At 70.9% G+C, this 115,343-nt stretch carries 90 protein-coding genes, 2 tRNA genes and 1 pseudogene (2 of these 93 cut by a window edge); 53 read left to right on the plus strand and 40 right to left on the minus strand.

The genetic code is table 11. The features are described from left to right. The 10 genes from GTY58_RS28100 to GTY58_RS28145 all read right to left on the minus strand — a co-directional run. Window positions 1-1,172, minus strand: partial view of a hypothetical protein gene (locus tag GTY58_RS28100; RefSeq protein WP_010986779.1) — the 5' portion only. The gene continues 154 nt to the left of window position 1, outside the view; only the first 1,172 of its 1,326 coding nucleotides appear in the window; it begins with the start codon at window positions 1,170-1,172; its stop codon lies off the left edge, out of view. A gap of 87 nt (window positions 1,173-1,259) precedes the next feature. Continuing rightward, window positions 1,260-2,267, minus strand: coding sequence for a glutamate ABC transporter substrate-binding protein (locus GTY58_RS28105; RefSeq protein ID WP_010986780.1), 1,008 nt, complete (start codon window positions 2,265-2,267; stop codon window positions 1,260-1,262). 14 nt (window positions 2,268-2,281) lie between these two features. Beyond that, window positions 2,282-3,745, minus strand: coding sequence for a hypothetical protein (locus GTY58_RS28110; RefSeq protein WP_010986781.1), 1,464 nt, complete (start codon window positions 3,743-3,745; stop codon window positions 2,282-2,284). 308 nt (window positions 3,746-4,053) lie between these two features. Then, on the minus strand, window positions 4,054-5,046 hold the full coding sequence (locus tag GTY58_RS28115) for a BadF/BadG/BcrA/BcrD ATPase family protein (RefSeq protein ID WP_037651501.1): 993 nt from the start codon (window positions 5,044-5,046) through the stop codon (window positions 4,054-4,056). Continuing rightward, window positions 5,043-6,308, minus strand: coding sequence for a 6-phospho-beta-glucosidase (locus GTY58_RS28120; RefSeq protein WP_010986783.1), 1,266 nt, complete (start codon window positions 6,306-6,308; stop codon window positions 5,043-5,045). The genes GTY58_RS28115 and GTY58_RS28120 overlap by 4 nt, the downstream gene beginning before the upstream one ends. Before the next feature lie 3 nt (window positions 6,309-6,311). Beyond that, entirely contained in the window at window positions 6,312-7,205 is an 894-nt protein-coding gene (locus GTY58_RS28125) for a carbohydrate ABC transporter permease (RefSeq protein WP_010986784.1), read from the minus strand. A 2-nt stretch (window positions 7,206-7,207) separates the two neighbouring features. Then, complete coding sequence (locus tag GTY58_RS28130; protein ID WP_010986785.1) at window positions 7,208-8,149, minus strand: sugar ABC transporter permease; 942 nt, start codon at window positions 8,147-8,149, stop codon at window positions 7,208-7,210. Window positions 8,150-8,151: 2 nt separating this feature from the next. Then, entirely contained in the window at window positions 8,152-9,489 is a 1,338-nt protein-coding gene (locus GTY58_RS28135) for an ABC transporter substrate-binding protein (protein ID WP_010986786.1), read from the minus strand. A 145-nt stretch (window positions 9,490-9,634) separates the two neighbouring features. Then, window positions 9,635-10,846, minus strand: a complete 1,212-nt coding sequence (locus GTY58_RS28140; protein WP_010986787.1) for an ROK family transcriptional regulator — start codon at window positions 10,844-10,846, stop codon at window positions 9,635-9,637. Between the two features lie 470 nt (window positions 10,847-11,316). Next, window positions 11,317-12,417, minus strand: a complete 1,101-nt coding sequence (locus tag GTY58_RS28145) for a mechanosensitive ion channel family protein (RefSeq protein ID WP_010986788.1) — start codon at window positions 12,415-12,417, stop codon at window positions 11,317-11,319. 313 nt (window positions 12,418-12,730) lie between these two features. Here GTY58_RS28145 and GTY58_RS28150 point away from each other — a divergent pair, with 313 nt between their 5' ends. After that, window positions 12,731-13,267, plus strand: a complete 537-nt coding sequence (locus GTY58_RS28150; RefSeq protein ID WP_010986789.1) for an HNH endonuclease — start codon at window positions 12,731-12,733, stop codon at window positions 13,265-13,267. A 154-nt stretch (window positions 13,268-13,421) separates the two neighbouring features. Here GTY58_RS28150 and GTY58_RS28155 read toward each other — a convergent pair whose 3' ends face one another. Genes GTY58_RS28155 through GTY58_RS28165 form a run of 3 tightly spaced genes read right to left on the minus strand, consistent with a single transcriptional unit; the run spans window position 13,422 to window position 16,005 of the window. After that, window positions 13,422-14,765: an FtsX-like permease family protein gene (locus tag GTY58_RS28155; protein WP_010986790.1), complete on the minus strand. Its 1,344-nt coding sequence runs from the start codon at window positions 14,763-14,765 to the stop codon at window positions 13,422-13,424. Beyond that, window positions 14,762-15,475 carry an ABC transporter ATP-binding protein gene (locus GTY58_RS28160; protein WP_010986791.1) on the minus strand — a complete coding sequence of 238 codons (714 nt, stop codon included), beginning with the start codon at window positions 15,473-15,475 and terminating at the stop codon, window positions 14,762-14,764. Before GTY58_RS28160 ends, GTY58_RS28155 begins: the two co-directional genes overlap by 4 nt. Then, window positions 15,472-16,005 carry a PadR family transcriptional regulator gene (locus tag GTY58_RS28165; protein WP_010986792.1) on the minus strand — a complete coding sequence of 178 codons (534 nt, stop codon included), beginning with the start codon at window positions 16,003-16,005 and terminating at the stop codon, window positions 15,472-15,474. Before GTY58_RS28165 ends, GTY58_RS28160 begins: the two co-directional genes overlap by 4 nt. 170 nt (window positions 16,006-16,175) lie before the next feature. Here GTY58_RS28165 and GTY58_RS28170 point away from each other — a divergent pair, with 170 nt between their 5' ends. The 3 genes from GTY58_RS28170 to GTY58_RS28180 all read left to right on the plus strand — a co-directional run bounded on the left by GTY58_RS28170 (window position 16,176) and on the right by GTY58_RS28180 (window position 18,991). Further along, window positions 16,176-16,427 (plus strand): hypothetical protein, encoded by a 252-nt coding sequence (locus GTY58_RS28170; protein WP_010986793.1) that lies wholly within the window; start codon window positions 16,176-16,178, stop codon window positions 16,425-16,427. Beyond that, complete coding sequence (gene malQ, locus GTY58_RS28175; RefSeq protein WP_010986794.1) at window positions 16,428-18,650, plus strand: 4-alpha-glucanotransferase; 2,223 nt, start codon at window positions 16,428-16,430, stop codon at window positions 18,648-18,650. It abuts the gene before it with no gap. A gap of 101 nt (window positions 18,651-18,751) precedes the next feature. Further along, a complete protein-coding gene (locus GTY58_RS28180; RefSeq protein ID WP_010986795.1) occupies window positions 18,752-18,991 on the plus strand; it encodes a hypothetical protein in 240 nt (79 codons plus the stop codon). Window positions 18,992-19,191: 200 nt separating this feature from the next. Here GTY58_RS28180 and GTY58_RS28185 read toward each other — a convergent pair whose 3' ends face one another. Further along, window positions 19,192-19,722: a MarR family transcriptional regulator gene (locus tag GTY58_RS28185; RefSeq protein ID WP_010986796.1), complete on the minus strand. Its 531-nt coding sequence runs from the start codon at window positions 19,720-19,722 to the stop codon at window positions 19,192-19,194. A 110-nt stretch (window positions 19,723-19,832) separates the two neighbouring features. Here GTY58_RS28185 and GTY58_RS28190 point away from each other — a divergent pair, with 110 nt between their 5' ends. Next, window positions 19,833-20,942, plus strand: a complete 1,110-nt coding sequence (locus GTY58_RS28190; protein WP_010986797.1) for an EamA family transporter — start codon at window positions 19,833-19,835, stop codon at window positions 20,940-20,942. 55 nt (window positions 20,943-20,997) lie between these two features. Here the strand turns inward: GTY58_RS28190 and pepN (GTY58_RS28195) are convergent, their stop codons facing one another. Further along, entirely contained in the window at window positions 20,998-23,571 is a 2,574-nt protein-coding gene (gene pepN, locus GTY58_RS28195; RefSeq protein WP_010986798.1) for an aminopeptidase N, read from the minus strand. Between the two features lie 112 nt (window positions 23,572-23,683). On the opposite strand from pepN (GTY58_RS28195), the gene GTY58_RS28200 reads away from it, so the two are divergent. Further along, entirely contained in the window at window positions 23,684-24,205 is a 522-nt protein-coding gene (locus tag GTY58_RS28200) for a DUF1203 domain-containing protein (protein ID WP_010986799.1), read from the plus strand. Between the two features lie 41 nt (window positions 24,206-24,246). Here the strand turns inward: GTY58_RS28200 and GTY58_RS28205 are convergent, their stop codons facing one another. Next, a complete protein-coding gene (locus tag GTY58_RS28205) occupies window positions 24,247-25,263 on the minus strand; it encodes an aspartate-semialdehyde dehydrogenase (RefSeq protein WP_010986800.1) in 1,017 nt (338 codons plus the stop codon). 352 nt (window positions 25,264-25,615) lie between these two features. Here GTY58_RS28205 and GTY58_RS28210 point away from each other — a divergent pair, with 352 nt between their 5' ends. Next, a complete protein-coding gene (locus GTY58_RS28210) occupies window positions 25,616-26,137 on the plus strand; it encodes a sigma-70 family RNA polymerase sigma factor (RefSeq protein ID WP_202497517.1) in 522 nt (173 codons plus the stop codon). Between the two features lies 1 nt (window position 26,138). After that, window positions 26,139-26,891, plus strand: coding sequence for a hypothetical protein (locus GTY58_RS28215; RefSeq protein ID WP_010986802.1), 753 nt, complete (start codon window positions 26,139-26,141; stop codon window positions 26,889-26,891). Between the two features lie 69 nt (window positions 26,892-26,960). Here the strand turns inward: GTY58_RS28215 and GTY58_RS28220 are convergent, their stop codons facing one another. Both GTY58_RS28220 and GTY58_RS28225 read right to left on the minus strand, forming a co-directional pair. Then, window positions 26,961-30,266: a S8 family serine peptidase gene (locus GTY58_RS28220; RefSeq protein WP_010986803.1), complete on the minus strand. Its 3,306-nt coding sequence runs from the start codon at window positions 30,264-30,266 to the stop codon at window positions 26,961-26,963. 255 nt (window positions 30,267-30,521) lie between these two features. Next, entirely contained in the window at window positions 30,522-31,058 is a 537-nt protein-coding gene (locus tag GTY58_RS28225; protein WP_010986804.1) for a CGNR zinc finger domain-containing protein, read from the minus strand. Between the two features lie 119 nt (window positions 31,059-31,177). Here GTY58_RS28225 and GTY58_RS28230 point away from each other — a divergent pair, with 119 nt between their 5' ends. From GTY58_RS28230 to GTY58_RS28245, 4 genes are all read left to right on the plus strand, one after another. Further along, the gene (locus tag GTY58_RS28230; protein ID WP_010986805.1) at window positions 31,178-31,630 is read left to right on the plus strand and encodes a VOC family protein; all 453 of its coding nucleotides are present in this window, start codon (window positions 31,178-31,180) and stop codon (window positions 31,628-31,630) included. Between the two features lie 15 nt (window positions 31,631-31,645). Further along, window positions 31,646-32,527, plus strand: a complete 882-nt coding sequence (locus tag GTY58_RS28235) for a pyridoxamine 5'-phosphate oxidase family protein (protein WP_010986806.1) — start codon at window positions 31,646-31,648, stop codon at window positions 32,525-32,527. Window positions 32,528-32,536: 9 nt separating this feature from the next. Beyond that, window positions 32,537-32,995 carry an NUDIX hydrolase gene (locus GTY58_RS28240; RefSeq protein ID WP_010986807.1) on the plus strand — a complete coding sequence of 153 codons (459 nt, stop codon included), beginning with the start codon at window positions 32,537-32,539 and terminating at the stop codon, window positions 32,993-32,995. Between the two features lie 242 nt (window positions 32,996-33,237). Next, a complete protein-coding gene (locus tag GTY58_RS28245; protein ID WP_010986808.1) occupies window positions 33,238-35,028 on the plus strand; it encodes a TIGR03767 family metallophosphoesterase in 1,791 nt (596 codons plus the stop codon). A gap of 166 nt (window positions 35,029-35,194) precedes the next feature. On the opposite strand, the gene GTY58_RS28250 is transcribed toward GTY58_RS28245, so the two are convergent. The 3 genes from GTY58_RS28250 to GTY58_RS28260 all read right to left on the minus strand — a co-directional run bounded on the left by GTY58_RS28250 (window position 35,195) and on the right by GTY58_RS28260 (window position 37,881). Continuing rightward, window positions 35,195-36,418, minus strand: a complete 1,224-nt coding sequence (locus GTY58_RS28250; protein WP_010986809.1) for an IPT/TIG domain-containing protein — start codon at window positions 36,416-36,418, stop codon at window positions 35,195-35,197. Window positions 36,419-36,785: 367 nt separating this feature from the next. Beyond that, entirely contained in the window at window positions 36,786-36,995 is a 210-nt protein-coding gene (locus tag GTY58_RS28255) for a DUF397 domain-containing protein (RefSeq protein WP_010986810.1), read from the minus strand. 4 nt (window positions 36,996-36,999) lie between these two features. Beyond that, window positions 37,000-37,881: a helix-turn-helix transcriptional regulator gene (locus GTY58_RS28260; protein ID WP_037651466.1), complete on the minus strand. Its 882-nt coding sequence runs from the start codon at window positions 37,879-37,881 to the stop codon at window positions 37,000-37,002. A gap of 202 nt (window positions 37,882-38,083) precedes the next feature. Here GTY58_RS28260 and GTY58_RS28265 point away from each other — a divergent pair, with 202 nt between their 5' ends. Next, window positions 38,084-38,581 carry an ATP-binding protein gene (locus tag GTY58_RS28265; protein WP_037651468.1) on the plus strand — a complete coding sequence of 166 codons (498 nt, stop codon included), beginning with the start codon at window positions 38,084-38,086 and terminating at the stop codon, window positions 38,579-38,581. A 31-nt stretch (window positions 38,582-38,612) separates the two neighbouring features. On the opposite strand, the pseudogene GTY58_RS28270 reads toward GTY58_RS28265, so the two are convergent. Both GTY58_RS28270 and pepN (GTY58_RS28275) read right to left on the minus strand, forming a co-directional pair. Then, window positions 38,613-39,681 (minus strand): annotated as a pseudogene (locus tag GTY58_RS28270) (hypothetical protein). A gap of 197 nt (window positions 39,682-39,878) precedes the next feature. Beyond that, on the minus strand, window positions 39,879-42,458 hold the full coding sequence (gene pepN, locus GTY58_RS28275; RefSeq protein ID WP_037651472.1) for an aminopeptidase N: 2,580 nt from the start codon (window positions 42,456-42,458) through the stop codon (window positions 39,879-39,881). 152 nt (window positions 42,459-42,610) lie between these two features. Between pepN (GTY58_RS28275) and GTY58_RS28280 the strand changes: the two genes are divergently transcribed. Further along, a complete protein-coding gene (locus GTY58_RS28280; RefSeq protein ID WP_010986815.1) occupies window positions 42,611-43,249 on the plus strand; it encodes a DsbA family protein in 639 nt (212 codons plus the stop codon). Window positions 43,250-43,278: 29 nt separating this feature from the next. Here the strand turns inward: GTY58_RS28280 and GTY58_RS28285 are convergent, their stop codons facing one another. From GTY58_RS28285 to GTY58_RS28325, 9 genes are all read right to left on the minus strand, one after another. Beyond that, window positions 43,279-43,512, minus strand: coding sequence for a hypothetical protein (locus tag GTY58_RS28285; RefSeq protein ID WP_037651474.1), 234 nt, complete (start codon window positions 43,510-43,512; stop codon window positions 43,279-43,281). 167 nt (window positions 43,513-43,679) lie between these two features. Next, complete coding sequence (locus GTY58_RS28290; RefSeq protein ID WP_010986816.1) at window positions 43,680-44,321, minus strand: superoxide dismutase; 642 nt, start codon at window positions 44,319-44,321, stop codon at window positions 43,680-43,682. 140 nt (window positions 44,322-44,461) lie between these two features. After that, window positions 44,462-45,850, minus strand: coding sequence for an amino acid permease (locus tag GTY58_RS28295; protein WP_010986817.1), 1,389 nt, complete (start codon window positions 45,848-45,850; stop codon window positions 44,462-44,464). Between the two features lie 158 nt (window positions 45,851-46,008). Then, window positions 46,009-46,908 carry a TauD/TfdA family dioxygenase gene (locus GTY58_RS28300; protein ID WP_010986818.1) on the minus strand — a complete coding sequence of 300 codons (900 nt, stop codon included), beginning with the start codon at window positions 46,906-46,908 and terminating at the stop codon, window positions 46,009-46,011. Between the two features lie 14 nt (window positions 46,909-46,922). After that, the gene (locus tag GTY58_RS28305) at window positions 46,923-48,284 is read right to left on the minus strand and encodes an LLM class flavin-dependent oxidoreductase (RefSeq protein ID WP_010986819.1); all 1,362 of its coding nucleotides are present in this window, start codon (window positions 48,282-48,284) and stop codon (window positions 46,923-46,925) included. Next, a complete protein-coding gene (locus GTY58_RS28310; RefSeq protein WP_010986820.1) occupies window positions 48,281-49,033 on the minus strand; it encodes an ABC transporter ATP-binding protein in 753 nt (250 codons plus the stop codon). The genes GTY58_RS28305 and GTY58_RS28310 overlap by 4 nt, the downstream gene beginning before the upstream one ends. Further along, window positions 49,009-49,881 carry an ABC transporter permease gene (locus GTY58_RS28315; RefSeq protein ID WP_010986821.1) on the minus strand — a complete coding sequence of 291 codons (873 nt, stop codon included), beginning with the start codon at window positions 49,879-49,881 and terminating at the stop codon, window positions 49,009-49,011. The genes GTY58_RS28310 and GTY58_RS28315 overlap by 25 nt, the downstream gene beginning before the upstream one ends. Window positions 49,882-49,886: 5 nt before the next feature. Then, window positions 49,887-50,960: an ABC transporter substrate-binding protein gene (locus tag GTY58_RS28320; RefSeq protein WP_010986822.1), complete on the minus strand. Its 1,074-nt coding sequence runs from the start codon at window positions 50,958-50,960 to the stop codon at window positions 49,887-49,889. Between the two features lie 333 nt (window positions 50,961-51,293). Further along, on the minus strand, window positions 51,294-52,526 hold the full coding sequence (locus GTY58_RS28325) for an ROK family protein (RefSeq protein WP_010986823.1): 1,233 nt from the start codon (window positions 52,524-52,526) through the stop codon (window positions 51,294-51,296). A gap of 434 nt (window positions 52,527-52,960) precedes the next feature. Between GTY58_RS28325 and GTY58_RS28330 the strand changes: the two genes are divergently transcribed. After that, on the plus strand, window positions 52,961-53,542 hold the full coding sequence (locus GTY58_RS28330; RefSeq protein ID WP_010986824.1) for a biotin transporter BioY: 582 nt from the start codon (window positions 52,961-52,963) through the stop codon (window positions 53,540-53,542). Here the strand turns inward: GTY58_RS28330 and GTY58_RS28335 are convergent. Both GTY58_RS28335 and GTY58_RS28340 read right to left on the minus strand, forming a co-directional pair. Then, window positions 53,532-54,860, minus strand: a complete 1,329-nt coding sequence (locus GTY58_RS28335; RefSeq protein WP_037651476.1) for an FAD-binding oxidoreductase — start codon at window positions 54,858-54,860, stop codon at window positions 53,532-53,534. The genes GTY58_RS28330 and GTY58_RS28335 overlap by 11 nt on opposite strands. A 100-nt stretch (window positions 54,861-54,960) precedes the next feature. Further along, window positions 54,961-55,665, minus strand: coding sequence for a hypothetical protein (locus GTY58_RS28340; RefSeq protein ID WP_107083007.1), 705 nt, complete (start codon window positions 55,663-55,665; stop codon window positions 54,961-54,963). A 270-nt stretch (window positions 55,666-55,935) separates the two neighbouring features. On the opposite strand from GTY58_RS28340, the gene GTY58_RS40940 reads away from it, so the two are divergent. Further along, window positions 55,936-58,263 (plus strand): serine/threonine-protein kinase, encoded by a 2,328-nt coding sequence (locus tag GTY58_RS40940; RefSeq protein WP_037651481.1) that lies wholly within the window; start codon window positions 55,936-55,938, stop codon window positions 58,261-58,263. 85 nt (window positions 58,264-58,348) lie between these two features. On the opposite strand, the gene GTY58_RS28350 is transcribed toward GTY58_RS40940, so the two are convergent. Beyond that, complete coding sequence (locus GTY58_RS28350) at window positions 58,349-59,833, minus strand: amino acid permease (RefSeq protein ID WP_010986828.1); 1,485 nt, start codon at window positions 59,831-59,833, stop codon at window positions 58,349-58,351. Window positions 59,834-60,063: 230 nt separating this feature from the next. On the opposite strand from GTY58_RS28350, the gene GTY58_RS28355 reads away from it, so the two are divergent. Together GTY58_RS28355 and GTY58_RS28360 are read left to right on the plus strand one after the other, a co-directional pair. Beyond that, a complete protein-coding gene (locus tag GTY58_RS28355; protein ID WP_037651483.1) occupies window positions 60,064-60,549 on the plus strand; it encodes a ribose-5-phosphate isomerase in 486 nt (161 codons plus the stop codon). 117 nt (window positions 60,550-60,666) lie between these two features. Further along, window positions 60,667-61,476, plus strand: coding sequence for a DNA-formamidopyrimidine glycosylase family protein (locus tag GTY58_RS28360; RefSeq protein WP_010986830.1), 810 nt, complete (start codon window positions 60,667-60,669; stop codon window positions 61,474-61,476). A 127-nt stretch (window positions 61,477-61,603) separates the two neighbouring features. Here the strand turns inward: GTY58_RS28360 and GTY58_RS28365 are convergent, their stop codons facing one another. Further along, complete coding sequence (locus tag GTY58_RS28365) at window positions 61,604-62,833, minus strand: GNAT family N-acetyltransferase (protein ID WP_010986831.1); 1,230 nt, start codon at window positions 62,831-62,833, stop codon at window positions 61,604-61,606. 158 nt (window positions 62,834-62,991) lie between these two features. On the opposite strand from GTY58_RS28365, the gene GTY58_RS28370 reads away from it, so the two are divergent. From GTY58_RS28370 to GTY58_RS28440, 15 genes are all read left to right on the plus strand, one after another. Then, window positions 62,992-64,167, plus strand: a complete 1,176-nt coding sequence (locus GTY58_RS28370; RefSeq protein WP_010986832.1) for a PP2C family protein-serine/threonine phosphatase — start codon at window positions 62,992-62,994, stop codon at window positions 64,165-64,167. Between the two features lie 264 nt (window positions 64,168-64,431). Then, on the plus strand, window positions 64,432-65,379 hold the full coding sequence (locus GTY58_RS28375) for an ABC transporter ATP-binding protein (protein ID WP_010986833.1): 948 nt from the start codon (window positions 64,432-64,434) through the stop codon (window positions 65,377-65,379). Continuing rightward, window positions 65,379-67,829, plus strand: a complete 2,451-nt coding sequence (locus GTY58_RS28380) for an ABC transporter permease (protein WP_037651485.1) — start codon at window positions 65,379-65,381, stop codon at window positions 67,827-67,829. The genes GTY58_RS28375 and GTY58_RS28380 overlap by 1 nt, the downstream gene beginning before the upstream one ends. A 201-nt stretch (window positions 67,830-68,030) precedes the next feature. Further along, window positions 68,031-68,363: a hypothetical protein gene (locus tag GTY58_RS28385; RefSeq protein ID WP_010985526.1), complete on the plus strand. Its 333-nt coding sequence runs from the start codon at window positions 68,031-68,033 to the stop codon at window positions 68,361-68,363. 53 nt (window positions 68,364-68,416) lie between these two features. Then, on the plus strand, window positions 68,417-68,731 hold the full coding sequence (locus GTY58_RS28390; protein WP_010986835.1) for a pore-forming ESAT-6 family protein: 315 nt from the start codon (window positions 68,417-68,419) through the stop codon (window positions 68,729-68,731). Between the two features lie 58 nt (window positions 68,732-68,789). Next, window positions 68,790-69,185 (plus strand): DUF6507 family protein, encoded by a 396-nt coding sequence (locus GTY58_RS28395; RefSeq protein ID WP_010986836.1) that lies wholly within the window; start codon window positions 68,790-68,792, stop codon window positions 69,183-69,185. Then, a complete protein-coding gene (locus GTY58_RS28400; RefSeq protein ID WP_010986837.1) occupies window positions 69,182-71,656 on the plus strand; it encodes an ADP-ribosyltransferase in 2,475 nt (824 codons plus the stop codon). Before GTY58_RS28395 ends, GTY58_RS28400 begins: the two co-directional genes overlap by 4 nt. Before the next feature lie 59 nt (window positions 71,657-71,715). Then, complete coding sequence (locus GTY58_RS28405) at window positions 71,716-72,120, plus strand: hypothetical protein (RefSeq protein WP_037645677.1); 405 nt, start codon at window positions 71,716-71,718, stop codon at window positions 72,118-72,120. Between the two features lie 157 nt (window positions 72,121-72,277). Next, complete coding sequence (locus GTY58_RS28410) at window positions 72,278-72,859, plus strand: hypothetical protein (RefSeq protein ID WP_052082292.1); 582 nt, start codon at window positions 72,278-72,280, stop codon at window positions 72,857-72,859. Between the two features lie 114 nt (window positions 72,860-72,973). Continuing rightward, the gene (locus GTY58_RS28415; RefSeq protein WP_037645332.1) at window positions 72,974-73,417 is read left to right on the plus strand and encodes an HD domain-containing protein; all 444 of its coding nucleotides are present in this window, start codon (window positions 72,974-72,976) and stop codon (window positions 73,415-73,417) included. A 62-nt stretch (window positions 73,418-73,479) separates the two neighbouring features. Beyond that, window positions 73,480-73,803 carry a hypothetical protein gene (locus GTY58_RS28420; protein ID WP_037645340.1) on the plus strand — a complete coding sequence of 108 codons (324 nt, stop codon included), beginning with the start codon at window positions 73,480-73,482 and terminating at the stop codon, window positions 73,801-73,803. A gap of 76 nt (window positions 73,804-73,879) precedes the next feature. Next, complete coding sequence (gene eccD / locus GTY58_RS28425) at window positions 73,880-75,235, plus strand: type VII secretion integral membrane protein EccD (protein WP_010986842.1); 1,356 nt, start codon at window positions 73,880-73,882, stop codon at window positions 75,233-75,235. 270 nt (window positions 75,236-75,505) lie between these two features. Next, entirely contained in the window at window positions 75,506-76,606 is a 1,101-nt protein-coding gene (locus tag GTY58_RS28430) for a MinD/ParA family protein (protein WP_010986843.1), read from the plus strand. A gap of 21 nt (window positions 76,607-76,627) precedes the next feature. Further along, window positions 76,628-80,602 carry a type VII secretion protein EccC gene (locus GTY58_RS28435; protein WP_010986844.1) on the plus strand — a complete coding sequence of 1,325 codons (3,975 nt, stop codon included), beginning with the start codon at window positions 76,628-76,630 and terminating at the stop codon, window positions 80,600-80,602. A 135-nt stretch (window positions 80,603-80,737) separates the two neighbouring features. After that, window positions 80,738-82,168 (plus strand): DUF6177 family protein, encoded by a 1,431-nt coding sequence (locus GTY58_RS28440; protein WP_010986845.1) that lies wholly within the window; start codon window positions 80,738-80,740, stop codon window positions 82,166-82,168. A gap of 118 nt (window positions 82,169-82,286) precedes the next feature. Here GTY58_RS28440 and GTY58_RS28445 read toward each other — a convergent pair whose 3' ends face one another. Then, window positions 82,287-83,486: an acyltransferase family protein gene (locus tag GTY58_RS28445; RefSeq protein WP_037645682.1), complete on the minus strand. Its 1,200-nt coding sequence runs from the start codon at window positions 83,484-83,486 to the stop codon at window positions 82,287-82,289. A 633-nt stretch (window positions 83,487-84,119) separates the two neighbouring features. Between GTY58_RS28445 and GTY58_RS28450 the strand changes: the two genes are divergently transcribed. Further along, window positions 84,120-84,314, plus strand: coding sequence for a hypothetical protein (locus GTY58_RS28450; protein ID WP_010986847.1), 195 nt, complete (start codon window positions 84,120-84,122; stop codon window positions 84,312-84,314). Window positions 84,315-84,691: 377 nt separating this feature from the next. On the opposite strand, the gene GTY58_RS28455 is transcribed toward GTY58_RS28450, so the two are convergent. Then, window positions 84,692-84,765, minus strand: a tRNA-Gly gene (locus GTY58_RS28455). A gap of 153 nt (window positions 84,766-84,918) precedes the next feature. On the opposite strand from GTY58_RS28455, the gene GTY58_RS28460 reads away from it, so the two are divergent. The 5 genes from GTY58_RS28460 to clpX all read left to right on the plus strand — a co-directional run bounded on the left by GTY58_RS28460 (window position 84,919) and on the right by clpX (window position 90,798). Further along, a tRNA-Pro gene (locus tag GTY58_RS28460) sits at window positions 84,919-84,995 on the plus strand. Window positions 84,996-85,180: 185 nt separating this feature from the next. Beyond that, on the plus strand, window positions 85,181-86,572 hold the full coding sequence (gene tig, locus GTY58_RS28465) for a trigger factor (RefSeq protein WP_010986848.1): 1,392 nt from the start codon (window positions 85,181-85,183) through the stop codon (window positions 86,570-86,572). Between the two features lie 1,382 nt (window positions 86,573-87,954). After that, entirely contained in the window at window positions 87,955-88,560 is a 606-nt protein-coding gene (locus GTY58_RS28470) for an ATP-dependent Clp protease proteolytic subunit (RefSeq protein ID WP_037645347.1), read from the plus strand. A 110-nt stretch (window positions 88,561-88,670) separates the two neighbouring features. Then, window positions 88,671-89,351, plus strand: a complete 681-nt coding sequence (locus tag GTY58_RS28475) for an ATP-dependent Clp protease proteolytic subunit (protein WP_010986850.1) — start codon at window positions 88,671-88,673, stop codon at window positions 89,349-89,351. 160 nt (window positions 89,352-89,511) lie between these two features. Next, complete coding sequence (clpX, locus tag GTY58_RS28480; RefSeq protein ID WP_010986851.1) at window positions 89,512-90,798, plus strand: ATP-dependent Clp protease ATP-binding subunit ClpX; 1,287 nt, start codon at window positions 89,512-89,514, stop codon at window positions 90,796-90,798. Between the two features lie 110 nt (window positions 90,799-90,908). On the opposite strand, the gene GTY58_RS28485 is transcribed toward clpX, so the two are convergent. Next, on the minus strand, window positions 90,909-91,877 hold the full coding sequence (locus GTY58_RS28485; RefSeq protein ID WP_010986852.1) for a hypothetical protein: 969 nt from the start codon (window positions 91,875-91,877) through the stop codon (window positions 90,909-90,911). A gap of 136 nt (window positions 91,878-92,013) precedes the next feature. On the opposite strand from GTY58_RS28485, the gene GTY58_RS28490 reads away from it, so the two are divergent. The 11 genes from GTY58_RS28490 (at window position 92,014) to GTY58_RS28540 (ending at window position 107,893) form a co-directional block, all read left to right on the plus strand. Further along, window positions 92,014-94,638 carry a valine--tRNA ligase gene (locus GTY58_RS28490; RefSeq protein WP_010986853.1) on the plus strand — a complete coding sequence of 875 codons (2,625 nt, stop codon included), beginning with the start codon at window positions 92,014-92,016 and terminating at the stop codon, window positions 94,636-94,638. 467 nt (window positions 94,639-95,105) lie between these two features. After that, entirely contained in the window at window positions 95,106-96,605 is a 1,500-nt protein-coding gene (locus tag GTY58_RS28495; protein ID WP_037645350.1) for a folylpolyglutamate synthase/dihydrofolate synthase family protein, read from the plus strand. 5 nt (window positions 96,606-96,610) lie between these two features. Beyond that, window positions 96,611-96,979 (plus strand): DUF4233 domain-containing protein, encoded by a 369-nt coding sequence (locus tag GTY58_RS28500; protein ID WP_010986855.1) that lies wholly within the window; start codon window positions 96,611-96,613, stop codon window positions 96,977-96,979. 66 nt (window positions 96,980-97,045) lie between these two features. Next, window positions 97,046-97,459, plus strand: a complete 414-nt coding sequence (ndk, locus tag GTY58_RS28505; RefSeq protein WP_010986856.1) for a nucleoside-diphosphate kinase — start codon at window positions 97,046-97,048, stop codon at window positions 97,457-97,459. 299 nt (window positions 97,460-97,758) lie between these two features. After that, complete coding sequence (locus tag GTY58_RS28510; protein WP_037645353.1) at window positions 97,759-98,778, plus strand: rod shape-determining protein; 1,020 nt, start codon at window positions 97,759-97,761, stop codon at window positions 98,776-98,778. A gap of 160 nt (window positions 98,779-98,938) precedes the next feature. After that, window positions 98,939-99,883, plus strand: coding sequence for a rod shape-determining protein MreC (mreC, locus tag GTY58_RS28515; RefSeq protein ID WP_010986858.1), 945 nt, complete (start codon window positions 98,939-98,941; stop codon window positions 99,881-99,883). A gap of 13 nt (window positions 99,884-99,896) precedes the next feature. After that, the gene (gene mreD, locus GTY58_RS28520) at window positions 99,897-100,568 is read left to right on the plus strand and encodes a rod shape-determining protein MreD (RefSeq protein WP_010986859.1); all 672 of its coding nucleotides are present in this window, start codon (window positions 99,897-99,899) and stop codon (window positions 100,566-100,568) included. A gap of 86 nt (window positions 100,569-100,654) precedes the next feature. Beyond that, window positions 100,655-102,904 (plus strand): penicillin-binding protein 2, encoded by a 2,250-nt coding sequence (gene mrdA, locus GTY58_RS28525; RefSeq protein ID WP_010986860.1) that lies wholly within the window; start codon window positions 100,655-100,657, stop codon window positions 102,902-102,904. A 34-nt stretch (window positions 102,905-102,938) separates the two neighbouring features. Beyond that, window positions 102,939-104,135, plus strand: coding sequence for a rod shape-determining protein RodA (rodA, locus tag GTY58_RS28530; protein ID WP_010986861.1), 1,197 nt, complete (start codon window positions 102,939-102,941; stop codon window positions 104,133-104,135). A 205-nt stretch (window positions 104,136-104,340) separates the two neighbouring features. After that, the gene (locus GTY58_RS28535; RefSeq protein WP_010986862.1) at window positions 104,341-105,864 is read left to right on the plus strand and encodes a CYTH and CHAD domain-containing protein; all 1,524 of its coding nucleotides are present in this window, start codon (window positions 104,341-104,343) and stop codon (window positions 105,862-105,864) included. A 70-nt stretch (window positions 105,865-105,934) separates the two neighbouring features. After that, on the plus strand, window positions 105,935-107,893 hold the full coding sequence (locus GTY58_RS28540) for a TIGR03960 family B12-binding radical SAM protein (protein WP_010986863.1): 1,959 nt from the start codon (window positions 105,935-105,937) through the stop codon (window positions 107,891-107,893). Window positions 107,894-108,049: 156 nt separating this feature from the next. Here GTY58_RS28540 and GTY58_RS28545 read toward each other — a convergent pair whose 3' ends face one another. Further along, window positions 108,050-109,150, minus strand: coding sequence for a hypothetical protein (locus tag GTY58_RS28545; RefSeq protein WP_052082293.1), 1,101 nt, complete (start codon window positions 109,148-109,150; stop codon window positions 108,050-108,052). A gap of 578 nt (window positions 109,151-109,728) precedes the next feature. Between GTY58_RS28545 and GTY58_RS28550 the strand changes: the two genes are divergently transcribed. The 3 genes from GTY58_RS28550 to GTY58_RS28560 all read left to right on the plus strand — a co-directional run. Further along, window positions 109,729-110,976 carry a hypothetical protein gene (locus GTY58_RS28550; protein WP_010986865.1) on the plus strand — a complete coding sequence of 416 codons (1,248 nt, stop codon included), beginning with the start codon at window positions 109,729-109,731 and terminating at the stop codon, window positions 110,974-110,976. 46 nt (window positions 110,977-111,022) lie between these two features. Then, entirely contained in the window at window positions 111,023-111,817 is a 795-nt protein-coding gene (locus GTY58_RS28555; RefSeq protein ID WP_010986866.1) for a TIGR03936 family radical SAM-associated protein, read from the plus strand. Between the two features lie 245 nt (window positions 111,818-112,062). Further along, on the plus strand, window positions 112,063-115,343 hold the 5' portion of the coding sequence (locus GTY58_RS28560; protein WP_010986867.1) for an Rne/Rng family ribonuclease. The gene runs 883 nt beyond the window's last position; 3,281 of the gene's 4,164 nt are visible here — the first part of the coding sequence; it begins with the start codon at window positions 112,063-112,065; its stop codon lies beyond the right edge, outside the window.

A 115,343-nucleotide genomic window follows, 5' to 3' on the forward strand; every position in this document is an offset into this window, starting at 1 on the left:
TACCGCTCGATCAGCAGCGGGTCCTCCGCGAAGCCGAGCCGGGCGACCTTCGCCTTGTACGCGTCGAGGCGGCCGCGCAGCTCCGCACGGACCGCCAGAGGCGCGGTGACGGCGGTCAACGACTCGCGGGCGCGCAGCAGTTCGTCCTCCGCCCGCTGCTCCAGCGACTCCAGGAGCGGCGACAGACGGTGCCACTGGGCGTGTCTGCGGTACTCGGCGGCCGTCTGCAACTGCTCCTGAAGCGCGGTCGGCGGACCGCTGACCGCGGGCACCTCCGACGCGGCGATCTTCGCCAGCACCTCGCCGCGTGCACTGCGCGCCTCCGCGAGGGTGCGGTCCGCGCGGCTGAGGACGTCCCGCAGCCTGACGAGCCGCGCCTCCGCGTCCTGCCGGACGGTGAGCACGGCGTCGATCTCCCGGCGCACGTCCTCCAGGGCGCGCGCCTCGCGGTCGTACGTCGTCGTGTCCGGACGTCCGCCGCCGGGCGCCGAACTCCCCGGCGCCGGAACCCAGTACGTCAGCGGGTCGGAGATGACCTCCTCGCGCAGCCGGGTCAGCGTGCGGGTGATCCGCTCCAGGTCGTCGCCCGCCGGGTGCTCGCCGGGGCGCACGCCCACCGAGTGCGCGAGTCGCCGGGTGCGCTGCAACTCCGCGGCCAGTAAATCGATCCGCGCGGGCAGCGCCGACCACACCGCGTCGGCGGCGACGACCATGTCCAGCGACGATGCGTACAGCTCGTTCATCCGGTCCACGAGCGCCGCCAGCGTGAACTGCTCGCTGAGCTTGCCGGTGCCCGCGAGTGTCGGCGCGTTCGCCGTCGCCGTCGTGCTGCCCGCCACCGTGACGGTCGCGCCGCGCAGGATCCCGGTCAGCTCGACCAGGTCCTCACGGCTCGACCAGCGCCGGCGCGAACGGATGTCGCGCGCCGAGCGCAGCGCGTCCGAGTACGCGTCGAAGTACGCCCACAGCAAGGTGATCGACGCCTCGGCGGCCGTCCAGCGCTCCTTGGTCGTGCCCGTGAGCTCGGCGCCTTCGAGGAGTCTGCGGCCCGCGTGGTCCTGGAGGGCGAGGAGCGAGGTCTCGATGGCCTCGTGCTCCGCACCGAGCCGCGCCAGCGCACGGTCCACCTCGTCCCGGTCCAGCACCGGCTCGGGGGGTCCCGTGACGCCCATCGATCACCTCTCGCTCTCGGTCGTTCCCTGCGCGCCTGTCCGGTGCGCCCGGGTAACTCTCGGGTGGTATCAGGTCGGTTGCTTCTTCTAGGAGGCGGGCGGTTTCGACGGTCCCGAGTTCTTCCCCAGGGTCGGGGACAGCCAGGTGTCGTACGAGGCCTGCCAGCCGCTCCTGCGGTAGTCCACGAGTACCTGGTTGACCCGGCGTACCAGATCCTTGGCGTCCAGTTTCATCGCCACGCCGTAGTACTCGTCGGTGAAGGCGGCGCCCTTGAGCTCGACCGTCGGGTCCTGCGCGGCCTGGCTCGCGGCGAGCGCGCCGTCGGTCACCACCGCGTCGACCTGGCCGAGCTGGAGCCTTACGAGGCAGTCGAGTTGATTGGGGACGGGTTCGGACATGCGGGCGGACACGACGAGCCTGCCCGCCTTCCGGTCGGCGGTCAGCGTGTCGAACGCCGTCGAACTCGCCGCCGTGCAGATCCTCTTGTGCGCGAGCGACTTGTCGTACCCCGTGATGCCGGACTTCTTCGGGGCCAGGACCTGCTGGCCCGTGCGGAAGTAGGGGTCGGAGAACGCCACGTCCGCCAGCCGCTTGCAGGTGATCGTCATGGTGCGTACCACCATGTCGACCTGCCCACTCCTGATCGCTTCGATGCGCTGGTTGGTGGGGATGGCGTGGAACCGGACGTCGGCGTTCGGCTTGCCGAGGATCTCGTCCGCGATCCGGTGGGCGAGGTCGATGTCGAAGCCCTCGAGGTCGCTGCCCTTCTTGGTGCTGTTCGGGTCGCGGTAGCCCCAGCGGTAGCTGTTCTGGTCGACACCGACCGACAGATAGCCGCGCTTCTTGATGGCCTTGATCGCCGCGCCGCTCTCGTCGTTCGAGGCCGGCGGGCTCTTGCGCTCGGGGTGGTCGCAGGTCTCGTCCCTCACCTGCGTGCCCTCGGCCACGCCCTGGCCGCCGACGCCCGCACCGCCTTCCCCGCTCGCACGGGTGAGCGGCAGCAGGACGAAGACGGCGGTGAGGAGGCAGGCGACGGCCATCGCCCCTACGCCGCCCCAGCCCTTCAGGCTCGCCCTCAGGCGTCGTGCGGTCATCGCGGCTCCCCCTCTCACCGGTACTCCGAAAGCCTGCGCCCGATGCCCAGCACCGCGCCCGCCGCGCCCAGCACGGCCAGCACCGCGGCGCCCACCGAGAGCCCGGTCATCGCGTCCCGGCCGTCGCCCGCCGCCTGCTTGAACTCGGTCTCCTCGTGGGCGAGGGCCAGCTCCAGGTTGTGGTCGACGCCGTCGAAGCACTCGCCCGTCGGCTTGTCCGCCTTGGAGCCGATGACCTTGTCCAGCGCGGCCTGGTAGTTGCCGGAGTCGTCGGCCGCGCGCGCTTCCCGGTGGCGCGACTGCCACTCCTCCATGTTCCCGGTGGCGGCCGTCACGGGCTGCCCGCCCGCCTGGTCGTCGGCCAGCGACTTCGCCTCGGCGAGGCCCGCGGAGAGCTTCTTCATGTCCTGCTTGAAGTTGTAGTCGAAGACGTCCTCGACGCTCTCGTCGGGCAGGGTCTTGGTCTCGGCGCCGCGGCTGACCAGGGTCAGGTTCTCGTTGCCCCGCGCGTTCAGCGACGCGATCCGGGCGTCGTGCAGCACGTTGAGCGAGCGCACTCCGTGGTCGTACGACGAGTCGAGGCCGGCGCGCGCGACGGTGTGTCCGACGACCAGCCAGAGCAGGACCACCGCGGAGGCGGCCGTGGCGGCGACCAGGCCCTGGTTCAGCACCCGGTTCGTACGCCGGTAGTTGCGGCGCTGGGCCCAGCCGAGCGCGGCGAGAGCGAGGACGCCGAGGCCCATCGCGGCCCACGGGTACGGCGTCGCGCTGTCGTAGTCCGAGCGCAGCCGCTGGTTCTCCTTGGTGTAGAGATCCTGCGCGGCCGGCAGCATCTTCTGCTGCATCGTGTCGTTCGCGTACCGCAGATAGGCCCCGCCCAGCGGGAAGCCCTGCCGGTTGTTGGCGCGGGCCCGCTCGATCAGGCCCTTGTACTCGGGCAGCAGTTTGTTGAGCTTGGCGATGGTGTCCGCGGAGGGCGAGCCCGGCTCGGAGTTGGCGGCGGCGACGACCAGCTTGTCGGCGGCCGTCCTGATGTCGTCCTCGAAGCGCGTGCGGGAGCCCGCCGGCTCCTCGCCGCCCGCGAGGAAGCCGCTGGACGCGGTCGTGTTGGCGTCGGCGAGCGAGCGGTAGATGTCCGCCGCGCCCGCGCTCAGCGGCTGGCTGCTGTGCAGCACGTCGTCCGCGGCGGCCGAGCGGTCGGTCATCTGCCAGGCGGTGACCGCGCCGAACGCGACCACGAGCAGGGCCAGGACGGCGCCGATGAGGCGCAGCCGGCCGGGCTCGGTCGTCGCGGCGGCCCGCAGCTGGTCGACGCCCTCCGCCCAGGCCGTGCGGCGGGGCGGGGCGGGGTCGGGGCGGCCCTGTGACGCACGCGCGCCGGGCGCTTCCCGCGCGCCGGGCACGCCGGACCGCGGCAGGGCCGGCGTCGTCGGTGCGGCCTGGGCCGGTGGCGCGCTGCCTTTCTGCGGGTGTGTCACTTGACCTCCCCCATGGTCATCCGCCGGTCACCCCCGCCCGGTGCCGCGGGGGCACGGACAGAGGTGCACGGCCGCAAGTATCGCCGCCGGGACTGACATCCGCACAGGCCTTCACACGATCTTGTTCGGATCGCGGCGCGGTCGTGCGGATTCCGGCGCACGGCAGTACTCCCCGCGCCATCCTCCGGTCATGAATACGCGACCCTGTATCTGTTCGGTTCCCGTACGAACGGGGAGGTTCACGCCCTCATGTCCCGCCCGCCCCGCCCGCCCCGCCCGCCCCGCATGCACCTCACGCCCCTACGCCCCTACGCTCCTTCGTAGTGTGCCCGTACGCGCGCGTGGACCTCCTCCGGGGCGTGCACGTGGTCGAGGCCCAGCAGGGCCGCGCCGAGGACCGGCCCTGCGGTGACCACCCGGGGTACCGCCTTGGGGGCGCGGGCCGCCAGCAGGTCCCTTATCCGGTCGTCGAGTTGGGGGTGGCGGGCCGCGAGGACGCTGCCGCCGAGCAGCACGGGGGTCTCCTCCGCGAGCAGGTCGAGGCGGGTCAGGGCGACCACGGCCATCGCCACCACCTCGTCCGCCAGCCGGTCGACGACGGCCCGCGCCACCGGGTCGCCGTCGCGAGCCGTGGCGAACAGGACGGGTGTCAGCTCATGGCGCCGGGAGTGCTCGATGTGCTCCAGGTGGAGCGCCTCGATCAGCGCGTACATCGACTCCAGGCCGAAGTGCGCGGGGAGCGTACGGGCCAGGGCCGTCGGGCCGCCCCGCCCGTCCTCCGCCCGCGCCGCATGCCACAGGGCCTCCTCCGCCAGGGCCCAGCCGCCGCCCCAGTCGCCGGAGATGCGGCCGATGGCCGGGAAACGCGCGGTGCGGCCGTCGGGGCGCATGCCCACGCAGTTGATGCCCGCGCCGCACACCACCGCGACCCCGTGCGGCTCGGCGACGCCCGCCCGCAGGATCGCGAAGGTGTCATTGCGCACCTCCACACTCGTGCCCCACGCGCGCGCGTGCAGGGCGGCCGCCAACTGCTTCTCCTCGACGGGGAGATCGGCGTTCGCCAGACACGCCGAGACATGCGTGACCGAGGTGACGCCGGCCGCGGCGAAGGCCCGGCCCACCGCGTCGGCGACCACGTCCACCGCCGTCTCCACCCCCACCGCCGGGGGACGGAACCCGCCGCCGCGCGCGGCGCCGACGACCGTGCCGTCGGCGGCCACGACCGCGACGTCGGTCTTGCTGTTCCCCGCGTCGATCGCGAGCACGCTCGCTCCGTCGAGGGCGGGGACGTCTGTGCTCACGCCCACGCGAGGTGCTCCCGGTTGTGCGCGATCAGCCGGTCGGTGAGGGCGTCGGCGTACCCGTACTGGCCGATCAGCGGGTGCGCGAGCAGCGCCCGGAACACCCGGTCGCGTCCGCCGCGCAGCGCGGCCTCAAGGGCCAGGTCCTCGTACGCCGTGACGTTCGCCATCAGCCCCGCGTACAGCGGGTCCACCGGCGGCACCGGCAGCGGGGTGGGGCCGTGCGGGCCGACCGCGGCCTGCACCTCGATCACCGCGTCGTCGGGCAGGAAGGGCAACGTGCCCTTGTTGTAGGCGTTCACCACCTGGTACGGGCTGCCTCCCCCGCCCAGCAGCGAGGCCGCGAGGTCCACGGCCGCCTCCGAGTAGTACGCGCCACCCCGCTCGGCCAGCAGCGCCGGCTTCTCGTCGAGCGCGGGGTCGCCGTACATCTCCAGCAACCGCCGCTCCATCCGCGCGACCTCCGCGGCCCGCGAGGGTTTGGTCCCGAGCTCTCGTACGACCTCGTCGTGCGCGTAGAAGTAGCGCAGGTAGTACGAGGGGACGACGCCGAGCCGGTCGACGATGCTGCGCGGCAGGCGCAGGTCGCCCGCGACGGCGTCACCGTGCTCGGCGAGCAGCTTGGGCAGGACGTTCTCGCCCTCGGGGCCGCCCAGGCGCACCCCGGTCTCCCAGGTGAGGTGGTTGAGGCCGACGTGGTCGAGGTGGACGTCGGCGGGGGCGACGCCGAGCAGCCCGGCGAACTTCCGCTGGAAGCCGATCGCCACGTTGCACAGCCCGACGGCCTTGTGACCGGCCTGGAGCAGGGCGCGCGTCACGATCCCCACCGGATTGGTGAAATCGATGATCCAGGCGTCCGGGTTGGCGCGGCGGACGCGCTCGGCGATGTCCAGCACCACCGGCACCGTGCGCAGCGCCTTGGCGAGACCGCCCGCGCCCGTCGTCTCCTGGCCGACGCAGCCGCACTCCAGCGGCCAGGTCTCGTCCTGCTCGCGTGCGGCCTGTCCGCCCACGCGCAGCTGGAGCAGCACCGCGTCGGCGCCCTCGACGCCCGCGTCCAGGTCGGACGTGGTGACGATCCTGCCGTCGTGGCCCTGCCTGGCGAAGATGCGCCGGGCGAGGCCGCCCACCAGTTCGAGGCGGTCGGCGGCCGGGTCGACGAGGACCAGTTCCTCGACGGGCAGCGTGTCCCGCAACCGGGCGAAGCCGTCGATGAGTTCGGGGGTGTACGTGGACCCCCCGCCCACAACTGCCAGTTTCATACGTCAGCCCTTCACTCCGGTGAGCGTGACACCCTCGACGAACGCCTTCTGCGCGAAGAAGAACACGAGGATCACGGGGGCCATGACCAGGACGGTCGCGGCCATGGTGAGATTCCAGTCGGTGTGGTGCGCGCCCTTGAACGACTCCAGGCCGTAACTCAACGTCCAGGCGCCCGGGTTCTCGGACGCGTAGATCTGCGGGCCGAAGTAGTCGTTCCAGGCGTAGAAGAACTGGAAGAGCGCGACGGCCGCGATGCCCGGCCTCGCCATCGGCAGGACGACCTTCAGGAGGGTCCTGAGGTCCCCGCAGCCGTCGACCTTCGCCGCGTCGAGGTACTCGTTCGGGATGGTCATCAGGAACTGGCGGAGCAGGAAGATGGAGAACGCGTCCCCGAACGCCATCGGGATGATCAGCGGCCACAGCGTGCCCGACAGATCCAGCTGCTTCGCCCAGAACAGGTACATCGGGATGATGATCACCTGGGGCGGCAGCATCATCATCGAGATGACCAGCATCAGCGACAGATTCCGCCCGCGGAAGCGGAACTTGGCGAGCGCGTACGCCACGGGGATCGACGACACGACCGTGATGACGGTGCCGGCACCGGCGTACAGGAGTGTGTTCTTCCACCAGGTCAGGAAGCCCGGGGTGTCGAACACCTTCCGGTAGTTGCCCCACTGCCAGGTGTGCGGGATCAGATCGCGGCTGAGCGCCTGGGTGTCGCTCATCAGCGAGGTCAGGAACACGAACACGAAGGGGAGGACGAAGAAGAGGGCCGCCGCCACGCCCAGCGAGTGGACCGCGACCCACTCCAGCAGGGCCCGGCGCCGGGCGGTGCGCTCGGCCGGGGAGACCGTTGTCGTCAACTCCACCGGCTTGTCCAGCACTTGGGTCATGGTCAGTCACCTGCCTGGATGAGGCCGCCCCGGCGCCGCATCAGGAACGCGGTGAACACCATGGACAGGGCGAACAGCACGAGCGCGACCACACAGGCGGAGCCGTAGTCGAAGCGCTGGAAACCGAGGTTGTAGACGAGCTGGGGCAGGGTGAGCGTCGACTTGTCGGGGTAGCCCGGCTCGAACTGCGTACCGGCGCCCTGGATGACGCCCGACGCGACCTTTCCGGCGATCAGTGGCTGGGTGTAGTACTGCATGGTCTGGATCACGCCGGTGACCACGGCGAACATCATGATCGGCGAGATGTTCGGGAGCGTCACGTACCGGAAGCGCTGAAGGGCCGACGCGCCGTCCAGCTCCGCCGCCTCGTACTGCTCCTGGGGGACGTCGAGCAGTGCGGCCATGAAGATGACCATCAGGTCGCCGATGCCCCACAGGGCGAGCAGGGTCAGGGCGGGCTTGGACCAGGTGGGGTCGTTGAACCAGCCGGGCGCCGGGATGCCCGCCTTCTCCAGGATCGAGTCGACCGGCCCGGTGCCGGGGTTGAGGAGGAAGGCGAAGGCCATGGTGGCGGCGACGGGCGGGGCGAGGTAGGGCAGGTAGAAGAGGGTGCGGAAGACGCCCGTGCCCGTCTTGATCTTCGTGATGAGGAGCCCGACGCCCAGCCCGAAGACGACGCGCAGGCTCACCATGACGAGGACCAGCCACAGGGTGTTGCGCAACGCGGGCCAGAACAGCGGGTAGTGCTCGAAGACGTACGTCCAGTTCTTCGTCCCGCTCCACGTCGGCGGCTTGAAGCCGTCGTAGTGCATGAACGAGAAGTAGACCGTCGAGATCAGCGGATACGCGAAGAAGACCGTGAAGCCGATCAGCCAGGGCGACATGAAGGCGGCCGTCCTGAACGCCGCCCGGCGGCGTTTGGCACGCAGCGTGTACGTGGTCATGGCTACTTGGCCTGCGCGATGTCCGTGTCGATCTGCTTCGCGGTCCCCGCCAGGCCCGCCTTGAGGTCCTTGGCCCTGCCGCTCTCGTAGGCGTAGCCGAACTCCTGGATGGTCACGAGGTACACACCGCCGTTGACGGAGGCGGGAGTCGTGGTCGAGTTCGGGTCGGCGGCGATGTCCAGGAACGTCTTGAAGCGCGGGTCGTACGTCAGCTTCGGGGACTTGAGGGCCGCGAGCGTGGAGGGCACGTTGTGGATGTCGTTGGCGAAGCCGACCACCGCGTCCGTGTCCGTGGTCATGTACTTCACCAACTCCCAGGCCGCGTTCTGCTTCTTGCTGGTGGCGGCGATGCCGGTGATGGTGCCGGTGATGTAGCCCTTGCCGTACTGGTCGGCCCGGTCGTCGGGGACGGGCAGTGGCGCGACCCCGATCTCGAAGTCAGGCTTGGCCTCCTCGGCCATGCCCAGGCGCCACTCGCCGTCCAGCTGCATCGCGACCTGGCCGGTGTGGAAGGGGTGCTTGGGGCCCCACTCGTCACCGAGCGTGGCGCGGTAGGTCTCCAGCTTCTTGTAGCCGCCGAGCTCGTCCACGAGCTTCTTCTGGAGTGTGAACCCGGCCTCGAACGCGGGGTCCTCGGCGACGTTCGACTTGCCGCTCCGGTCGAAGTACGTCGGCGAGAACTGCGCGAAGTAGTGCTCGGTGGTCGATTCCCAGCCGTGGTAGTTCGGCATGAAGCCGAGCTGCTTGTAGGAGTCGCCCTTGGTGAGGGTGAGCTTCTTGGCGTCCTTCTCGAATTCCGACCAGGTCTTCGGGGGGCTGGTGATCCCGGCCTTCTTGAAGGCGGTCTTGTTGTAGTAGAGCCCGTACGCGTCGCCCAGCAGCGGCGCCGCGCAGCGGTTGCCGTCGAACTGGGTGTACTCGTTCATCGCCTTCGGGAAGGTGGTGGCCGGGTCGACGCCCGCCTTCTTGAAGAAGGGGTTGAGGTCGACGAGGGCACCGGAGGAGCAGAACTTGCCGACGTTGTTGGTGGTGAAGGAGGAGATGACGTCCGGGGCCTTGTCACCGCCGGCGCGCAGCGCCTGGTTGATCTTGTCGTCGGTCATGTTGGCGACGATGTCGACGTGGATGTTGGGGTGCGCCTTCTCGAAGCCCGCGACCAGCGACCGCACGGCCTTGACCTCGCCCGGCGCGCTCCACGCATGCCAGAAGTTGATCGTCGTGTCCTTGGACGCGTCGTCGTTCGCGCCGGCGTCGGACTGGCCGGTACAGGCGGTGGCGAGGAGGGCTATCGAGGCGGACGCGGCCAGCGCGACAGCCACCTTTCTGGACATTGCGGGCATGACGGGGTCTCCCTCGGAGGGGCGGGCGGGACGGGGCGAGTGCGGGCTCGGGCTTGGGGGTGATTCGGCGAGAGGTGCGCTCGACGGGAGGTGTACTCGGTGGGAGGTGCGCTCGACGGGAGGTGTGCTCAGCGGGAGGGTGTACTCAGCGGGAGGTGTCGAAGACCTCGTCGCGGGTGGCCGCCAGCGCGCTCTCCAACGCGCCGCGCAGCACGGGGTGTTCGTGGACGTCGCCGACGACGAGGCGCGGCCGGGACGCGGCCAGGTCCTCCAGCTCGGCCTGCACCAGGGCCCGCAGCGGCTCGCCGCCCCTGCTGAGCGAGGTGCCGCTGAGGACGACGAGTTCGGGGTCGAGTACGGAGACCAGCGAGGCGAGACCGGTGGCGAGACCGGTGGCGTACGTGCGCAGCAACTGCCGGTAGGGGCCGTCGTCGTGGCCGGCGGCCCGCTCGACGAGGGTGGCGGCGACCTCGGCGTACGGGCCCGGCGGTATGTCCTCGATGCCGAGCTCGCGGGCCAGCTCGGGTATGGCCTGGGAACCGGCCAGCTCCTGGTAGCCGCCGCTGTTGGCCCGGGTCACCTGGCGGACCAGGGGTGCGCCGGGCACGGGCAGGAAGCCGACCTCGCCGGCGCCGCCGGTCCAGCCGCGGTGCAGCCGGCCGCCGAGGACGAGGGCGGCGCCGAGTCCGCCCTCGTTCCACAGCAGTACGAAGTCCGCGTGCCCGCGCGCCGCGCCCAGCCGCTGCTCGGCGATCGCGACGAGGTTGACGTCGTTCTCGTACTCGACCGGCATCGGCAGTGCGGCGGCGAGTTCGTCGAGGAGGGTGGGGGAGTGCCAGCCGGGGAGGTGGGAGGCGTAGCGCAGCCGGCCGGTGTTGGGGTCGAAGGCGCCGGGGGTGCCGATGACGAGCCGGTGGATGTCGTCCCGGGCCAGGCCGGCGGCCTTCACCGCGCCGTCCAGGGCGTCGGTGACCTGCCGTACGACGGGCTGGGCCGGGCGCCGGCCGGGGGTCGGCAGTTCGTACGCGCCCACGGTCCGCCCGGTGACGTCGGCGACGGCGGCGAGGATGCGCTCGGGGGTGACGTCGAGCCCGGCCGCGTGGGCCGCGCCCGGATTGACCACGTAGAGCTGGGCGTTGGGTCCGGGGCGTCCTTCGCTGGTGCCGGTCATCAGGACGAGCCCGGCGGCTTCGAGGCGGGCCAGGAGCTGGGAGGCGGTGGGCTTCGACAGTCCGGTGAGCTTGCCTATGCGGGTGCGGCTGAGCGGGCCGTGCTCGAGGAGCAGGTCGAGGGCGGCGCGGTCGTTCATGGCGCGCAGGACGCGCGGGGTGCCCGGCGTGCCGGCGGATCCTGCCATGTGTGTCGCCACCTGCCTTTCGACTGCCCAGCTTCCCAGCGTGACCGCCGGGAAGTCCATCGCGAGATCATTGTTAGGAAAGTTTCCTATTGGTGGGAGGAACGTAGGCCGGGGGTGGCGGAGGCGTCAATACCGGCCACGGGCGGGCAACCAAGTCGTTACGTGGCAGCCCGCGGCCGTGCGGGAGATCTCCCCCCTCCCCAGCCGGTGCACGACGGGGCAGACGCGCTCGGCCCGGCGGAAAGGGGCGCGCGGGGGCGCAGTTGCCGGAACGCACGCCCTTTGACCGGCTGAGAGCGCGACGCGCGGAGAGGTGGCTACGGGTTCCCTGTACGCGCGGAGAGGCGGCGACGGGTTCCCCGAACATGCCGAGAGGCGGCGCCCCGTGTGTCCCGGGCGCCGCCTCTCTCGTACGGCCTGCTTCTCTGTAGGGCCTGTTTCTCTCGTACGGCCTGTTTCTCTCGTGCCGCCTACTTCGGCGCGGGGCGCACGGGCGGCGTGAGCGGGGATGCCGCCTCCGCCTGCGGGGACGCCGTGTTCGAGTAGACCGAGGGGGCCGCGACCGTCGCCGTCGGGTCGGGGACCGGGTCCCCGTCCGGCTGGGACGGGAGGCCGCCCACGATGCGGATGTCCGCCGCGTCGAAGGCGCGCTTGATGCGCCAGCGCAGCTCGCGGGCCACGGCTGCAGCCTTGCCCGGCATCGTCTTCGCCGAGACATGGACCACCATCGAGTCCAGCAGGACGCTGTCCAGGCCGAGGACCTCGATCGGGCCCCAGAGGAGCTCGTTCCAGGGCTCCTCCTTGCTCATCCGCTCGGCGACGTCGTCGAGCGTGGCCTTCACCCGGTCCAGATCCTCGGAGGCGCGGACGGTCACGTCCACGCCCGCCGTCGCCCAGCCCTGGGAGAGGTTGCCGATGCGCTTGACCTCGCCGTTGCGGACGTACCAGATCTCGCCGTTGTCGCCGCGCAGCTTGGTCACGCGCAGGCCCACCTCGATGACCTCGCCGGACGCGACGCCCGCGTCGACCGTGTCGCCGACCCCGTACTGGTCCTCCAGGATCATGAAGACGCCGGAGAGGAAGTCGGTGACCAGGTTCCGGGCGCCGAAACCGATCGCGACACCCGCGACACCGGCCGACGCCAGCAGCGGGGCCAGGTTGATCTCGAAGGTGCCGAGGATCATCAGGGCGGCGGTGCCGAGGATCAGGAACGACGCCACCGAGCGGAGTACCGAGCCGATCGCCTGGGAACGCTGGCGGCGGCGCTCCACGTTCACCAGGAGACCGCCGAGCGCCGTGCCGTCGACCCCCTCCGCCGTGCGGCTCATGCGGTCGATCAGCTTGGTGATCGCCCGCCGCACCACCACTCTCAGCACGCCCGCGATCACCAGGATCAGCAGGACGCGCAGACCGATCGCCAGCCACGTGGACCAGTTCTGCGAGACCCAGCTCGCGGCGTTCGTCGCGCTGTGCTGGGCGTCCTGGAGCGTGGCGGTGGCCGGGTCCGTCGTCTGCGAGGGAGACGGGGACGGTGTGACACCGGCGGCCAGTAGGACGGCGGGCAAGGACACGGCAGGTACCTCCAGGTGCTGCGTCTGCCCCCGGCGAAGCGGTCAAGGTCGTCAAGGTCACGGAAATGTCACCGGACGGGCAGACCCACCACACTAACGGGGCATCGTGTGTGGATCGTTGCGATGTTCGAGGGAGAGACCGTGCTCACCTGGGGATGAACGGGGTGTGGTCCCGGGGAGCAAGAAAGGTGTGGTCGAAAACACTCCCAGCCCGTTACCGGGACATGGTGGCGCTTCCACCAGGCAAGAGGGGAGACTGACTGCAGATCGTCCCGGCGCGAGCCACGCGCCGCCGGCGTACAAGGAGGCATCCGTGCCGCATGTCCTGGTCCTCAACGCGTCGTACGAGCCACTCGGCGTCGTACCGCTCCGCCGCGCGCTCGTCCTCGTCCTTGAGAACAAGGCAGTCTGCCTCGAGGAATCCGGCGCCTTCATGCACAGCGCAACCGTTACTGTCCCCGCACCCAGCGTGGTCCGGCTGAAGAGGTTCGTACGGGTCCCTTACCGGGGGCCCGTTCCGCTGACCCGGCGGGCGTTGTTCGCCCGCGACGGCGGCCGGTGCATGTACTGCGGTGGCGTCGCAACCAGCGTCGACCACGTCATCCCGCGCAGCCGCGGGGGTCAGCACGCCTGGGACAACGTGGTGGCGTCCTGCCGCCGCTGCAACCACGTCAAGGCCGACCGCCACCTCTTCGAGATCGGCTGGCGGCTGCGCCACAAACCCGCTCCGCCCACGGGTCTGGCCTGGCGCATCATCGGCACCGGGCATAGGGACCCGCGCTGGCTGCCCTACCTACAGCCGTACGGCGCGGACGACGCGATGGCCCGGATCGACGGCATCTCCGCCTGACGACCCGGGCCTTCGTATTGCCCGCCCGCCTTTGGCCCGCACGCCTTTCGGTCCGGCCCCGGAAGTCCCCTGTGCCCCCGGGGCCGGACCGTCGCGCGTCCGGTGTCGGCCGGGTCCGGTGGCGGCCGGGCCGGACGCATCCCGTGCCGGACAGTCAGGCGTAGCGCAGTTCCGCCGGGTGTACCGAGCGGCGCAGACGCGGCAGGGAGGCCGCCGCGGCGAGCAGGCAGGCCGCGTACACGGCCGGCGGCACCAGCAGCGGCAGCACGGGTATGCCCTCACCGAACGCCGCCGCGTACAAGACGCCGATGCCGATGCCGCCGAGGCCGGCCAGCGCCACCGCGGGGGCGAGCGGCAGGGCGGTCTCCAGGAGCAGGGCCTTGGCCAGGACCGGCCTCGGCACCCCGGCGGCGGCCTGCGCGGACAGGCCCCGGCGGCGCGCGGCGAGCGATTCCGCGGTGCCTACGGCGAGCCCCGCGAGCGTGATCCCCAGGGCGACGAGGATGGCGGCTCCCGTCAGATTGATGCCGGTGGTGTAGAAGGACATGTTGTCGGCGAACATCCGCCTGTCGCGCCCGGTCAGGCCGGCGAGCAGCGTTTGACGGATGCCCACGAATGCCGTCCCGACGACGGTCACCAGCAGGACGGCGGCATGGGTGCGGGCGGCGGCCCACGGGTCGTCGCGCAGCCGTTCCGCCGCGATCAGGGTCGCCGGGTTCCCGGTGCGCGCCGCGAGGAGCCGGCCCGTGAGCCGGGCGGTGGCGCCGGTCAGCCAGACGGCGCCCATACCGGTGACGACCACCACGGTGAAGATCAGCAGCGGGGCCGTGCCGAACCCGCCGAAGGTGCCCGGAGTGATGACGAGGCCCACGGTGAGGAGGACCAGCGCCGCCGCGATGAACGCGAGGCCCGGACCCCGGCCCTTGCCCGGTTGCGGGCGCACCCGGCGCACCCAGCCCAGCGGGGAGGCGATCACCCGACGCAGCGCGAGGGTGCTCACCAGCACGCCCAGCAGCGGTACGGCCACCATGACCAGCGCGAACCCGGCCCAGACCGTCGCCGGCGGATGCTGCCACTGGCTCAGCAGGAGCAGCGCGGCGAAGACGGTGGCGACCACCGAGCCGAGCAGACAGGTGAGCCCCGCCTCCAGGGCGGCGATCCGCCGCACCTGGCCCGGCGTGGCGCCCGCGAGGCGCAGTCCGGCCAGCCGCCGGTCGCGGTGCAGTGCGCCGATGCGGGCGCACTGCCCGAGGAAGCCGAGCACGGGGACCAGCAGGAGCAGCAGCGTGAGGATCACGCCCGAGCGCTCCCCGGGCTGGTTCAGCAGCCCGTTCGCGAGGGGCACGTTGTACTGCCCCCGGAGCGAGACGATCGCCGTCGCGCCCAGGGCGAGCCCCGTGGCGCCCATCGCGCCCACCGCCGTGAGCGCGACCCGCCACCACTCACGCCGGTCGGAGCCGCGGATCAGCAGCAGGGCGAGCCGGAGATCGGTCCTCATCGAGTCACCTCCGCCGACGTGTCGGCCCCGCTCGGGAGGTGTCCGGCGGCGATCACGACCCCGTCCCGCAGCGACACCTCCCGGTCCGCGTACGCCGCCACCTGCGCGTCGTGCGTGATCAGCAGCACCGCCGTGCCGGACTCGCGGGCCGTGTGGGTCAGCGCGGTCATCACCTGCTCCCCGGCGAGGGAGTCGAGCGCGCCGGTCGGCTCGTCCGCGAAGACCGCCTTCGGGCCGGTCACCAGGGCCCGCGCCAGGGAGACCCGCTGTGCCTGGCCGCCGCTCAGCTCGCCGGGCCGCGACTCCTCCTGCCCGCGGACGCCGAACCGCTCCAGCCATTCGCCCGCCCGCTCCTGCGCCGCCTTGCGTGAGGTGCCCGCGAGGAGCAGGGGCAGCGCCACGTTGTCGAGCGCGGTCAGCTCGGGGATCAGCTGTCCGAACTGGAACACCACGCCGAACTCCGTGCGCCGCAGCTCGCTCAGCCGGTTCTCCGGGAGCTGGTCGAGGCGTTCGCCGCCGTAGACGACGGCACCCTCGTCCGGGCGGACTATCCCGGCGAGGCAGTGCAGCAGCGTGGACTTGCCGCTGCCGCTGGCCCCGGTGACGGCGAGGATCTCGCCCGCCCGGAGCTCCACCGAGGCGCCGCGCAGTGCCGGGGTGGAGCCGTGGGCTTTGACGAGTCCCCGGGCCGCGAGGAGTGGGTTGCTCATGCTGCGTCGACCTCCGCGGTCAAAGTGGTGAGCCGGGCGCCTGTGGTGGTCATCCAGCGCAGATCGGCGTCGAGGTGGTTGAGGGCGTAGTCGGCCGAGAGGACGGTCGCCAGATCGGCGCCGGATGCGGTCTTCACGGCCGTGAGCTCCCGCATCCGTGCCATGTGCGCGGCACGCTGTGCGCTCAGGTACGCGGCCGGGTCCCCCGAGGCGAGGATCGCGACGACGACCTTGGCGAAGATCTCGTTCGTCACGAAGGGAGCGGGCGGGGTGATCTCACCGGCCCAGCGGGTCAGCTCCAGGGAGCCGTCGTCGGTGGAGCGGTACAGGGTGCGCTCGGGGCCGCCGTCGGAATCGGTCCCGTCGACCTCGGCGAGACCGTCGCGGACCAGGCGCTGCAACGTCGTATAGACCTGCCCGTAGGCGAGGGGCCGCGCTTGCGGGAACCGCTCGTCGTGCCGCCGCTTGAGGTCGTAGCCATGGCTCGGCCCTGCGGCGAGCAGTCCGAGCAGGATGTGGCGGGTGCTCATGCAGATCATTATGCACTGGATATATGTAGCGAGTGAATAGCGGAGTTCGTGAGAGTCTTTCGTGCACGGTCGGTGACCTGACGCACGTTGTCCGGCCTTGCACGTCTGCAAACGCGTCGACTGGGTAGGGCTGATTTCACCCGCTTCCCGACGACGCCAAGGAGGCCCCCGTGGCCGCATCGGCACATCTTCTGCTCTCGGCCCTGTCCAAACCTGAGGCGGAGCCGTCCGCCGGACCCGAGCACCTGCTGTACGCCTTCAGCGCCGAAGGGGCCGGCGCCGAGGCGCCGCTCACCAGCGAGCCGCCCCTGCCCGACGCCGAGCCCCTCACCAGCGAGCCCCCGCTCGCCGACGCCACCCCCCTGACCAGTGAGCCCACGGCCACGGGTACCGCCGCCGGCCCGGACCCCGCGGGGTTCTAGATGCCCCCGGCCGAGACGGGTGAGAGCGAGACGGACGAACCCGGTGAGGCCGACCGGGCTCATGCGGCCGACGGGATCCATGGCGCCGACGAGACCGATGGGGCCCACGAGGCCCACGGTGTCGGTGAGGCGCCGCTGGCGCGGCTCGCCGCGCTCCATGGCGTTGCCACCTCCTACAGCCCCTCCCCGGGCCGGACGGTCGCCGCTTCGGACGCCGCCGTCACCACGGCCCTCGCCGCGCTCGGCGTCGACGCGGGCACCCCGGACGCCGTACACCGTGCCCTCGCGGCGCGCGAGACGGAGCTGCGCCGGCGGCTGCTGCCGCCGACCGTCGTGTGCTGGGGCGAACAGCCGCCCGCCGCGCTGACCGACCTGCCGGACGGCACCCGCCTGCGCATCGAGACCGAACAGGGCGAGACCCGCGCCTCGGCCGAGCAGCTCCCGCCCGGTGTCCACGCGTTACACATCACCGCACCGGACGGCCGCAGCGCCGACGCCCATCTCGTCGTCGCGCCCGCCCGGCTGTCCGCGCCGCCCGGACGCGCCTACGGACTCCTCGTCCAGCTCTACTCCCTCCTCTCCCAGCGCTCCTGGGGCATGGGCGACCTCGGTGACCTCGCCGAGCTGGCCGCCTGGGCGGGCCGGGCGCTCGGCGCCGGATTCGTGCAGCTCAACCCGTTGCACGTGGCCGTGCCGGGCGACCCCACCGACCCGTCCCCGTACCGCCCCTCCTCCCGCCGCTACCCCGACCCGGTGCACCTGCGTGTCGAGGACGTTCCCGAGTTCGCGTACGTCGACGACCCCGGTCCGGTCCGTACGCTCCTCGACCGCGCCGCCCGGCTGCGCGAATCCGTCCTGCGAAAGGGCGCGTTGATCGACCGCGACGCCGTATGGGAGCTGAAGCGGGAGGCGCTGGAACGCGTGCACGCCGTGCCCCTCGGACCCGGACGGCGCGCCGCCTACGTCGACTTCCTCGCCGAGGAGGGCGAGGCGCTGGAGGACCACGCGACGTGGTGCGCGCTGGCCGAGGTGTACGGGGCCGATGGGCACGGCTGGCCGGCCGGGCTGCGCGACCCGCGCTCGGCCGAGACCGCCCGGGCGCGCGGCGAGTTGATGGACCGCGTCGACTTCCACGCCTGGCTCGCCTGGCTGACCGACGAGCAGCTCGCCGCCGCTCAGCGGGCCGCGCGTGACGCGGGCATGGCGGTCGGACTCGTGCACGACCTCGCGGTCGGCGTCCATCCCGTCGGCGCCGACGCCTGGGCGCAGCAGGAGTACTTCGCCGCGGGCATGTCGGTGGGCGCCCCGCCCGACGCCTTCAACGCGCTCGGCCAGGACTGGGGCCTGCCGCCCTGGCGACCGGACCGCCTCGCCGAGTCCGGCTACGCCCCGTACCGCCGTCTGCTCCGCGCCCTCTTCCGATACGCGGGCGCCCTGCGCATCGACCACGTGATGGGGCTGTTCCGGCTGTGGTGGGTGCCGCAGGGGCGGCCGCCCACGGAGGGAACGTACGTCCGGTACGACGCCGAGGCGATGCTCGCGATCCTCGTCCTGGAGGCATCGCGCACCGGGGCACTGGTGATCGGCGAGGACCTCGGCACGGTCGAACCCGGGGTGCGCGAGACGCTGCACGCGCGCGGCGTGCTCGGCACGTCGGTGCTGTGGTTCGAACGGGACTGGGAGGGGGACGGGCTGCCGCTGCCGCCCGAGCGCTGGCGCGCGGACTGCCTGGCCACCGCCACCACCCACGACCTGCCGCCGACCGCCGCCCGGCTCACCGGCGCGCACGTCGAACTCCGCGACCGTCTCGGCCTGTTGGCCCGGCCGCTGGAGGAGGAGCGGGCCGCGGCGGCGGCGGACACGGCGGAATGGCTGGCCCTGCTGGCCCGGCTCGGACTGCTCAAGGGTGCGAGCGGGGGCATCTGCTCGGTGTCCGAGGAGGCCGAGATCCAGGCCGTGCACGCCTTTCTGCTGCGCACCCCGGCCCGGCTGGTCGGCCTGTGGCTGCCGGACGCGGTGGGCGACCGGCGCCCGCAGAACCTGCCGGGTACGTGGGACCAGTATCCGAACTGGCGTCTGCCGATCGCCGATGCGCGGGGCCGTCCGGTGACGCTGGAGGAGCTGGCGGCCGCGCCGCGGTTGCACGCGTTGGTGGATGTGCTGCGGGGCCTTCCGGCGGGGGGCGGGGCGCCGGGCGGCGCGAGGTGCGGGGAGCGGGGCTGAGGTCGGGGGAGGGGCGCGGCGGCGGGTCTTGCGCGGTTCCCCGGTCTCCCGAACGGCACCCCGGGCGCGCGGTTCGTTCGGGCGTTCGCTACGTTGGCACCGTGGACAAGAAGAACGCCCTGCGCGCCGGCGCCCTGGCTGCCGGTACGACGCTGATGATGCTGCTCATGTCGTCCCCCGCGCTCGCGGTGGTCCGCGACGACGGCGACGACCCCGGCCCGGGGCTGAGCGTGATCGACACGCTGGGTCTCTTCGTCGCGGCACCGATCGTGCTGTTCGTGGTCATCGCCGGTCTCGTGATCGTCGGCGAGAAGTCCCACAAGCAGCCGAAGCAGGGCTGACGACTCACCACCCTTCTCACTTCCGTCGAGGGAGCCCGCGCACCCAAGGGTGCGCGGGCTCCCTCGACGCGTTTCACCCCGGCGTGCGCGCCGGGCGGCCCCGGCGCCGACGGAAGCCCCGGCATGTCGGCATCAGGAGGCCATCTACGTCGCCTGGGCGGCGCACGCTCGCGACGCCGCTCAGGTCGAGGCGGCGCTGGTCAGTTCCCTGGGGCGGGGCTGACGGTTCCGGCGAGCAACTGACGCAGCAGGTCGGCCAGTTGGCCGGCCTGCTGCGCGTCGAGGGCGTCGAGCGCCTCCGTCTGGACGGCGAGCCCGGCCTCCACCGCCTCGTCGATCAGCCGGAACCCCTCGTCCGTGAGCGTCACCTGGAGCCCGCGCCGGTCGTGCGGGTCGGGGGAGCGGCGCAGCAGCCCCGCCCGTTCCAGCTTGTCCAGGCGGCCGGTCATCCCGCCGGTGGTGAGCATCAGCGTCGCCGAGAGCTGGCGGGGCGAGAGGGTGTACGGCTCGCCGGAACGGCGCAGGGTCGCCAGCACGTCGAACTCGCCGCGCGAGATCCCGAACCGCTCGTACGCCTTCTCCATCCGGTCGCCCATCGTCCGCGAGAGCCGGAAGACGCGCCCGAAGACCTCCATCGCGGCGGTGTCGAGGTCCGGCCGGGCGGCGGCCCACTGCTCGATGATCGCGTCGACGGGGTCCTTGGGGGGTGTGATCGGGCGGCTCGCGTTCATGGAGGGAGTATCCGTCGCCGTTCGGTCACCCGCAAGAAAGTGGGTTGCCAGTAAGTAGCTTAGCGCTAAGCTACTTACCGCCAGTCCATATCGACCGAGGGTGTGCCCAGATGACCAAGAACGGCTCCACGCGTGCCCCGCTCATAGCGCTCACCGCGCTCGCCCCCGTCTCCTGGGGCAGCACCTACGCCGTCACCACCGAGTTCCTGCCGGCGGACCGTCCGCTGTTCACGGGCCTGATGCGCGCCCTGCCCGCCGGGCTGCTCCTGCTCGCCCTCGCCCGGGTGCTTCCGCGCGGCGCCTGGTGGTGGAAGTCGGCGGTGCTGGGTGCGCTGAACATCGGCGCCTTCTTCCCGCTGCTGTTCCTCTCCGCGTACCGGCTGCCCGGCGGCATGGCGGCGGTCGTGGGCTCGGTGGGTCCGCTGTTCGTGGCCGGGCTGGCGGCGGCGCTGCTCAGTGAGCGACCGACCGTTCGTACGCTGTTGACCGGTATCGCGGCGGCCCTGGGTGTCAGCCTGGTCGTGCTGAAGGCGGCCGGCGCGCTCGACCCCCTCGGTGTGCTCGCCGCCCTCGCCGCCACCGCCTCCATGTCCACCGGCACCGTGCTCACCAAGCGGTGGGGGCGCCCGGCCGGGGTCGGCCCGCTGGCCCTGACCGCCTGGCAGCTCACCGCGGGCGGACTGCTGATCGCCCCGATCGCCCTGCTCGTCGAGGGGACGCCGCCCGCGTTGGACGGCCGGGCGATCGGCGGCTACCTCTATCTCGCGCTGGCGAACACGGCGGTGGCGTACTGGCTCTGGTTCCGCGGCATCGGCCGGCTCACCGCGACCCAGGTCACCTTCCTCGGCCCGCTCTCCCCGCTCACCGCGGCCGTCATCGGCTGGGCCGCCCTCGGCCAGGCGCTGACGCCGGTGCAGCTGGCGGGCATGGCCGTGGCCTTCGGCGCGACGGTCTTCGGCCAGCTCAGGCCCCGCGCCCAGGACCGACGCCGACACCGTGAAACCACGGCGGTTCCGCTGGACGCCGGGCCGAACTCGAACGCCGCAACCACCGCGCCGGGCGCGGCCGCTGTGCCGGGCGCGCCGACGGCGACCGCTGCGCCGAGTGTGCCGACGGCGACTGCCGCGCCGACTGTGCCGGGTGCGACCGCTGCGCCGAGCGCGCCGACCGCGCCGACCGCGACCACCGCAACGACCGCGACCACCCCCAACGGCTCCTGAGCGCGGCAGAGGGCGCCCGGCGGGATGCCGGGCGCCCTCGTTCACGTAACTCCGGTTACGCCGCGGCCGCGTCCGCCGCCTGCGCCTTCAGGGCCCGCTCCACGCCCGACCGGGACTCCGAGACCAGCCGCCGCAGTGCCGGGCTGGGGTCGGCCGAGGCCAGCCACTCGTCCGTCTTCCTGAGCGTCTCCTCCGAGACCTGGACCGCCGGGTAGAGCCCGACCACGATCTGCTGCGCCATCTCGTGCGAGCGCGAGTCCCACACGTCCTTGGCCGCCGCGAAGTACTTGTCCGTGTACGGGGCCAGCAGCTCACGCTGGTCGGTCTGCACGAAGCCCGAGATCACCGCCTCCTGCACGGCGTTCGGCAGCTTGTCCGACTCGACGACCGAGGCCCAGGCCTCCGCCTTCGCCTCCTCGGTCGGCCGCGCGGCCCGGGCGGTCGCCGCGTGCCGCTCACCGGCCGCCGTGCGGTCCCGCTCGTACTCGCCGGCGATCTCCGTCTCGTCGTACCGGCCCACGGCCGCGAGCCGCTCCACGAACGCCCACCGCAGCTCGGTGTCGACGGCCAGGCCCTCGATCGTCTGCGTGCCCTCCAGCAGCCCCTCCAGCAGGTCCAGCTGCTCCGGCGTACGCGCGGTCGCCGCGAAGGCACGCGCCCAGGCCAGCTGGTGGTCGCTGCCCGCCTCGGCCGCGCGCAGATGCGCCAGCGTGGCGTCCGTCCAGCGGTTCACCAGGTTCTCGCGGGCGGCCGGGTCGGCGTACAGCTCGATCGCCAGCTTCACCTGGCGGTGCAGCGACTGCACGACACCGATGTCGGACTCCTTGCCGATGCCCGACAGGACCAGGGACAGGTAGTCGCGGGTCGCCAGCTCGGCGTCACGCGTCATGTCCCAGGCCGAGGCCCAGCACAGGGCGCGGGGGAGGGAGGCCTCGAAGTCACCGAGGTGCTCCGTCACGAACGCGAGGGACTCCTCGTCGAGGCGGACCTTCGCGTACGACAGGTCGTCGTCGTTGAGCAGGACCACCGACGGACGGCGCTTGCCGACCAGCTGCGGAACGGCGGTCAGCTCACCGTCCACGTCCAGCTCCACCCGCTCGCCGCGCACGACCTTGCCGCTCGCCTCGTCGAGGTCGTACAGGCCGACCGCGATGCGGTGCGGCCGCAGCGTCGGCTCGCCCTTGGCACCGGCGGGCAGGGCCGGCGCCTCCTGGCGAATGGCGAACGAGGTGATGACACCGTCCGCGTCGGTGGCGATCTCAGGACGCAGGATGTTGATACCGGCCGTCTGGAGCCACTTCTCCGACCAGTTCTTCAGGTCACGGCCGCTGGTCTCCTCCAGCGCCCCCAGCAGATCGCTGAGCCGCGTGTTCCCGAACGCGTGACGCTTGAAGTACGCCTGCACGCCCGCGAAGAACTCGTCCATGCCGACATACGCGACGAGCTGCTTCAGGACGCTGGCGCCCTTGGCGTACGTGATGCCGTCGAAGTTGACGAGCACGTCGTCGAGGTCGTTGATCTCGGCCATGATCGGGTGGGTGGAGGGCAGCTGGTCCTGCCGGTACGCCCACGTCTTCATGGAGTTGGCGAAGGTGGTCCAGGAGTGCGGCCAGCGCGAGCCGGGCGCATACGCCTGGCAGGCGATGGACGTGTACGTGGCGAACGACTCGTTCAGCCACAGGTCGTTCCACCACTCCATGGTCACGAGGTCGCCGAACCACATGTGGGCCAGCTCGTGCAGGATCGTCTCGGCGCGCACCTCGTACGCGGCGTCGGTCACCTTGGACCGGAACACGTACTGGTCGCGGATGGTGACGGCGCCGGCGTTCTCCATCGCGCCCGCGTTGAACTCCGGCACGAAGAGCTGGTCGTACTTGCCGAAGGGGTACGCGTAGTCGAACTTCTCCTGGAACCAGTCGAAGCCCTGCCGGGTGACCTCGAAGATCGCGTCGGAGTCGAGGAACTCGGCGAGCGAGGGCCGGCAGTAGATGCCGAGCGGAACGGACTGGCCGTCCTTCTCGTACACGCTGTGCACCGAGTGGTACGGCCCGACGATGAGCGCCGTGATGTACGTGGAGATCCGCGGCGTCGGCTCGAAGACCCAGGTGTCGTCCGTGGGCTCGGGCGTCGGCGAGTTGGAGACGACGGTCCAGCCGCTCGGCGCCTTCACGGTGAACTGGAAGGTCGCCTTCAGATCGGGCTGCTCGAAGGAGGCGAAGACCCGGCGGGCGTCCGGCACCTCGAACTGGGTGTAGAGATAGGCCTGCTGGTCGACGGGGTCGACGAAGCGGTGCAGACCTTCACCCGTGTTGGTGTAAGCGCAGTCCGCCACGACGCGGAGCACGTTGCGGCCCGCCAGCAGGCCCGCAAGCGCGATCCGCGAGTCCTTGAAGACCTCGGCCGGGTCGAGCGTGTCGCCGTTGAGGGTCACCTCGTGGACCGTCGGCGCCACCAGGTCGATGAAGGACTCCGCGCCGGTCTCGGCGGAGTCGAAGCGCACCGTGGTCACGGACCGGTAGGTGCCGCCCTCCTGCGCGCCGGAGAGGTCGAGATCGATCTCGTACGAGTCAACGGTGAGCAGCTGCGCCCGCTGCTGCGCCTCTTCGCGGGTCAGGTTTGTGCCAGGCACGCGGTCATCTCCTCGTTATGTGTGGGTTGCGTCATCCTTCCACGGGAGCTGCACGGAATGCGATGTCCGTTTCCCGCCGGTGCCCGGACGGCGCGGGCGCGAGCCTGGACGCATGACGACGTACCCGACGCACACGGCACGCACGACGTACACCGCACGCCCGATCGGGCCGAGCGCCCTGAAGGAACTCCGCGACACCGACGACGCGGGCCGCCCCCGCGTACCGTTCACCGACGACGAGGGCGGTGCCCCGCTCCGCTGCTGCCTGCGCCGCAGCGAACCGGGCGAGCACATCGTCCTCGTCTCGTACGCCCCGCTGCGCCGCTGGGCCGCCGAGACGGGCGCCGAGCCGGGGGCGTACGACGAGCGGGGGCCGGTCTTCATCCATGCGGCCGAGTGCGAGGGACCGGCCGGGGACGGCCACCCGTTCACCGGCGCCCACCGCACCGTCCGCCGCTACTCCGCCGACGGCCGGATCCTCGGCGGCCGTCTCGTGGAGGTCCCGGACGCGGCCGCCGCCGACCAGGCCTTCGACGAAGCCTTCGCGGAGGCCTTCGGCGACCCTGAGACGCGGCTCGTCCATGTGCGGGCCGTGGAATACGGCTGCTTCCTGTACGAGGTGCGCAGGCCCTGACGCGGCCGGCCGACCTCAGCCGCACAAGCGACAGGCGGGCGTCAGCCCTTCAGCTCGGCCGCCACCAGCTCCGCGATCTGTACGGCGTTCAGCGCGGCGCCCTTGCGGAGGTTGTCGTTGGAGATGAACAGCGCGAGGCCGTTGTCGACGGTCTCGTCCGCGCGGATGCGGCCCACGAACGAGGGGTCCTTGCCGGCCGCCTCCAGGGGCGTCGGGATCTCCGAGAGGGCCACGCCCGGCGCGCCGCCCAGCAGCTCCGTCGCGCGCTCCACGGACAGCGGACGCGCGAAGCGGGCGTTGACCTGGAGGGAGTGGCCGGAGAAGACCGGGACGCGGACGCAGGTGCCGGAGACCTTGAGGGCCGGGATCTCCAGGATCTTGCGGGACTCGTTGCGGAGCTTCTGCTCCTCGTCGGTCTCGTGCAGACCGTCGTCGACGAGGGAGCCGGCGAGGGGCACGACGTTGAAGGCGATCGGGCGCTGGTAGACCTGCGGTTCGGGGTAGTCGACCGCCTCGCCGTCGTGCGTGAGCTTGTCCGCGTCGGCGATCACCTTCTGCGCCTGGCCGTGCAGCTCCGCCACGCCCGCGACGCCGGAACCGGACACCGCCTGGTAGGTGGCGACGATCAGCGCTTCGAGGCCCGCCTCCTCGTGCAGCGGCTTCAGCACCGGCATCGCGGCCATCGTCGTGCAGTTCGGGTTGGCGATGATGCCCTTGGGGCGGTCCGCGATCGCGTGCGGGTTCACCTCGGCGACCACCAGGGGTACGGCCGGGTCCTTCCGCCACGCCGAAGAGTTGTCGATCACGACCGCGCCCTGGGCGGCGACCTTCTCGCACAGCGCCCTGGACGTGGCGCCGCCCGCGGAGAAGAGCACGATGTCCAGGCCCGTGTAGTCGGCCGTGGAGGCGTCCTCCACCGTCACACCGTCGACGACCGACCCGGCCGAGCGGGCCGAGGCGAACAGGCGCAGCTCGGTGACCGGAAAGTCCCGCTCCACGAGGATCCTGCGCATGACCGTGCCGACCTGACCGGTGGCTCCGACGATTCCGACCCTCACGGTGACTCCCTTTGCGTGCGTATGACGTGGTCCAGCCTTTACATCATGCGTCTGACCGGTGGCCGCGTGTCCAATCCTTTCCCGTCCCGCCCGAGGAGTGGGACGCGCCACGCACGGCGGCCGGGCCCCGATCCTGCGGCGGCCGGGCGGCCCGCCTCGAAGATATGCGCCCGTCGGCCGCCCCGCACCGGAAGCCGTACGGAGCGGCCGTACCGTCGTCGTCCGGACCTGTGTGCCGGTGTGACGTACGCCTCTGCCACCGATCCGGAAACCGGGCCGAACGGCGCCGAACGTTTCCGGCGCCTGCGGCGTCATAGGGGAAACGCGGGGAGGGGTGGCTGTGCTGCGCAGAATGGCGCGCCGTGCCCAGGGGGCGTACGCCGGTGCGGACGATCCCCTGGACGCGGCTCAGGAACGGCGGGTGCGAGCGGTGCTCGCGCTCGGCGGGGTGCCGCAGGCGGACCTGCCGGACGGGGTGCAGCAGGTCCGTCTGCGGCTGCTGGAGCGGGTGGCCCGCGGGGACGAGGCACCGCGTGACGTCTCCGCGTGGGCGGCCGTGGTCGCCTCCAATCTGGCGATGGACTGGCACCGGGCCAAGCGCCGCCAGGAGCGGCTGGGGGAGCGCCTGGCCTCGCTGCGGCAGCTGGAGCACCCCTCCGGCGAGGACTCCAGCGTGCTCTCGCTCGCCGTCGCGCAGGGCCTGGACGAGCTGCCCGACGCCCAGCGCCAGGTCCTCGTCCTGCGCTTCTACGCCGACCTGCCCGTGCGCGGGATAGCCGAGGAGCTCGGCATCCCCGAGGGCACGGTCAAAAGCAGGCTGCACACGGCGGTCCGCGCCCTGCGCGACCGTCTGCACGAGGACGAGGTGGTGTGACGTGGCCGAGAACGAGAGCGACGCGGGCGAGCGGGCCGTGGACGCGCTGATGGCCGCGATCACCGACGAGCCGCTGCCCGCGGGGGCGGAGACCGACGGTGCGCTGATGGCGGAGCACCGGGCGGCGCTGGCGGACGTGGCGGTGCTGCGGGAGCAGCTGGGGATCATCGGAGCCGCGCTCGCGGAGCCGGAGGGAGCAGCGGAACGGCCGGCACCGGTACCGGCGCCCAGGGAGCACGCGGGCCGTCCCCCGGGCCGTCCCGGCAGGCGCTCCCGGCGCCCCGCCGCCCGGGCCGTCGCCTTCGGCACCCTGGTCGCGGCCGCCGTCGCCGGTGCCGTCGTCGGGATGGGATGGCTCGCCGCGTCCGGCGGGGACGGGGTCTCCGCCGACTCGAAGGCGAGCGGCGGGAAGGCGGACGCCTCGTCCCGGACCGCGCCGGGGTACGTCGCCTGTGCCCGGCTCATCGTCGAGGGGACGGTGGCGGACGTGGAGCCGGTGCCCGGTGCCGACCAGGACCGCATCGCCCTCGCCGTCGACCGCTACTACAAGCCCGCCGCCGGCAAGGACCAGGTCACCTTCGTGATGGACCACGACGTCGACCCACGGCTCCACCAGGGCGACCACGTGCTGATCGGCATCCCGCGCGACTCCGCGGTGCCCGACATCTGGACCACGGGCGAGAAGGACATCGCCCATGAACGCGCCTGGATCCGCAAGGCGTTGCCCGAGTCGCGGAACCTCATCTGCGAATGAGAAAGGGGCGGGCGCCCGTTCCCGGACGCCCGCCCTCAAGACCGCACCACGACTACGGCGTGGCCTTGACTACGGCGTGACCTTCTCGATCTTCACGCTGCCCAGGCCCGCGACCGTGCCGCGCGCGTTCACCAGCTGGACCTGCCCGAAGAACTCGCGTCCCTCCGGCGCCGCGGCCGCGGCGGTGACCGAGCCCGACACCGTCGCCGAGTCACCCGTGCCGAGCTTCACCGGCGCGGACTCGTCGACCGTGACCTGGCCGAGCGAGGACGAGAAGAACACGTCCTGGTAGTCGTACGCCGTCGAGCCCGACGGGACCGAGTAGCCCGCGACCTCGATGGTGTACGTGCCGGCGGCGGGCGAGGCGACGGAGACGGCCTCCTCGGAGTCGCCGTCCGCGGACGACCCGACGACCGTCCCGGCGGCGTTCTTCACCGTCAGGTCGAGGTCGGCGGCCGCGTCCGAGACCTTGCCGATGGCGACGTCGAGGGACTTGGCGCCCGTGGGCACCTCGACCGTGGTGACCTGCGTCGCGCCCTCGGCGATGGTCGGCCGCGCGTTCTTCGAGGAACCGAGCGGGCCGCCCTTCAGCTTGCCGTCGAGCGCGGCGAAGTTGTTCGTCACCTTCCAGGCGGCGGCGGCCGGGGTGCCGACCTTGGCCTCGGGAACGGTCACGACCGCCGGGTCGAAGGCCGCGCCGAGCACGGCGACGTCGAGCTTGTACGGGTTGTCGAGCAGCGGCGACGTACGGCGCGACTCGACCTCGATCTCCCAGACGCCGGCCTGCGGGTCCGCGTACGCGCGCACGTCGGGCTTGCAGCCGTTGCCGTCGAGGTAGTTCGGGTAGCAGTACGGGGTGCCGGTGTTGTCGACCGGAGTGCCGTACGGGTGGATCGCGATGAACCGGGTCTGGCTCTTGTCCTTCAGCCCGCCGATCGCGACCTCGAGGGACTTGGCGCCCTCGGGGACCGTGACGAAGTACGACGTGGTGCTGTTGCGCTGCACCGAACCCGACGCGGAGTACGTGTACTTGACCGGCGCGGAGACCACGACGGTCGACAGGATCTGCTTGTCGACGCCCTCGGTGCGCGGGTCGTCGACCTCGAGGATCGCGCTCTTCAGGCCGGCCGACTTCGGGGCGGCCTGGACCTTGACGGTCACCGGCTGGTTCAGCGGGAGCTTGACCTCGTCCGAGCCGACGATCCGGAAGGTACCGGCGGCGTTGTTCTCGAAGTACAGCTCGTGCCGGATCGCCCTGTCGGCGCCGGACGTACGCGTGATGGTGACGTCGTACGTCTTCTTGTCACCGGCCTTGAGCCCGCCCTCGCGGTCGTACAGGCCCGTGCCGAAGCCCGGCGTCTTCAACGCGTCGTCGATCGCGGTGTCGACCGGCGCCTTCACGGTGTAGTCGTGCGCCGTGGCGTCGTCCTTGATGGACTCCCACGCGTCCACGATGTTGATGAGGCCCGCGCCCTCCTCGTACGCCTGCACACCCTTGATGTGGTCGGCGGTCGAGGCCAGCGCCGTGCGCAGGGTGGCGGGCGTCAGCTCGATGCCCTTGTGCTTGGCGGCGCTCAGCAGCAGCGCCGAAGCGCCCGCGGCCTGCGGGGACGCCATCGACGTGCCCTGGAGCATCGAGTAGCCGGCCGGCAGCGAGTAGCCCGCCTCGGCGACCGGGGAGCCCGGCAGCCAGGTCTGGGTGGAGTTGATCGAGGCGCCGGGCGCGGTCAGCGTCGGCGTGAAGCCGCCGTCCTCACGCGGGCCGCGCGAGGAGAACGGCATCATCGCGTACGGCTTCTCCACCTGGGAGCCGTAGTTGGCGGCCCAGGTCTGCTTGGAGATGGCCGCGCCGACCGAGATGACCTTGTCGGCCAGGCCGGGGTCGCCGATGGTGTTGGCGCCGGGGCCGGAGTTGCCCGCGGAGATCACCAGCTGGACGCCGTAGGTGTCGATGAGACGCGTGTAGAGCTCGGCGCGCGCGTTGTTGCCGTCGTTCAGCGCCGGCAGACCGCCGATGGACATGTTGACGATGTCCACGCCACGGTTGGCGACGAGGTCGATCATGCCCTCGGTGAGGGCGACGTTGGTGCAGCCGCCGGTCCAGGTGCAGGCACGCGAGGAGACGATCTTCGCGCCCGGGGCGGCGCCGTTCATCTTGCCGCCGAACAGGCCGTTCGCGGCGGTGATGCCGGCGACGTGCGTGCCGTGCTCGGACTCGATGACGCCGATGTTGACGAAGTCGGCCTTCTTGCCGACCCAGGTCCCGCCGAGCGGGTCCATCGGGACGTCCTTGCGGATCTCCACGACGAACGGCTGGCGCTCGACGACGTCCGTCGTCGGGTCGTCGGTGCCGAAGTAGCCGATCTGGTGGCCGTCCTTGTACGGCTTCATCGGCTGGTCGTCGGAGAAGTCGGCGTTGTTGTTCAGGTCGACGGTGACCTTGCCGGTCGCGGCGTCGTAGAGGACGCCCCAGGAGTCGGTGGTGTCGCCGTCGCGGTTGGCGTCGCCCTTGGCGTCGCCGCCGGTCGTCGCGGACTCCTTGAACGTGCTGATCTGGTACGAGCCCGCGGGCGCCGTCCAGGTCTTGCCGCTGTAGGTGAACGTGGGGCCGGCCACCGAGGTGACCATCGGGCGCCAGGTGGCGTCGCTGTCCAGGAGCGGGTCGGTGGCCGTCACCCAGTCCACGATCTTTCGCTCACCGGTGGTCGTCTTCTGGAGCGCCGGGTGGCCGAGGTCCACGCCCGAGTCGAGGACGCCGATGGTGATGCCCCGGCCGTCCGCCTTCGGGTGGTCCTTCACGAAGTCGACGGCGCCCGTCTCGAAGGACGGGTTGTACGGGTTCTCGGCGGGGGTGCTCTTGGACGGGCCGGAGTACGTGCCCGTGGCCTTCGAGGACGCGCCCTTGGCCGTGTCGGCGCTCGGCGCCGGGTCGTCGAGCGCGATCTCCTGGCGCAGGTCGATGCCGTGCACGGAGGAGAGCTTCGCGGCGGCGGCGATGGCCGCGTCGGCCTTGGCCGTCGGGACGGTGGCGCGGACGTAGCCCAGCTTGTCGTAGGCGCGGCCCACGGAGCCGCCCTTCACCGCGTCCAGCTGGTCGGCGACCTGCTCGGTCTGGCCGGCCGCGGTGGCGATCATCATCGTGACGTTCTTCGCGCCGTCGGCCTTGGCCTCGGCGAGGAGGTCCGCGTCGTTCGAACCGAGCTTGGCCGTCGCGGACTTGGTGCCCGGGTCGGGTGTGGCGGGGGCGTGGTCCGCGGCGAGGGCCATGGGTATCGGCCCGGCCGCGGAGAGCGCGGCCACCAGGCCTGCGGCCACGGCTATGCGGGCCACGCGTCTCGCGCCCGAAGTCGGAGCGGGCTGAGGGTCGGGGGTCATCAGCATCCCTTGTAGGTAAAGGAACGAGCGTGGAGCGACCGGTTCCGCTGGTCTGGCGGGACACGATCGCGACAGTCCGGTATGTGAACCCGGATGACCGCTCAGCTTTGCCTAAGGGGCGGTTGTTTGGGGAGAGTTGACCGGGGTGGGATGGACTCGTGGCGTACTTCCGCCATACGTCACAGCGGACACATAGGTTCAGGCCCGGGCAATTCGGCGGCGCGTCTGCGACCTACGCGCGTAGCCGGCCGGGGCTCAGGCCTCTCTTGTGCGCGCGTAGTGGCGGGACGCTTTCGCACGGTTGCCACAGGCGGCCATCGAGCACCAGCGCCGCGTGCCGTTCCGCGAGGTGTCGAAGAAGTGCAGGATGCAGCTGTCGTGGGCGCAGTGGCGGATGCGGTCGGGGGCGGTGTTCAGCAGCTTCAGGTAGTCGCGGACGGCGAGCCAGGCCGGTCCCCAGGACGCGTCCTCGAACTCGACGCTCTCGCCGGGCCCTTCGGCGGTCAGGGTCGCCCGGATCCGCCCGTGACCGAGAACGGCGTCGACCCGCCCGGCCCCCTCGTCGAGAGACCCGTCCACCACCGCCGCGAGCGCGTCCCGCGCCTGGAGCACATGCCGGAGCACCGTGTCGTCGGCGGGGAAGTCGAGCGCGTTCGCGGCCAGCCACACCGCCAGCCCGTCCGTGTCCGTCAGCAGGTCCTGCGTCGCGCCCTCGCGATTCCACCGGGTGTTGAGGAGATCGAGCGAGACCGGCTCACCGGTCAGCGGACGCGGGTCACGGGTGACGGACATCTGACGGCTCCCTCTGCTGCTGACCTGGGCTAACCACTCAAGAGTACGTGACCGGTTGACGCTCTCCTGTTCTAACCCCTAATGTCATCGATAGAGGTTAGCTTCCAGAGGGGATCACCATGGCACTCCGCACCGGCCACGTCGGCCTGAACGTCACCGACCTCGACCGCTCGCTCGCCTTCTACCAGGTCGCGCTCGGCTTCCGGCTGCTCGGCGAGAGCAAGGAGGAGGACCGCAGGTACGCGTTCCTGGGCGCCGAGGGCGAGGACGACCGCCCGGTCCTCACGCTCTGGCAGCAGGCGCAGGGGTCGTACGACACCACGCGCGCCGGCCTGCACCACCTCGCCCTGGAGGTGGACAGCGTCGAACAGGTGAGGGCGTACGAGAGCTCCCTGCGCGCCTACGGGGTGGAGTTCGCCTACGAGGGAGTCGTCGCCCACCGCGAGGGCTCGGCGTCCGGCGGCATCTTCTTCCACGACCCCGACGGCACCCGCCTGGAGATCTACGCGCCGAGCGGCACGGACGGCGCGCCGGCCCCCTCGGCGACCGCTCCGACGTGCGGATTCTTCTAGAGGGGCGGCCGTGTCATGACGTACCACTCAGGCTCGCGCGCCGTACAGGACCGACTCGGCGTCCGGGAGTTCGCCGATCATGTGGGCCGGGGCATCGGGCAGGGCATCCGGCCGGTGGCCGCCGCCTTCCTCGGACTCCAGCCGCTGCTGGTGCTGGGCGCCGCCGACCCGGCGAGCGGTGCGGTGTGGGCCTCGCCGGTCACGGGCGAGCCCGGATTCGTACGGGCCACGGGCCCCCGGCAGATCTCGGTCGCCGGCGGAGTACGGCCGGACGACCCGCTCGCACCGGCGCTCGCCGCCGAGGGCACCCCCGTCGGCACGATCGCCCTCGACCCGCGCACACGCCGCCGGATGCGCCTGGACGGCCACGCCCGCCCGACACCCCGCGGCTTCGCGATCACGGCCGACCAGGTCTTCTCCAACTGCCCGAAGTATCTGCAGAGGAGGGAGTCGTACGAGCGCCTGGACCGCGCACCGAAGCCGGCCCGGCGGTCCACCGAACTGACCGCTTCACAAAGCGAGTTCGTCGCGAAGGCCGACACCTTCTTCCTGGCCACCGTGCACGAACACGGCGCGGACGCCAGCCACCGGGGCGGCAACCCCGGCTTCGTACGCGTCGATTCCCCCGGCGAGCTGAGCTGGCGCGACTACCCGGGCAACTCGATGTTCCTGACCCTGGGGAACCTGTCGCTGGACCCCCGCGCCGGACTGCTCTTCCTGGACTGGGAATCCGGCACGACCCTCCAGCTCACGGGCACGGCGAGCACGGAGTTCGCCGCGGACGGGGAGCGCACGGTCCGCTTCCGGGTGAAGGAGGCCGTCGAGACCCCGTCCGCACTGCCCCTGCGCTGGTCCGCCCCCGCATACTCCCCTGCCAATCCGGAGCCGGCACGCTAACGTCACGGCGTGCGCAAGAACTTGAGGGTGGCGGCCTACGCCATCTGTGTCCGCGACGGGAAGCTCCTGCTCGCCCGGGCGCAGGACCCCGACGGCAAGCCCGAGTGGACCCTGCCCGGCGGCGGCATGGAGCACGGCGAGGACCCCTACGACACCGTCCTGCGGGAGGTGGAGGAGGAGACCGGCTACCACATCGAGGTCACCGGGCTGCTCGGCGTGGACTCCGTCCGGCGCACGTTCCCGCGCCGCCTGCGGACCCCCACCGACCACCACGGCGTACGGCTCGTCTACGAAGGACGGGTCGTCGGGGGCGAACTGCGCCCGGAGGTGGGCGGCACCACCGACCTCGCGGCCTGGCAGGACCTGGACGCCGTACCCGGGCTGCCCCGGGTCGGGGTGGTCGACATAGGCCTCGCGCTGTGGCGGCGGCGTCCGGTCACGGGACGGGTCGCCCGCCCGGCAAAATAGGGTCGCTACCCCGGAAGATGAACACGGAGTGACCGCCTCCAGGCCGTTCGGAGAGGGGTCGTGGGCGCGTGGGGTGGCCGCGCGGCAGTCCAAGATCCACGTACGGTGATCGGCGCTGCGCGTTGCCGCCTCGTTAACGTGCAGGCCATTCCCGGTGCCAACGATCCAGTGTGAGCGGGGAGTTTGCGTAACGCGCCCCCCGCGACCACTGCCGAAGCGTTCGCACTCGGGGAGACCGCGCCATGTCGCGCATACGCTCTGTCGCTGCCGCCACTGCCACCGCCGCCCATGCCGCTGCCGGCGCCCTGGACCGCCGCTCGCTGCTCGCCGCCACCGGAGCGGTGTCCCTCTCCGCCGGTCTCGGCTTCGCCCTGCGTCCCGGCTCCGAGGTGCCCGCACCCGCCCACGCCGCCACGGGCGAGGCACTCGCCGTGTCCCGCCAGGCGCCGGCCGCGCCACTCGCCCCGTACACCCGGGGCACCACCCTGAGCAGCGTCGCCGCCGCCCGGTCCGGCTCCTCGGGCTACCGGCGGCTCGGCGACGGCGCCGCCTGGAAGCGCGTCGTGCGCGGCGACCTGGCCACGCCCAAGGCGGGCCGCGCGGGACGGCGTACGGCCCTCGCCTCCTTCGTGCAGTTCACCGACCTGCACCTGGTCGATGTGCAGCACCCCCTGCGCTACGAGTATCTGCGCTCCCAGACCGCCAGCGCCTGGCGCCCGCAGGAGTCCCTGTCGGTGGCCGGCGCGGTCTCGCTCGTCGAGCGGGTGAACGCGCTGCGGGGTGCCCCCGTCACCGGCACCCCGCTGCACTTCGTGATGACCACCGGCGACAACACCGACAACAACTCCAAGACGGAGCTGGACTGGTTCCTGAAGGTGATGAGCGGCGGCAGGGTCACCCCCAACTCCGGTGACCCGCGCCACTACGAGGGCGTCCAGAGCAGCGGGCTCAAGCTCTACTGGCAGCCGGACGCGGCGCTGCGCGACGCCGACAAGCAGCTCGGCTTCCCCCGTATCCAGGGCTTCCTCGCGGCGGCCATCCGCGAGCTGCGCAGCCCGGGCCTGAACCTCCCCTGGTATTCGACGGTCGGCAACCACGACGCCCTGCCCGGCGGCTGCTACGCGCCCGGCGACTCCTACTTCGCCGAGGTCGCGGTCGGCGGCAAGAAGCTGATGACGCTGGACCAGGCGGCCGGAAAGGCGATCTGGGACAACGTGAAGAAGGGCGGCGACCCCAAGGGCGTCGACTTCAAGGCGATGCTCAAGTCCCAGGCCAGACACATGCGTTCGGTCACCCCGGACGAGGCGCGCGCGCCCTTCACCCCGGCCGAGTACCTCAAGGCGCACCTCGACCCCGCGCACACGGGCCCGGGCCCCATCGGCCACGGCTACTCGGAGGCCAACCTCTCCGCGGGCACCCAGTACTACGTCTTCCGCATCGCCGACGACGTCCTCGGCATCAGCCTCGACACCACCGACCCGGGCGGCCACTACGAGGGCTCGATCGGCACCGCACAGCTGAAGTGGCTGGAGAAGACGCTGCGGGACAACAAGGACTCGTACGTCATCGTCTTCAGCCACCACACCAGCAAGACGATGCGCAACCTCAACACGGACCCCGCGCACCCGGGCGAGAAGCGCCACGGCGGCGCCGAACTGGTCTCCGTCCTCGGCAACCACCCCAACGTCGCCGCCTGGGTGAACGGCCACAGCCACAAGAACGACATCACCGCGCACGCGGCGCCGAACAAGGGCTCCAAGGGCGCCTTCTGGGAGATCTCCACGGCCTCGCACGTCGACTTCCCCCAGCTGGCCCGCATCATCGAGCTGGTGGACAACAAGGACGGCACGATCTCCCTGTTCACCACGCTGATCGAGTCGGCGGCCCCGCACCGCACGGATTTCGCCGACCTCACCCAGACGGGCCTGGCGGCGCTCTACCGGGAACTGGGCTTCAACGCACCCGGCGCCCGGTCGACGCTGTCGGGCACGGCGGAGGACCGGAACACGGAGCTCGTCCTGACCAAGGGCTGACGACTGACGACGAGGCGGAACCGAGGCACAGGTGAAGAGGCGGGGAGAACGCGAGGGGAGGACGCGATCACCCTCCGGACTCGTCCGCGTGACCGCTGACGAACCGAAGGGTGATCGCGTCCTGGATGTGGGTGCTAGGTCTCACCGTCGATCAGGCGGACCCCGCCTAGACGTAGGTGTAGGCGAGGGTGTTGCTGGTCCCGCCGGGGGTGGTGACTTGCACCTGTACCGTCCCGGTGCCGGCCGGGGCGGTGGCTGTGATCTGGGTGGCGGAGTCGACGGTGAAGCTGGTTGCCGGTGTGCCGCCGAAGGTCACCGCTGTAGCGCCGGTGAATCCCGTGCCGGTGAGGGTGACCACGGTGCCGCCCGCGGCCGGACCCGACGTCGGGGTCAGGCTGGTCAGCGTCGGTACCGGTGTCCCGGTGTAGCTGTACGCGGCGCCGTTGCTCGTGCCGCCGGGCGTCACCACCGTGACGAGGACCGTACCGGCTCCGGGCGGAGACACGGCGGTGATCACGTTGTCGGACAGCACCGTGAAGCTCGTGGCGTTCGTGGCGCCGAACTTCACGGCGGTGGCGCCGGTGAAGCCGGTGCCGATGATCGTCACCGACGTGCCGCCCGCGGCCGGTCCCGAAGCGGGGGCCAGTGCGATCACGACCGGCACCGGGATGTAGGTGAACGGGAGGGAGTTGCTGGTACCCCCGGGGCCGGTGACCGTGACCGCTGCCGTCCCCGCGGCGTGAGCCGGAGCGGTCGCCGTGATCTGGGTGTCGGAGTTGACCGTGAAGCTGGTCGCCGGTGTCCCGCCGAAGGTCACCGCCGTCGCACCCGTGAATCCCGTGCCGGTGAGGGTGACCACGGTGCCGCCCGCGGCGGGGCCCGAGGCCGGACTCAGGCTGGTCAGGGTCGGGACGTAGTTGTACGTGGCGCCGTTGCTGGTGCCGCTGGGTGTCACCACGGTGACCTGGACCGTGCCGGTTCCCGGTGGAGACACGGCGGTGATCACGTTGTCGGACAGCACGGTGAAGCTCGTGGCGTTCGTGGCGCCGAACTTCACGGCGGTGGCGCCGGTGAAGCCGGTGCCTATGATCGTGACCGACGTGCCGCCCGTAGCCGGTCCCGACGTGGGATTGATGACCGTGATGACCGGCACGGTGTAGGCGAAGCTGACGCCGTTGCTGGTGCCGCTGGGTGCCACCACGGTGACCAGGACCGATCCGCTGCCGGGCGGGACCACGGCCGTGATCACGTTGTCGGACAGCACGGAGAAGCTCGTGGCGTTGGTGGCGCCGAACTTCACGGCGGTCGCACCGGTGAAGCCGCTGCCGACGATCGTGACCTGCGTACCGGCCGGTGCCGTCGATGGTTGGACGAGGGAGATGGTTGTCATCGTGCAGCCTTCTTCTTCTGGGGGTCGATTCCAGACGGAAGCCCGCTGGCCCTGCACGAGTGACTGGTCAACTCCGTGCCCTTACGAGGCAACACGGCAAAAGATCGAGACGCGTGCGAAGGGATGGGACGAAAAGCAGACCGCCGCGTGACTCGATTGAACCGACCGGAAAGACGGCACCGGAAGAGGTGAAAGAGACCTACCGAGGCAAAGGTGGCGAATACGATAATCCGATGAAGAATCGCCGTGAGTCGTTCCCGCGCCGGGAGTACATCAACACCGAACCGGCCGCCGCGGCGTGCACTTCAGGGAGAAACTCAGGCCGAGTGCGCCCCGCCGCCGGCCAGCAGCACCGCCAGGCGCATGGTCACGTACGGATGCCCGTGACGAAGGCGGACCACGCCGCGGCCGGTACGAGGAGGGAGGGGCCGGTCGGGTTCTTCGAGTCGCGGATGGCGATGTCGGTACCGGGGGTGGGGGCGGCTATTTCTACGCAGTTCTGGCCGGCGTCGCTGTAGGACGACCTGAACCAGGCCTGCTCAGGGACGATTTCGGGTGCAGTGGGGCGCGGGTGCATGGGTCTACAGCTCTCGTTCCAGTCGGTGGAGGAACTCGGGGGTGTCCTCGGGCGGCAGCGCCGACGCTGTCATGGTGTCGAACCGGCGGCTGAAGCGGTCGACCTCACGGGGCTTGTCCGAGGTGGAGACGGAGCCCCAGGCGCTGTCCGCCTGGACCCGGGGCGGCAGATTGTTGCCGAAGTCGAGGATCGCGAAGTCGTTGATCGAGCGGTAGCTCGGGCGGAACGGCAGCACCTGAACGGTGATGTGGTCCCACCCCGACAACTCCTCGATCCGCGCGCACTGTTCGCGCATCACCTCAGCGCCCCCGATCGGATACCGCAAGGCTGCTTCTCCCAGGATGACGTGCAGCTTGACGGGGCTCTCCCGGGTGAGAACCTCCTGGCGCTTCATCCGCAGCTCCACGCTACTTCGGATGAACTCCGTGGTGTACTCCTCGATCGGCTTTTGCACCTCGTGCACGGCACGGGCGTAGCGCTCAGTCTGCAAAAGGCCGTACACCAGCGTCGGGTGATAGGCCTTCATGGCGTGTGCCTCCGGCTCCAGTCCGACGAACCCCGGCATCCCCGAGGGCATCAGGCCCCGGTACTGCGTCAGCCAGTCCTGCTGGTTGGACTCCCGGTTGAGGCTGATCAGCGAGTCGACGACGTCCTCGTCGGTGACGCCGTACTTCGTCAGGAGCTTCCTCAGGTCGCCTACAAACCGGAAGTTCAGAGATCCCGTTTCGATCCGTTGCAGAGACGCTTCCGAAATGCGCAGTCCCTGAACCGCTTGCTTGCGGGTGAGGCCGACGCCTCGGTCGCCCCCGTCGCAGTTTTCTCGTAGTTGGCGTAACTGCAAGCCGAGTTCGAGCCGCTGGGCCGTCCGCCCGCGCTTCGCTGCCATGTGCACCGCCTTTGTGCCGCAGTACGTGTTGCTGCTCTTGCAGCGCCGAGTGTGACACTCCGTGTTGCCCGCGCGCAGCCGCTTGCTCAGATTCGGGCATAGTCCAATATCGGCGGGATTGAATATTCAGGGCATGTTCGATTGTGGGGTCCTGTCAGCTCTAACACGCTAGTTGGACACATTGCGGATGAAGGGACCCCACATGCCCACCCCCGAACCCCCCACCCTCCTCGCCCACGACTGGAGCATGGGCTACCCCATGACCCTGCGTAGTGTCCGGCTCGCCCGGCTTCACGTCCGTCGGCGGCTGACGATGTGGCAGTGGGGCGGCGATATCGACGACGCCGTGCTCGTGGCGTCGGAGCTCGTCGCCAATGCCGTACGGCATGCGCGTGTGGTTGGGCGCGAATTGTGGGTGCGGATCGCCGAGTTGGAGGGAGATGGGCTCCTCGTCGAGGTGGCGGATCCTGTGCGGGCGTTTCCCGAGGTTGCCGCCGAACCCGACGGCGAGGGCGGTCGTGGGCTCCTCGTCGTGCGGCACCTCACCGCCGAACTCGACTGGTTCCTCCGCGCCGATGTCGGCAAGACTGTACGCGCCCGTTTCGCCCCGCACCCGCACCAGAACTCGGACCCGCACCCGCACCCGCACGCACGAGGAGGGGCCGCCGGCGGACCGGTGACCCCTCCACTCCCCTCCTGATGCTTCCGCTCCTGATGCCTCCGCCCGCCCCCTATCGGGGAAGCACCACGACGTGTGCCGCCGGATCCCGGTCCTCGGACGCCATCATGGCCGTACGGATCACCGCCGCCTGCTGTTCCATCGCGTCCCTCAGCTTCTTCGGGGTGATGTGGACGACCGTGATGCCCAGCCGCTCCAGAAGCTCGCGCTTGCGGGCGTACTCCGACCACGACGCGTCCTCGGCGTCCTGCCGATGGCCCTGGCGCGGAGCCCGGGTGTCCAGTTCCACCGCCACCGCCTGTTCCGGCCAGTACGCGTCCAGGCCCCCGAGAGGGGGCCCTCCGGGTAGCCGCAGATCGACGTTCCACACCGGGTCGGGCAGGCCGTGCTCGCGGACCATCCGGTACAGGCGGCCCTCCGCGATCGCCCGGCCCTCCGCCAGCAGCGAGTCCACCGCGTCCACCACGTGCGGGCGCCCCAGCAGCCGCGCCTGCGTCAACTCCCGCACCACGGACGCCGGTTCGCAGTGGCCCGCGCGTACCGCCTCCGTCAGCAGCCGGCGTACGACACCCGCGTCCGACAACTCCGCCACCGCGTCCGCCAAGGCGCGCGGGACCGGGGCCACCGGCACGCCCGCGACAACGGACGCGTCCGGCAGCGCGGAGGCGCGGACGATCCGCGCGTAGCCCGTCGAGCGCAGCCGGCGCGGCTTCGGCACCAGTACGTCGATCTTGTCGAGGGACGGAAACGGCGGCGCCGACGCGAAGCCGTGCAGCGCCAGTGCCGCCAGGCCCGTGATCATCGCGTCCTGGTAGGGCTGCGGCGCGTGCGGCTCCTGCGCGCCCGGCTGGGTGGGGATGGCGGGCGGCGTCGGGCGAAAGGGGGGCGCGGGCCGCGTACATCAGGACCGAGTGGAGGCACTCCTCGGAGGTGGGCGGACCGGCGTGGAGCAGGTACACGCCCGGGAGGACCTGCTGCCAGGGGCCGCCCGGCCGGCACTGCTCGTGCGTCTCGGCGGCCGTGACTCCGTGGGCGCGCAGCTGGGTCGCGGTCAGGACCCGGCGCTGCGCGTCGGACAGGTGGTGGAGGGGGCGGGGGGAGAGCGGGGTGTTGTGGTTCATGAAGCGGGGTTTCCCGCGCCCGATCCGTCCCCTAACCGCTGTTACACGCCCGTCGACAATTCGGGACAAGGTGACACTAAAGTACGGGCGTTCGACTGCCGAAAGGGGCTGGTCCGGAGGGGAGACGGTCCGGGTTACGGCTTTGGATGCCTGTATTTCGTAACCGCCGCCCCCAGGCCCCGCATGCCCTGCGCGCCCTACACGGCCGCCGCCCTGTCGCACGCCTGTCCGCGCAGCGTGCGCGCCAGGTCGTCCCGTGCCTCCAGGACCAGTCGGCGCAGCGCCGGTGCGGCACCCTCGTGCGCCGCCAGCCACGCGTCCGTGGCGTCCAGCGTCTCCTGCGAGTCCTGGAGCGCGGGGAACAGGCCCTTCACCACGTCCATCCCGATCTGGATCGAGCGCTCCGTCCACACCCGTTCGATCGCCGCGAAGTACTTCGCCGCGTACGGCGCCAGCAGCTCCCGCTGAGACGGCTGCGTGAACCCGGCGATCGTCGCCTCGACCAGCGCGTTGGACAGCGCGTCCGACTCCACGACCGAGGCCCACGCCTGCGCCTTGACCGCGGCCGAGGGGCGTGCGGCCAGGCAGCGGACCTGGTGGCGCTTGCCGGAGGCCGTGTCGTCGCGGGCCAGTTCGGCGGCCAGGACGCTCTCGTCCGCCGTGCCGTGGGCGGCGAGGGGTTCCAGGAGCGTCCAGCGCAGCTCCTGGTCGACGTCCAGTCCGTCGATCTTCGCCGTGCCCTCCAACAGGCCCTGGAGCAGCTGGAGATCGGCCTCGCTCGACGCCACCGCTGCGAAGAAACGCGCCCAGGTGAGCTGGTGCTGGCTGCCGGGTTCGGCGAGCCGCAGCTCCTTCAGCGCGCCGTCCGCCAGCAGGCGCGCGCCGGTCTCCCGCCACTCCGGTGCCGCGTAGAACGTCAGCGCCGAGTTGGCCCAGGCGTGCAGCATCTGGAGGACGCCGATGTCCGACTCCCGGCCCGCGAAACGGAGTACGAGATCGATGAAGTCCCGCCCCGGCATCAGCGCGTCCCGGGTCAGGTTCCACAGCGCCGACCAGCACAGGGCCCGCGCCAACGGGTCCGTGATGTCGCCGAGATGGGACCTGAGCGTCGCCAGCGACGTCTCGTCGAAGCGGATCTTGCAGTACGTCAGGTCGTCGTCGTTGACCAGGACGAGGTCCGGTGCCGCGCTGCCGGCCAGCTCGCCCACGACCGTACGCGGCCCGAACACGTCCACCTCGGCCCGCGCGTACCGCGTGAGCGCACCCGCCTCGCTGCGGTACAGGCCCACCGCCACCCGGTGCGGGCGCAGTTCGGGGTGGGACTCGGCCGCCTCCTGGAGGACGGACAGCTCCGTGATCCGGCCGTCCGCGCTCAGGATCACCTGCGGGGTGAGGGAGTTGACCCCGGCGGTCTCGAGCCAGGCCCGCGACCAGGTCGCCAGGTCGCGCCCGGAGGTCTCCTCCAGCACCGACAGCAGGTCGCCGAGACGGGTGTTGCCGTACGCGTTGCGCTTGAAGTAGCGGCGGGCGCCCTCCAGGAACGCGTCCCGGCCCACGTACGCCACCAACTGCTTCAGCACGGAGGCACCCTTGGCGTACGTGATGCCGTCGAAGTTGAGCTTGGCGTCCTGGAGGTCGCGGATGTCGGCCGTGATCGGGTGGGTGGACGGCAGCTGGTCGGCTCGGTAGGCCCACGCCTTGCGGCGGTTGGCGAAGGTGATCCAGCCGTCCTTGAAGCGGGTCGCGCCGACCAGCGAGAACGCCCCCATGAAGTCGGCGAAGGACTCCTTGAGCCACAGGTCGTCCCACCACTCCATGGTGACGAGGTCGCCGAACCACATGTGCGCCATCTCGTGCAGGATGACGTTCGCCCGGCCCTCGTACGACGCCTGCGTCACCTTGCCGCGGAAGATGAACTCCTCGCGGAAGGTGACGAGTCCCGGGTTCTCCATCGCGCCGAGGTTGTACTCGGGCACGAACGCCTGGTCGTACTTGCCGAACGGGTACGGGTAGTCGAAGTGGTCGTGGAAGAAGTCCAGCCCCTGCTTGGTCACCAGGAACACGTCGTCGGAGTCGAAGTGGGGGGCCAGGCCCTTGCGGCACATCGCGCCGAGGGGGATCTCCAGCGTCGTACCGTCGTCGAAGGTGCGGGAGTAGGAGTCGGTCACATAGTGGTACGGGCCCGCCACGACCGCCGTGATGTACGTCGAGATCGGCTTGGTCTCGGCGAACCTCCATACGCCGTCGGTCAGTTCACCGACCCCGTTGCTCCACACGACCCAGCCCTCGGGCGCCCGGACCTCGAAGCGGAAGGGGGCCTTGAGGTCCGGCTGCTCGAAGTTGGCGAAGACGCGACGCGAGTCGGCGGGCTCGTACTGCGTGTAGAGGTACACCTCGCCGTCCTCGGGGTCGACGAAGCGGTGCATGCCCTCGCCGGTGCGGGAGTAGGCGCACTGGGCATCGACCACCAGCTCGTTCTCGGCGGCGAGGTCCTCCAGCAGGATCCGGGCGCCGTCGAAGACCTCCCCCGGGTCGAGGTCCCTGCCGTTCAGCGAGACGGCCGTGACGCTCGGCGCGATGAGGTCGGCGAAGCTCGTGGCGCCCGGCTCGGCGCAGCGGAAGCGGATCGTGGTGACCGAGCGGAAGGTGCGCGGCGCGCGCTCGTCGTCCCTGTCCCCGACGGCGGAGCGCAGGTCGAGGGACACGTCGTACCCGTCGACGGACAGCAGTGCGGCCCGCTCCTGGGCCTCGTCGCGGGACAGATTCTCACCGGGCACGGGCGGCACTCCCTCGTGATGACTTGTACGTGGCGTCTTGCGCGGGGCTGAACAGGACCGATCCTGCCATGTGCCCCTGACGCCGGGCATCCGGGAATGGGACGGGCGGCCGGTGGTGTTGCCCCGGGAAAGACCGCCTTCCGAGGAGAGCCATGTCCGAGAAGACCCCTGTCGACTTCTGGTTCGACCCGCTGTGCCCCTGGGCCTGGATGACTTCACGCTGGGTGCTGGAAGTGGAGAAGGTTCGGGACATCGAGGTCCGCTGGCATCTGATGAGCCTCGCGGTGCTCAACGAGCCGAAGCTGGACGAGCTGCCCGAGGAGTACCGCGAGCTGCTGGAGACCAAGGCCTGGGGGCCGGTACGGGTCGTCATAGCGGCCCAGCAGGAGCACGGGGCCAAGGTGCTCGGCGACCTCTACACGGCGCTCGGGACCCGCTTCCACAACCAGGGGGAGGGCCCCACGAAGGAGGCCGTCGCCGCCGCCCTGGACGAGGTCGGCCTGCCGGCGTCGCTCCTCGACCACTGGGACTCCACCCCGTACGAGGCCGAGCTGCGGGCCTCGCACAAGGAGGGCATCGAGAAGGTCGGCCAGGACGTGGGCACGCCGGTCATCGCGGTCCCCGGCGCCGACGGTGAGCAGATCGCCTTCTTCGGCCCGGTCGTCACCCCGGCGCCCAAGGGCGAGGAGGCCGCCAAGCTCTGGGACGGCACGCTCCTCGTCGCCTCGGTCCCGGGCTTCTACGAGATCAAGCGCTCGCGGTCGCAGGGGCCGGACTTCAGCAACCTGTAAGTCCCACCCCCGGGGGTCGGCGGCGCGGTTCACTCAAGCTTGTCAGGGAGCCGTTTCGTGTCCCGGAAGTGCTTCTCGTGCCCGTGCGTACGGAGATTGCGGCAGATCTTCTCGTCGGAGAGCCTGTTGACGCACTTGTAGTAATTGTCCCCGATCGGATTGCCGAGCTGCCCGCGCAGCCACGCCTTCTCGTCCGGGGTCAACGGCTCATGCATCTCCCTGCTGCCGCAGGTCTGGCAGGTCAGGGGCTGTGGATTCGGCATCCCGCCACCATGGCCCGGAGCCGTCCGTACCGGAAGCCCCCCGCGCCCAAGTGCCTCCATACCGGAAAACCCCCGCGAGTCACGTCCTCGCGGGGGTCTTCCTCTTTTCCGCCTGCCCGGTGAACGGTGAGAAGACGATCACGAGCAGGACGTTTCATATATCCCGCTCAGGGGGCGAGCAGCAAGACGTCCGTGCGCGACTTGGCCGCTTCGTAGCGGCGGGCCACGTCCTGCCAGTTGACGACCTGCCACATCGCCTCGATGAAGTCGACCTTCTGGTTCCGGTACTGGAGGTAGAAGGCGTGCTCCCAGGCGTCGAAGACCAGGATCGGCGTGGCGGCCTGGCCCACGTTGCCCTGGTGGTCGTAGACCTGCTCGACGATCAGCCGGCCGCTCAGCGGCTCGTACGCGAGGACGCCCCAGCCGGAGCCCTGCGTCGTCGCCGACGCCTTGGACAGCTGCGTCCTGAACGCGCCGAACGAGCCGAAGGACTCCGTGATCGCGTCCGCCAGGTCGCCCACGCCGTCCGCGGCCAGCGGTTCGCCGCCGCCGGTGCCCGTCATGTTGTGCCAGTAGATCGAGTGCAGGATGTGGCCGGAGAGGTGGAAGGCCAGGTTCTTCTCCAGCCCGTTGACCGAGCCCCACGACTCCTTGTCGCGTGCCTCCGCGAGCTGCTCCAGCGTGTCGTTGGCGCCCTTCACATAGGCCGCGTGGTGCTTGTCGTGGTGCAGCTCGATGATCTCGGGGCTGATCACGGGCGCGAGCGCGGAGTAGTCGTACGGCAGTTCAGGGAGTGTGTAGACGGGCATGCGGGGTCCCCTCCGACCTCTTATTGCAAAGTGCTTGCAAGTGCACGCTAGCAGCAGGAGAGTGGATGTGCGTGCGAGGGCACGCAAAAGGGCCCTCGCACGAACCGTCCTCCGTGCGAGGGCCCTTCAGTGGCTGACCGTCAGGCCCGCGCGCGTGCCCGCTGCCAGGCGTAGCCGACGGCGGCCAGGACCAGCGTCATGGCGCCCGTCGAGTAGAGCTGTACGCGGGTGTCCGGCTGCCGGGCCATCAGGATGAAGATCGCCGCCATGCCCGCCAGGGCCACCCAGGTCAGCACCGGGTACGCCCACATCCGCACGACCAGCTTCTCCGGTGCCTCTCGCTCGACCTTGCGGCGCAGCAGCAGCTGCGAGACCGCGATGAAGATCCAGACGACCAGGATGACCGCGCCGATCATGTTCAGCAGCCAGGGGAAGACGTCGTTCGGCCGCCAGTAGCTGAGGACCACGCACACGAAGCCGAACACGCAGGAGACCAGTACGGCGATCCTCGGGACGCCCCCGGAGACCCGGCCCAGCGCCTTCGGGCCCTGTCCGCGCTCCACCAGCGAGTAGGCGATGCGTGAGGAGCCGTAGATGTTGGCGTTCATCGCCGACAGGAGCGCGACCAGCACGACCACGTTCATCAGCTGACCGGCGCCCGGGATGCCCAGGTGGTCGAGGGCGGCGACGTACGGGCCCTTCTCGACGACCTCCTTCGAGTCCCACGGGACGAGCGTGACGATGACCGCCATGGAGCCGATGTAGAAGAGCGCGATGCGCCACATCGCGGTGCGCACGGCGCGCGCGACGCCCTGGACCGGGTTCTCGGACTCCGCCGCCGCGATCGTCACGGTCTCCAGACCGCCGTACGCGAAGACCGACGCGAGCAGACCGATGACCAGGCCCTCGCTGCCGTTCGGCAGGAAGTCGTGGAGGTTCGAGGCGCCCGGAGAGTCCGTGCCGGGCAGCACTCCGGTCATGGCCAGCACGCCGAGGACCAGGAACAGACTGATCGCGCCGACCTTCAGCGCCGCGAACCAGAACTCGAACTCGCCGAAGTTCTTCACGGCGGCGAGATTGGCCACGCAGAAGACGACCATGAACAGGGCCACCCAGCCCCACTCGGGAGTGCCGGGCAGCCAGCCGGTGACGATCTTCGCGGCGCCGATGCCCTCCAGGCCGACGGCCGTGCACAGCAGCACCCAGAAGGACCAGCCGGCGGTGAAGCCCGCCCAGGGGCCGATCGCCCGCTCGGCGTGCGCCGAGAAGGAGCCCGACGAGGGATAGGCGGCCGACATCTCGCCTAGCATCCGCATCACCAGCATGACGAGCAGGCCGGAGACCGAGTAAGCGATGACGATCGACGGCCCGGCGGCGGCGATACCCGCGCCGGAGCCGACGAACAGGCCCGCGCCGATCACTCCGCCGAGAGCGATCATCGACAGGTGGCGCTGCTTGAGGCCGTGGGACAGGGGGGCGTCGGCAGCGGATGTCTCCGGTGCCGTGTCAAGGGTGGTGCGGGAGGACATGGGCGCGGCTCGTCCAGTCGTGAGATGGGTAAAAACGCCCACAGTCTGGGCAGCCTCTCCGGTCGAACGGAAAGGCTGCCCACGATACGGACGGCGACGACACGGAGCGTGAAGGTCCGGTCACCCCGCGCCCGGCGGCGTCTGCCGCGCGACTTGGGCTACGCCGCGACCGCGACCGGCGTGTAGTGCGAGGCGTCGCCCGCGATCGAGTAGCTCTCCTTGCCCTCGATGCCGACCGGTACGTCGCCGGCGACGGTCACCCGGTTGAGACGGCGCGGCCGGCCGTCGTAGTTGTCGATGGCGTAGTGCTGGGTGATGCGGTTGTCGAACAGGACGAGCTGGTTCGGGGACCAGCGCCAGCGCAGGATGTTCTCCGGCCGGGTGACGTACGACTGGAACAGGTCGAGGAGCTTGCGGGACTCGCCCGTCGACAGGCCGACGATCCGCTGGGCGAAGCCGCCGATGAACAGACCGCGCTCGCCGGTCAGCGGGTGGACGCGGACGACGGGGTGCGCCGTCCGGTAGGTGATGGAGGTGAACTGGGCGCGCTGGCGGGCCTGTTCCTCGTCGACCGCCTCGTCCGGAACCGCGTAGTCGTAGTCATTGGTGTGCTCGGCCCAGAGCGTGTCGGCGAGGGCGCGCAGCGGCTCCGGCAGGTCCCGGTAGGCGGCCGCCGCGTTGGCGATCAGGGTCTCGCCGCCGTACGGCGGGATCGTGATGCTGCGCAGGGTGCTGGCCTGCGGCGGGTTGAGGACGAAGGTGACGTCGGTGTGCCAGTGGTTGGCACGGCCCCGCTCGCTGTCCACGGGCAGCACGTTCGGGGCGCCTTCCACGGCGGGCACGGTGGGGTGGGCGGTGGTGAGCGCGCCGAAGTGGCGGGCGAAGGCCTGCTGGCCCGCGTCGTCCAGGTCGACGTCGTCGAAGACCAGGGCCTTGTGGGCGTTCAGCGCGTCACGCAGGGCGGTGACGGTCTCCTCGTCGAGCGGTTTGCCGATGTCGACGCCGGACACCTGGGCGCCGATGTGGGCGGTGACCTTGCGGATCTCGATGGCGGTCATCTGGGACGGTCCTTTCAGCGGGTGGCGAGTGCGGAGAGTGCGGAGAGTGCGGTGGCGTACTGGTTGGCGGGGCGCGGAAGGCCGTAGCGCTCCCGCAGGGTCCGGCGCGGGCCGTACTCCGTGCGGAGCAGGCCGCGGGCGCGGAGGATCGGCACGACGTGGTCGACGAACAGGCCGAGGCCGGACGGCAGGACGGCGGGCATGATGTTGAAGCCGTCGGCGGCGCCGTGCCGGAACCACTCCTCGATGGCGTCGGCGACCTGCTCGGGCGTGCCGGCGAACGTGAGATGGCCGCGCCCGCCGCCGAGGCGGCCGATCAGCTCGCGGACGGTGAGCCGTTCGCGCCGGGCCAGCTCCACGACCAGGGTGTAGCGGCTCTTGGCCCCCTCGATGGCGCTCTCCGGCGGCAGATCGGCGGGCAGCGGGGCGTCGAGCCGGAGCGTGCCGGGCTCGAGGTGCAGAAGGTGTTCGAGGCGCTCGACACCGTGCTCGTGGACGATGTGGTCCTCCAGGACCTGCTCGTTTCGGCGTGCCTCGGCCTCGGTGGAACCGATCACCGGGACGATGCCGGGCAGGATCTTGACGTGGTCGGGATCGCGGCCGGCCTCCCGCGTCCGGGACTTGAGGTCGGCGTAGAAGTCCTGCGCGTCCTTGAGCGTCTGCTGCGCGGTGAAGACCGCCTCCGCGTACCGGGCCGCGAACCGCTTGCCGTCGTCCGAGGAGCCGGCCTGGACGAGGAGGGGGTAACCCTGCGGTGTGCGGGGCACGTTGAGCGCGCCCTCGACACGGAAGTACGGCCCCTGGTGCCGGGGCGGATGGATCTTGCGGTCGTCCCCCCACACGCCCGCCGCCTTGTCGGCGACGATCAGGTCGTCCTCCCAGCTGTCCCAGAGCTTCAGCGCCACGTCGAGGAACTCGGCGGCACGCTCGTAGCGGGCGGCGTGGGCGGGCTCCTCGTCGAGACCGAAGTTGCGGGCGGCCTCGGCGCCCGCGGTGGTGACGATGTTCCAGCCGGCCCGGCCGCCGCTGAGGTGGTCGAGGGAGGCGAGTCTGCGGGCCAGGTTGTAGGGGGAGTTGTAGGAGGTCGAGGCGGTGGCGATCAGGCCGATGTGCTCGGTGGCGGTGGCCAGGGCGGTGAGCAGGGTGATGGGTTCGAGGGCGCCGGAGGGGCGCTGGCCGACGCGGTTGAAGAGGACCGGACCGTCGGCGAGGAACAGCGAGTCGAAGGTGCCGCGTTCCGCGATACGGGCCAGTTCGACGTAGTGCGCGAGGTCGACGCTCGCGTACGGGTCGCTCTCGGGCAGCCGCCAGGAGGCCTCGTGGTGGCCGGTGTTCATCAGGAACGCGTTCAGGTGGAGCTGGCGCGGGGCGGTCACTGGTGGTCCTCCTGGGCGCCCTGGTGCTCCGTGACACCGAGGGCGGTGAGCAGGCGTTCGCGGTACTCGCCGAGGAGCGGGTCGCGGTAGGAGCGCGGGTGCGGGCGGTCGATGGTCAGGTCGAGGCCGATGCGGCCCCGTTCGAGCACGAGGACGCGGTCGGCGAGCACGATCGCCTCGTCCACGTCATGGGTGACGAGCAGCACGGAGGGCCGGTGGCGTTCCCACAGCTCGCGCAGCAGGGTGTGCATCCGGATCCGGGTGAGCGCGTCCAGGGCGCCGAACGGCTCGTCGGCCAGCAGGAGCTCGGGTTCGCGGACCAGCGAGCGGGCCAGCGCGGCGCGCTGGGCCTCGCCGCCGGACAGCTCGCCCGGCCAGGCCCGTTCGCGTCCGGCGAGGCCCACCTCGGCGAGGGCGGCCCGGCCGCGTTCGGCGGCCTCCTTGCCGTCCGTGCCGAGCAGGACGTTGTCGAGGACGCGGCGCCAGGGCAGCAGCCGGGAGTCCTGGAAGACGACGGACACCCGCTCGGGGGCGGTCAGCTGCCCGCTGCCGGTGACCTCGTGGTCGAGTCCGGCGACGGCGCGCAGCAGGGTGCTCTTGCCGGAGCCGCTGTGGCCGAGCAGCGCCGTGAACTGTCCGGCCGGGAGGTCGAGGTCGATGCCGTCGAGGACCGTACGGTCGGCGAAGGACCGGGTCAGGCCCTGGAGCCGGACGGCAGGACGGGTCAGTTGCTCAGTGTGCGTCGCCATGACAGCACCCTCCGTTCGAAGAGGCGGACCGCGCTGTCGGAGGCCAGGCCGAAGACGCCGTAGATCAGCAGGCCGACGAGGATGATGTCCGTACGGCCGTAGTTCTGGGCCTGGAACATCATGTAGCCGAGGCCGCTGGTGGCGTTGATCTGCTCCAGAACGACCAGCGACAGCCAGGACCCGGTGACCCCGAGCCGGAGACCCACGAAGAATCCGGGCAGGGCGCCGGGGACGACGATCTCGCGGATGAACCGGAGCCTGGACAGCCCCTGGACCTCGGCGAGTTCCACGAAGCGGTGGTCGATCCCGGACAGTGCGGCATGCAGGTTGAGGTAGATCGGGATGTAGACCACGATGGCGATGATCGCGATCTTGAAGGTCTCGCCGATGCCCAGCCAGAGGATGAACAGCGGGATCAGACCGAGGGTCGGGATCGCCCGGTTGAGCTGCACCGTCCCGTCGATCAGCGCCTCGCCGACCCGGCTGAGCCCGGCCGTGAGGGCGAGGAGCACCCCGGCGCTCAGGCCGAGGGCGAAGCCGTATGCGGCGCGTTCCAGCGAGGTCAGTACGTCGGTGGGGAGCGTGCCGGCGCTCCACAGCTGACCTGTGGTGCGGAGCACCGTCCAGGGCGCCGGGATCGCGCCGGGGTCCAGCTGTCCGGCGGCGGAGGCGGCGGCCCACAGGGCGAGGAAGAGGGCGGGGCCGATGAGGCGCGAGGCGGGCAGGCGCTTGCCGGGGGCGAGGGTCCGGCGCCTGATCCGTTGGTCCCGGCGGGACTTCTCGGCGGGCGCGGGGCGGGGTTCGGTGGTGGTGGGCGCCGTGGCTGTCGGCACATCGGTGGTGGTCATGCCGGTCACCTCCGGTATTCCGCCGGCACGGCCTTCGCGGCGATGCCCTCGAAGCGGCGGTCGAAGAGCGAGCCGACCTTGAACGCCTTCACGAAGCCGCCCTCGGCGAGCAGATCGGCGGTCTCCTGCTCCCACGTGACGGCCTCGTCCCAACTCGGCGGGAACAGCGGCTTGTTGGCGAGCTTGGTGATCGACTCGGCCTGGGCGAGGGTCAGGTTCTGCGTCTTGACGTAGAACTCCTTGTTCCACTGGTCGGGGTGCTCGTACGCCCACACCTGGCCCTTGGCCCAGCGCGGGATGTACGCGGCGACCGCGGCCGCCTTCGCGGAGTCGGCCAGCACGGAGGTCGGCGCCCACAGCAGGTTGAGGAGGTCGACGACGTCGGTGGGGATGGTGTGGGCGCCCTTGGAGCCGTACTGCTTGAGGTAGGCCGGGGACTGCTGGTTGGCGAGCGGGGCGATGTCCACCTGGCCGGCCTGGAGGGCGGTGAGGAACTGGTTGCTGGTCAGCGGCACCAGGTCCACTTCGTCGTACTTCAGCCCGGCCTTCTTCAGCGCGCGCAGCAGGACCACACCCTGCGCCTGCCCCTGCGAGAACGCCAGCCGCTTGCCCTTGAACTCCTCGACCGTCCGGATGTCGCTGCCGGGTTTCGTGGCGAAGACGTAATTGGGCTTGCGGGTGATGTTGATCGCGACGATCTTCGCGTCGAATCCCTGGAAGTGCGCCTGGATCGGCGGAATGCCCGCGTTGTTGGCGACGTCCAGCGACTTGGCGCGGAAGGCGTTGATGACATCGGGTCCCGCGCCGATGTTCGCCCAACTGGAGACCGTGAACGGCAGCTTGGACAGGCCCGCGAGCCTGAACTGGGTTTGCTGGACGTTCTGGTACGAGGCGATTTTCAGGCTCGTACCGGACGGGATCTTCGTGGCCAGCGGGGCGGACGGGGATGAGCCCTTGGCGGCGGCGGCACTGCTGTCCGCGCAGCCGCTCAGTCCGGCGGCGGCGGCCGTGGCGCCGAGCAGGGAGGTCAGAAAGAGCCGCCGGTCGACGCCGGGCGTGGACGGGGACAGAGGTGGCATGACAGGACTCCATGAGGTGGCAGGGCAGGAATGCGCGCGCCGAGGTGGCAGGGCAGAAATGCGCGCGGAATTCCGGGCAGGGCGAAGCCGGAAAAGGGGAATGCGGGGGGGGGAAGCGGCACGCGCCGGGGGCGCGGCAGGAAATCGCCTGACGGATCACCAGTAAGTGGCCAGGCGGCCGAGGGGCCGTGTGACCTGGCTGGTCGTCCTGGTCGTCCTGGTCGTCAGTGCGTCAATGTGTCAGCAACAGAGGGTGCGACAGTTCATGAGCGGGCTCATGAATACGATGCTCCTGGCCTGGTGCAATGCCTGTCAACATTCCGAGTTTCTGAATTAAGTCGCCCCCGGTGACACGCCCAGCGGATCTCGGTACAGCACGTCGAGAGCCACCGAACCGCCCGCCACCGCGAGCACCGAATCCGGAAAACTGGTCGGCACGACCGCCGCCGCCCGCTGCGGACCGACCGCCTCGCGCAGCGCCGCCAGGCAGTCCTCCCGGTGGATGATCCCGATCTCGGTGACCACGACGGTGTCCGGATTGAGAATGTCGAGCAGCAGCCCCGCCGCCCGCCCGATCATCCGGGCCCGCTCCACCAGCAGCCGTACGGCCACCGGGTCGCCGCCCGCCGCCGCCTCGACCACACGCACCGGGTTCACGCCGACAGCCAGGCCCGCCGCGCGCGCCCGCCGGCACAGCGCCCGCTCGCTCAGCTCGACCTGGAGGCAGCCGACACGCCCGCAGTCGCACGTCTCCGCACCGCCCCGCAACGGCAGATGGGCGATCGCGCCGGCCTGGGAACGGGGACCGTGGTGCACCTCGTCGTTGGTGGCGAAGGCGGCGTCCACCACATTGCCGACGAACAGGTGCAGCAGGCTCCGGCTGCCGCGGGCCCGCCCGAACAGCCGCTCCGCGCCGACCAGGGCCCGCGCGTGCCCGTCCACCTGGACCGGCAGGCCGGTGTGCGCGCCGAGCACGTCCCGGACGGGGATGTCGCGCCAGCCCAGCAGCGGGTGCTCCACGATGGTCCCGGAGTCCCGGTCCACCCAGCCCCCGGCCGCCACGCCGACACCCAGCGGCGTACGGTCGGCCGCCGCCGAGAGCAGCGCGGCCAGGCCGTCGGCGGCCCGCGCCAGCACCAGGGAGGGCTCGGTCCGGTCGTGTTTCAGACGGCGCTCGGCCACCACCCGGCCGCGCAGATCGAGCAGCGCGACCGTGGTGTACGGCACCGCCACATGCACCCCGCCGACGACGAACCGCGAGTCGTCCAGGTCGACGGGGACGTGCGGACGCCCGACCCCGCCCGACCGCCGGGGCACGGACGCCTCATGGAGCAGGCCGAGTTCGGCGAACCGGGCGCAGTAGTCGGTCACCGACGCGGGGGAGAGCCCGGTCAGCCGGGCGACGGTGCTGCGGGCGACCGGCCCGTGCTCGAGCACGGACCGCAGGACCGCGCTGGCGCTGGTCCTGCGGCGCGCGCTGTCGGCGGCCCGCAGAACGGTCGTAGGGGGCTGAGGGGGCTGAGGGGGCTGAGGGGGCAGGAGAGTGGGTGCCGCGGTACGGGGCATGGAGATCTTCCTCGGGAGCCGGTCCGACACTGCGCTGTTTCGGTCAGCGAGCCGGATCCGTTTCCTGGTGGTCTCCGCCCCGCCTCAGCGGCGACAGGTGGCCGTGCCCTGGCGTCGCAGGTCGACATAGCGACGCGACGCGAAGTTCTCTGCCTGGGGGACCATGGCTCGAAGAGTAGGCCCTGCCTGGCGGATCCGGCCAGGGGGCCCGCCCGGTTTGGTGGGACCCTACAGTCCCCGCCCCGGTCGCCGACGTGCGGAGAATCGATCCACCTCAGTGACCGGCGTCACCTCGTCGCAGGTGTATGTCGCATCCTTTGTGTGAAGCCCACCAAGAGTGCGATCTCCGCTTTGTGGACGGCTGACGGTGATCGGCCGCGGACCCCTGGGATAGCGTCACCGTGTCCTTCAGTGCCCACACCCGCGGAGTCCCCATGAGCACGGCTGTCGCCAGCGCCCCCCGTTCCGGCCAGGTTCTCGCCGATCTGCTGCCTGCCTCCCGCGTCCGCGATGCCGCGCTCGTCCTGGGTGGCGCCGCGCTCACCGGGCTCGCCGCGCAGATCTCGCTGCCCGTGCCCGGCTCTCCGGTGCCGGTGACCGGCCAGACCTTCGCCGCCCTCCTCGTCGGCACCGCGCTCGGCGCCGGCCGCGGTTTCCTCTCGCTCGCCGTGTACGCGCTGGTCGGCATGGCCGGTGTGCCGTGGTTCGCCGGCGGCGGCTCCGGCGCCGCGGCCCCGTCCTTCGGCTACATCCTCGGCATGCTCCTGGCCGCCACCGTCGTGGGCGCGCTGGCCCGCCGCGGCGCCGACCGCTCCGTGCTGCGCACGGCGGGCGCGATGCTGCTCGGCGAGGCGATCATCTACGCGATCGGCGTCCCGTACCTGGCCTTCGCCACCGGGATGTCCCTGACCGCCGCGATCGCGGCCGGTCTGACCCCGTTCCTGATCGGCGACGCGCTCAAGGCCGCGCTGGCGATGGGCGTGCTGCCCACCGCCTGGAAGTTCCTCAACCGGTGAGGTTGTAGTTCCTGCGGAAGAGGTTCGCCGGGTCGTGTTCCGACTTCAACCCGGCGAGCCTCTTCCGCGTTTCGGGGTCGTACAGGCCTTCCGTACGGTCCCCGGCCCCGAAGGCGAAGTTCAGCGCCCGCCCGATCGTCCACGGCGCGAGCCGGGCAAGGGCCGGGTCGAGGAGTTCGCGGGCCGTGTCCCGGTCGGCCATGGCGAGCAGCCGCACCAGGAAACGCCCGTCGCGGTGCGGTACGGAGTTCGGTGCCCGGCGCGCCAGCGCCCCGCCCAGATGGTTGATCTGTACGACGCTCATCACGGGGGCGTCCGCTGCGGCCAGGGCCGGCACCGAGGCCGCCGCCTCGACGTCCAGCTCGCTCAGCACCGCGCTGTCCCCGTAGTACGTGTGCGGGAAGTCCGGGTCGCTGTGGATGGTGTGGCTCTCGGCGTACGGCATCACCCGGAGGGAGTCCGCGAGCACCGGGCCGGTCTCCCGCAGCGGGGCGACGAGCCGCTCGCCGTCGCTGCCGGTGTACGCGACGCGTACGGAGAGAACGTGCCGGCCGCGCAGGTGCGGCGGCAGCCCCGGCAGGTCCGGGTAGGGGACGGCGGCGAAGGACGAGGTCAGCCCGTCGGGCACGGTCCGCGTCCAGCGCTCGTACGCGCGCAGCACGGCCGCCGGGTCCACCTCGCGCCCGTCGAAGGCGAGCGAGCCGCCGTACAGCCTGGCCACCGGGACGAGGCCGATCTCCAGCTCGGTGACGACGCCGAAGTTGTGGCCGCCGCCGAGCAGGGCCCAGTACAGGCCGGGATCCGACTCCCGGGTCACCTGGCGCAGTTGCCCGTCCGCGGTGACGACGTCCAGCGCGCGCACATGGTCGGCCGCGTACCCGAACTCCCGCGCCAGGATGCCGAGTCCGCCGCCCAGCGTGTACGACACGGCGCCGACGCCCGGCGCGGAGCCGTTGAGCGGGGCGAGCCCGTAGGGCTGGGCGGCCGCCACGACCTGGCCCCAGCGGACGCCCGCCTGGACGCGGGCGGTGCGGGACACGGGGTCGACGCTCACCCGGTCCATGCGCTTCGTCGTGATGAGTACGCCGCCCTCGGCGCCGCCCGGCAGGCCGTGTCCGGTGGCCTGGACGCCGACCGGCAGGTCCTCGGCCGCCGCGTACGCCACGGCGGCGGCCACGTCGGCGGCCGAGGCGGCGGCGAAGACCACGGTGGGACGCTGGGTGAATCCGGTCTGGAAACCGGCGAGTTCCTCCTCGAAGCCGGGGTCCGCGGGCCGGAGGGCGAGAGGTTCGGTGGTGTCTGCGGTGTTCGAGTCCATGAGCGCATCGTGGCCACATAACCTGACACTCACCGTCAGCCTTTTGAGTCGAAGAGGAGGGCTGGGGCGCTCGGCTCGGCGCCCCAGCCCCTCGGGTGGGTCAGGGCTGTGGCTCGGGCCGGCGACGGGTCCACCACAGGCCCGCCGCGCCCGCCGCCACCAGCGTCACGCCCGCCGCGGCCAGTGGCAGGACGTCCTCCGTGACGCCGGTGTCGGCCAGTCGGTCACCGCCGGGGGCGACCGGCTTGTTGTCGGTGCCGAGCAGCAGCGGGGTGGCCGGGGCGTTCGGTGACGGGTTCGTCGTACCGAACGGCACCGGGCCCTGCTGCCAGTAGGTCTTCTTCCCGTCGCTCGTCTGGACCGGAAGACAGATCTTCCCGGTCTTGCCGGTGTCGAACGTCGCGTCGACGGCGTACGACGTCGACTTGCCGGCCGCGAGGTTGTCGATGGCGCAGCTGAATGCGCTGTTCGAACCCGGCGGAAGATCCGCTTTGGCAATTGCCGTGCAGCCCTTGACGTTCTTGACCACGAGACCGTCAAAACCGGCTACCAAAAGCCTGATCTTTCCGCTGTCCTTGGTTCCCCCGTTCTTTACCGTGGCCGTAATCGCCGTTTTGTGCGAACTGTTGTCGACCGAGATCTTCGAGGGCAGCAGCGTGGTCAGCTTTACACCCGCCGGTGCCTCGTCGACGGGCTTTCCCCCTTTGCCGCTCGCCGGTCCCTGGTCATCCGCGGTGGCGGTGCACGCGAAGATCATCACTGCCGAGAAAGATGCAGTGAGCAGCGATCCCGTGATGGCCGTCATGTGACGAGAACCCATGTTCGTCCCCCTTGGCTGCGCCTGAATTCGCAGTACTTGAAGAGGTACCACAAGATTTCTCCGCACTATGCTGGTACTGCCTGAAGTGTGACCATTGTGTTTCTGCTGGGGCGTGTGTGGGGAAGTGCGTCGGGGTGCGCGCCGAGGTGGGCGTGGAGGGGGTGCAGGGGATTGCCGGGTAATTCGGGTGGCGGTGTTCCGGGGTTATTGGTGACGGGTCGGTATCGGCTGGTCGAGAGCATCGGGCAGGGGGGAATGGGGCGGGTGTGGCGTGCCACCGACGAAATGCTGGACCGTCAGGTGGCCGTCAAGGAAATGCGGATAGACGGACTCGACGCAGAGGACACGCGCACCCGCCGCGAACGCACGCTGCGCGAGGCCAGGGCCACGGCTCGGATCAGCCATCCGAATGTCGTGCGCGTCTACGACGTGGTGGACGAGAGCGACCGGCTGTGGATCGTCATGGAGCTCGTCGACGGCCGCTCGCTGGAGCGGATCGTGGTGGAGGACGGACCGCTCGGGCCGGGGGAGACGGCACGCATCGGACGCGAACTGGTGGCGGCGCTGCGGCAGGTGCACGCGGGGGGTGTGCTGCACCGGGACATCAAGCCGGGGAACGTCCTGGTCGAGAACCTGGGGCACCGGGTCGTCCTCACCGACTTCGGCATCGCCGCGATCCAGGACGCCAAGGCGCTCACGATGGTCGGCATGCTGGTCGGTTCGCCCGACTACATGGCCCCGGAGCGGGTGTCCGGCCGTCCGCAGGGCCCGCCGTCCGACGTGTGGTCCCTCGGGGCGACGCTGTGCGCGGCGCTCGGCGGCCACTCCCCGTTCTCGCGCTCGACGACCCTGGCGACGCTGCACGCGGTGCTGTACGAGGAGCCCGAACTGCCCACGGAGGCGGGAGGGTTACGGCAGATCCTGGCCGCGCTGCTGGAAAAGGAGCCTTCGGTCCGGCCCGGCCTCGAGGAGGTGGCGGCGGCACTGGAGGCGCTGGTGGCCACGGGGACGAGTGTCGCCGGGGCGGGTGATGCCGGGGCGGGTGCCGCCGGGGCGGGTGTCGAGGCGGCGGGTGTCGAGGTGGCCGGGTCGGGTTCTGGGGATGGAGGGAATGGAGGGGATAGAGGGGAGGGAGCGGTCGGGGAGCGGGGGGCTGGGCTGGGCGCCGGATCGGGGGGTGAGCCGGGCGCCGGGTCGGGACCTGAGTTGCGGGTTGGGCCGGGAGCCGAATCGGGAGCCGGGGCGGGCGCGGAGTCGGAAGTCGGGGCGGTGCCGCGGGGAGTGCGGCAGCCGGGGGAGGAGGGCGAGCCCGAGCAGGGCGGACCGGACGCCGGCTCCGGAGGCCGGCGGCTGGAATCCCCGACGCGCGCGCTCCTGGACACGGCCCTGATCCGCGCGGCCCGGACGGCCCCGGAGGAGACGCGGCCGGATGCCGATCCGCGGTGGTCCGAGCCCGTCCAGGACGCCATACCGGGGCGGCCCACCCGGGCCGTCCCACCGGAGGCCCCGCCGACGAGGGAGACGCCCGCCGTCGGACCCGGCCATACGGCAGTCACCCAGCCCAGCCACTCCCCGGCCCCCGCCCCCGCTCTCCCCACGCCGCTCCCGTTCCCCGCACAACCCCACCACCCCGAAGCCCCCCTCGTACCCCCCACCGCGTCCCCCACCGCGTCCCCCACCGCGTCCCCCACCGCGTCCCCCGCCGTGGGCAACGCCTCCACCGAGGCTCCCTCCGCAGGCCGTGCCGAGCCGCTTGCCTCGGGAGTTCCGGAGCGGGCGGGGGCCGGGGAGCGCCCGTCCCGCGGCGGTGCCGCTCCCGGTACGGGAAGTCACGCCGCACTGGCCAACGCGGTCACCGCGAGCCGACTGCCCGGGTGGCCCGGCGCCGCCCCGACGTCGTCCCCGATGTCGCCCGGTGAACTCCCCGGCCCGGCCCTGCCGTCCGCGCCCAGGCCGCCGCGTCACCGGCGCCGTATGGGGCTGGCGGCAGCCGGAGGTGTCGTCGCGGCCGGTGCCGTAGCCGTCGTCGTCATCGCCGCGACCGGCGGATCGCCCGGCCACGACCGCGACGCGTCCTCCGCCACGTCGTCGGCGCCGTCCGCCTCGTCCGGCGGGCCCTCGCGGTCGCCCACGGTCGACGGCACCTCACGCCCGCCGAGCTTGCCGCCGGGGTCACGCACCGAGGCCGGGATGTACGCGTGGGTTCCGCCCAAGGGCTGGAAACGAGTGGTGCAGAGCGGCACCGAGGTGCACTACACCTCGCCCGACGCCCAGCAGGAGATCCTGGCGAACGCGACCCCGGCCCGGGGCGACCTGCTGAAGCAGTGGCAGGTCGCGGAGGAGGACCGCGAGAAGGGCCTGAACTACCGGCGGATCCGCCTGGAGCGGACCACGTTCCGCGGCGCGCCCGCAGTGGTCTGGGAGTACAACGTCACGGCCAAGGGGCAGTACTGGCACGTAAGGCTGCTCGGCTTCCGCAGCCGCGGCACGTCCTACGAGCTCAGCACCTGGTACCACCCGGACATCGAGGGCAGCGCGGTCCCGGCCTACGAACGGGTCAAGAAGAGCTTCACGCCACTGTGAGAAAGAAGCCGTGAGAAAGAGAAGGGGAGCCCGGCGGCGTGTGCCGCCGGGCTCCCCTTCTCTACGTACCTCTATGTACTACCGCTCAGTGCGCGTCGGCCACGGCCTCGGCCACAGCCGGCTCGTCGGCACCCGCGGCAGCCACCGCCCGGGAACCGTCCAGCTTCTGCTTCACCACGGCGATCACCAGCACCACCGCGGCCACGAGCAGCGACAGCAGCACCGTCTCGCGCCCGTCGTGCTCCGTGTCCGTCAGCATGTAACCGAGCACGAACACGATCAGCGCGGCCGTCGCCCAGGTCAGGTACGGGTACAGCCACATCTTCACGACGAGCTTCTCCGGCGACTCCCGCTGGATGATCTTGCGCATCCGCAGCTGCGAGAAGCAGATCACCAGCCAGACGAACAGGGCGACCGCACCGGAGGAGTTGACCAGGAAGAGGAAGACCGAGTCCGGGAACTTGTAGTTGAAGAAGACGGCGACGAAGCCGAAGACGACGGACACGACGATCGCGGCCAGCGGCACACCGCGGGACGTGGTCCGCGCGAACGCCTTCGGCGCGTCCCCGCGCTGGCCGAGCGAGAACGCCATGCGGGAGGCGGTGTAGAGCCCGGAGTTGAGGCAGGACAGCACCGACGTCAGCACGATGAAGTTCATGATCTGACCGGCGTGCGCGATGCCGAGGGAGTCGAGGGCGGCGACGTACGAGCCCTTGTCCTTGATCGACGGGTCGTTCCACGGGAGCAGCGACACGACGACCAGGATCGAGCCCAGGTAGAAGACGCCGATGCGCCAGATGATGCTGTTCGTCGACTTGGTGACCGCGCGCTGCGGGTCCTCGGACTCACCGGCCGCCAGCGTGGCGATCTCGCTGCCCATGAAGGAGAAGACGACCAGGAGCACACCGGTGAGGATCGCGCCGGGGCCGTGGGGCAGGAAGCCGCCGCTGTCGGTCAGGTTGCCGAGGCCGGCCTTCGGGGCGTCGACGCCCGGCAGCACGCCGAAGATCGCGAGGCCGCCGACGACGATGAACGCGCCGATCGCCACGACCTTGATCCCGGCGAACCAGAACTCGAACTCGCCGTACGAACCGACGGAGACCAGGTTGGTCGCGGTGAGCACCACCATCACGATGAGCGCCCAGCCCCACTGCGGTACGCCGGGCATCCACCCTTCGAGGATCTTGGCCCCGGCGGTCGCCTCGACGGCGAGCACCACCACCCAGAAGAACCAGTACAGCCAGCCGATCGAGAACCCGGCCCAGCGGCCGAGCGCGCGGTCGGCGTGCGCGGAGAAGGAGCCGGACGTCGGGTTGGCCGCGGACATCTCGCCGAGCATGCGCATCACGAGGACGACGAGCGTGCCGACGAGGGCGTACGAGAGAAGGATGCCTGGGCCCGCGGTGGCGATGCCGGTGCTGGAGCCCACGAAGAGACCGGCTCCGATGACGCCACCGATGGCGATCATCGAAAGGTGACGGTTCTTGAGTCCGGCCTGGAGGCCGCCGCCGGGTTCTCCGGGTCGGTCCGGGCCGTTTTCGGCCTTCGACAGGGTCGGCTGCGAGGTCATGGAGGGAATTCCTTTGCGCCGTTGAGCAGATTCCCGTACGAGCGGTGTACGGGGCACTCGCACGAGCGGTGGTACGAGCTGGTCCAGTGAATCCGAGGCAAAGGAATTCGTGAACCTTTGAATCCGGATCGTTACTTGAGGTTTCCTTGAGGTTTTGTAGTGAGGCTCACACTTTTCCTGCTGGGCACCCGGGGCGGCCGATCCGAAACGGCCGTGTCACACTCGGAACCATGCGCGTGTACCTCGGCTCTGATCATGCCGGTTTCGAACTGAAGAACCACCTCGTCGAGTGGCTCAAGGCGGCCGGCCATGAGCCCGTCGACTGCGGGCCCCACATCTATGACGCCCAGGACGACTACCCGCCGTTCTGCCTCCGTGCCGCAGAGGGGGCGGCGGCGGACCCCGACGCCCTCGGCATCGTGATCGGCGGCTCCGGCAACGGTGAGCAGATCGCGGCGAACAAGGTGAAGGGGGTGCGCGCGGCGCTCGCCTGGAGCGAGGAGACCGCGTCGCTGGGCCGGCAGCACAACGACGCGAACGTGGTCGCGGTGGGTGCGCGCATGCACACGCAGGAGGAGGCGACGAAGTTCGTCGAGACCTTCCTGAACACGCCGTTCTCCGGTGACGCCCGCCACATCCGCCGCATCGACATGCTGTCGGCGTACGAGACGACGGGCGACCTGCCGGCCATCCCGGCCCACCACCCGCAGCAGTAGCCGCACCTTTCACCGCCGGCCGGGCTGATTCTTCGGTCCGTCCGGTGATCGAGTGAGGGCGGAGGGGACGAAGACTCTCCTCCGCCGTACGGCAGACCGTACGAACAGGAGGCGTCCGTGCCCGAGGGGCACACGATTCACCGCCTGGCCGACGACTACGAAGCCAGGTTCGGCGGCGCGGCCGCACGCGTGACCAGCCCGCAGGGCAAGTTCGCCGACGCCGCCGCCCTCCTGGACGGCACGGTCCTCGAAACGGCGGACGCCCACGGCAAGCACCTCTTCCTCGGCTTCCGCCGGGCCGACTGGATCCACATCCACCTCGGCCTCTTCGGCAAGGTCGGCTTCGGCGACGCACCCGCCCCGCCCCCCACGGACACCGTCCGGCTGCGCCTCGCGAACGACACGTCGTACGTCGACCTGCGCGGCCCCACGACCTGCGCCCTGATCACCGACGGCGAGAAGCGCGCGATACACGACCGCCTCGGCCCCGACCCGCTGCGGCCCGACGCCGACCCGGCCCGCGCGTACGACCGTGTCTCCCGCAGCCGTACGAGCGTCGCCGCCCTGCTCATGGACCAGAAGGTCATCGCGGGCGTCGGCAACGTCTACCGCGCCGAGGTTCTCTTCCGGCACGGCATCGACCCGTACCGCACGGGCAGGGAGCTCACCCGCCGCGAATGGGACGCGATCTGGGCGGACCTCGTCGCGCTCATGCGCGAGGGCGTCCGCAACAACCGCATCGACACCGTCCGGCCCGAGCACACCCCCGAGGCCATGGGCCGCCCGCCGCGCGTGGACGATCACGGCGGCGAGGTCTACGTGTACCGCAGGGCCAACCTGCCCTGCCACATCTGTGGCGGCGAGATCCGCACCGCCGGTCTCGCCGCCCGCAACCTGTTCTGGTGCCCGACCTGCCAACAGGCGTGACCACGGGCTGCCGCCGGGGGCTGCCGCCGAGGGTTGGCGCCGGGGGCGACGCCGGTCGGCCGCCGGGGGCCCGGTCGGCCGACGGGTGTCACTCAGGTCTGGAACCGCGGGCGGCCGCCCCGGTGGTCTAGAAGCCGTGCGGTAGCCATGGTGCGATTGCCGAGGAGAACGCCGACGTCGCCTCCGTCAGCGCGCCCGGTCGCAGCTCCCGTACCCGCCCGGCCGCGCCCAGCGACACGAGGGACACCCCGCCGAGATAGGCCGCCCCCAAGTCCCTTACGGACAGGGCGAGATCGACCGAGTCACGGGTACGCACACAGGTCGCGCCCTTGCCGTCGCCCGTCAGCCGCCAACGCCCCTCGTTCCAGGGGCAGAAGGCGTCCTCGACCTCGAACACCACGTCCACCGGCGCCTGATACGTGCGCGCTTCGAGCGCCGCGCCGACGTCGACCAGCCGTACGTGGAGCGAGTCCCGTTTCCGCAGATTGCAGCGGCGGATGTCCGACACCAGGTGCAGCCACGCCTCGTCGAGCGGCCGGTTGCGCGCGTTGAGGTGCGACGTCAGATCGATGTCGAAGAGGAACCGCCACAGCGCCGCGTGGGCGGCCGGGTCGAGCGCCTCCAGGTCCTGGAGGACGACCGTGCCCTTGGGCCCGGACGGCTCCCAGTCGGGCTTCACCCGGAACCGTGTGTACCCCACGGTCTCGCCGTCGCGCTCCGCGACCACGCACTGAAGCGGCGACGCCCCGTCCCGTCGGCTCTCCGGGTCGAGCACCATCAGCCGGTCCCAGCCCGGCCGCCGGGCCGGCATACCCGGCCGCCCCGGCACCAGCCGTGCGTAGACCGCCTCGCACACGTCGAGTACGTCGGCGGGGACGGCGTACCGCAGTCGTACGTCGTCCGTGCCGGGCGGTACGGACAGCCGTACGCGGCTGGTGTCGACGTCGGCGGTGAGCTGGTGCGTACCGATGCCGTAGCCGAACCGGCCGTAGATCGCCGGCTCGGACGCGGTGAGTACGGCGAGGGGCTCACCCCAGGACCGGATGTCGTCCAGCTGCCGGCGCATCATGGCCGTCAGAACCCCGCGGCGGCGGTGCGTGGCCGCGACGCTCACCATCGTGATGCCCGCGGCGGGCACCGACGCGCCGCCCGGCACCGTGACACGGAAGCTGAACGCTCCCGCGGTGCCCACACAGGCGTCGCCGTCCCACACACCGATGGAACGGTCGCATTCGGTGAGCGTCTGCCACAGCTCACGCTCCTCGGACGCCTCCGCGACCCCACCGAACGCACGGATCAGGGTGTCGTACCAGAGATTCCAGTCGTCCTGCCGCAGCACGCGCACATCAGTGGTCATGGAGCATGCCTACCAGGGCAATGCGGGGCGAGCGAGGGAATTTCGCCCCGGCCGTGCGGGCCGGACCTGCCGGTTTTCTGTGAAGTTCAGCGCTCGGACGGGGGACAAGTGGGACCTCCCGTGCCAAGGGGCTGGTCCGATGGATAGGGTCCCGAGCAATGGCAGCAGGACGAGAGCGGCGCGCCGCAGCCGAGACGTTCACGGCCCGGTTGAAGAAGCAGTGGCACCGGGCTCGCACCGGCGTGCGCAGATCCGCTGTCGACTACTTCCGCGGGGACGGCTCGGACTGGATCGCGCTGGCCGGTCTGCTGCTGACGATCCCGCTGATCGCGGCGACGACCCTGATGAACTCCGTGTGGTGTTCGCCGGCCGCGCTGGTGCTGCCGATCGTGGCGGGCGGGCTGCTGCTGCGGCCGTCGAGCCTGCTGGGGCTGTACGCCGCTGCCGCCAGCGCGCTGATCGTCGAGTCCGTGAAGCTCGGCCCGTACACGGAGGGGCCGTCGCGGGTCACGCCGGGTGTGGTGCTGGTCGTGGCCGCCTGCGGCTTCTTCGGCCTGCTGATCGCGCAGTTCCGCAGCCGGGTGGGCGTGCCGTGGCGGCGGGGCGGCACGATGCTGTTCGACCTGCGGGAACGTATCCGGGTGCAGAGCAAGTTGCCCAAGCTGCCGTTGGGGTGGCACCGGGAGATGGCGCTGCGGCCGGCCGGCGGGCAGTCGTTCTCGGGCGACTTCGTGGTGGCGGCCCGCACGAACGGGGGCCGCACGCTGGAGGTCGTCCTGACGGACGTGTCCGGCAAGGGCATGGACGCGGGGTCGCGGGCGCTGCTGCTGTCCGGGGCGTTCGGGGGGCTGCTGGGGTCGCTGCCGCCGCACGCGTTCCTGCCGGCGGCGAACGGCTATCTGCTGCGGCAGGACTGGGACGAGGGCTTCGCGACGTCGATCCATCTGGTGCTGGAGCTGGACTCCGGGGACTACGAGCTGTTCTCGGCCGGGCATCCGCCGGGGTTGCAGCTCAGTGCGGGCAGCGGGCGGTGGGAGGAGAAGGCCGCCGAGGGGCCGCTGCTCGGCGTCTACGACGGCGCGCAGTTCGATCCGGTGAAGGGGTCGCTGCGGCCCGGTGACGTGCTGATGCTGTTCACGGACGGTCTGGTGGAGACGGCGGAGCGGGACATCGTGGAGGGCATCGACCGGCTCACGGGGGAGGCGGACCGGTATGTCGCCGGCGGTTTCCACGGGGCGGCGTGGCATCTGATCGAGGCGGTGGCGAAGGACGTGAACGACGACCGGGCGCTCCTGCTGGTCTGCCGGGACGGCCCGACCGCGGCGGCGCGCTGAGGGTCCCCCTGGGGGGGCGAGCAGGCGTCCCGGGCCGGGCCCCCGCACTCCACGTCCCGTGTCGTGCCGGACGGCCGGCGAGCAGCAGCACCGGGGCGGGCGCGGAGGGCATCCGCGGGGCCGGCCGGTCCGATACCGGCACCACGCATGCGGGCGGGCTCGGGTTAACCCCACCCCCGATCCGGCGGCGGTCTCCATGGTCCGCGGAGGTCCCGAATCCGTACGTTCGACATCTCGACGGACGGACGGAAGGCGGACCAGGTCATGGGCCTGCGCAAGAGGCGGCGCGAGATCGACGAGCGGGCGTCCGGACGGATCCCCGGGCCGATCCCCGGCCGGACACCGCTCGCCTCCGGCGCTGACGGGGCCGACCCGGGCGCTTACGGGGCCGTCCCCGGCGTCGACAGGACCGCCCCGGGCGTCGACAGGACCGCCCCCAGCGTCGGCCGGGCCGTCTCCGGCGCCGACTGGGCCGTCGAGCTGCGGGGTGTGCGGCGGCGGTATGGGCGTGGTGGTTCCGCCGTGCATGCCCTGCGCGGTGTTGATCTCGCCCTGGCGCGCGGGAGTTTCACGGCCGTCATGGGGCCCTCGGGGTCCGGCAAGTCCACGTTCCTCCAGTGCGCGGCGGGCCTCGACCGGCCGAGCGGCGGGACCGTACACCTCGGCGGCACCGACATCACCGGCCTGAGCGAGAACAAGCTGACGGCGCTGCGCCGTTCGCGGCTCGGGTTCGTTTTCCAGGCCTTCAACCTGCTGCCGTCGCTGACGGTCGAGCAGAACGTCGTGCTGCCCCTGCGGCTGGCCGGGCACCGCCCCGACCGCCGCCGCGCCGCCGAGGTGCTCGCCCAGGTAGGCCTCCAGGACAAGGGGCGGCGCCGGCCGGGGCAGCTCTCCGGAGGGCAGCAGCAGCGGGTCGCGATCGCCCGCGCCCTGGTCACCCGGCCCGACGTCGTCTTCGCCGACGAACCGACCGGCGCCCTCGACACCACCACCGCCGCCGAGATCCTGGGCCTGCTCCGCCAGGCCGTCGACGTCCATGGCGCCACGGTCGTCATGGTCACCCACGACCCGACGGCCGCCGCCTGGGCCGACCGCGTCCTCTTCCTCGCCGACGGCTCGATCGTCGACCACCTGGAACGCGCCACCGCCCCGCGGATCGCCGCCCGGGTGGCCGCTCTCACCACGCCGTCCTTCGAGGGAGCGGCGGCCTGATGTTCGTGCCCAACGGCCTGGCCCGCGCCGCCGTCCGCTTCAAGCCCGCCGCGTTCGCCGGTACGTTCGTCGCCCTCGCGATGGCCGCCCTGATCGTGTCGGCCTGCGGCATCCTCCTGGAGACGGGACTACGCGCCTCGGTGCCGCCGCAGCGCTATTCCGGTGCCCCGGTGGTGGCCGCCGCCGACCAGCGCGCCCACCTCGTCACCGGCCACGGCGACGACCGCGACGACGAGGCCCAGCCCCTCCCGGACACCGCCCGGATCGACAACTCCCTCGTGGCCAGGGCCGGTTCGGTGCCGGGGGCGCGTACGGCGATCGCGGACGTGACCTTCCCCGTGCTCGACGAGAAGGGCGCCGCCCGCACCGCGCACGGCTGGGGATCCACCGCCTTCACCGGCGAGAGGCCGATGTCCGGACGGGCGCCGGGCCCTGGCGAGGTCGTCCTCTCCGGCGCCGGGCGCGCCGCCGTGGGCGGCCGGGTGACCCTCACCACCGCCGACGGACCCCGCACCTTCCGGGTGTCCGGCACGACGGCCGAGCAGGCCACCCCCACCGTCTGGTTCGCCGACACCGACGCCGTACGCGTCTCGGGCCACCCCGGTCGCGTCGACGCCATCGCCGTACTGCCGAAGGAAGGCGTGACCGCCGCAGCTCTCGAAGCCCAGGTGGCCAAGGCCCTCGGTGACCGCGCACAGGTCCACACCGGCGACGACCGGGGTGCCGTCGAGGACGCCTCGCTCGCCCAGGCCAAGGAACTGCTCGTCGGGCTCGGCGGCTCCTTCGGCGGTGTCGCCACCCTGGTCGCCGTCTTCACGGCGGCCGGCACCGTGGCGCTCTCCGTCGGCCAACGCGCACGTGAGTACGCCCTGTTGAGGGCCATCGGCACCACCCCTCGGCAGGTGCGCCGCAGCATCGCCACCGAGACCCTGCTCGTCGCCCCCCTCGCCGGAGCAGTCGGCTGCCTGCCCGGAATCGCCCTGGCCCGCTGGTGGTTCGGCCAACTCCAGGACAAGGGCGCCGTCCCGCACGCGGTGCGGCTGTCCGTGTCGTACATCCCGCTGCTGTCCGCGATCGGCGCCGTACTCCTCACCGCACTCCTCGCCGGCTACCTGGCCGCCCACCGCACCTCCCGCATCAAGCCGGGCCGTGCGCTCAGCGAGGCCTCCGTGGAACGGCTGAGGCCCGGCTGGATCCGCACCCCGCTGGGCATCGCCGCGGCGGTCGGCGGCTTCGTCTGCGCGGGGCTCGCCGACTCCCTCGACGGCGAGGACGCGGCCAACGCCTCGCTCGGCATCGTGATGCTCTTCATGCTGGCCGTCGCCCTGCTCGGCCCGCTGGTCGCGCGCGTCTGCGCCGCCCTGTTCGGACTGCCGTTGCGCGGCGCGGGCGCCCCCGCCGTCCTGGCCGCCGCCAACTCCCGTACCAACGCCCGCCGGCTGGCCTCCGCCCTCACCCCCATCGTGCTCGCCATGGCCTTCTCCTCCGTACTCGTCTTCCTGCACACCAGCGAGGAACGGGCCACACGCGACCAGCAGCGGGCCGGCATCACCGCCGACCACATCGTCACGTCGGACGCGGGCCTCGCCCCGGCCGCCGTCCACGAGGCAGCCGCGTCGCCCGGTGTCACCACCGCCGTGGGCGTGCTGAGAACGGCGGTACTGATCCCGGCCGCGGGCTCGCTGGAGTCGGCGACCACGCAGGGCGTCACGGGCTCGGCGGCGGACCTGGCCCGGGTCCAGGACCTGGACGTCGAGCACGGCGCGCTCAGCCTGAAACCGGGCCGGGTGGCGCTCGACGCCTCGCTCGCGGACAGCGCCCATGTGCGGGTCGGCGACCGCGTGCACCTGCGGCTGCCCGACGGCACCAAGGCGTCTCCGATACTGGCGGCCACGTACGGGCGCGGCCTCGGCCTGTCCCAAGTGACGCTGCCGCGCGCCGACCTGGCGACCCATGTGACCTCCGCCCTGGACACGGAGATCTGGACGAAGGGCGGCCGGGCGGGAGCACTCGCTCCGCTGGGCAGGGTCCTGGACCGCGCCGACTACACCACCGCGGAGTCCCTGGACCGCGCGCTCAACGCCTGGGCGAACACCGTCATGGCGGCCGTGCTCGGCGGCTTCGCGGCGGTCGCCGCGGTCAACACCCTGGTGATGACGGTCCTCGGACGCCGAAGCAAACTCGGCACGCTCCGCCTGATCGGCACCACCCGGCGTCAGGTGCTGCGCATGGTCCGCTGGGAGGCCCTGCTGGTCGCCCTCTCGGGCATCGTCCTCGGCACGGCGATCGCCCTGGCCACCCTGGTCCCGATGGTGAGGGGCCTGACCGGGCGGTCCCCGTACATACCGCCCCTCGTGTACGGCTCGTTCGCGGGCGCCGTCCTCCTCCTCGGCCTGACCGCCGTCACCCTCCCGGCCCGGGCCGCCCTCCGCCCGGCAAGGGAGCGATAGCGCGACGCCCGCCTGAATGTCGGCATTGCGGCGCAGGGTTGGGGTTTGTCTCGTCACCCCAGGTGAGAGCTCGGTCGCCTTTGTCGCAGGACTGTAATCGTCGATTGCACAGGCAATCCGCATGTTGATAGAGATGACTTCTGGTACGACGAAAACCAGCCGCCGGCTCCCTGGCCGGCCAGCCCGGACGGGGGAGTCCAGATGAAGTTCGACATGGGGTCGCAGGTTCTGTCGACGTTGATCAGTAACTCGCGTGGGTCGAGTGACGATCTGGGGACGTTGATTCGCCAATTGGTGCAGGCCGCGCAGCCGTTGGAGGGGAAGTTCAACGGTGCGGGCCGGGTGGCGTTCGATTCGTTCAAGGGGCGGTCGGACGAGATCACGGCGAGCTTGAACTCGGCGCTCTCGGGGATTCTGGGCGGTCAGTCGGGGATGGAGTCGGCGTTCGGTTCGGGTGATCAGGAGCAGGGCGAGAACGCGCGGACGAACGAGAAGGCGGCGAACTTCGACGGGGCGCGTTTCTCCGGGCGTTGAGCTTGGGTGGGCCGGGCTGTGGTTGATCTTCTTTTGACGGGGAGTGGTGTGTGATGGCTGGTGCGGGTTCGGATCGTCGGTCGTACGACACGGGTGCGTCGGCGGATGCGCAGGGCAATATCCAGGCGGTGATCGGCCGGTTGGAGGAGGTCATCGCGGCGCGGGACCGGCAGGTGAAGGCGGCGATGTCGGATTTCGCGGCTGATGGTGTGGCGGATGAGTACCACGGCAAGGAACTGCGGTGGAATCGCGCGTCGACCGAGGTGAAGAGCATTATCCAGCTGTTGAAGACGACGCTGGAGAAGAACGACGGGACGGCGCAGTCGACGATCTCGAAGGCGAAGGCGGCGGTCGACAACATCGGCTGAGCCGACAGTCGACGGCTGACACGGGCGTGGGCAACGGGGAACGCGGAGGACGACGCGGATGACCGGCTGGGATCTGAAGCCGCAGGGTATTCAGGGTGTGCTGAAGACGACGGGTGAGACGGCGTCGCACATCGAGACGCATGCGAAGTCGTACGGGAAGCATCTGACGTCGGCGGCGACGAACGCCGGGACGATCTCCGCGGAGGGCGGCGGCGAGCAGGGCGGCGAGAAGCCGTCGGGCGGTCTGGTCGCTCTCGCCCTGTCCCAGTACGCCGAACACGCGGCCACTGACCTGAAGTTCATCGCGGCGCGGGCGGGCAAGTCGTTGCAGGGTGCGGTGGATGCGACGACGGCGTATCTGAACGGGGATCAGGAGATGGCCGCGGAGGCGCAGCGCAAGGCGTTGTCGGCGCCGGATCTTGATCCGATGAAGCCGGGGGTGCAGACGTCGTGATCAAGCCGGAGGCGATTCCGCAGTACACGGGGAATCTGGAACAGCTGGAGAAGGACTACGGCAGTCTGAAGACGGTTGCCGGGAGTATCCGGACCACCGGCAAGGACGTGCACTCGCAGTTCCAGGGGTTGTCGGCGTATTACACGGCGCCGGAGGCGGAGCAGTTGTTCGCGTCGACGAAGCCGGTGGCGGACCGGGCGGACGGGTTCGCGGACGATCTGGAGAAGGTGTCCGGTGCCCTGTCGTCGTACTCGACCGAGGTGCGTCCGCTGGTCCAGAAGCTGGAGCAGCTGAAGCTGGACGCGACGAAGTTCGTCAGCTCGGTCAAGGGTGACGACGACTGGGAGTACGACGAGGACAAGATCGACGAGCACAACAAGATCCGGGATGACGTGACGGCGACCGTCGCGGCGTTCTGGGCTGCGGAGCGCACCTGCCACAACGCGATCACCAAGCTGTTCGGTGGGACGCAGATGGTGGCGGGGGACGGTTCGGACCGTAAGGACCAGTACGGGTTCAACGCGGACGACCTGAAGAACGCGAAGCTTCCCTGGGGTGACCCGATGGAGGAGAAACATCACGTCTGGGAGGTCGGGCACTGGGTCAAGTCGTTCGTGTGGGACGGCCTGATCGTGGACGGCGTCTGGGGCACCATCAAGGGTCTGGGCACGCTGGTCGGGTTCGGCGGCTGGGACGCGATGGGCCAGGCCTGGAAGGGTCTCGCACAGCTCGCGACCGGTCTGGCGATCTCCTCGATTCCGGGTGCGAGCGCGTTGTTCTGGACGTTGCCGGACGACAAGCTGCCCTCCTGGCTGCGGGATTCGCGTACCGCGATGAAGGAGACCGGCAAGGCGCTGGTGGCGTGGGACGAGTGGGGCAAGAACCCGGGCCGGGCCGCGGGTGCGGTCACCTTCAATGTGCTGACCACCGTGTTCACCGGCGGTGCGGGTGGTGCGGCGGCTGGTGCCGGGAAGGCGGGCGCGGTCGCGAAGGTGCTGTCCGTGGCGGGCAAGGCGGGCAAGTTCATCGACCCGATGACGTATGTCGCCAAGGGCGCGGGCGCGGGCCTGTCGAAGATCGGTGACATCGCGAAGGGCCTGAAGGGGATCGGCAACATCGAGATCCCCAAACTCCCCGACGGTTCGGTGCAACTCCCCGACGGCCGCCTCCTGGAGCCGAACGGCGATCTCGTGGGCCCGGGCGGTGTCGTCGACACGACGCCGGTCCCGCACGAGCCGGTGCTCCCGGCCCACTGGACCATCCAGGAGCCCGCGCTCTCCGGGGTGCGTGCCGGTGACGGTCTGCCTGGTGGCGTGGCGCATGCGGGCGATTCGTTGCCGACGGGCGGTCACTACGACACGTCGTTGCCGAGCGGTGCCGCGGACCATGTGCCGGGCGGAACGGCCGGGCACACGCCCAGCGGTACGGCCGCGCACACGCCGAGCGGAACGTTCGACGGGACACCGACGTCGTACGACCACACCCCGACGGCCACGCCGCACGACGTGCCGACGGGCACCCCGCACACCGGGCACGACCTCCCGAGCGGCGGCGGCCACCCGCCGGAGCCGCACGGCACGGGGCACGACACCCCGGGCGGCCACACGGACGACGCGTCCCACGGCTCCGGGCACGACGGGCCGGGTCACGGGCACGACGGCACCGGGCACACGGACGACGCGGCGCACGTCGGCGACCACGCGGGCGTCGACCACGCCGCCGTGGACGCCGCCGCGCACCACGGCACCGACACTCCGGTCGCGCCGGGGCACTCGGGTGCGGATGCGGCGGGGCACGGCGGGGCCGGGGAGCCGTTCGAGTACGAGCCGCACATGTCGGGGGACGACTTCGAAGAACTGGCCACCGACGCGGAGAAACACGCGGTGGCCACGGCGGAACTGGAGCGGGGCACGAACCCCGCGGCCAGCCTCAGCGACGACGCGGGGCAGGCGTACGGCGACGCGTACTGGAACGACTACGTGGACAACCTCGACCCCTCCGGGAGAGAGGCGCTCCGCACGTACACCGGTCACGACTACACGGAGATCAACAGCCACCTCCGGGGCGAGAACCCCGATGTGTATCCCGAGACGCTGCACACCATCGACGAGATGGACCGCGTCATGGGCACCCGTCCCGTGCCCGAGGACATCATGATCGTCCGCGGTACCGGGATCGAGCACCTCAAGCTGAGGTCGCCGCTCGACATGCTGGGCAACACCTACGGGGACGGCGCGTACACCTCGTCGGCGCTCGGCAGGACGGTGCCGCCCGCCTTCGCGTGGAAGCCGGTCGTCATGCACTGGCGGGTACCGAAGGGGACGCCCGCCCTCTGGCTGGACAAGATCTCCAAGCACCCCGGGGAACGGGAGCTGCTCCTCGCCCGCGGTACCCAGTACAAGGTGACGCGCGTCTTCATGGACGAGGCGGGCAAGTGGCACGTCTACGGGGAGGTCCTGCCCAGGCCGTAGCGAGCGGCGTCGGCGGACCCTCGTTGCGGATCAGGCAGAGGTAAAGGAATGTGGACTTCATGAGCAGTGAACAACCGATCAACCCGCGCTTCGACGACGACCTGAGGTTCGTGGAGAGCCCGGGCGGCCCGCCGCGCTATCGGGACTGGACCGAGAAGCCGGTGCAGTACTTCACGGTGGTCGACAAGCAGGGCGGCGGGGTCCTCGGGTACGTGTGGGCCGGCGACGAGGACGACGCCGCCGCGTACGAGCCGCGGCAGGCCGCCGGACCCCGAGGGGTGAACGCGGGCATCTCCTGGGGCAGTCGGCTGCGCAAAGCCAAGGAACGGGGCATCCGACCGTCCGAGGCCCTCGCCGAGTTGGTGGCCGACCCGGAGCCGGGCGGCACGGGACGGCCCCTGCCCGGCTCCCTCACCGACGCCCCGAACGCCGCCGCGGTCGACGCCCTCGCCAAGAGCGACTAGCCGACGGCCGGTTCCGGGCCGTGGCGGAAGGCCCGCTGGACGCCGTCGCGGAGTCGCTGAGGCCGAGGGCCCTGAGTTGGTGTCGGCGCGCTCCGCGCGGTACACATATCCGCTCAGGTGATCAGAAACATTGCAGACTCCACGGGGGACAAGCACCATGACCACGCCGCCGGCACCCAACCCGCACCAGCAGCCGCACCCGCAGGCCAATCCCTACGCCCAGCCGCAGGCCAACCCCTATGCCCTACAGGGCGGTCACCCGCAGGCCCCCGGGTACGGCGCCCCCGGGTACGGCGCCGTACCTCCGCAGGCCGGCCCCCAGTGGGGCGCCCCGTACGGGCCCGGTGCGTACCTTTCGTGCAAGTTCTGTGGAGGTGCGCCCGCCGTCGACGTCACCTTCCGGGCCCATCGGGGCCTGTTGATCCTGATGTCGTTCCAGAAGCTGTCCGGGCCGATGTGCGCGACCTGCGGGCTGGGCGTCCAGCGGGCCATGACCACCCAGACCCTGTGGCAGGGCTGGTGGAGCCCGTTCTCGCTGTTCCTGTTCACGCCGTTCACGCTCGTCTGGAACCTCATCGCCCGCGGCAAGGTGACGAAGCTCCAGCCCCCGCAGCCCGGGCAGCACGGCCCGCAGGTCGACCCCGGTGAGCCGGTGCACCGGCGGGGCCTCGCCTACGTGGCACTCGTCCCGGTCCTGTGGATCTGCTTCATGATCGCGCAGGGTCTGACCCAGTCGTAGCACCCGTACCTGGGGTGTACTGCCCGCTCATGCATGCCTTATGTTGCAGAGGCAAAGTTAGGGGGAGCCTGCTTTATGCCGCAGGAAGGGCGAGCACAGGCGCAGCCGCGGCTCATGGCCTTGGCGGAGGTCGAGGCCGTCGCGCGCACCGCGCATGCCGCGCAGAAGGACAAGGCCGGACGGCCGTACGCGGAGCATCTGCAGGCCGTCGCCGAGGGAGTACGGGCTCGCGGCGGAGCGGACGAACTCGTCGCCGCCGCCTGGCTGCACGACTCCGTGGAGGACGGCGTGCTCAGCGAGCGGTGGCTGGCGGACGCGGCCCTGTCGCAGCGCACGAAGGACGTCGTCCGGGCCGTGACCAAGCGCGCGGGGGAGGATCCCGAGGCGTACGCCCGGCGCATCCTCGCCACCCCCGGGGCCCGGCTCGTCAAGGCGGCGGACCTCGCGCACAACGCCGACCCGCGGCGGCTCGCCGTACTCGACGGCCCGACCGCCGAGCGGCTCACCCTCAAGTACGCCGCCATGCGCGCGTATCTCGGCCTCGGCGCCGAGGACTGACGGCGGGCGGACGAAGACGTGCGACCACTGGACGTGCGACCACTGAAGGACCGGGACGACTGATGGCACGGGACTACGACAGCCAGCTGCTGGAGTCGGTGGCGGTGCGCCGGCGGCGGATGCGCGACGCGCTGCTGTTCGGCGCGCAGCGCGGCCGCCGCACGGTGGACGAGCGGTTCGGCAAGGTGTTCGCCGGGATCGCGATCGCCGCCGTCCTGTGCGCCGGATGCATCGGCTGGTCCTTCCTCCAGGCCACCCTGGCGAAGCAGAAGGCCGAGCAGAAGAAACAGCAACAGCAGCAGGAGCAGCTGTACAACCCGTCGGGGCAGAGCGCCACACCCAAGGCCTCGGGCGGGACCCCGACACAGGGTTCGGAGAAGAAGTGAACGAGGCCGCACGAGCGGGCATGAACGCGTCATGGAAGGCCCGTTCCCGAAACTTCGCGATGATAGGTTCCCGTAAGTGGTGAGCACTGCAACGACTTCCCGGGCCCAGCTGAGCCGAGTGACCCTGGTCGGCGAGCGACGGCGAGCCGACATCGTCCTGCCGTCGGACACCCCGATCGGTCAACTGCTTCCCGACATCCTCCAGTTGCTCGACGACCGGGCCGCCGCGCGCCCCATGACCCGACAGCTGATCACCTCCGACGGCTCGGTGCTGCCGCACGACGCCACGCTGTCCTCGGCCGAGGTCGCCGACGGCGCGGTACTCCAGCTCGTACGCGCCCACTCCGCGCCGCCCGCCCCGGTCGTGCACGACGTGACCGACCAGGTGGCCGACGACCTCGACCTGCGGGCCTGGCGCTGGCGCCCTTCCGCGCGCCGGGCGAGCGCCGGGGTGGCGACCGTCGCCTTCGCGGTGCTCGCGGCCGTACTCGCCCGCCGCGAGTTCGCCCTGGAGTCCCTCACCGGAGGCCTGGTCGCCGCCACGCTTCTGTTCCTGGTGACCGGCGCTCTCGTCGCCAGGATCGGGGACGGCAACCGAGGCCTCGCCACCGCCCTGCTGCTCGCCTGCGGCGGACTCGGGCTGCTCACCGCGTGGACCGCGGCCGACGCGTACCACTGGCCGGGCACGGCCCGCCTCGCCGCCGTCGTGGCGGCGCTGGTGCTCACGCTCGTCCTGCTCGCGTTCTTCTCGCCGCTGGGCCGCGGCGGACTCATCGGCGCCGGAGGGACCGCCGTCATCGCGATCGTCTGGGAAGCCGTCGCCGCGGTACAGGACCAGCCGGCCCGGCTCGGCGCCGTGATGGCCGTCTTCTCCGTGGTGCTGCTCGGGCTGCTGCCCCGGTTCGCGCTGATGGCGTCCGGGCTCACCGGCCTCGACGACCGCCGCTCCGGGGGCGTCTCCGTCAGCCGCCACCAGGTGGGCAACGCCCTGGCCGCCACGCACCGCGGGCTCGCCCTCGCCACCATCGCGACCGCCGCCTCGGCCGCCGCCGGGGGCTGGCTGGTGACCACCGCCGGGACGCCGACCGTGTGGACCGTGACCCTCGCCTCGCTGACCGCGGTGGTGCTGCTGTCGCGGGCCCGGGCGTTCCCGCTGGTCGCCGAGGTGGTGGCGCTGTTCGCCGCCGCGGCCCTCCTCGGCGTACGCCTGGTCATGGTGTGGCTGGACCACGACGGCGGTGCCGCGCCGCTCATCGTGCTGTGCGCCGCCTCGGTGCTGCCGTTGCTCGTGCTCGCCGTGCAGCCGCCCGAGCACGTACAGGTCCGGCTCCGGCGGAGCGCCGACCTGATCGAGTCCATCGGCGTCATCGGGCTCTTCCCGCTGGCCGTCGGCGTCTTCGGTATCTACGGGCAACTGCTCAACAAGTTCTGAGTCGACGTCGGCACACCGGCACACGCGGTGAGTCGGCACACGGGCGCTGCGGTGGCGGGGCCGCGCCGCAGGGGAAACAACGCAGGAGAGAGCAGGAGAGAAGGGCGACATGCCGAACGGCGACAACTGGCAGAGCGATGTGCTGCGCGATCTGAAGGGCGGTGCCGCGCGGCAGCAGAGCGCGCAGGGGCCGGCCGCACAGGCGCAGGGCACGCCTGCCGCGGGGGCTCCGCGGCCGCCGCAGGGCGACCCCGCCACAAGGTACCCGGCGTGCCCGCACCAGGGTCAGGGCGGCCACGGAGCTCACCCCGTACCCGGCGCACCCACCAGCCCTCCGCACCCGCCGAGGCCCAGGCCCAGGCCCAACAGGCGTACACGGCCCAGCAGCCGCACGCCCCGCAGCCGCAAGCCCGGTCCGCCGCCCACCTCCCCGGCGCACGTCCCGCCCGCACCCCCGACTCCCGCCCCGTCGTGGACAAGACCCTCGCCGGGGCCGGCCTCAAGCCCCGGCACGGCGAGCCCTTCGCCACCCGTGCCGTGCGCGCCGTACGCCGTACCGTCTCCTCCTCCGCCGCCCGCGAGGTCGCCGAGACCACCGCCACCGCCGAGGTCCTTCAGCAGGCGGTGACCACGGGACGGCAGATCGCCGTCACCTCGATCCGCGGCGGCGCCGGCAAGTCCACCATCGCGGCGCTGCTCGGCACCACGTACGCGCACTACCGGCACGACCCCGTCCTCCTCGTCGAGGCCGACCCCGCGCTCGGCACACTGCCGCTCCGGCTCGGCGCCGAGACGCTGCGCTGGACCACCGGGGACGTCGCCGGCATCGTCGAACCGCAGATGTCACTGCTCGACGTCACCGGCTACCTCGTCCAACTCCCCGACAACGCCTGGCTGTTGCCGGGCAGCCAGGGGCAGATCGGCGCGATGCTCGACCTCAGGTCGTACGAGAAGGTCATGGTGTCGCTGCGCCGCTACTTCGGCGTGACCGTCGTGGACTGCGAGACGCTGCCCGCCGAGGTCGCCCGCGTCGCGTTGTCCGCCTCGCAGGCGCGGGTGCTGGCGGTGCCCGCGACGCTGGAGGGCGTCTCCAGTACGTACGCCGTCCTGGAGTGGATGCGCGGGCTGCCCCGGCATGTCATCGCCGGGACCGTCGTCGTGCTGACCGAGACGGTGCCGCACTCCGGACTCGACCTCGACAAGGCCGCCGAGAAACTGAGGGCGACCGGCGCGAGCGTCCAGCTCCTGCCGTACGACCGGCATCTGGCGGCCGGGGGCGTGATCCGCACGGAACTCCTCGCGCAGCCCACCCGCCTGGCGGCCACCCGCCTGGCGGCCCAGGTCTTCGAGCTCTCCCAGCAGCGCCGCTGATTCAGGGGGAGGAGAAGGAAGATGAGCACCCGACTGATCCACCGCCCGGCCCGGACCACCCGTCCCGCCGCCGCGTCCGAGCCGCGCACCATCGAGGCGCCGCCCAACCTGCCCGAGGGCAAGTCCGGCAGCATCGCGACCTCGCTGCTGCCCGTCGCCGGCGTCATGTCGTCCGTCGTGATGATGACCGTCGTACGCAACAGCCAGTTCGCGGGGCTCGGCGCGATCATCCTCGTCGTCACGATCGTCGGTTCCATGGCCCTGGTCTTCTCCCAGCGCGGCAAGGCCCAGCGCACGCGCCGAACCCAGCGCGAGGCCTATCTCGCCTACCTGGAGGACCTGCGCGAGGAACTGTCCAAGGAGGAGCGGGAGCGCCGGGAACGCGCCGGGGTCCTCAATCCGCCGCCGGACGCGCTGTACGACATAGTGCGCGACCCGGCGCGGCTGTGGGAGCGCCGCCGGGTGGACGGCGACTTCCTGCGCGTCCGCGTCGGCACCGGCGAAATGCCCGTACGCGACCTCAAGGTCGCCCAGCAGGGGTCCTCCGTCCTCACCCCGCCCGACCAGTTCATGTTGAACGAGGCGTCCGCGCTGATGTCCCGCTTCAGCACCGGCACCGAACTCCCGCTCACCGTCCCGCTCGACCGCGTCGGCAACATCAGCGTCATCGGCCCCCGCGAGGACACCCTGCGCGTCGCCCGCGCCCTGCTCGTCCAGGCCGCCGCCACGCACGCCCCCGACGACGTCGCCATGGCGCTCGCCGTGCCGGGGGACCGGCTGGCCGACTGGGAGTGGGCCAAGTGGCTGCCCCACCTCCTCGACACCGAGCAGTTCGACGGGCCGGTCGCCGCCCGGCGCATCGCCCCCTCCACGCCTCAACTCGCCCGCCAGATCGGCCCGGAGCTGCGCCGACGCGCCTCCTTCGCGGCCGAGGTACGCCGCGGCCTGTCCGGCAAGGACGCCCTCTCGATGTCCTCGCGGCTGCTCGTCGTCACCGACGGGCACGGCGAGGACGCCGTCGACCTGCCACGACCCGACGACGCGGTCGGCCTGCGCGACATGGGTGTCACGGTGCTGCACCTGCTCGACCAGCGGGTGCAGGAGCCCGGCAGCGTCGGGGTCCGGATCACCGTCGACGGCGACCGCATCGTCATCGAGGACCTGCGGGAGGCCGAGCCGATCGGTGCGCACGGCACCGTCGACGAGGTCAGCGTCCCGTTCGCCGAGGGCCTGGCCCGGATGCTCGCCCCGATGCGGCTGTCCGCCGAGTCGATGGTCGACGCGCCGCTGACCGGCCCGGTCGACTTCGCCGAACTGCTCGGCATCGACGACGTCGCCCATCTCGAACTCGACCAGCTGTGGGCGCCGCGCGGCGAAAGAGCGTTCCTCCGCGTCCCGATCGGCATCAGCGACTCCCGCGAGCCGGTACTCCTGGACCTGAAGGAGTCCTCCGAGCTGGGCATGGGCCCGCACGGCCTGTGCGTCGGCGCCACCGGCTCCGGCAAGTCCGAACTCCTGCGCACCCTCGTCCTCGCCCTGGTCGCCACGCATCCGCCGGAGGACCTCGCCCTCGTCCTCGTCGACTACAAGGGCGGCGCCACCTTCGCCCCCTTCGCGGACCTCCCGCACGTCGCCGGCGTCATCACCAACCTGGAGAACCAGGCCGGTCTGGTGGAGCGTGTGCACGCGTCACTGGCCGGCGAGGTCAAGCGCCGCCAGCAGGTCCTCAAGGACGCGGGCAACGTCGCCGACATCGGCCACTACGCCGCCCTGCGCGCCGAGAAGCGCCCCGACCTGGACCCGCTGCCGCACCTCTTCGTGGTCATCGACGAGTTCGGCGAACTCCTCACCGCCAAGCCCGACTTCATCGACCTGTTCCTGTCCATCGGCCGCATCGGCCGGTCCATCGGCGTCCACCTGCTGCTGTCCAGCCAGCGCATCGAGGGCGGCAAGCTCAAGGGCCTGGACACCTACCTCTCCTACCGGCTCGGTCTGCGGACGTTCTCCGCCGACGAGTCGCGTACGGTCCTGGACACCACGGACGCCTTCCACCTGCCGCCGCTGCCCGGCTTCGGCTACCTCAAGGTCGACACCAGCCACTACGAGCGCTTCAAGGCCAGCTACGTCTCCGGCGGCTACCGGGGCCCCGTGCAGCGCGAGACCGAGGACACCGGACCGCTCGCGCTCGAGTACCAGGCCTTCAACACCCTCGGCGAGTCCCAGAGTTCGGGACCCGACGAGCCGAAGATGCGGCGTCGGGAGACCGGGCCGACCGAGATGGGCGTCCTCGTCGAGCAGATCGAGAACGCGGACACCGCGCCCGTACGCCAGATCTGGCTGCCCCCGCTGCCCGACGCCATCGCCCTCGACAAGGTCGCGGGCCCGCTCGACGTCGGGGCCCGCGGCATGCAGCTCGCCAAGCGCCGCGGCCCGCTCCAGGTGCCGCTCGGCGTCCTGGACGACCCGACCAAGCAGTGGCAGGGCCAGTGGTACCTGGACCTCACGGTCGCGGGCGGCCACGCGGCGGTCATCGGCGGCCCCCAGTCCGGCAAGACGACCCTCCTGCGGACCCTGGCGCTCTCCCTCTCGCTGACGCACACCCCGCAAGAAGTCGGCATCTACGGCCTCGACCTGGTCGGCGGCGGCCTCCAGGCCCTCTCCGGGCTGCCGCACGTCGGCGGGGTCGCCGGCCGCGCCGACCGGGAGCGCGCCGGACGCACCATCGACTCCGTACGCGGCATGCTCAACCAGCGCGAGGAACTCTTCCGCGTCCACAACATCGACTCGCTGGAGCAACTGCGCGACCTGCGCGCGGCGGGCCGCCTGCCCGAACTCGCCTCCACCGAGATCGTGCTGCTCATCGACGGCTTCGGCGCGCTGCGCGACGACTTCGAGGAGCTGGACGACGCCGTCGTCGACATCCTCAAGCGCGGCGGCGGCTACGGCATCCACGTCGTCGCCGGCATGCTCCGCTGGAACGATGTGCGCATCGCCACCCAGTCCCAGTTCGGCACCCGTGTCGAGCTGCGCCTGAACGACCCCAGCGAGTCCAGCATCGACCGCAAGCTCGCCGAGACCCTCGCGCCGGAGGAGAAGGGCCGCATCCTCACCGACGGCAAGCTGTTCGCGCAGGTCGCCCTGCCGCGCACCGACGGCCTCCCCGACAAGGCGGACCTCGGCGCGGTCCTGGAGCGCACCGCCCGCACCGTCCGCGCCACCTGGACCGGCGAAGTCGCCCAGCCCGTAAGGGTGTTGCCGCACATCCTGGAACCACAGCTGCTGCCCGGTCCGGCCGCCGAACCGCGCCGGGTGCCCATCGGCCTCGACCAGACCCAGCTCGCGCCGGTCCTGCTCGACCTGTTCGCGCACGACCAGCACCTGGTGATCATGGGTGACAGCGAGTGCGGCAAGACCAACCTGCTCAAGGTGATCGCGGACGGGCTCATCGAGCGCTACAGCGAGGACGAGCTGGTCTTCGCGGTGATGGACCCGCGGCGCGGTCTGCGCGGGGCGATCCCCGAGGAGTACCGGGGCGGGTACGCGTACAACTCCAAGCTGTGCGCGGGCCTTTCGGCGGGTATCGCCACCGAACTGGAGAAGCGGCTGCCGGACGAGAGCGCCGACAGCGAGGACCTGGAACCGGGCAGCTGGGGTTCGGGCCCGCGCATCGTGATCCTCGTCGACGACTACGACGTCCTGACGACCGCGGGCCAGCAGCCGCTCGCCCCGTTCATCCCGTACATCCCCTCCGCCGTCGACATCGGCCTCCACTTCGTCCTCACCCGCCGTGTCGCGGGCGCCGCGCGCGGCCTGTACGAGCCGCTGCTCCAGGGCCTGCGCGAGTCGGGCGCCTCGGCGCTGGTGATGGCGGGCGACCGCAGCGAGGGCCAGCTCTTCCCCGGCGTGTACGCCACCCAGCAGCCCTCGGGCCGCGGGGTGCTGGTCCGCAGGGGCGAACCGAACCGGCTGATCCAGACGGTGTACGCGGCCGGGTGATCCGGAGGGGAAACCGTCCGGGGCGCACGAGGCGTCCCGGACAGCAGAGGCGTACGACACCCGAGCCAGCCGTACGCCGCCAGCCGTATGCCGTACGACACCCAAGCCGAGCGACGCGAAGGACCGGCCCACCTCATGACCAAGGACGTCATCGCCCTCACGAAGAAGATGCCCGACCCGCTGAGCGTGCTCGCGGGCCTGCTCTCCGGCGGCCCCGACAAGCTGGTGGGCGCCGAGGGCGAAGGCGCGGTCGTCCAGCTCTGCGACGAGGAGGGGCGCCCCCTGGTCTCCGTGGAGGCGCCGCTGCTCGTGCAGGTCAGGGGCGAGGCCCAGCGGCTGCTCGGCGCGACGGAGCCCGAGGTGCCGTACTGGTGGACCGAGGCCCGCGCCACCACCGGCGTCAAGGAGGCCGAGCAACTCGCCGGAACGTTCGCGGCGCGGCTCGCCTCCCTGGTCGGGGGCACCGCCTGGCCACCGCAGGCCGCGGGCTCGCTGGCCGTGGTGAAGGCGGACGGGGTGCGCGCCGCGCCGACGCCGGCCGCCGCGCAGCCCGCCGTGGACGTCCTGACCGACAAGGTCGCCGTCGTCATCCAGGACCGCCCGGTCGTCGCCATGACGGCCTGGCTCTCGGACGCGCTGCGCGCCGCCGCCAACGCCGAGCTCGGCCTCCAGATCGTCACCCCCGCGGGCACCCGCCTCTCCCCCGCCGTCCGCAACAGCCTGCCGGGCTGGCCCTCGCGGTGGGTCGTGCAGGACGAGAAGGACGGCTACTACGACGGTCTGTCGGGCGCCGTGCTCCAGTGGACGAACGGCCTGTTCGCCACGGTCGAGTCGCCCGACGCCACCCCGCAGGACCCGCACACCCCGGTCGCCGACGCCTTCAAGAAGGGCCTCGCGGAGGAAGGCGACACGGGAGAGCGCCAACTGGCCATCTCCTTCCGCACGATCCACCCGGCCGACGACCGCCTCGTGCTCGGCGGTGCCCTGGAGTCCGTATGGCGCGGCATCACCGGTGAACCGCCGGCCGGCTGGGGCACCGAGGAACCCGCCAACCTCCCCTGGTCCCTGCGGCAGTTGACGGACGTGGCCTTCGAGCGGTCGCCCGCGCCCACCTGGCTGGTGGTCGTCGGCAGCCCGGAGCGGCCGGGGCTCGCGACGGTCCGCGTCAGCCGTACGACGGGCGGTGTGGAGGAGGACGTCACACTGGCGTTCGGCTACGGCCCCGGCGAGGAGCCGCCGGTGGACGCCCTGCCGAAGGTCGCGGAGACCCTCGCGACCCGGCACGACCTCCAGTCGATGCTCGTCCAGATCCGCAAGGCCCGCCGCGACCTGTCCGTGCCGCCGCGCTTCGAGGGCCCCGGCGTCCCGCTGGCGTTCGCACTCGGCGCCGAGGAGGTCCGCGCGATGCCCGGCGACCGTGCCCGCCGCACCCCCCTGGCGCAGCCGCCCGTCCAACTCGGCCCGAAGACCCGCCCGGCCCTGTACTACCCGCTGCCGGGCGACCCGTCGGACCTGTCGGGCTGGCAGGACTTCGAACGGCTGATGCGGCACCTGAAAGGCGCGTGACAGCAAGGTGGCCGGGGTCCGTTGAGGACCCCGGCCACCGACGCACGACTCATAAGTACAAGCACAAGCACAAGCACAAGTACAAGTACAAGCACAGGTGCAGGTGCGGGTACCGGTACTAGGCCTTGGCCCGCTCCCGCGCGATCTCTGTCGCGTCCCGCTTGAACGCCCACTCCATCTTCGGCTCCATCGCGAACCGGAAGATCCGCTGCACCGGAGGCGTGCACAGCACGGTGATCAGCGTGGCCGCGAACACGGTCGCGATGACCTCGCCGTACGGCGTCTGCAACCACGCGGCGTCGTACCAGTCCCAGAACCGGGAGCCCTTGGCGATGAAGCCGTGCAGCAGATAGCCGTACAGCGTGCCCGCGCCGAGCGCCGTGAACCACATCTTGCGGCGCGGCACCCAGGCGAAGAAGCAGCTGGTGACCACCAGCGAGCAGCCGAAGAGCGCGAGCGTCATCACGACACCGGCCCACCAGGGCGCGCCCAGCTCCTGCGCGCTGTCCCGGTGGTAGAACCAGGCCGAGTTCATGCGCGGACCCGCCCAGTACGCCACCGCCAGCGCGATCGCGAAGACGGGCACCGACAGGACGCGCACCTCACGGCGGCGCAGCAGCTGGAAGTGCTCGGGCTTCATGAACAGGCCCACGACGAAGAACGGCAGGAACTGAAGCACCCGCTGAAGGTCCAGGTCGTCGCCGATGTCGGGTGAGACGGAGGCGAGGACCGCGATGGCCAGTGCGAGCGGCACCGGCCAGCGCACGACCTTCCACAGCGGGGTGGTCAGCCGCCACACGAACAACGCGACCAGGAACCAGGTCAGATACCAGGGGTCGAGCAGGCTGATCGGATGCCCCGGGTCGTTGTCGGCCCAGCGCTTGAAGAGGGAGTACGCCACCTCGAAGAGCACGTAGGGCACGGCGACGCCGGTCACCAGCCGCTTGAGCCGGTCCGGCCGCATGTCGAAACTACGTGAGAAATAGCCGGATATGAGGATGAAGGCCGGCATGTGGAAGGTGTAGACGACCATGTACAGCGCCTCGGCGGCGCGGCTGTGGTCGGTCAGCGGCTCCCAGGCGTGCCCCATCGCGACGAACACGATGGCCAGGTACTTGGCGTTGTCAAAGAACGCGTCGCGTTGTTTGACCGGTTTGCTCTCGGGGGAGGCGGCCTGTGAGGCACCCCGTGAGGTCTGTGAAATCTGCGAGGACGACGAGTTCTGCGGGGCACGAGGACTCGGCACTCCGTCCACCGGCGGCTGTGCCGGGGGGAGCGGCGCTCCGTGCTGGCCGTGCGGTCGTAGCGAGTTCGTCACAGAGCCTCCCACCGGGAACTCGGCGGGACGGTCCGGGACCTCGCTGCGCATGCGGGGGACGAGGCAGCGGTGAACATCTGAGGCACCCTAGCGTTGTCTATGGGATTTCGTAAAACCCTCGATGTGAATCCTGCTTTCGCCTGCGCATACCCCGGATTTGAGGAAGTCGACATCGGTGGGTACGTGCTCTAGCTCACACCGATCCGCAGGTATGCGCGTCGATTGGCCTACCCCGGGCGGGTGTTGTGTCCGCATTCATCCGTACTAAATGGTGCATAGCGTCCGCAGGCGACTCTGGTGAAATGTCCGGCTGATTACCTCATTCGAATTGTCTGCGGACAAGTTGTGTGGACATGGAAACGATCACTTTGAATTTCCTGTCGGGTGCACTCTCGAATTGCTGTGCGGGGCAGTCCTGTTCGGCGCCCTCGCCCCGCTGTCGGGCCGCCGTCGCGCGTTCGTCGAGGGTGCGGGCCTGCGGGCCTCCGGGCGGGCTCCCGGGACTGAAGTGGTCGACGATGCCTCACCGGCCGCATATGGAGGGCCGGTTGGTGGCACGATGGTTCTGGCGGGGGTGTGCTGAGTTGGCGCCCCCGGGCCGGGAGTGCGGACCGACCGAGGGTGTGATCAGTTGTGGCCATTTCGCTGTCAGTGGTACTGCTGTTGGCGATCATCCTGGTGGTGTTGATCCGAGGGGGATCGATCAAGGCGGGCCCCGCGATCGTGGCGGTCCTCTTCGGCTTCTTCCTCGCCTCGACCGGCATGGCTCCGTCCATCAACCGGTTCCTCGACTCGATAGCGGAGACGATCAACTCGATCAGCTTCTGAGCGGGCGCGCGGAGGGAGTCGCCGGGGTCGGCGGCCCGGGTCGTCCGCGAGCGGTACGCGGACGCCGCCGCGCCGCGCTGTGCCGAGTCACGCCATGCCCGGTGATCCCGGTCGTCGACGCGCTGTATACCCCCGGGCGACCTGTATACCCCCGGACGCCCCGCATGTCCCGTGTGTCCCGTGCATCGCGTGCGTCGTGCACGGGTTCCGCTCGTTGTACTCCGTTGCGGTACGACACCAGCGGCCGGCTGACACTCCACGGACGCGGCCTTCGCCCTGCGCCTCCACCTGCGCAGCCGCCGTGCCGCGGCCCGGAAGGCTTCCGAAACGCCTCAGGCCCGGCGAGGGAATGGATCCCTCGCCGGGCCTGAGGCGAATGGAGCGGGCGACGGGAATCGAACCCGCGTAGCTAGTTTGGAAGACTAGGGCTCTACCATTGAGCTACGCCCGCACAGGTCGCGCCGCAGGTCAGTGACCGCGGCACTGAAGGCATCGTAGCGGGTCGTGCGGCCCTGTCGCACACCCCTTTCCCGCCGCGCGCCGGAGCCCGCGAAATGCGGCAGCCGCACTGCCTGCGGGCATGTACCCTACGTGTCGCACCAGACGGGGTGTGGCGCAGCTTGGTAGCGCGTCCGCTTTGGGAGCGGAAGGCCGTGGGTTCAAATCCCGCCACCCCGACCATCGTGCCGGTCCACCGGCAAGATCACCTTTTGGGGCGTGTACCGCCTGCGGTTACTATGCAGGTTGCGCGCCCGTGTCTGCATTCTTATGTCTCTCAAGGGCCCGCGAATCCGCTGAGGCACTGCCGACTCGGCAGAACCAAGCAGTAGAACCCCCCAAGAAGTCAGCCACAAGGAGACCGAACCGTGAAGAGCGCCGTGGAGACCCTGAACCCGACTCGGGTTCGGCTCACTGTTGAGGTGCCCTTCGAGGAGCTCAAGGACAGCCTCGACGCGGCGTACAAGAAGATCAACCAGCAGGTCACGGTGAAGGGCTTCCGTAAGGGCAAGATCCCGGCCCGCGTCATCGACCAGCGGTTCGGCCGCGGTGCCGTGCTGGAGGAGGCCGTCAACGACGCGCTCCCGAAGTTCTACACCGAGGCGGTCAACGAGGCCGAGCTGAACCCGCTGGGCCAGCCCGAGGTCGACATCACGGAGCTGAAGGACGGCGAGACGCTGAACTTCACCGCCGAGGTCGACGTCCGCCCGACCATCGAGATCCCGGACTACTCCGGCATCGAGGTCGAGGTCGACGCGGTCGAGGTCAGCGACGAGGACGTCGAGAAGGCCGTCACCGAGCTGCGTGAGCGCTTCGCGTCGACCTCCCCGGTCGAGCGCGCCGCCGAGGACGGCGACGTCGTGACGCTCGACCTGGAGGCCAAGGTCGACGGCGAGGTCCTCGAGGACGGCGTCGCCGAGGGTGTCTCCTACACCATCGGCTCCGGCGAGCTGCTGGACGGCATCGACGACGCCGTGAAGGGCCTGGAGGCCGGTGGCGAGACCACCTTCACCTCCGAGCTCAAGGGTGGCTCGGCGGCCGGCAAGGAGGCCGAGGTCACCGTCAAGGTCAGCCAGGTCGCCGCGCGCGAACTGCCCGAGCTGGACGACGACTTCGCGCAGCTCGCGTCCGAGTTCGACACCCTGGAGGAGCTGAAGGCGGACAGCCGCAAGCGCCTCGAGAACATGAAGCAGTACGACCAGGCCACGCAGGCCCAGGAGCGCGTCCTGGAGAAGCTGCTGGAGCTCGCCGAGGTGCCCGTCCCCGAGAAGCTGCTCGAGGACGAGATCAACACCCGCAAGCACAACCTGGAGCACCACCAGCTCGGCCAGATGGGCCTCGACCTCGAGAAGTACCTCGAGATCCAGGGCAAGACGGTCGAGGAGTTCGACGCCGAGACCAAGGAAGCGGCGGTCAAGGGCATCAAGACGCAGTTCGTCCTCGACGAGCTCGTCAACAAGGAGAAGCTCAACGTCAACCAGGAGGAGCTCACCGAGCACCTCATGCGGCGTGCGGCTTCCTCCGGCATGTCCCCCGACCAGTTCGCCCAGGCGGTCGTCGAGGGTGGCCAGGTCCCGATGCTGGTCGGCGAGGTCGCCCGCGGCAAGGCGCTGGCCGTCGTGGTCGAGGCCGCCACGGTGAAGGACACCAACGGCGAGATCGTCGACCTGGACGACGAGGACGAGACCGAGTCCACCCCGGAGACGACCGAGGCCGCCGAGGCTGCCGAGGAGTCCACCGAGGACAAGCCCGAGGCGTAACCCTCAGGCGCACCACCAGTCACACACCGGGCCCCGGGACGCATCACGCGCCCCGGGGCCCGGTGCCGTGTGCGCCGTCTTGCCGGAGGCCTCGTGCGGGCCCGTCGGCTCGGTCCGCGGCCGCCCCGGGGCCCGCCGCGGACCGAGCCGACGGGCCTGTTGCCGTCTGGGCCGGCAGGCCTGGGGGGCCTGTCGCCGGACGCGTCGAACGGCCCGGTACTCGTGGCTGCCCGCCGGTGCGGCCACGAGCCCGCGGCCCGTCGCCGCACGCTGCGGGCAGAAGACGCCCGTGGTCGCCGAGGCCCGCAGGCCGCCTCTTCCCCGCCGGGGCGACGATCGGCCCGTACGCCGCCGCCCGACGGCGCCGAACCGCCCCCGCCCGATGCTCGAGCCGGCCGCCGGCCCTGGTCCCCTGACTCCCGGAGCAGGGCCCCGGACCGGGGCCTGGGCCCCTGGCTCCCGGGGCCTGAGCCCTGGCCCCCGCATCGGGGCCTCGGTCCCCGGGCCTGGGACTCCGGCTTGCGGAGCCGGGCCCCCGGACCCCCTCGGTCCCCGGGCCTGGTCGCCTGACTGCCGGAGCCGGGCCCCGGGCCCCGGACCCAGGCCCCGGGCCCCCGGATCCTGGGCCTGGGAGCCCGGCTTGCAGAGCCAGGCCTCGGCCCTGACTCCCGGAGCCGGGCCCCCGGACCCCCTCGGTCCCCGGGCCTGGGAGCCCGGCTTGCGGAGCCAGGCCTGGTCCCCTGACTCCCGGAGCTGGGCCCCGGACCGGGGCCTCGGTCCCCGGGCCTGGGACCCCAGCTTGCGGAGCCGGGCCTGGTCCCCTGACTCCCGGAGCCGGACCCCCGGACCGGGCCCTGAGCCCCTGGCTCCCGGGCCTGAAACCCCGGACCGCGGGCCTGAGACCCCGGACCCGGGCCTGGGTCCTCGGCCCCCGGGCCCGACCCCGGCCCCCGGAGCCGGGCCTCGGTCCCGGCCTGGGACCCCGGCTCCCGGGCGGGGCCTCCCGGCTCCCGGGCGGAGCCCCACCAGGCCCTCCGGGCGGACCCCCCGTGCCGGGGATCACGCAGGCACCCCCACCGGAGCACACCCGCCCCGCCTACCGGAGCGCACCCACCCCCGCCCACCCGAGCGCACCCGCCCCGCCCACCCGAGCGCACCCACCCCCCAACGCAGCGCAGCGCACGCGCATGCGCTCACAGCGAACAGTCGTGGAAGCGGGATGGCCTCCGCCTGCCTGCGCGTTAGGGTCCATGAATACGAGGGCAGGGGAGTCCCCGAAGCCGCCCCGAGCGGTGTTGCACCGGGGTCCCACGCCCCCAGCAGAAGACGTGAGACGGCCCGGCGCCGTCGTAAGACGAGCAGGTGGATACGTGACGAATCTGATGCCCACAGCTGCCGGCGACCCTATCGGTGGTGGCCTCGGCGACCAGGTCTACAACCGGCTGCTCGGCGAGCGGATCATCTTCCTCGGCCAGGCGGTCGACGACGACATCGCCAACAAGATCACGGCGCAGCTGCTGCTCCTTGCCTCCGACCCGGACAAGGACATCTACCTCTACATCAACAGCCCCGGCGGATCGATCACGGCCGGCATGGCGATCTACGACACCATGCAGTACATCAAGAACGACGTGGTGACGATCGCCATGGGCATGGCGGCCTCGATGGGCCAGTTCCTGCTCAGCGCGGGCACCCCCGGCAAGCGCTTCGCGCTGCCGAACGCCGAGATCCTGATCCACCAGCCCTCGGCCGGCCTCGCCGGTTCCGCGTCGGACATCAAGATCCACGCCGAGCGGCTGCTCCACACCAAGAAGCGGATGGCGGAGCTGACCGCCTTCCACACCGGCCAGACGGTCGAGCAGGTCACCCGTGACTCGGACCGCGACCGCTGGTTCGACCCGGTCGAGGCCAAGGAGTACGGCCTCATCGACGACATCATGCCCACCGCTGCCGGCATGCCGGGCGGCGGCGGCACCGGGGCGGCGTAACCGGCGTACGCGGCGCGCGGTGGCACAAGCCGGCGCGCGACCACGTAGACAAGCCCCTCAAGCCCCCCAGTCGACCGCCTAAGCCCCTTTCAGGTCTCAGGAGACATCCAGTGAACGACTACCCCGGCAGCGGCCTCCACGCCCGCACGCAGGCCGAGTACACCGGCGCCCGCGCGGAGTCCCGCTACGTCATCCCGCGCTTCGTCGAGCGCACCTCGCAGGGTGTGCGCGAGTACGACCCGTACGCGAAGCTCTTCGAGGAGCGCGTGATCTTCCTCGGCGTGCAGATCGACGACGCCTCCGCCAACGACGTCATGGCGCAGCTGCTGTGCCTGGAGTCGATGGACCCCGACCGTGACATCTCGGTCTACATCAACAGCCCCGGCGGCTCCTTCACGGCGCTCACGGCCATCTACGACACGATGCAGTTCGTGAAGCCCGACATCCAGACGGTCTGCATGGGCCAGGCGGCCTCCGCCGCCGCGATCCTGCTGGCCGCCGGTACGCCGGGCAAGCGCATGGCGCTGCCGAACGCGCGCGTGCTGATCCACCAGCCCTACAGCGAGACCGGCCGCGGCCAGGTCTCCGACCTCGAGATCGCGGCGAACGAGATCCTCCGGATGCGTTCGCAGCTCGAGGACATGCTGGCCAAGCACTCGACCACGCCGATCGAGAAGATCCGCGAGGACATCGAGCGCGACAAGATCCTCACGGCCGAGGACGCGCTGGCGTACGGCCTGATCGACCAGATCATCTCCACCCGGAAGATGAACAACTCGGCGGTCGCGTGACGCGGCGCTGTATCGTCTGCCGCTCCTTGGCACGGTGCACGTCAAAGTGAACCGTGCCAAGGGGGGCCCGAACGGGGGGCCCGGCAAGGTACCGTCGGACATAAGGCAGCACCAGGAGCCGCTGGACCTAGGCGTCTCCCAGGCGAAGGGGAAGCACACCGTGGCACGCATCGGTGACGGCGGCGATCTGCTCAAGTGCTCGTTCTGTGGCAAGAGCCAGAAGCAGGTCAAGAAGCTCATCGCAGGCCCCGGTGTGTACATCTGCGACGAGTGCATCGATCTCTGCAACGAGATCATCGAGGAAGAACTCGCGGAAACGAGCGAGGTGCGCTGGGAGGAACTTCCCAAGCCCCGCGAGATCTACGAGTTCCTCGAGGGGTACGTCGTGGGCCAGGAGGCCGCGAAGAAGGCTCTCTCGGTCGCGGTGTACAACCACTACAAGCGGGTCCAGGCCGGTGAGAACGGCGGCGGCCAGAGCCGCGAGGACGCGATCGAGCTGGCGAAGTCCAACATCCTGCTGCTCGGCCCCACGGGTTCCGGCAAGACGCTCCTCGCCCAGACCCTGGCCCGCATGCTCAACGTTCCGTTCGCCATCGCCGATGCGACGGCGCTCACGGAGGCGGGCTATGTGGGCGAGGACGTCGAGAACATCCTGCTGAAGCTCATCCAGGCAGCGGACTACGACGTCAAAAAGGCCGAGACCGGCATCATCTACATCGACGAGATCGACAAGGTCGCGAGGAAGAGTGAGAACCCCTCGATCACTCGCGACGTGTCCGGTGAGGGCGTCCAGCAGGCCCTGCTGAAGATCCTCGAGGGCACGACGGCCTCGGTCCCGCCCCAGGGCGGCCGCAAGCACCCGCACCAGGAGTTCATCCAGATCGACACGACGAACGTCCTGTTCATCGTGGGCGGCGCCTTCGCGGGCCTGGAGAAGCTCATCGAGTCCCGGGCCGGCGCGAAGGGCATCGGGTTCGGCGCGACGATCCGCTCGAAGCGGGAGCTGGAGTCGAAGGACCAGTTCGAGGACGTCATGCCCGAGGACCTGGTCAAGTTCGGCATGATCCCCGAGTTCATCGGCCGGCTCCCCGTCATCACCTCGGTCCACAACCTGGACCGCGAGGCCCTGCTCCAGATCCTCGTCGAGCCGCGCAACGCACTGGTGAAGCAGTACCAGCGCCTCTTCGAACTCGACGGTGTGGAGCTGGACTTCGAGCGCGAGGCCCTGGAAGCCATCGCCGACCAGGCGATCCTCCGCCAGACCGGCGCGCGTGGCCTGCGCGCCATCATGGAGGAAGTCCTGATGTCGGTGATGTACGAGGTCCCGTCCCGCAAGGACGTGGCCCGCGTCGTCATCACCGCGGACGTCGTCCACTCGAACGTGAACCCGACGCTGATCCCGAGGGACGCCCGCGGCCGGGGCCCGGGGGAGCAGAAGACGGCGTAGCCGCCGGTACGTACGTGCACACGAAGGGGCCCCCGGTCTAGCCTGTCCTTGGCCCCCCCCCTTCGACGCCTCAAGCCGTACCGCGCGTCAGGCCGCGCAGCCGTGCGGTGTCAGGCCTTGACGCGGACCTGGTCGCGGAGCTTCGTGGTGATGTCCGCCGCGACGTCCTTCGACACGCTGCCCGTGTTGTCACCGGGCGAGACCATGGCGATCGTGCTGTAGTCGGCCCAGGCGCAGAACCAGTCGGTCGACACCTTCTTGGTGAGCGAGTTGGTGCTCTTGGCCGACTGGCACTTCATGACCGCACCGTCGAGGTCGACCGACTCGGGCGAGCCGATCAGCTCGGACTTGCTGCCGGAGGAGCTCTCCTCGGCGTTCTTCTTGAGCGCGGCGAAGAACTTGTCCAGGGCCGCCTTGGGGTCCGCGATCGTGCCGTAGCCGCCCGCCATCGTGACGCCCTTGGCCGTCAGGAGCTCGGACTGGCTGGGCAGGTCGCTGGTGTCCGAGGGGTTCTCGGGGTCGTAGTTGCCGAAGTCGGCCGTCGAGTAGAAGCCGACGACGGACTTGCCGTTCTTGACGCCGCTCTCCGCGAGGTCCTTCACGGTGCTGTTGCTGGAGCTCTCCCCGCCCTTGCCGACCCGCTTGTACTCGCTGAGCACCGTCTGCGGAGTCGTCAGCTTGTGGGCACCGTCGTCCGCGAGGCCCGAGCCTCCGCCGCTCCCGATGACGAAGTACGCGCCGACCGCGACCGCGGCCACGACCGCCACGGCACCGATGATGAGGCCGGTCTTCTTCTTGCCGCCGCCCGGAGCCGGCGGCTGCGGGACGCCGTAGGGAGGCTGCTGGCCGTACGGCGGCTGCTGGCCGTAGCCGGGCTGCTGGCCGTACGGGGGCTGCTGCGGCGGGGCACCCTGCGGAGCCTGCTGGGGGTAGCCGTAGCCGGGCTGCTGGGGCGCCTGCTGCGGGTAACCGTAGCCGGGCTGGGGGGCCTGCGGCGGCTGGCCGTAGGGGCCCGGCTGACCGTACGGCCCGGGCTGCTGAGGCTGCCCGCCGTACGGGCCCGGCTGGTTGAAGCTCATTTCTGGGTTCCCCTCCAGATATTTATGTGGTCCGAACATCCTGGCGTAGTCACCGGGGCACCGGGGCACCGGGGGGCTTACCGTTACCAAAGAATCGTGTTTCGGGACGGGGCGGTGACACCCCTAAACTGGCTCCGTGACCGAGAACTCTCAGCAGCAGCCACCAGCGTCCGAACCCGAACTGCCGACCCAGTACGCGCCGGCCGATGTAGAGGGGACGCTGTACGAGCGCTGGGTAGAGCGCGGTTACTTCGAGGCCGACGCGAAGAGCGACAAGCCTCCCTTCACGGTCGTCATCCCGCCGCCGAACGTCACGGGCAGCCTGCACCTCGGGCACGCCTTCGAACACACCCTCATCGACGCCCTCACCCGCCGCAAGCGCATGCAGGGGTACGAGACGCTGTGGCAGCCCGGCATGGACCACGCCGGCATCGCCACGCAGAACGTCGTCGAGCGGGAGCTGGGCAAGGAGGGCAAGTCCCGGCACGACCTGGGGCGTGCGGCCTTCGTCGAGCGCGTCTGGCAGTGGAAGGCCGAGTCCGGCGGGCAGATCTCCGGTCAGATGCGCCGTCTCGGTGACGGTGTCGCCTGGTCGCGTGAGCGCTTCACCATGGACGAGGGGCTGTCGCAGGCCGTCCAGACCATCTTCAAGAAGCTCTACGACGACGAGCTGATCTACCGCGCCGAGCGCATCATCAACTGGTGTCCGCGCTGTCTCACGGCCATCTCGGACATCGAGGTCGAGTACCAGGACGACGACGGCGAGCTCGTCTCCATGAAGTACGGGGAGGGGGACGACACGATCGTCGTCGCCACCACCCGTGCCGAGACGATGCTCGGTGACACGGCCGTCGCCGTTCACCCGGACGACGAGCGGTACAAGCACCTCGTCGGCAAGACCATCCGCCTCCCGCTCACCGAGCGTTTCATCCCGGTCGTCGCCGACACCCACGTCGACCCCGAGTTCGGCACGGGCGCCGTCAAGGTCACCCCGGCCCACGACCCGAACGACTTCGAGATCGGCCAGCGGCACAACCTGCCCAACATCGCCGTGATGGACGAGCACGCGGTCATCACGGTCTCCGGCCCGTTCCAGGGGCTGGACCGCCTGGAGGCCCGTTCCGCCATCGTCGCCGCGCTGCGCGCCGAGGGCCGGATCGTCGCCGAGAAGCGGCCGTACGTCCACTCCGTGGGCCACTGCTCGCGCTGCAAGACCACCATCGAGCCGCGCCTGTCCATGCAGTGGTGGGTCAAGGTCGGCCCGCTCGCCAAGGCCGCCGGTGACGCGGTCCGCGAGGGGAAGGTCAAGATCCATCCGCAGGAGATGGAGAAGCGGTACTTCGACTGGGTCGACAACCTCCACGACTGGTGCATCTCGCGCCAGCTGTGGTGGGGCCACCGCATTCCCGTCTGGTACGGGCCGAACGGCGAGGTCGTCTGCGTCGGCCCCGACGACGAGGTGCCCACGGGCGAGGGCTGGTCGCAGGACACCGACGTCCTCGACACCTGGTTCTCCTCCGGCCTGTGGCCGTTCTCGACCCTCGGCTGGCCCGAACAGACCGAGAGCCTCGCGAAGTTCTACCCGAACTCCGTCCTGGTCACCGGCTACGACATCCTCTTCTTCTGGGTCGCCCGGATGATGATGTTCGGCCTGTACGCGATGGACGGCACCCCGCCGTTCCACACCATCGCCCTGCACGGCATGGTCCGCGACCAGTTCGGCAAGAAGATGTCGAAGTCCTTCGGCAACGCGGTCAATCCGCTGGACTGGATGGACAAGTACGGCTCGGACGCGCTCCGGTTCACGCTGGCCCGTGGCGCCAACCCCGGTGTCGACGTCCCGATCGGCGAGGACTGGGTCCAGGGCTCGCGCAACTTCGCCAACAAGATCTGGAACGCCACGCGCTTCGCGCTGATGAACGGCGCGACGGTCGAGGGTGAACTCCCGCCCGTCGAGCAGCAGTCGGCCACCGACCGCTGGATCCTGTCCCGGCTCAACGCCACGGTCGCCGAGGTCGACGCCCTCTACGACGACTACCAGTTCGCCAAGCTGTCGGACGCCCTGTTCCACTTCGCGTGGGACGAGGTCTTCGACTGGTACGTCGAGCTGTCCAAGACGACGTTCATGGGCGGCGGCGAGGCCGCGAAGGTGTCGGGCCGGGTCCTGGGTGAGGTCCTGGACGTCACGCTGCGCCTCCTCCACCCGATCGTCCCGTTCGTCACCGAGACGCTGTGGACCACCCTCACGGGCGGCGAGTCGGTCGTCATCGCCGACTGGCCGGTTGACTCGGGCTTCCGTGACCAGGCCGCCGAGAAGGAGATCGAGACCCTTCAGTCGGTCATCACCGAGGTCCGCCGGTTCCGCGCCGACCAGGGGCTCCAGCCCGGCCAGCGCGTCCCGGCCCGGCTGACCCTCGACGATACGGCGCTCGCCCCGCACGAGGCGGCCATCCGTCAGCTGCTGCGTCTCCAGCCGGAGGGCGAGGACTTCGCGGCCACGGCGACCCTGCCGGTCGCGGGTGCCACGGTCGCGCTGGACCTGTCCGGCACGATCGACATCGTGGCGGAGCGCAAGCGGCTCGCCAAGGACCTCGCGGCGGCCGAGAAGGAGAAGGCACAGGCGGGCGCCAAGCTCGGCAACGAGGCGTTCCTCGCGAAGGCGCCGGACCACGTCGTGGACAAGATCCGCGGCCGCCTCGCCAAGGCGGACGAGGACATCGCCCGCATCCAGGCACAGCTGGACCGGATGCCGGAGGCCTAGCCGGCCGGTGTACATGAGCGCAGGCCCCGGAACTCCTTGGGTTCCGGGGCCTGCGTGTGTCGTCTTGGCTGCGGGGTCTGTGTGTGGCGTCCCGGCCGCGGGGTCTGTGGGTGGCGTCCGTGCGTCGTTGCGGCTGCGGGCAGTCGTGCGGCCGGGGCGAGGGGGCCTGGCGCGGGCGAGGTGGTGAGGCGGGGAGGGCGGGCGGCTGGGCTGTGTGTCGTTCCGGCTGCGGGGCGTGTGTGCGTCGTCCCGGCCGCCGGGCCTGCGCGCGTCGTCCTGGTTGTGGGCAGTCTCGGGCAGCCGTGCGGCCGAGGTGGTGGGGCCCGGCTCGAGCGAGGCCGTGGGCCGGGGGAGGGCCGGCGCGTGCGGCAGCCTGCCGGCGCTCTTCCGGCGCCCGTCGGCGACACCCACCCCGGCCCGCACCAGCCACCCGCGCCTGTGTCGGTCCCGCTCCGTAGACTGGCCCCGTGAGTGAGCTCCCACCGGACGACAGTGACCGCTTCGAAGAGATCGTCGACGCCGAGACCGATCGCGACCCCGATCTCGCCGTGATCGAGGCCGGCAGCCGCACCCTGCGCACCCAGGGCGGCCCGCCGGAGGCCGACGTGCCCGCGCGTCCCGCCGACCCCGAGACCGACAAAGCGCTGCGCGAGGTCGAGGCCGAGCTCGCCACCCGCTGGGGCGAGACCAAACTGGAGCCCTCCGTCAGCCGTATCACCGCCCTGATGGACGTGCTCGGGGACCCGCAGCGCGCGTACCCCTCGATCCACATCACGGGGACGAACGGCAAGACCTCCACCGCCCGCATGATCGAGGCCCTCCTCGGCGCCTTCGACCTGCGCACCGGCCGGTACACCAGCCCGCACGTCCAGTCGGTCACCGAGCGCATCAGCCTCGACGGCGCCCCGATCTCCGCCGAGCGCTTCATCGAGACGTACGACGACATCAAGCCGTACATCGAGATGGTCGACGGCCAGCAGGAGTTCCGGCTCTCCTTCTTCGAGGTCCTGACCGGCATGGCGTACGCGGCCTTCGCGGACGCGCCCGTCGACGTGGCGGTCGTGGAGGTGGGGATGGGCGGCAGCTGGGACGCCACCAACGTCATCGACGGTGACGTCGCCGTCGTCACGCCCATCGACCTCGACCACACCGACCGGCTCGGCGAGACACCCGGCGAGATCGCCTCGGAGAAGGCCGGCATCGTCAAGCAGGACGCCACCGTGATCCTGGCCCAGCAGCCGGTGGACGCGGCGCAGGTGCTGCTGAAGAAGGCCGTGGAGGTCGACGCGACCGTGGCCCGGGAGGGCCTGGAGTTCGGGGTCGTCTCACGTCAGGTCGCCGTCGGCGGACAGCTGCTGACGCTGCGTGGCCTCGGCGGCGAGTACGAGGAGGTGTACCTGCCGCTGCACGGTCCGTACCAGGCGCACAACGCGGCCGTCGCGCTCGCCGCCGTCGAGGCGTTCTTCGGCGTCGGCTCCCAGCGGCCCGAGCCGCTCGACCTCGACACGGTCCGCAAGGCCTTCGCCGCGGTGACCGCGCCGGGCCGCCTGGAGGTCGTACGCCGCTCGCCGACCGTCGTCCTGGACGCGGCCCACAATCCGGCGGGCGCCCGCGCCACCGCAGAGGCCGTCGGCGAGGCCTTCGACTTCAGCCGGCTCATCGGAGTGGTGGGGGCCAGCGGCGACAAGAACGTCCGGGGGCTGCTCGAGGCCTTCGAGCCGATCTTCGCCGAGGTCGTGATCACCCAGAACTCCAGCCATCGCGCGATGGACGCCGACGAGCTGGCCGCGATCGCCGTGGAGGTCTTCGGCGAGGACCGCGTCCAGGTCGAGCCGCGCCTCGACGACGCGCTGGAGGCCGCGATCACACTCGCCGAGGAAGAGGGCGAGTTCGCGGGCGGCGGCGTCCTCGTCACCGGCTCCGTCATCACCGTCGGCGAGGCCCGACTGCTCCTCGGGAGGGGCTGACCACTGTGCGTACGCTCTGTGCTTCGACCCTGATCGGCGAGGTCTTCGTGATCGGGTTCGCCGGGCTGGTCGCGATGAAGGACCCGGACCTGTCCACGGGCACGGTCTGGACGGTCAGCGGCATCGCCATGGCGGTGTGCGTCCTGCTCTGCGGCATGATCACGCGGCCCGGCGGCGTCCAGCTCGGCTGGGCCCTGCAGATCGCCCTGATCGCCTCCGGCTTCATCGTCCCCAGCATGTTCTTCCTGGGTGCGATCTTCGCGGCCCTGTGGTGGGCGTCGGTCCACTACGGCCGCAAGATCGACGAGGCGAAGGCGAGATTCGCGGCGCAGGCCGCGGACCACCCCGCTCCAGTACCACCTGACGCTGCGTGACGAGCACCCCGACACGCCCTGTAACCTCGGTCACCCGCACATATGTGACCTGAAGGAGCCACCACCGTGAGCCAGCGCACCCTCGTCCTACTCAAGCCCGACGCCGTTCGTCGCGGCCTGACCGGCGAGATCATCAGCCGTATCGAGCGCAAGGCCGGCTGGGCGATCACCGCGCTGGAACTGCGCACGCTGGACCAGGACACGCTGGAGCAGCACTACGGCGAGCACAAGGGCAAGCCCTTCTACGAGCCGCTGGTGGAGTTCATGGCGTCCGGCCCGGTCGTGGCCCTGGTCGTCGAGGGCGAGCGGGTCATCGAGGGTGTCCGCGCGCTGGCCGGTCCGACCGACCCGATCGCCGCCGCGCCCGGTTCCATCCGCGGCGACTACGGTGTGATCGTCCGCGAGAACCTGATCCACGCCTCGGACTCGGAGGAATCCGCCGAGCGCGAGCTGAAGATTTTCTTCCCCGGCCGGGTCTGACCGGACGAATAGTTTTTGAGGGACCGTCACATCATTTGGATGCCGACCTGGGGCGGCCGTAGAAATCGGCCGTCCTTTGGCATATGCGTGTCGATCGGGGGAACGCCTACCCCCGATCGCCCGTCTCCAGAAGCGAGGCGGTGCATCATCTGCTGACAATGGCGAAGACCCTCGCACAGTGTTCGTGCAGGCGAGACTACGATGTAAGCCTTCACGTCACAGCACCCACTTCGCCACCCCAACCAAAGCCATCAAACGCTCCACTTGGGAAGGCCAGACGAATCCTGATGGGGAACTCAATGTCGTTCATCGGCCGTGACATGGCTGTCGACCTCGGGACCGCCAACACGCTGGTGTACGTCAGGGGTCGCGGGATCGTACTCAACGAGCCGTCCGTCGTCGCGATCAACACCAACACCGGTGGCATCCTCGCGGTCGGCTCCGAAGCGAAGAAGATGATCGGGCGCACGCCCGGCAACATCGTTGCCGTGCGTCCGCTGAAGGACGGTGTGATCGCCGACTTCGAGATCACCGAACGCATGCTCCGCTACTTCATCCTGAAGATCCACAAGCGGCGCTACCTCGCCCGCCCCCGCGTCGTCGTCTGTGTGCCCTCCGGCATCACCGGTGTCGAGCGCCGCGCGGTCATCGAGGCGTCGTCCCAGGCCGGTGCCCGCCAGGTGCACATCATCGAGGAGCCCATGGCCGCGGCCATCGGTTCCGGCCTGCCGGTCCACGAGGCCACGGGCAACATGGTGGTGGACATCGGCGGCGGCACCACGGAGGTCGCGGTCATCTCGCTCGGCGGCATCGTCACCGCCCAGTCCATCCGCGTCGCCGGCGACGAACTGGACAACGCGATCATCCAGCACATCAAGAAGGAGTACTCGCTCCTCCTCGGTGAGCGGACGGCCGAACAGATCAAGATCACGATCGGTTCGGCGTACGACCTCGACACTGACGAGCACACCGAAATCCGCGGCCGGGACCTCGTCTCCGGGCTGCCGAAGACCGTCGTCATCTCCGCGGCCGAAGTGCGCAAGGCCATCGAGGAACCGGTCAACGCGATCGTGGACGCGGTCAAGACGACTCTCGACAAGTGTCCGCCGGAGCTGTCCGGCGACGTCATGGACCGCGGAATCGTTCTGACCGGCGGCGGAGCCCTGCTGCGCGGCCTCGACGAGCGGCTGCGCCGCGAGACCGGCATGCCGATCCACATCGCAGAGGACCCCCTGGACAGCGTGGCGCTCGGCTCCGGCAAGTGTGTCGAGGAGTTCGAGGCGCTCCAGCAGGTCCTGGACGCCCAGCCGCGCAGATGACGTAACTCTTCGATTCCGCCGTACGAGACGCTCCCTTCTCGTACGGCGGATCGTTGATATTGAGGCTTAAGCTCCCCCATGACACCCGTTGGTCCGCCCTCCGGGGTACTTCTGGGTGAGCCATACACGAATTCCGACGAGGAAGGCACGGCCGCCGCACGTGAGGGACACACGAGAGAGCCGGCTGCTCCTGGTGCTGCTGGTCGCCATCGCGTTCGCGCTGATCACGGTGGACATCCGTGGCGGGCAGGACTCACCGGTCGACGGTGCCCGCCAGGCCGCCGCCACGGTCTTCGGCCCGATCGAGAACGGGGTGTCGTCGGCGGTCGACCCCGTCGGCAACGCGGTCGCGGCCGTACGCGACTCCGGCAGCCGGCACGACCGCATCGCCCAACTCGAGCACGACAACGCGGCCCTGAAGGCGAAGCTCGGCAGCGACGACCGCAACCGCAGCCGCCTCAAGCAGCTCAACAAGATGATCAGGGTGGCGGGCGAGGGCCAGTACGGGATCAAGGGCGCCGAGGTCATCGGGATAGGAGCGGCCCAGGGCTTCTCCTGGACCGTCACCATCGACGTCGGCGCGAACGACGGCATCAAGCGCGACATGACCGTCCTCAACGGGGATGGTCTCGTCGGCCGGGTCACCACGGTCGGCCCGAACGCCGCCACCGTGCTGCTCGCCAACGACCCCGACTTCACGGTCGGCACGCGCATGGAGTCCAGCGACGAACTCGGCTTCGCCTCCGGACAGGGCGACCGCCCGCTGCGCGTGCAACTGCTCAACGGCAAGGCCAAGGTGGTGAAGGGCGACCGTCTGGTCACCTTCGGCTCGCAGGCGGACCGGCCGTTCGTGCCCGGTGTACCGGTCGGCGTGGTCTCCCGGGTCGATCCCTCCGGCGGCGACCTGACCCGCACGGTCTACGTCACGCCGTATGTCTCGTTCACGAAGCTCGACATCGTCGGCGTGGTCGTCGCGGCGCCCAAGAAGGACCCGCGCGACGAGGTGCTGCCTCCCAAGCCCAGACCGACGCCCACGCCGACCGTGACCGTGACGGTCACCCCCTCCGCGAACGCGTCCGCCGACGGCCAGCAGCAACAGCAGTAGGAGCTGAACCCCCATGCGCTTCAACCGGATGCTGCTCTCCACCGCCCTGGTGGTGGTGGCCCTGGTGATCCAGGTGAGCGTCCTCGCCCGTCTCCACCTCCCGGGCGCCGTCCCCGACCTGGTGCTCCTGACCGTCCTCGGCCTCGCCATGGTCTACGGCCATGTCGGCGGCGCCCTCATCGGCTTCGGCGCCGGCCTGCTCGCCGACCTCGTGCCGCCCGCCGACCACGCCGCGGGCCGCTACGCCCTCGTCCTGTGCGTCATCGGCTACCTCGCCGGGCTGGCCAAGCCCGAGAACGGCCGCCTCAAGTCCGCGTCCGGCCCCATGGCCGTGGTCGTCGCCGCGGCGATCGGCACGACCCTGCTGTACGCGGGCGTCGGCGCCCTCGTCGGCGACACCGCCGCCCGACATGTGGGCCTCGTCAGCCTGTTGGTGACGGCCGCCGTGTACGACCTGCTGCTCGCGCCGTTCGTGGTCCCCGGGATCATGGCACTGGCCCGGCGCGCCGAGAACGACCCGCTCGCCGAGGGCGGCTCCGGTGCCAAGGCGGCCGACGTCTCCTCGGGCTGGCTGTCCTCCGGCACCGGTCTGCGCATCGGCGGCCAGCGTGGCGGGCTGCGCGCGAAGGCGGTCAAGGCACGGGTGGCCCGGGCGGGACGCATCAAGGGGGTCAAGCGGCTGTGACCACAAGGGACTTCACCGCCCGTGTCCACAGGTTCGCCGTGTACTCGTATGTCTCGTACGCGCACTGAGAGGGGGAGGCAGCAGCAGTGACCAACATCCCCGAGACCGGTCGGACCCCACGGGTCCAGATCCGCCTCGTCGTCATCCAGATCCTCGTCTTCTCCCTGCTCGGCACCCTCGGCGGCCGCCTCTGGTATCTCCAGATCCGCAACGGCGACGAGTACGCCAAGGAGGCCTCCGGCAACCACGTCCAGCAGGTCGTCCAGCCCGCCGTACGCGGCTCGATCCTCGATGCGCGCGGCGTGCCGATCGCCGACAACGAGACCCGCCTCGTCGTGTCCGCCTCCCGCACCGATCTGCTGAAGATGAAGGACGACGGCAAGGCCGTCCTCACCAAGCTCGCGGGCGTCCTGGACCTCAAGCCCGAGGACGTCATAGAGAAGGTCCGGCTGTGCGACGCCAAGACGCCCCAGCCCTGCTGGAACGGCTCGCCCTACCAGCCCATCCCGATCACCGACGAGGCCACCGCCAAGCAGGCCCTGCAGATCCGCGAGCGCTCCGAGGATTTCCCCGGCATCACCGCCGAGCCCGAGGCCGTGCGCCGCTACGCCGCCCCCGGCGAGGCCAACACCGCGCAGGTCCTCGGCTACCTGTCGCCGGTCACCGACAACGAGCTCCAGCAGGCCAAGGACTCCGACTCGCCGTATCTGCGCTCCGACCAGGTCGGCCGCTCGGGTCTTGAGCGCCAGTACGACAAGGAGCTGCGCGGCAAGGCCGGCGTCACCCGCTACGAGGTCGACAACCTCGGCCGGGTCATCGGCAAGGCCAAGAGCGACGCGGCCGAGCCCGGTTCCAACCTCGTCACCAGCATCGACGCCCGTGTGCAGCGCGTCGCCGAGTACGAGCTCAACGACGCGATGAAGGTCGCCCGTACCCAGTTCGACAAGAACACCAACGAAAACTACAAGGCGGACTCCGGCGCGGTCGTCGTGATGGAGGCCAAGACCGGCCGTGTGGTCGCCATGGCGTCCAACCCGACGTACGACCCGAACGCCTGGGTCGGCGGCATCTCCGCCAAGGACTACGCCAGGCTCACCGGCAAGAAGTCCAACTACCCGCTGCTGAACCGCGCCATTCAGGGTCAGTCGGCGCCCGGCTCCACCTTCAAGGTCATCTCCACGGCCGCCGCCGTCGAGGCGGGCTATGACTTCAACGGCCACTACCCGTGCACCAGCTCGTACTCGATCGGCAGTCAGGTCTTCAAGAACTTCGAGTCGGAGAACTTCGGCCCGATCTCGCTCGGCCGCGCCCTCGAGGTCTCCTGCGACACCGTCTTCTACGGCCTCGCCCACAACGAGTGGAAGAGGGACGGGGGCATCAACCCCAAGAAGAAGACGAACGACTGGTTCTTCAAGGCCGCCCACCAGTTCGGCCTCGGCAAGGAGACCGGCATCGACCTCCCCAACGAGGTCACCGGCCGTATCCCCGACCGCCAGTGGAAGCAGAGCTACTGGAAGGCCAACAAGGACGCCTGGTGCAAGTCCGGCAAGAAGGACGGCGACTACGTCGAGAAGATCGCGTACGAGAACTGCCTCGAAGGCAACAAGATGCGCGCCGGTGACGCGGTCAACTACTCCATCGGTCAGGGCGACACGCTCGTCACTCCCATCCAGATGGCCACGATCTACGGGGCGATCTCCAACGGCGGCACCCTGTACGACCCCACCGTCGGCAAGGCGGTCGTCAGCGCCGACGGTAAGAACGTGCGGGAGATCAAGCCGAAGTCGCACGGCAAGCTGCCCATAAGCAAGTCGACGCGGGATCAGATGGACGAGGCCCTCGCGGGCGTCGCCACCCGGGGTACGGCCGCCTGGCGGTTCGGCGGCTGGCCGCAGGACAAGATCCCGATGCACGCCAAGACGGGCACGGCCGAGGTCTACGGCAAGCAGACCACCTCGTGGTTCGCCACGTACACCAAGGACTACACGGTCGTCATGACGATCTCCCAGGCCGGTACGGGCTCCGGCGCCTCGGGCCCCGCGGTGCGCAAGATCTACGACGCGCTGTACGGCGTCTCCCAGGACGGCACGATCGACCGGAAGAAGGCGCTGCTGCCCACCCCGGAGAAGAGCCTGCCCAAGATCCAGAACGACGGCTCGATCGACGCCCCCAAGGTCGAGAAGTACGACCCGAAGGCGGACCAGACGAGCGAGGAGGGCGGGCAGCCGGCGGCCACCGACAGCCCGGCGGCCACCACGCCCTCACCGACCACCGGCAACCGCGACACCCGAAGGCGCACGGCCCGCCCCAGGAAGCGGCGGAGGATGCTGACATGACCCGCGGCCCGAAGAACAGCCGGAGGATCCCGATATGACCGGCAACAGCTTCTCCGTCTCCGGTTACGGGCCCGACCGCGCCGGCTGGACGCGGATCTTCGCCCGCGACTCGCTGGCCCGCCGCCTCGACTGGCCGATACTGCTCTCGGCCGTCGCGCTCTCGCTGATCGGCGCGGCCCTCGTCTACTCGGCGACCCGCAACCGCACCGAGATCAACCAGGGCGACCCGTACTACTTCCTGATCCGTCACCTGATGAACACCGGCATCGGCTTCGGCCTGATGGTCGGCACGGTCTGGCTCGGCCACCGCACCCTGCGCACCGCCGTGCCGATCCTCTACGGCCTCTCGGTGTTCATGATCCTGCTCGTGCTCACCCCGCTCGGCGCCACGGTCAACGGGGCGCACGCGTGGATCGTGTTCGGCGGCGGCTTCTCGCTCCAGCCCTCCGAGTTCGTGAAGATCACGATCATCCTGGGGATGGCGATGCTGCTCGCCGCCCGGGTCGACGCGGGCGACAAGCCGTATCCGGACCATCGCACGGTCGTGCAGGCCCTGGGCCTGGCCGCCGTACCGATTCTGGTCGTCCTGCTCATGCCCGACCTCGGTTCGGTCATGGTCATGGTGATCATCATCCTCGGCGTGCTGCTCGCCTCCGGCGCCTCCAACCGCTGGGTGTTCGGCCTGCTCGGCACGGGCGCCCTCGGCGCGATCGCGGTCTGGCAGCTGCACATCCTGGACGAGTACCAGATCAACCGCTTCGCCGCCTTCGCCAACCCCGAGCTCGACCCGGCCGGCGTCGGCTACAACACCAACCAGGCGCGTATCGCGATCGGCTCGGGCGGTCTCTTCGGCACCGGCCTCGGACAGGGCTCCCAGACCACCGGCCAGTTCGTGCCCGAACAGCAGACGGACTTCGTGTTCACGGTCGCGGGCGAGGAGCTGGGCTTCGTGGGCGCCGGACTGATCCTCCTGCTGCTCGGCGTCGTGCTGTGGCGGGCGTGCCGTATCGCCCGTGAGACGACCGAGCTGTACGGCACGATCGTCGCCGCCGGGATAATCGCCTGGTTCGCCTTCCAGTCCTTCGAGAACATCGGCATGACCCTCGGCATCATGCCGGTCGCGGGTCTGCCACTGCCGTTCGTCTCGTACGGCGGCTCGTCGATGTTCGCGGTCTGGGTGGCGGTCGGACTGTTGCAGTCGATCAGGGTGCAGCGGCCGATGTCGGCCTGAGCGCTCCGCCGGAAGTGCCGCGATGTGCCGTCGGTCGTCTGCCGCGCCGTCGTGGCTGATCGCACGGATCCCCGCGCCCCCTCGGGGCGCCGCCGAACCCCAGCGGACTTTCCCGACCTGCCCGGTTTGGACCGCTCGGCCTGGAATGCGTGGCGGGGCCGCGGGCGGACTGCCCTCGGCCCCGATTCGCGTCTAGATTCATTTCATGGCGGACACGAAGCGAGAGATCGAGCGAAAGTACGAGGGACCCGCGACCGGCAGCGGCGCGGGCCTGCCGGGCCTGACGGCGGTCCCCGGAGTCGCGAGCGTCGTCGGCAAGGGCGTCACCGAGCTGGACGCCACCTACTTCGACACGGCCGACCAACGGCTCGCCGCCCACTCCATCACCCTGCGCCGCCGCATCGGCGGCGAGGACGAGGGCTGGCACCTGAAACTGCCCGTCGCCGACGACGTACGCGACGAGATCCACGCCCCCCTCGCCGACACGGTGCCCCACCACCTCTCCTCCCTGGTGCGCTCCCGCATCCGGGACGCCGAGCTCGTTCCCGTCGTACGTCTGCGGTCCTCCCGCGACGTCCACCATCTGCTCGACGCCTCGGGCGCCCTGCTCGCCGAGGTCAGCGTCGACCGGGTTCGCGCCGAGCGCCTCGACGGCGGCGAGGGCGCCACCCAGTGGACCGAGATCGAGGCGGAGCTGGCGGACGGCGGCGACCCCGCCTTCCTCGACCGGGTCGAGAAGAAACTCCTCAAGGCCGGCCTGCACCGGTCCACGTCCACGTCCAAGCTGGCCAGGGCGCTGGAGGAGACCGGAGCCGCGGCGAAGCGGCTCACCGGAGCACCGGCGGCCCCCGAGCCCCCCACCACCGCGGGGGACCACGTCCTCGCCTACCTCCGCGCCCAGCGCGACGCCCTCGTCGAACTCGACCCGGCCGTCCGCCGTGACCTGCCGGACGCCGTGCACCAGATGCGGGTCGCCACCCGCCGCATCCGCAACACCCTGCGCTCGTACACCGCCGTCCTGGACCGCACGGTCACCGACCCCGTCCGCGTGGAGCTGAAGTGGCTGGCGGGGGAGCTGGGCGTGGACCGCGACCAGGAGGTCATCACCGAACGGCTGTCGGCGGAACTCGACGAGCTTCCCAGGGCACTCCTGTCGGGGCCGGTGCACAACCGCGTGCGCAGCTGGTCGCAGCGGCGCCATGCCGGCTCCCGGAAGGCGCTGATCGCGGTGCTCGACGGCCGGCGCTACCTGTATCTGCTCGCCGCCCTGGACGCGCTCGTCTCCGATCCTCCCCTGCGCAAGGCCGCCGGCCGCAAGCCGCGGAAGGTGCTCGGCAAGGCCGTACGGAAGGACTTCGAGAAGCTCTCCCGGCTGGTGACGAAGGCCCTGGAGCTGCCGCCCGGCAAGGAACGCGACCTGGCGATGCACGAGGCCCGCAAGAAGGCCAAGCGGACGCGGTACGCCGCGGAGGTCGCCGCCCCCGCCCTCGGCAGGGCCGCCAAGTCCCAGGCCAAGTCCATGAAGGACGTGCAGAAGCTACTGGGCGACCACCAGGACAGCGTCATGTCCCGGGACGCCCTGCGGGACCTGGCGGAGAAGGCGCAGGAGGCGGGCGAGAGCTCCTTCACCTACGGGGTGCTGTACGGCCGGGAGGAGCAGCGGGCGGCGGCCGACGAGAGCGCGCTGCCGAAGGCGTGGAAGAAGGCCCGGCGCAAGGCCCGGGTCTGAGTGTGCGGCGGGTCTCTCCGGCCGCGTTACGCTGAATGGTCACCCCTGTCAGCTCACGAAAGTTCGCGAGATGCCTGCCGAAACCGCTGTATCGGTGTTCCCGCAGCTCGAAGCTCTGCTCCCGCATGTGCAGAAGCCGATCCAGTACGTCGGCGGAGAGCTCAACTCCACGGTCAAGCCCTGGGACGCCTGTGACGTCCGCTGGGCGCTCATGTATCCCGACGCGTACGAGGTCGGGCTGCCCAACCAGGGCGTCATGATCCTCTACGAGGTGCTGAACGAGCGCGAGGGCGTGCTCGCCGAGCGCACGTACAGCGTGTGGCCCGACCTCGAGGAGCTGATGCGGGAGCACCAGCTCCCGCAGTTCACGGTGGACAGCCACCGTCCCGTCAAGGCTTTCGACGTCTTCGGTCTGTCCTTCTCCACGGAGCTGGGCTACACGAACATGCTCACGGCCCTGGACCTGGCGGGCATCCCGCTGGAGTCCAAGGACCGTACGCTCGACGACCCGATCGTCCTGGCCGGCGGCCACGCGGCCTTCAACCCCGAGCCGATCGCGGACTTCATCGACGCGGCGATCATCGGCGACGGCGAGCAGGCCGTGCTCGACATGACCGACATCATCCGCGCCTGGAAGGCGGAGGGCCGTCCCGGCGGCCGCCAGGAGGTCCTGTTCCGTCTCGCGAGGACGGGATCGGTGTACGTCCCCGCCTTCTACGACGTCGAGTACCTCCCGGACGGGCGGATCGGCCGCGTCGTACCGAACAAGAGCGGTGTGCCGTGGCGGGTCAGCAAGCACACGGTCATGGACCTGGACGAGTGGCCGTACCCCAAGCAGCCTCTCGTCCCGCTCGCGGAGACGGTCCATGAGCGCATGTCGGTCGAGATCTTCCGCGGCTGCACACGCGGCTGCCGCTTCTGCCAGGCGGGCATGATCACGCGCCCGGTGCGTGAGCGCTCCATCACGGGCATCGGCGACATGGTCGAGAAGGGCCTGAAGGCGACGGGCTTCGAGGAGGTCGGCCTCCTGTCCCTGTCCTCGGCGGACCACTCGGAGATCGGCGACCTCGCCAAGGGCCTGGCGGACCGGTACGAGGAAGACAAGATCGGCCTCTCCCTCCCCTCCACCCGGGTGGACGCCTTCAACGTCGACCTGGCGAACGAACTGACGCGCAACGGGCGGAGGTCCGGTCTCACCTTCGCGCCGGAGGGCGGCTCCGAGCGCATGCGCAAGGTCATCAACAAGATGGTCTCGGAGGAGGACCTGATCCGGACGGTCTCCACCGCGTACGGCAACGGCTGGCGCCAGGTGAAGCTGTACTTCATGTGCGGCCTGCCGACGGAGACGGACGAGGACGTCCTCCAGATCGCCGACATGGCGATGAACGTGATCGCCGAGGGCCGCAAGGTCTCCGGTCAGAACGACATCCGTTGCACGGTGTCGATCGGCGGTTTCGTCCCCAAGCCCCACACCCCCTTCCAGTGGGCCCCGCAGCTGTCCGCGGAGGAGACGGACGCCCGTCTCGGAAAGCTCCGCGACAAGATCCGCGGCGACAAGAAGTACGGCCGCTCGATCGGCTTCCGCTACCACGACGGCAAGCCGGGCATCGTCGAGGGCCTGCTCTCCCGCGGTGACCGCCGCATCGGCTCCGTCATCCGCGCGGTCTACGAGGACGGCGGCCGCTTCGACGGCTGGCGCGAGCACTTCTCGTACGACCGCTGGATGGCCTGCGCCGAGAAGACCCTCCCCGCCTTCGGCGTGGACGTCGACTGGTACACCACGCGTGAGCGCACGTACGAGGAGGTCCTTCCCTGGGACCACCTGGACTCCGGCCTCGACAAGGAATGGCTCTGGGAGGACTGGCAGGACTCCCTCGACGAGACCGAGGTCGAGGACTGCCGCTGGACGCCGTGCTTCGACTGCGGTGTCTGCCCGGCGATGCAGACCGAGATCCAGATCGGTCCGACGGGCAAGAAGCTGCTGCCGCTGACGGTCAACAAGCCTGCGGTCAGCGGTCACAGCCACTGAGGCGAAGCGGGCCTGCGGGCTCCTGAGGCCCTCTCGGTCGAGAGGGCCTCAGTCATTCTCCGGCCGTGCGGGCCGCAGTCGTGCGGGTCTCAGTCGTGTTCGTCGGCCTGCGTGCGGATGTGGCGGGTGTTTCGCGGTCTACCGGGCCTTCGCGGCCTACCGGGCCGGGCAGGCGTCCGGTCCGCCCTTTTCGAACGTGGCCTTGGCGCAGTACGTGATGGTCGGGTAGTACGGGCCCATGACCGTGGCCGGGTCCTGTCCCTTCTGGATGTTCTGCACGGCGTTGTGGAAGTCCCCGGCCGGGAGCATGTTCCGGAAGAGCAGGATGCCGTTGACGTCGGTGGGGCCCCAGGAGATCCAGGTGACCTTGTCGGTCGTGGTCGCGTTGGTGGGCCGGTCCTGCGGGGTGGAGACCACGAAGGTGTACTGCCCGTCCTTCAGGGCCGTTTGGTAGTCGGCGGCGCAGGAACTCGACGGGTAGGGAAGCTGCCACTGGTTCTGGCAGAGCGACCAGTACCTGAGTTGTGTCTTGGTGAGGACCGACTGGCCCTGGATGGTGTCGGGGAAGGTGGGTGCCTTGCCGCGGATGACGGCGATGCGGCCGGATTCATGGCTGACCGGGGTGCACAGGTACTTGTTGTAGGGGTTGGGGAACAGCCCTTCGGCTTTGTTGGGCACGGCGAAGTCCGGAGCGCTCGGAGTCGACTTCCCGCATCCCTCGAAGCCCCCCGGAGGCGCGTACTTCTTCACCAGTTGCCGGAGGAACCCGGCCAGTGGTCCGGCGTCGCCGTGGGCAGATCCGGCATTCGCGCAGGTGTCAAAGGTGCTCGTGCTGCCGCCCTGGTGCTGTAGGGAGAGCGCGGGGAGGGGAACGCCGCCCGTGGGGTCGGACTCCTCGTCCGGCACGTAGATCCTCAACGCGAGAAACCCGGCGCCGGACGCGGCGCTGTCGGCGGTCGCGGCCAAGGTGTTGTGGCCGGGGGTGGCTGCGACTCCGCTCTGGACGGTGACGCGGTACCGGTGCTCGGCAGGGTTCGTGCCGGCGTTGGCCTGGGCGAACGGGTTCTTGCTTCCCGAATTCGGGGTGATCGCCTTGTCGGCGAGCGAGTCGACCGTCGATCCCTTGACGTCGTACGTCGTCAGCGATGTGAAACGGGCTGATGGATAGGTTCCGTCCACCACCAGCCGGTCACCCTTGGCCAACTGGTACGGCATGACCCAGTAGGTGGCGTTGGTCTCGGGGAACGCGAAGTTCAACCTGCTGGGGCTGACCACCGCCGGCCATCCGCAGGAAACCTTGGGAAAGTCCGCCTGACCGGCTCCTGCCGGGACCGCGGCGTCGGCCGAGGGCACAGCCAGCACAGCAATGAAGCCCACCGCAAGGGAACAAACTCCCAGCCTTCGCCTCAGAGAGTGCATGGCTCCGCTCCGTCCAGTGAGGGGGAAGGCGGCGGGCGCCGTGCGCTCAGGGGAACGCGGATGATGCATCGTGCTGCACGAGCCGTGACGTCAAGGACCCTGGCCCACCGGGTCGCCGCTGCTCTAAAAGCGGCTTGTGCACGTCGTTTCCGTCGCCGTTTCGGTACTGCCGTCGGCCCGACGGATGCCTTCCTGCCTCGCGCTCCGCTGAAGAAGGCACCGGTTTCAGTTTCCCGCCGCCACCAACGGCACGCAACGCGGCACCGAGGTGAGCGAGGCGGTGGTGCGTGTCGGTGGTGCGTGTCGATGTGATCGAGGCCGACCGCGTGGAGTTCGGGGGACGAGTGGGGCGGAACGTTGCGGTACTGGAATCCGCCGGCCGCATCCATGCAGCTCGCTGACGCGTCTTCGCTGACATGGATCTGGAAAAGCCGTCCACCCAGCAGCCCCCGCCCGACGGGTGCCTCGTCGTCGCGATCCGTCTTCCCGTGCGGATCGTCGTGCTTGTGCTGGTCGTGCCCGTGCGGATGGTGTGGGACGCGCTGGTCGTCGGCGGGCGGTTCCTGAGGGACACCGTGCTGCGGCCGGTGGGGCGGGCACTCCAGTGGGTCGCCCGGGCCGTGTTCGTCTGGCCGTGGGTCACGCTGTGGCGGTACGTCGTCGTGCCCGTGGGCAAGGGGTTCGCCCGGCTCGGGTACGTGCTGTTCGTCGTCCCCGCCGGGTGGCTGTACCGGAACGTCCTCACGCCCCTCGGGCACGGGATCACCTGGGTGCTGCGGGGCCTCGGGGCCGGACTCGGCTGGGTCCTCGTCAGGATCGGGGCTGGGACCGCCTGGGTGCTGCGGGGCATCGGCGCCGGGCTCGGCCGGGTCCTCGCCGGGATCGGCGCCGGGCTCGCCTGGGTGTACCGGACCCTGCTCACCCCCGTCGGACACGGCATCGCCTGGCTGCTCCGCGGACTCGGGCTGGTGCTCGCGACGGTCGGCCTCGGGGCGTACGCGGCGGTGGCGTGGCTGGTGCGCCACCTGCTCGTCATACCGGCGCTGTGGTCGTACCGCCATGTGCTCACACCCCTCGGGCACGGCATCGCCTGGGTCGCGAGGGGCGTCGCCTGGCTGGGCGGCATGGCCGTCACCGGGATCGGCGCCGTCCTCCACTGGACGCTGCGCATCCTGTTCGTCCTGCCCGCGCTGGCCGTCCGGCGCTGGATCCTCACGCCGGTCGGACGCGTGCTGGCGGTCGTCGCGCGGGAGATCGGCGATGCGCTGGGGCACGCCTGGCGCGTCGCGGGACGCCTCTCGCTCGTCGTCGGACGTTTTCTCGGCACCCTCTTCCGGTGGATCTTCGTGGAGCCCGTGCGGTGGGTGTACCGGTGGGTCTTCGTGGAGCCCGTGCGATGGGTGTACCGAACCGTGCTGACCCCGGTCGGGCACGTCGTGCGCGACATGGTCCTGCGGCCCGCCGCCGAGGCCGCGCGCGGCGTGGGCAGGGTCACCCGGCAGGCGCTCGCCACCGCCCGCGAGTCCGCCCGGCAGGCGCGCGCCGACTTCCGGCGGATGCTCTTCGGCGGTCCGCGTGAGCCGCAGCCGGTCGCCCGGCGGGAACCGGGAGCCGCTGAGGCACGTACTCTAGGTAGCAGTACGACCGTTCTCACGAAGGACTAGGACACTGGGCAAGCGACAGCCCGAAGGCCCGCCGCCCGCACCCGCGGTGCAGCGCATCCGACTGCGCTACACCAAGCGCGGCCGCCTCCGGTTCACCAGCCACCGAGACTTCCAGCGCGCCTTCGAGCGTGCGCTGCGCCGTGCCGAGGTGCCCATGGCGTACTCGGCGGGGTTCACGCCGCATCCGAAGGTGTCGTACGCCAATGCCGCACCCACCGGCACGGGCAGTGAGGCGGAATATCTGGAGATCGCGCTCACCGAGGCGCGTGACCCGGACAAGCTGCGCGAGCTGCTCGACGAGTCGCTGCCCACCGGGCTCGACATCGTCGACGCGGTCGAGGCCCGGACGTCCGGGCTCGCCGACCGGCTCACCGCTTCCGTGTGGGAGCTGCGCCTCGACGGCGTGGACCCGGCGGACGCGGAGCGCGCGGTCGAGGCCTTCAAGACGGCCGAGACCGTCGAGGTCCAGCGCAAGACCAAGAACGGGATGCGCACCTTCGACGCCCGTGGTGCTGTGGCAGGCCTTGACGCACGTGTCGAGACGCACAGTCCACAGGCTGATAGGCCGACGGACCAGCCCTGTGCGATACTGCGCCTGGTTGTTCGGCACGTGACGCCTGCCGTACGACCCGACGACGTCCTGTCCGGTCTTCGCGCCGTGGCCGACCTGGCGCCGCCGGTCCCCGCAGCGGTGACCAGGCTGGCGCAGGGGCTGTTCGATGAAGAGACCGGCACGGTGACCGACCCGCTCGCGCCCGACCGCGAGGCAGCAGCGACCGCGCCATCCATGGCCGCCGCGACTGCCGCCGCGAAGGCGCCGGTGCCGGAAGGTTCCGCGTAGGGACGGACGTCGTAGCGTCGCCCTTGTACTCGGGAGCCACCTGGGTCGGGCAGCGCACCGACCACAAGACTTTCGCCAGGCCGTACGCACACATGGCGTGCGGAACCGGCGAGACAGGACACAGAGAGCTCCCGTGCGGCGCCCGCGCCCCGGACGGCGGCACCGCGCAACGCGCGAGCCGCGGACGTCACCGGTACTGCCGGACCAGGCGCGGCGCCCGGGAGCCTGACGGGAGATCCACCCGCATGCTCGAGCCCATCGAACCCACTGAGGGTTCCGACAACAACACTCCCAGCGACACCCTGCCGCCGCGTCGTCGGCGCCGTGCCGCATCCCGCCCGGCGGGCCCGCCGGCGGCAGTCGCCGAGACGGCGACCGGGGCGACCGCGCCGGCCGAGGCCGCGGCGGAGACCACCGCGCCGATCACACGGCCCGCGGACATCGCGGAGACCGCAGAGGACGCGGAGGCCGCGGAGGCTGCCGGGACGGAAGAGACCGAAGAGGCCGCCGTCGCCGAGCCGGCCGAGGTGGCGGCTGCCACCGAGGACGCCGCTCCGCGCCGTACCCGCCGTCGCGCCACGCGCCGGGTGTCCGCACCCGCGGGCGCGCCGGAGGCCGCGGAGAGCGCCACGGCCGCCGAGACCGACTCCGCGGCTGAGTCCGTGACCGCCGCGACCGGTTCCGCCGAGGTCTCCGCGCCGGAGACCGGTGAGGCCGCGGCCGAGGAAGAGGCCGCTCCCAAGGGACGTACGCGCCGTCGCGCGACCCGCCGGGCATCCGCGCCCGCCGGTGCGCCCAAGGCCGCCGAGGCGACTGAGGCCACCGAGGCTGCCGAGGCGCCGGTGACCACCGAGGCCGAGGTGACCGCCGTCGCTCCTGAGGTTGCTCAGGAGGAGACCCCCGAGGCAGAGGACGCGGCCCCGCGCCGTGCCCGCCGTCGTGCCACCCGCCGGGTGACCGCGCCCGCCGCCGCGCCCACGGGCGACGCCGCCGAAGAGCGCGTGGAGGCGCCCGTGACCGCCAGCGACAAGACCGAGGCCCAGGCCGCGACGAAGGCCGAAGCGAAGGCCGAGGCGAAGGCCACGAGCGAGACCAGGGCCGCGGCCCAGGCCGAGGAGGCCCCGGCCGCTGAGGCCGCGGCCGAGACGGCGGAGGACGCCGGTCCGCGCCGTTCCCGCCGTCGTGCCACCCGCAAGGCCGCCGTCGGCTTCTCCGCGCCCGCGCCCAAGGTCACCGGGGACGACTCCGGTCGCCGGCCGGCGCGGCCCGCCGTCGCCGTGTTCCAGGCGCCGGTGTTCACCGAGCCGATGTTCCAGACGCCGGAGCGGGCGGCCGCTGCCGCTGCCGCCGAGGCCGCGGTGGAGCGGCCGGCGGAGCCCGTCGAGGAGGAGACCGCGGAAGCGGCCGCCGAGTCGGGTGCGGGTGCCGCCGCCGGATCGGGCGCGGGTTCGACTGCCAGGTCGGGCGCGGGTTCGACCGCGGGTTCGCGCCGTCGCCGTCGCCGTGGCGGCGCCGAGGACGAGCCGGCCGCCGTGACCGCCACCGAGGATGTCGTCGAGGAGACGGAGGAGGCCGAGGAGGCCGAGGACTCCGTCGACGGTGACGAGGCCGAGGAGACCGGTTCGCGCCGTCGCCGTCGCCGTGGCGGCCGTCGTCGCCGTCGTGGCGAGTCCGCCGACGCGGACGACGAGTCCGGCGAGTCCGACGACCTGGCCGCCGAGCAGGCGGAGCAGGACGTCGAGGACACCGCCGAGCAGGTCGAAGAGGACGACGAGGAGGCGGACGAGCGCGAGGAGTCGGGCGGTGCCGGCTCCAGCAGCAGCCGTCGCCGTCGGCGCCGCCGTCGTCGCGCCGGTGACTCCGGCACCGACGCCGAGCCCGGCGAGAGCGACCCCGAGCGCACCGTCGTGAAGGTCCGCGAGCCGCGCAGCAGCAAGAAGGACGAGCACCCGTCCGACGAGGTGCAGTCCATCAAGGGCTCCACTCGCCTCGAGGCCAAGAAGCAGCGTCGTCGGGAAGGGCGCGAGCAGGGCCGCCGCCGTGTTCCGATCATCACCGAGGCCGAGTTCCTGGCCCGCCGTGAGGCCGTCGAGCGTGTGATGGTCGTCCGCCAGAGCGGCGAGCGCACCCAGATCGGCGTCCTCGAGGACAACGTGCTCGTCGAGCACTACGTCAACAAGGAGCAGTCGACCTCGTACGTCGGCAACGTCTACCTGGGCAAGGTCCAGAACGTGCTGCCGTCGATGGAGGCCGCCTTCATCGACATCGGCAAGGGCCGCAACGCCGTGCTCTACGCCGGTGAGGTCAACTTCGAGGCGCTCGGCATGGCCAACGGGCCGCGCCGCATCGAGAGCGCGCTGAAGTCCGGCCAGTCGGTCCTCGTACAGGTCACCAAGGACCCGATCGGCCACAAGGGCGCCCGCCTCACCAGCCAGGTCTCCCTGCCCGGCCGTTACCTGGTCTACGTGCCCGAGGGCTCGATGACCGGCATCAGCCGCAAGCTGCCGGACACCGAGCGCGCCCGCCTGAAGACCATCCTCAAGAAGATCGTCCCCGAGGACGCGGGCGTCATCGTGCGCACCGCCGCCGAGGGCGCGAGCGAGGACGAGCTGCGCCGTGACGTCGAGCGGCTCCAGGCGCAGTGGGAGGACATCCAGAAGAAGGCGAAGAGCGGCAACGCCCCGACCCTGCTGTACGGCGAGCCGGACATGACCGTCCGGGTCGTCCGCGACATCTTCAACGAGGACTTCACCAAGGTCATCGTCAGCGGCGACGAGGCGTGGGAGACCATCCACGGGTACGTGGCCCACGTCGCGCCCGACCTGTCCGACCGCCTCTCGAAGTGGACCTCCGAGGTCGACGTCTTCGCGACGTACCGGATCGACGAGCAGCTGATGAAGGCGCTCGACCGCAAGGTCTGGCTGCCCAGCGGCGGTTCGCTGGTGATCGACAAGACCGAGGCCATGGTCGTGGTCGACGTCAACACCGGCAAGTTCACCGGTCAGGGCGGCAACCTCGAAGAGACCGTGACCAGGAACAACCTGGAGGCGGCCGAGGAGATCGTGCGCCAGCTGCGGCTGCGCGACCTGGGCGGCATCGTCGTCATCGACTTCATCGACATGGTGCTGGAGTCCAACCGGGACCTGGTGCTGCGGCGCCTGCTGGAGTGTCTGGGCCGGGACCGTACGAAGCACCAGGTCGCCGAGGTGACCTCGCTGGGGCTCGTCCAGATGACGCGCAAGCGCGTCGGCCAGGGCCTGCTGGAGTCCTTCTCCGAGACCTGTGTCCACTGCAACGGACGCGGTGTCATCGTGCACATGGAGCAGCCGACGTCCGTCGGTGGCGGCGGCAAGCGCAAGAAGCGCGGGCGTGGCGGTGCCGAGCAGGAGCTCCCGCACGAGCACGAGCACGAGCTTGCGCAGGAGCCGGAGCCGGACGAGGCTGTCGCGGAGACGGAGGCCGAGGTGGCCGCCGAGGTCGCTGCCCCCGTCGCGCTGCCCGCGCCCGGCTACGAGCCCGACGAGGA

This window comes from Streptomyces sp. SID5469, assembly GCF_009862865.1.
In the GTDB taxonomy this organism is placed as follows: Bacteria; Actinomycetota; Actinomycetes; order Streptomycetales; family Streptomycetaceae; genus Streptomyces; species Streptomyces avermitilis.

What these genes read in the sequence shown, in the direction of transcription:
- GTY58_RS28355 (WP_037651483.1), top strand. Translation starts at nt 60,064, where the DNA reads ATGCGCGTGTACCTCGGCTCTGATCATGCCGGTTTCGAACTGAAGAAC.
- GTY58_RS40940 (WP_037651481.1), top strand. Translation starts at nt 55,936, where the DNA reads ATGGGGCGGGTGTGGCGTGCCACCGACGAAATGCTGGACCGTCAGGTG.
- GTY58_RS28185 (WP_010986796.1), bottom strand. Translation starts at nt 19,722, where the DNA reads ATGAACGCGAGCCGCCCGATCACACCCCCCAAGGACCCCGTCGACGCG.
- GTY58_RS28280 (WP_010986815.1), top strand. Translation starts at nt 42,611, where the DNA reads ATGTCCGAGAAGACCCCTGTCGACTTCTGGTTCGACCCGCTGTGCCCC.
- GTY58_RS28130 (WP_010986785.1), bottom strand. Translation starts at nt 8,149, where the DNA reads ATGACCACGTACACGCTGCGTGCCAAACGCCGCCGGGCGGCGTTCAGG.
- rodA (WP_010986861.1), top strand. Translation starts at nt 102,939, where the DNA reads ATGACCGGCAACAGCTTCTCCGTCTCCGGTTACGGGCCCGACCGCGCC.
- mreD (WP_010986859.1), top strand. Translation starts at nt 99,897, where the DNA reads ATGCGCTTCAACCGGATGCTGCTCTCCACCGCCCTGGTGGTGGTGGCC.
- GTY58_RS28395 (WP_010986836.1), top strand. Translation starts at nt 68,790, where the DNA reads ATGACCGGCTGGGATCTGAAGCCGCAGGGTATTCAGGGTGTGCTGAAG.
- GTY58_RS28335 (WP_037651476.1), bottom strand. Translation starts at nt 54,860, where the DNA reads ATGGACTCGAACACCGCAGACACCACCGAACCTCTCGCCCTCCGGCCC.
- GTY58_RS28120 (WP_010986783.1), bottom strand. Translation starts at nt 6,308, where the DNA reads ATGAAACTGGCAGTTGTGGGCGGGGGGTCCACGTACACCCCCGAACTC.
- GTY58_RS28540 (WP_010986863.1), top strand. Translation starts at nt 105,935, where the DNA reads ATGCCTGCCGAAACCGCTGTATCGGTGTTCCCGCAGCTCGAAGCTCTG.
- GTY58_RS28255 (WP_010986810.1), bottom strand. Translation starts at nt 36,995, where the DNA reads ATGCACCCGCGCCCCACTGCACCCGAAATCGTCCCTGAGCAGGCCTGG.
- GTY58_RS28330 (WP_010986824.1), top strand. Translation starts at nt 52,961, where the DNA reads ATGAGCACGGCTGTCGCCAGCGCCCCCCGTTCCGGCCAGGTTCTCGCC.
- GTY58_RS28135 (WP_010986786.1), bottom strand. Translation starts at nt 9,489, where the DNA reads ATGCCCGCAATGTCCAGAAAGGTGGCTGTCGCGCTGGCCGCGTCCGCC.
- GTY58_RS28300 (WP_010986818.1), bottom strand. Translation starts at nt 46,908, where the DNA reads ATGACCGCCATCGAGATCCGCAAGGTCACCGCCCACATCGGCGCCCAG.
- GTY58_RS28225 (WP_010986804.1), bottom strand. Translation starts at nt 31,058, where the DNA reads ATGTCCGTCACCCGTGACCCGCGTCCGCTGACCGGTGAGCCGGTCTCG.
- GTY58_RS28325 (WP_010986823.1), bottom strand. Translation starts at nt 52,526, where the DNA reads ATGCCCCGTACCGCGGCACCCACTCTCCTGCCCCCTCAGCCCCCTCAG.
- GTY58_RS28535 (WP_010986862.1), top strand. Translation starts at nt 104,341, where the DNA reads ATGGCGGACACGAAGCGAGAGATCGAGCGAAAGTACGAGGGACCCGCG.
- GTY58_RS28415 (WP_037645332.1), top strand. Translation starts at nt 72,974, where the DNA reads ATGGCCTTGGCGGAGGTCGAGGCCGTCGCGCGCACCGCGCATGCCGCG.
- GTY58_RS28410 (WP_052082292.1), top strand. Translation starts at nt 72,278, where the DNA reads ATGACCACGCCGCCGGCACCCAACCCGCACCAGCAGCCGCACCCGCAG.
- GTY58_RS28420 (WP_037645340.1), top strand. Translation starts at nt 73,480, where the DNA reads ATGGCACGGGACTACGACAGCCAGCTGCTGGAGTCGGTGGCGGTGCGC.
- GTY58_RS28250 (WP_010986809.1), bottom strand. Translation starts at nt 36,418, where the DNA reads ATGACAACCATCTCCCTCGTCCAACCATCGACGGCACCGGCCGGTACG.
- GTY58_RS28200 (WP_010986799.1), top strand. Translation starts at nt 23,684, where the DNA reads ATGACGACGTACCCGACGCACACGGCACGCACGACGTACACCGCACGC.
- GTY58_RS28380 (WP_037651485.1), top strand. Translation starts at nt 65,379, where the DNA reads ATGTTCGTGCCCAACGGCCTGGCCCGCGCCGCCGTCCGCTTCAAGCCC.
- GTY58_RS28435 (WP_010986844.1), top strand. Translation starts at nt 76,628, where the DNA reads ATGAGCACCCGACTGATCCACCGCCCGGCCCGGACCACCCGTCCCGCC.
- GTY58_RS28190 (WP_010986797.1), top strand. Translation starts at nt 19,833, where the DNA reads ATGACCAAGAACGGCTCCACGCGTGCCCCGCTCATAGCGCTCACCGCG.
- GTY58_RS28260 (WP_037651466.1), bottom strand. Translation starts at nt 37,881, where the DNA reads ATGGCAGCGAAGCGCGGGCGGACGGCCCAGCGGCTCGAACTCGGCTTG.
- GTY58_RS28125 (WP_010986784.1), bottom strand. Translation starts at nt 7,205, where the DNA reads ATGACCCAAGTGCTGGACAAGCCGGTGGAGTTGACGACAACGGTCTCC.
- GTY58_RS28390 (WP_010986835.1), top strand. Translation starts at nt 68,417, where the DNA reads ATGGCTGGTGCGGGTTCGGATCGTCGGTCGTACGACACGGGTGCGTCG.
- GTY58_RS28315 (WP_010986821.1), bottom strand. Translation starts at nt 49,881, where the DNA reads ATGACCACCACCGATGTGCCGACAGCCACGGCGCCCACCACCACCGAA.
- GTY58_RS28245 (WP_010986808.1), top strand. Translation starts at nt 33,238, where the DNA reads ATGTCGCGCATACGCTCTGTCGCTGCCGCCACTGCCACCGCCGCCCAT.
- GTY58_RS28365 (WP_010986831.1), bottom strand. Translation starts at nt 62,833, where the DNA reads ATGACCACTGATGTGCGCGTGCTGCGGCAGGACGACTGGAATCTCTGG.
- GTY58_RS28385 (WP_010985526.1), top strand. Translation starts at nt 68,031, where the DNA reads ATGAAGTTCGACATGGGGTCGCAGGTTCTGTCGACGTTGATCAGTAAC.
- GTY58_RS28265 (WP_037651468.1), top strand. Translation starts at nt 38,084, where the DNA reads ATGCCCACCCCCGAACCCCCCACCCTCCTCGCCCACGACTGGAGCATG.
- GTY58_RS28320 (WP_010986822.1), bottom strand. Translation starts at nt 50,960, where the DNA reads ATGCCACCTCTGTCCCCGTCCACGCCCGGCGTCGACCGGCGGCTCTTT.
- GTY58_RS28220 (WP_010986803.1), bottom strand. Translation starts at nt 30,266, where the DNA reads ATGACCCCCGACCCTCAGCCCGCTCCGACTTCGGGCGCGAGACGCGTG.
- GTY58_RS28370 (WP_010986832.1), top strand. Translation starts at nt 62,992, where the DNA reads ATGGCAGCAGGACGAGAGCGGCGCGCCGCAGCCGAGACGTTCACGGCC.
- GTY58_RS28210 (WP_202497517.1), top strand. Translation starts at nt 25,616, where the DNA reads ATGGCGCGCCGTGCCCAGGGGGCGTACGCCGGTGCGGACGATCCCCTG.
- GTY58_RS28230 (WP_010986805.1), top strand. Translation starts at nt 31,178, where the DNA reads ATGGCACTCCGCACCGGCCACGTCGGCCTGAACGTCACCGACCTCGAC.
- GTY58_RS28165 (WP_010986792.1), bottom strand. Translation starts at nt 16,005, where the DNA reads ATGAGCACCCGCCACATCCTGCTCGGACTGCTCGCCGCAGGGCCGAGC.
- GTY58_RS28440 (WP_010986845.1), top strand. Translation starts at nt 80,738, where the DNA reads ATGACCAAGGACGTCATCGCCCTCACGAAGAAGATGCCCGACCCGCTG.
- GTY58_RS28235 (WP_010986806.1), top strand. Translation starts at nt 31,646, where the DNA reads ATGACGTACCACTCAGGCTCGCGCGCCGTACAGGACCGACTCGGCGTC.
- GTY58_RS28140 (WP_010986787.1), bottom strand. Translation starts at nt 10,846, where the DNA reads ATGGCAGGATCCGCCGGCACGCCGGGCACCCCGCGCGTCCTGCGCGCC.
- GTY58_RS28405 (WP_037645677.1), top strand. Translation starts at nt 71,716, where the DNA reads ATGAGCAGTGAACAACCGATCAACCCGCGCTTCGACGACGACCTGAGG.
- GTY58_RS28485 (WP_010986852.1), bottom strand. Translation starts at nt 91,877, where the DNA reads ATGAGCTTCAACCAGCCGGGCCCGTACGGCGGGCAGCCTCAGCAGCCC.
- GTY58_RS28350 (WP_010986828.1), bottom strand. Translation starts at nt 59,833, where the DNA reads ATGACCTCGCAGCCGACCCTGTCGAAGGCCGAAAACGGCCCGGACCGA.
- GTY58_RS28310 (WP_010986820.1), bottom strand. Translation starts at nt 49,033, where the DNA reads ATGGCGACGCACACTGAGCAACTGACCCGTCCTGCCGTCCGGCTCCAG.
- GTY58_RS28155 (WP_010986790.1), bottom strand. Translation starts at nt 14,765, where the DNA reads ATGAGGACCGATCTCCGGCTCGCCCTGCTGCTGATCCGCGGCTCCGAC.
- GTY58_RS28550 (WP_010986865.1), top strand. Translation starts at nt 109,729, where the DNA reads ATGGATCTGGAAAAGCCGTCCACCCAGCAGCCCCCGCCCGACGGGTGC.
- GTY58_RS28295 (WP_010986817.1), bottom strand. Translation starts at nt 45,850, where the DNA reads ATGTCCTCCCGCACCACCCTTGACACGGCACCGGAGACATCCGCTGCC.
- GTY58_RS28340 (WP_107083007.1), bottom strand. Translation starts at nt 55,665, where the DNA reads ATGACGGCCATCACGGGATCGCTGCTCACTGCATCTTTCTCGGCAGTG.
- GTY58_RS28510 (WP_037645353.1), top strand. Translation starts at nt 97,759, where the DNA reads ATGTCGTTCATCGGCCGTGACATGGCTGTCGACCTCGGGACCGCCAAC.
- GTY58_RS28375 (WP_010986833.1), top strand. Translation starts at nt 64,432, where the DNA reads ATGGGCCTGCGCAAGAGGCGGCGCGAGATCGACGAGCGGGCGTCCGGA.
- GTY58_RS28105 (WP_010986780.1), bottom strand. Translation starts at nt 2,267, where the DNA reads ATGACCGCACGACGCCTGAGGGCGAGCCTGAAGGGCTGGGGCGGCGTA.
- GTY58_RS28160 (WP_010986791.1), bottom strand. Translation starts at nt 15,475, where the DNA reads ATGAGCAACCCACTCCTCGCGGCCCGGGGACTCGTCAAAGCCCACGGC.
- GTY58_RS28290 (WP_010986816.1), bottom strand. Translation starts at nt 44,321, where the DNA reads ATGCCCGTCTACACACTCCCTGAACTGCCGTACGACTACTCCGCGCTC.
- GTY58_RS28285 (WP_037651474.1), bottom strand. Translation starts at nt 43,512, where the DNA reads ATGCCGAATCCACAGCCCCTGACCTGCCAGACCTGCGGCAGCAGGGAG.
- GTY58_RS28470 (WP_037645347.1), top strand. Translation starts at nt 87,955, where the DNA reads ATGCCCACAGCTGCCGGCGACCCTATCGGTGGTGGCCTCGGCGACCAG.
- malQ (WP_010986794.1), top strand. Translation starts at nt 16,428, where the DNA reads ATGCCCCCGGCCGAGACGGGTGAGAGCGAGACGGACGAACCCGGTGAG.